This window comes from Limimaricola pyoseonensis (genome assembly GCF_900102015.1).
Classification (GTDB): Bacteria; Pseudomonadota; Alphaproteobacteria; order Rhodobacterales; family Rhodobacteraceae; genus Limimaricola; species Limimaricola pyoseonensis.
This window is the reverse complement of sequence record NZ_FNAT01000004.1, coordinates 1-112,264: the sequence shown is the minus strand read 5'-3', so window position 1 is coordinate 112,264 and position 112,264 is coordinate 1. Positions and strand designations below refer to the sequence as shown.

General features: G+C 70.6%; 103 protein-coding genes (1 of these 103 cut by a window edge). 58 read left to right on the top strand and 45 right to left on the bottom strand.

Annotated features, from left to right (window positions below):
• Positions 1-559, top strand: the 3' portion of a protein-coding gene (locus BLT43_RS10310) for an alkaline phosphatase D family protein (protein WP_090112555.1). 854 nt of this gene lie to the left of the window's left edge; 559 of the gene's 1,413 nt are visible here — the last part of the coding sequence; the start codon falls outside the window, past its left edge; the stop codon is at positions 557-559.
• Positions 560-563: 4 nt separating this feature from the next.
• Here the strand turns inward: BLT43_RS10310 and BLT43_RS10305 are convergent, their stop codons facing one another.
• Positions 564-767 carry a hypothetical protein gene (locus tag BLT43_RS10305; protein ID WP_131802641.1) on the bottom strand — a complete coding sequence of 68 codons (204 nt, stop codon included), beginning with the start codon at positions 765-767 and terminating at the stop codon, positions 564-566.
• 106 nt (positions 768-873) lie between these two features.
• Positions 874-1,905, bottom strand: a complete 1,032-nt coding sequence (locus BLT43_RS10300) for a GlxA family transcriptional regulator (RefSeq protein WP_090112550.1) — start codon at positions 1,903-1,905, stop codon at positions 874-876.
• Between the two features lie 96 nt (positions 1,906-2,001).
• On the opposite strand from BLT43_RS10300, the gene BLT43_RS10295 reads away from it, so the two are divergent.
• The 5 genes from BLT43_RS10295 (at position 2,002) to BLT43_RS10275 (ending at position 8,126) form a co-directional block, all read left to right on the top strand.
• On the top strand, positions 2,002-3,255 hold the full coding sequence (locus BLT43_RS10295; protein ID WP_090112548.1) for a sarcosine oxidase subunit beta family protein: 1,254 nt from the start codon (positions 2,002-2,004) through the stop codon (positions 3,253-3,255).
• Between the two features lie 9 nt (positions 3,256-3,264).
• The gene (locus tag BLT43_RS10290) at positions 3,265-3,564 is read left to right on the top strand and encodes a sarcosine oxidase subunit delta (RefSeq protein ID WP_090112546.1); all 300 of its coding nucleotides are present in this window, start codon (positions 3,265-3,267) and stop codon (positions 3,562-3,564) included.
• On the top strand, positions 3,561-6,554 hold the full coding sequence (locus BLT43_RS10285) for a sarcosine oxidase subunit alpha family protein (RefSeq protein ID WP_090112544.1): 2,994 nt from the start codon (positions 3,561-3,563) through the stop codon (positions 6,552-6,554). Before BLT43_RS10290 ends, BLT43_RS10285 begins: the two co-directional genes overlap by 4 nt.
• Positions 6,555-6,568: 14 nt before the next feature.
• Positions 6,569-7,114: a sarcosine oxidase subunit gamma gene (locus BLT43_RS10280; RefSeq protein ID WP_165612586.1), complete on the top strand. Its 546-nt coding sequence runs from the start codon at positions 6,569-6,571 to the stop codon at positions 7,112-7,114.
• A gap of 790 nt (positions 7,115-7,904) precedes the next feature.
• Positions 7,905-8,126, top strand: coding sequence for a YjiS-like domain-containing protein (locus tag BLT43_RS10275; RefSeq protein ID WP_090112541.1), 222 nt, complete (start codon positions 7,905-7,907; stop codon positions 8,124-8,126).
• On the opposite strand, the gene BLT43_RS10270 is transcribed toward BLT43_RS10275, so the two are convergent.
• The 5 genes from BLT43_RS10270 to BLT43_RS10250 form a co-directional block, all read right to left on the bottom strand.
• On the bottom strand, positions 8,123-11,248 hold the full coding sequence (locus BLT43_RS10270) for an efflux RND transporter permease subunit (RefSeq protein ID WP_090112539.1): 3,126 nt from the start codon (positions 11,246-11,248) through the stop codon (positions 8,123-8,125). The two genes, BLT43_RS10275 and BLT43_RS10270, sit on opposite strands and share 4 nt — an antisense overlap.
• A gap of 2 nt (positions 11,249-11,250) precedes the next feature.
• A complete protein-coding gene (locus tag BLT43_RS10265) occupies positions 11,251-12,750 on the bottom strand; it encodes an efflux RND transporter periplasmic adaptor subunit (RefSeq protein WP_165612585.1) in 1,500 nt (499 codons plus the stop codon).
• 231 nt (positions 12,751-12,981) lie between these two features.
• Positions 12,982-13,761, bottom strand: coding sequence for a TIM barrel protein (locus tag BLT43_RS10260; RefSeq protein ID WP_090112535.1), 780 nt, complete (start codon positions 13,759-13,761; stop codon positions 12,982-12,984).
• Between the two features lie 3 nt (positions 13,762-13,764).
• A complete protein-coding gene (iolG, locus tag BLT43_RS10255) occupies positions 13,765-14,766 on the bottom strand; it encodes an inositol 2-dehydrogenase (protein ID WP_090112533.1) in 1,002 nt (333 codons plus the stop codon).
• Between the two features lie 23 nt (positions 14,767-14,789).
• Positions 14,790-15,905, bottom strand: a complete 1,116-nt coding sequence (locus tag BLT43_RS10250) for a Gfo/Idh/MocA family protein (protein ID WP_090112531.1) — start codon at positions 15,903-15,905, stop codon at positions 14,790-14,792.
• Between the two features lie 80 nt (positions 15,906-15,985).
• Here BLT43_RS10250 and BLT43_RS10245 point away from each other — a divergent pair, with 80 nt between their 5' ends.
• The 8 genes from BLT43_RS10245 (at position 15,986) to iolB (ending at position 25,524) form a co-directional block, all read left to right on the top strand.
• Positions 15,986-16,816 (top strand): MurR/RpiR family transcriptional regulator, encoded by an 831-nt coding sequence (locus tag BLT43_RS10245; protein ID WP_090112529.1) that lies wholly within the window; start codon positions 15,986-15,988, stop codon positions 16,814-16,816.
• A gap of 134 nt (positions 16,817-16,950) precedes the next feature.
• Complete coding sequence (locus BLT43_RS10240; RefSeq protein WP_090112527.1) at positions 16,951-17,877, top strand: sugar ABC transporter substrate-binding protein; 927 nt, start codon at positions 16,951-16,953, stop codon at positions 17,875-17,877.
• A gap of 89 nt (positions 17,878-17,966) precedes the next feature.
• Positions 17,967-19,085 carry an ABC transporter permease gene (locus BLT43_RS10235; RefSeq protein WP_090112525.1) on the top strand — a complete coding sequence of 373 codons (1,119 nt, stop codon included), beginning with the start codon at positions 17,967-17,969 and terminating at the stop codon, positions 19,083-19,085.
• Between the two features lies 1 nt (position 19,086).
• Positions 19,087-19,908, top strand: coding sequence for an ATP-binding cassette domain-containing protein (locus BLT43_RS10230; protein WP_090112523.1), 822 nt, complete (start codon positions 19,087-19,089; stop codon positions 19,906-19,908).
• Complete coding sequence (locus tag BLT43_RS10225) at positions 19,908-21,815, top strand: bifunctional 5-dehydro-2-deoxygluconokinase/5-dehydro-2-deoxyphosphogluconate aldolase (protein ID WP_090112521.1); 1,908 nt, start codon at positions 19,908-19,910, stop codon at positions 21,813-21,815. The genes BLT43_RS10230 and BLT43_RS10225 overlap by 1 nt, the downstream gene beginning before the upstream one ends.
• Positions 21,812-23,641, top strand: coding sequence for a 3D-(3,5/4)-trihydroxycyclohexane-1,2-dione acylhydrolase (decyclizing) (iolD, locus tag BLT43_RS10220; RefSeq protein WP_090112519.1), 1,830 nt, complete (start codon positions 21,812-21,814; stop codon positions 23,639-23,641). The genes BLT43_RS10225 and iolD overlap by 4 nt, the downstream gene beginning before the upstream one ends.
• Before the next feature lie 83 nt (positions 23,642-23,724).
• Complete coding sequence (gene iolE / locus BLT43_RS10215; RefSeq protein WP_090112517.1) at positions 23,725-24,651, top strand: myo-inosose-2 dehydratase; 927 nt, start codon at positions 23,725-23,727, stop codon at positions 24,649-24,651.
• Positions 24,652-24,714: 63 nt separating this feature from the next.
• On the top strand, positions 24,715-25,524 hold the full coding sequence (iolB, locus tag BLT43_RS10210; protein WP_090112515.1) for a 5-deoxy-glucuronate isomerase: 810 nt from the start codon (positions 24,715-24,717) through the stop codon (positions 25,522-25,524).
• A gap of 46 nt (positions 25,525-25,570) precedes the next feature.
• On the opposite strand, the gene BLT43_RS10205 is transcribed toward iolB, so the two are convergent.
• Positions 25,571-26,791 carry an AGE family epimerase/isomerase gene (locus tag BLT43_RS10205; RefSeq protein ID WP_090112514.1) on the bottom strand — a complete coding sequence of 407 codons (1,221 nt, stop codon included), beginning with the start codon at positions 26,789-26,791 and terminating at the stop codon, positions 25,571-25,573.
• Positions 26,792-26,965: 174 nt separating this feature from the next.
• On the opposite strand from BLT43_RS10205, the gene BLT43_RS10200 reads away from it, so the two are divergent.
• The 6 genes from BLT43_RS10200 (at position 26,966) to BLT43_RS10175 (ending at position 34,387) form a co-directional block, all read left to right on the top strand.
• The gene (locus BLT43_RS10200; protein ID WP_242652273.1) at positions 26,966-28,066 is read left to right on the top strand and encodes a LacI family DNA-binding transcriptional regulator; all 1,101 of its coding nucleotides are present in this window, start codon (positions 26,966-26,968) and stop codon (positions 28,064-28,066) included.
• Between the two features lie 26 nt (positions 28,067-28,092).
• Positions 28,093-29,445 (top strand): ABC transporter substrate-binding protein, encoded by a 1,353-nt coding sequence (locus tag BLT43_RS10195; protein ID WP_090112513.1) that lies wholly within the window; start codon positions 28,093-28,095, stop codon positions 29,443-29,445.
• A 94-nt stretch (positions 29,446-29,539) separates the two neighbouring features.
• Positions 29,540-30,844 carry a sugar ABC transporter permease gene (locus BLT43_RS10190; protein ID WP_242652272.1) on the top strand — a complete coding sequence of 435 codons (1,305 nt, stop codon included), beginning with the start codon at positions 29,540-29,542 and terminating at the stop codon, positions 30,842-30,844.
• On the top strand, positions 30,841-32,049 hold the full coding sequence (locus BLT43_RS10185; RefSeq protein ID WP_090112512.1) for a carbohydrate ABC transporter permease: 1,209 nt from the start codon (positions 30,841-30,843) through the stop codon (positions 32,047-32,049). The genes BLT43_RS10190 and BLT43_RS10185 overlap by 4 nt, the downstream gene beginning before the upstream one ends.
• 5 nt (positions 32,050-32,054) lie before the next feature.
• Entirely contained in the window at positions 32,055-33,329 is a 1,275-nt protein-coding gene (locus BLT43_RS10180) for an MGH1-like glycoside hydrolase domain-containing protein (RefSeq protein WP_341349839.1), read from the top strand.
• The gene (locus tag BLT43_RS10175; RefSeq protein ID WP_090112510.1) at positions 33,329-34,387 is read left to right on the top strand and encodes an ABC transporter ATP-binding protein; all 1,059 of its coding nucleotides are present in this window, start codon (positions 33,329-33,331) and stop codon (positions 34,385-34,387) included. Before BLT43_RS10180 ends, BLT43_RS10175 begins: the two co-directional genes overlap by 1 nt.
• Positions 34,388-34,414: 27 nt before the next feature.
• Here the strand turns inward: BLT43_RS10175 and BLT43_RS10170 are convergent, their stop codons facing one another.
• On the bottom strand, positions 34,415-36,325 hold the full coding sequence (locus BLT43_RS10170) for a DUF5054 domain-containing protein (protein ID WP_090112509.1): 1,911 nt from the start codon (positions 36,323-36,325) through the stop codon (positions 34,415-34,417).
• Positions 36,322-37,356, bottom strand: a complete 1,035-nt coding sequence (locus tag BLT43_RS10165; RefSeq protein ID WP_242652271.1) for a LacI family DNA-binding transcriptional regulator — start codon at positions 37,354-37,356, stop codon at positions 36,322-36,324. Before BLT43_RS10165 ends, BLT43_RS10170 begins: the two co-directional genes overlap by 4 nt.
• A gap of 257 nt (positions 37,357-37,613) precedes the next feature.
• Here BLT43_RS10165 and BLT43_RS10160 point away from each other — a divergent pair, with 257 nt between their 5' ends.
• The 7 genes from BLT43_RS10160 to BLT43_RS10130 are packed head-to-tail and all read left to right on the top strand — an operon-like array spanning position 37,614 to position 45,203.
• Complete coding sequence (locus BLT43_RS10160; protein ID WP_090112507.1) at positions 37,614-38,948, top strand: extracellular solute-binding protein; 1,335 nt, start codon at positions 37,614-37,616, stop codon at positions 38,946-38,948.
• A 53-nt stretch (positions 38,949-39,001) separates the two neighbouring features.
• Positions 39,002-39,913, top strand: a complete 912-nt coding sequence (locus BLT43_RS10155) for a carbohydrate ABC transporter permease (RefSeq protein WP_090112505.1) — start codon at positions 39,002-39,004, stop codon at positions 39,911-39,913.
• Positions 39,910-40,803 carry a carbohydrate ABC transporter permease gene (locus tag BLT43_RS10150; protein ID WP_242652270.1) on the top strand — a complete coding sequence of 298 codons (894 nt, stop codon included), beginning with the start codon at positions 39,910-39,912 and terminating at the stop codon, positions 40,801-40,803. Before BLT43_RS10155 ends, BLT43_RS10150 begins: the two co-directional genes overlap by 4 nt.
• A gap of 4 nt (positions 40,804-40,807) precedes the next feature.
• On the top strand, positions 40,808-41,908 hold the full coding sequence (locus BLT43_RS10145) for an ABC transporter ATP-binding protein (RefSeq protein WP_090112501.1): 1,101 nt from the start codon (positions 40,808-40,810) through the stop codon (positions 41,906-41,908).
• Positions 41,905-43,302 (top strand): CehA/McbA family metallohydrolase, encoded by a 1,398-nt coding sequence (locus BLT43_RS10140; protein WP_090112499.1) that lies wholly within the window; start codon positions 41,905-41,907, stop codon positions 43,300-43,302. The genes BLT43_RS10145 and BLT43_RS10140 overlap by 4 nt, the downstream gene beginning before the upstream one ends.
• A gap of 3 nt (positions 43,303-43,305) precedes the next feature.
• Positions 43,306-44,148 (top strand): sugar phosphate isomerase/epimerase family protein, encoded by an 843-nt coding sequence (locus tag BLT43_RS10135; protein WP_090112497.1) that lies wholly within the window; start codon positions 43,306-43,308, stop codon positions 44,146-44,148.
• Positions 44,145-45,203, top strand: a complete 1,059-nt coding sequence (locus tag BLT43_RS10130; RefSeq protein WP_090112495.1) for a Gfo/Idh/MocA family protein — start codon at positions 44,145-44,147, stop codon at positions 45,201-45,203. The genes BLT43_RS10135 and BLT43_RS10130 overlap by 4 nt, the downstream gene beginning before the upstream one ends.
• 6 nt (positions 45,204-45,209) lie before the next feature.
• Here the strand turns inward: BLT43_RS10130 and BLT43_RS10125 are convergent, their stop codons facing one another.
• Positions 45,210-46,100 carry a LysR family transcriptional regulator gene (locus BLT43_RS10125; RefSeq protein ID WP_090112493.1) on the bottom strand — a complete coding sequence of 297 codons (891 nt, stop codon included), beginning with the start codon at positions 46,098-46,100 and terminating at the stop codon, positions 45,210-45,212.
• Between the two features lie 90 nt (positions 46,101-46,190).
• Here BLT43_RS10125 and BLT43_RS10120 point away from each other — a divergent pair, with 90 nt between their 5' ends.
• Together BLT43_RS10120 and BLT43_RS10115 are read left to right on the top strand one after the other, a co-directional pair.
• A complete protein-coding gene (locus BLT43_RS10120) occupies positions 46,191-47,369 on the top strand; it encodes an MFS transporter (protein ID WP_090112491.1) in 1,179 nt (392 codons plus the stop codon).
• A gap of 67 nt (positions 47,370-47,436) precedes the next feature.
• Positions 47,437-48,264 carry an aldo/keto reductase gene (locus BLT43_RS10115; RefSeq protein ID WP_090112489.1) on the top strand — a complete coding sequence of 276 codons (828 nt, stop codon included), beginning with the start codon at positions 47,437-47,439 and terminating at the stop codon, positions 48,262-48,264.
• A gap of 87 nt (positions 48,265-48,351) precedes the next feature.
• On the opposite strand, the gene BLT43_RS10110 is transcribed toward BLT43_RS10115, so the two are convergent.
• Genes BLT43_RS10110 through BLT43_RS10090 form a run of 5 tightly spaced genes read right to left on the bottom strand, consistent with a single transcriptional unit; the run spans position 48,352 to position 52,387 of the window.
• Positions 48,352-48,867 carry a GAF domain-containing protein gene (locus tag BLT43_RS10110; protein WP_090112487.1) on the bottom strand — a complete coding sequence of 172 codons (516 nt, stop codon included), beginning with the start codon at positions 48,865-48,867 and terminating at the stop codon, positions 48,352-48,354.
• Between the two features lie 10 nt (positions 48,868-48,877).
• Positions 48,878-49,621: an ABC transporter ATP-binding protein gene (locus BLT43_RS10105; RefSeq protein WP_090112485.1), complete on the bottom strand. Its 744-nt coding sequence runs from the start codon at positions 49,619-49,621 to the stop codon at positions 48,878-48,880.
• Entirely contained in the window at positions 49,618-50,454 is an 837-nt protein-coding gene (locus BLT43_RS10100; RefSeq protein ID WP_090112484.1) for an ABC transporter ATP-binding protein, read from the bottom strand. The genes BLT43_RS10105 and BLT43_RS10100 overlap by 4 nt, the downstream gene beginning before the upstream one ends.
• Positions 50,451-51,353 (bottom strand): ABC transporter permease, encoded by a 903-nt coding sequence (locus tag BLT43_RS10095; protein WP_090113076.1) that lies wholly within the window; start codon positions 51,351-51,353, stop codon positions 50,451-50,453. Before BLT43_RS10095 ends, BLT43_RS10100 begins: the two co-directional genes overlap by 4 nt.
• Positions 51,354-51,358: 5 nt before the next feature.
• Entirely contained in the window at positions 51,359-52,387 is a 1,029-nt protein-coding gene (locus tag BLT43_RS10090; protein WP_423222126.1) for an ABC transporter permease, read from the bottom strand.
• Between the two features lie 212 nt (positions 52,388-52,599).
• Here BLT43_RS10090 and BLT43_RS10085 point away from each other — a divergent pair, with 212 nt between their 5' ends.
• From BLT43_RS10085 to BLT43_RS10075, 3 genes are all read left to right on the top strand, one after another.
• Positions 52,600-53,217, top strand: a complete 618-nt coding sequence (locus BLT43_RS10085) for a helix-turn-helix domain-containing protein (protein ID WP_090112481.1) — start codon at positions 52,600-52,602, stop codon at positions 53,215-53,217.
• A 43-nt stretch (positions 53,218-53,260) separates the two neighbouring features.
• Positions 53,261-54,847 carry an ABC transporter substrate-binding protein gene (locus BLT43_RS10080; protein WP_090112479.1) on the top strand — a complete coding sequence of 529 codons (1,587 nt, stop codon included), beginning with the start codon at positions 53,261-53,263 and terminating at the stop codon, positions 54,845-54,847.
• 68 nt (positions 54,848-54,915) lie between these two features.
• Positions 54,916-56,016: a M24 family metallopeptidase gene (locus BLT43_RS10075; protein WP_090112477.1), complete on the top strand. Its 1,101-nt coding sequence runs from the start codon at positions 54,916-54,918 to the stop codon at positions 56,014-56,016.
• 41 nt (positions 56,017-56,057) lie between these two features.
• Here the strand turns inward: BLT43_RS10075 and BLT43_RS10070 are convergent, their stop codons facing one another.
• From BLT43_RS10070 to BLT43_RS10060, 3 genes are read right to left on the bottom strand one after another with little or no spacing between them, the layout of a single operon-like run.
• Positions 56,058-56,828 (bottom strand): LamB/YcsF family protein, encoded by a 771-nt coding sequence (locus BLT43_RS10070; RefSeq protein ID WP_090112473.1) that lies wholly within the window; start codon positions 56,826-56,828, stop codon positions 56,058-56,060.
• Positions 56,825-57,889 carry a 5-oxoprolinase subunit C family protein gene (locus BLT43_RS10065; protein ID WP_090112471.1) on the bottom strand — a complete coding sequence of 355 codons (1,065 nt, stop codon included), beginning with the start codon at positions 57,887-57,889 and terminating at the stop codon, positions 56,825-56,827. Before BLT43_RS10065 ends, BLT43_RS10070 begins: the two co-directional genes overlap by 4 nt.
• Complete coding sequence (locus BLT43_RS10060; protein ID WP_207497499.1) at positions 57,886-58,620, bottom strand: 5-oxoprolinase subunit B family protein; 735 nt, start codon at positions 58,618-58,620, stop codon at positions 57,886-57,888. Before BLT43_RS10060 ends, BLT43_RS10065 begins: the two co-directional genes overlap by 4 nt.
• Before the next feature lie 166 nt (positions 58,621-58,786).
• Between BLT43_RS10060 and BLT43_RS10055 the strand changes: the two genes are divergently transcribed.
• The 6 genes from BLT43_RS10055 to BLT43_RS10030 all read left to right on the top strand — a co-directional run bounded on the left by BLT43_RS10055 (position 58,787) and on the right by BLT43_RS10030 (position 66,316).
• A complete protein-coding gene (locus BLT43_RS10055; RefSeq protein WP_207497496.1) occupies positions 58,787-59,335 on the top strand; it encodes a winged helix DNA-binding protein in 549 nt (182 codons plus the stop codon).
• Between the two features lie 113 nt (positions 59,336-59,448).
• A complete protein-coding gene (locus tag BLT43_RS10050; protein WP_207497494.1) occupies positions 59,449-61,284 on the top strand; it encodes an ABC transporter ATP-binding protein in 1,836 nt (611 codons plus the stop codon).
• Complete coding sequence (locus BLT43_RS10045; protein ID WP_090112464.1) at positions 61,281-62,804, top strand: ABC transporter substrate-binding protein; 1,524 nt, start codon at positions 61,281-61,283, stop codon at positions 62,802-62,804. The genes BLT43_RS10050 and BLT43_RS10045 overlap by 4 nt, the downstream gene beginning before the upstream one ends.
• Positions 62,805-62,863: 59 nt before the next feature.
• A complete protein-coding gene (locus BLT43_RS10040) occupies positions 62,864-63,790 on the top strand; it encodes an ABC transporter permease (protein ID WP_242652269.1) in 927 nt (308 codons plus the stop codon).
• A gap of 4 nt (positions 63,791-63,794) precedes the next feature.
• Positions 63,795-64,619, top strand: coding sequence for an ABC transporter permease (locus BLT43_RS10035; RefSeq protein ID WP_090112461.1), 825 nt, complete (start codon positions 63,795-63,797; stop codon positions 64,617-64,619).
• Positions 64,616-66,316, top strand: a complete 1,701-nt coding sequence (locus tag BLT43_RS10030; RefSeq protein ID WP_090112459.1) for a M14 family metallopeptidase — start codon at positions 64,616-64,618, stop codon at positions 66,314-66,316. Before BLT43_RS10035 ends, BLT43_RS10030 begins: the two co-directional genes overlap by 4 nt.
• 356 nt (positions 66,317-66,672) lie before the next feature.
• Here the strand turns inward: BLT43_RS10030 and BLT43_RS10025 are convergent, their stop codons facing one another.
• The 4 genes from BLT43_RS10025 to BLT43_RS10010 all read right to left on the bottom strand — a co-directional run bounded on the left by BLT43_RS10025 (position 66,673) and on the right by BLT43_RS10010 (position 71,293).
• Positions 66,673-68,862 carry a xanthine dehydrogenase family protein molybdopterin-binding subunit gene (locus BLT43_RS10025; RefSeq protein WP_090112457.1) on the bottom strand — a complete coding sequence of 730 codons (2,190 nt, stop codon included), beginning with the start codon at positions 68,860-68,862 and terminating at the stop codon, positions 66,673-66,675.
• Positions 68,859-69,845 carry an FAD binding domain-containing protein gene (locus BLT43_RS10020; protein WP_090112455.1) on the bottom strand — a complete coding sequence of 329 codons (987 nt, stop codon included), beginning with the start codon at positions 69,843-69,845 and terminating at the stop codon, positions 68,859-68,861. The genes BLT43_RS10025 and BLT43_RS10020 overlap by 4 nt, the downstream gene beginning before the upstream one ends.
• Positions 69,842-70,348, bottom strand: a complete 507-nt coding sequence (locus BLT43_RS10015) for a 2Fe-2S iron-sulfur cluster-binding protein (RefSeq protein ID WP_090112453.1) — start codon at positions 70,346-70,348, stop codon at positions 69,842-69,844. Before BLT43_RS10015 ends, BLT43_RS10020 begins: the two co-directional genes overlap by 4 nt.
• A 63-nt stretch (positions 70,349-70,411) precedes the next feature.
• Positions 70,412-71,293: an XdhC family protein gene (locus tag BLT43_RS10010; protein WP_090112451.1), complete on the bottom strand. Its 882-nt coding sequence runs from the start codon at positions 71,291-71,293 to the stop codon at positions 70,412-70,414.
• Between the two features lie 209 nt (positions 71,294-71,502).
• On the opposite strand from BLT43_RS10010, the gene BLT43_RS10005 reads away from it, so the two are divergent.
• Entirely contained in the window at positions 71,503-71,673 is a 171-nt protein-coding gene (locus tag BLT43_RS10005; RefSeq protein WP_090112448.1) for a TetR/AcrR family transcriptional regulator C-terminal domain-containing protein, read from the top strand.
• A 181-nt stretch (positions 71,674-71,854) separates the two neighbouring features.
• On the opposite strand, the gene BLT43_RS10000 is transcribed toward BLT43_RS10005, so the two are convergent.
• The 3 genes from BLT43_RS10000 to BLT43_RS09990 all read right to left on the bottom strand — a co-directional run bounded on the left by BLT43_RS10000 (position 71,855) and on the right by BLT43_RS09990 (position 73,948).
• Positions 71,855-72,841 carry a zinc-dependent alcohol dehydrogenase family protein gene (locus BLT43_RS10000; RefSeq protein ID WP_090112446.1) on the bottom strand — a complete coding sequence of 329 codons (987 nt, stop codon included), beginning with the start codon at positions 72,839-72,841 and terminating at the stop codon, positions 71,855-71,857.
• A 119-nt stretch (positions 72,842-72,960) separates the two neighbouring features.
• Positions 72,961-73,746, bottom strand: a complete 786-nt coding sequence (locus BLT43_RS09995) for an SDR family NAD(P)-dependent oxidoreductase (protein ID WP_090112444.1) — start codon at positions 73,744-73,746, stop codon at positions 72,961-72,963.
• Positions 73,747-73,756: 10 nt separating this feature from the next.
• Positions 73,757-73,948 carry a hypothetical protein gene (locus BLT43_RS09990; protein ID WP_090112442.1) on the bottom strand — a complete coding sequence of 64 codons (192 nt, stop codon included), beginning with the start codon at positions 73,946-73,948 and terminating at the stop codon, positions 73,757-73,759.
• Between the two features lie 103 nt (positions 73,949-74,051).
• On the opposite strand from BLT43_RS09990, the gene BLT43_RS09985 reads away from it, so the two are divergent.
• Positions 74,052-74,957 (top strand): LysR family transcriptional regulator, encoded by a 906-nt coding sequence (locus BLT43_RS09985; protein WP_090112440.1) that lies wholly within the window; start codon positions 74,052-74,054, stop codon positions 74,955-74,957.
• 178 nt (positions 74,958-75,135) lie between these two features.
• Here BLT43_RS09985 and BLT43_RS09980 read toward each other — a convergent pair whose 3' ends face one another.
• Positions 75,136-76,206: an alcohol dehydrogenase family protein gene (locus BLT43_RS09980; protein WP_090112438.1), complete on the bottom strand. Its 1,071-nt coding sequence runs from the start codon at positions 76,204-76,206 to the stop codon at positions 75,136-75,138.
• 71 nt (positions 76,207-76,277) lie between these two features.
• Here BLT43_RS09980 and BLT43_RS09975 point away from each other — a divergent pair, with 71 nt between their 5' ends.
• Entirely contained in the window at positions 76,278-76,805 is a 528-nt protein-coding gene (locus tag BLT43_RS09975) for a TetR/AcrR family transcriptional regulator (RefSeq protein WP_090112436.1), read from the top strand.
• Positions 76,806-76,842: 37 nt separating this feature from the next.
• Here BLT43_RS09975 and BLT43_RS09970 read toward each other — a convergent pair whose 3' ends face one another.
• Positions 76,843-77,262, bottom strand: a complete 420-nt coding sequence (locus BLT43_RS09970; RefSeq protein WP_090113069.1) for a MerR family transcriptional regulator — start codon at positions 77,260-77,262, stop codon at positions 76,843-76,845.
• Positions 77,263-77,587: 325 nt separating this feature from the next.
• On the opposite strand from BLT43_RS09970, the gene BLT43_RS09965 reads away from it, so the two are divergent.
• Complete coding sequence (locus tag BLT43_RS09965) at positions 77,588-78,586, top strand: permease (RefSeq protein WP_207497492.1); 999 nt, start codon at positions 77,588-77,590, stop codon at positions 78,584-78,586.
• A 276-nt stretch (positions 78,587-78,862) separates the two neighbouring features.
• On the opposite strand, the gene BLT43_RS09960 is transcribed toward BLT43_RS09965, so the two are convergent.
• The 5 genes from BLT43_RS09960 to BLT43_RS09940 form a co-directional block, all read right to left on the bottom strand.
• On the bottom strand, positions 78,863-80,332 hold the full coding sequence (locus tag BLT43_RS09960) for a tetratricopeptide repeat protein (protein WP_090112430.1): 1,470 nt from the start codon (positions 80,330-80,332) through the stop codon (positions 78,863-78,865).
• A gap of 463 nt (positions 80,333-80,795) precedes the next feature.
• Positions 80,796-81,557, bottom strand: a complete 762-nt coding sequence (locus BLT43_RS09955; RefSeq protein ID WP_090112428.1) for an SDR family NAD(P)-dependent oxidoreductase — start codon at positions 81,555-81,557, stop codon at positions 80,796-80,798.
• 14 nt (positions 81,558-81,571) lie between these two features.
• Positions 81,572-82,903, bottom strand: coding sequence for a TRAP transporter large permease (locus BLT43_RS09950; protein WP_090112426.1), 1,332 nt, complete (start codon positions 82,901-82,903; stop codon positions 81,572-81,574).
• Positions 82,896-83,387, bottom strand: coding sequence for a TRAP transporter small permease (locus tag BLT43_RS09945; protein ID WP_242652268.1), 492 nt, complete (start codon positions 83,385-83,387; stop codon positions 82,896-82,898). Before BLT43_RS09945 ends, BLT43_RS09950 begins: the two co-directional genes overlap by 8 nt.
• Before the next feature lie 61 nt (positions 83,388-83,448).
• Positions 83,449-84,453 carry a DctP family TRAP transporter solute-binding subunit gene (locus BLT43_RS09940; RefSeq protein ID WP_090112424.1) on the bottom strand — a complete coding sequence of 335 codons (1,005 nt, stop codon included), beginning with the start codon at positions 84,451-84,453 and terminating at the stop codon, positions 83,449-83,451.
• 187 nt (positions 84,454-84,640) lie between these two features.
• On the opposite strand from BLT43_RS09940, the gene BLT43_RS09935 reads away from it, so the two are divergent.
• Genes BLT43_RS09935 through BLT43_RS09925 form a run of 3 tightly spaced genes read left to right on the top strand, consistent with a single transcriptional unit; the run spans position 84,641 to position 87,902 of the window.
• Entirely contained in the window at positions 84,641-85,468 is an 828-nt protein-coding gene (locus BLT43_RS09935; RefSeq protein WP_090113065.1) for an IclR family transcriptional regulator, read from the top strand.
• Positions 85,465-87,060 carry an acyl-CoA synthetase gene (locus BLT43_RS09930; RefSeq protein ID WP_090112422.1) on the top strand — a complete coding sequence of 532 codons (1,596 nt, stop codon included), beginning with the start codon at positions 85,465-85,467 and terminating at the stop codon, positions 87,058-87,060. Before BLT43_RS09935 ends, BLT43_RS09930 begins: the two co-directional genes overlap by 4 nt.
• Entirely contained in the window at positions 87,057-87,902 is an 846-nt protein-coding gene (locus tag BLT43_RS09925; protein WP_090112420.1) for a PPC domain-containing DNA-binding protein, read from the top strand. The genes BLT43_RS09930 and BLT43_RS09925 overlap by 4 nt, the downstream gene beginning before the upstream one ends.
• Positions 87,903-87,987: 85 nt before the next feature.
• Here the strand turns inward: BLT43_RS09925 and BLT43_RS09920 are convergent, their stop codons facing one another.
• From BLT43_RS09920 to BLT43_RS09890, 7 genes are all read right to left on the bottom strand, one after another.
• Positions 87,988-89,142 (bottom strand): RuBisCO large subunit C-terminal-like domain-containing protein, encoded by a 1,155-nt coding sequence (locus tag BLT43_RS09920; protein WP_090112418.1) that lies wholly within the window; start codon positions 89,140-89,142, stop codon positions 87,988-87,990.
• Positions 89,142-90,146 (bottom strand): transketolase family protein, encoded by a 1,005-nt coding sequence (locus BLT43_RS09915; RefSeq protein ID WP_090112416.1) that lies wholly within the window; start codon positions 90,144-90,146, stop codon positions 89,142-89,144. The genes BLT43_RS09920 and BLT43_RS09915 overlap by 1 nt, the downstream gene beginning before the upstream one ends.
• 12 nt (positions 90,147-90,158) lie before the next feature.
• The gene (locus tag BLT43_RS09910; RefSeq protein WP_090112414.1) at positions 90,159-91,085 is read right to left on the bottom strand and encodes a transketolase; all 927 of its coding nucleotides are present in this window, start codon (positions 91,083-91,085) and stop codon (positions 90,159-90,161) included.
• Positions 91,086-91,152: 67 nt separating this feature from the next.
• Positions 91,153-91,602: an RbsD/FucU family protein gene (locus tag BLT43_RS09905; RefSeq protein ID WP_090112412.1), complete on the bottom strand. Its 450-nt coding sequence runs from the start codon at positions 91,600-91,602 to the stop codon at positions 91,153-91,155.
• Positions 91,603-91,653: 51 nt separating this feature from the next.
• Positions 91,654-92,691 (bottom strand): substrate-binding domain-containing protein, encoded by a 1,038-nt coding sequence (locus tag BLT43_RS09900; RefSeq protein WP_090112410.1) that lies wholly within the window; start codon positions 92,689-92,691, stop codon positions 91,654-91,656.
• Positions 92,692-92,720: 29 nt separating this feature from the next.
• Positions 92,721-93,734 carry an ABC transporter permease gene (locus tag BLT43_RS09895; protein ID WP_090112407.1) on the bottom strand — a complete coding sequence of 338 codons (1,014 nt, stop codon included), beginning with the start codon at positions 93,732-93,734 and terminating at the stop codon, positions 92,721-92,723.
• Positions 93,731-95,251: a sugar ABC transporter ATP-binding protein gene (locus BLT43_RS09890; protein ID WP_090112404.1), complete on the bottom strand. Its 1,521-nt coding sequence runs from the start codon at positions 95,249-95,251 to the stop codon at positions 93,731-93,733. The genes BLT43_RS09895 and BLT43_RS09890 overlap by 4 nt, the downstream gene beginning before the upstream one ends.
• A gap of 139 nt (positions 95,252-95,390) precedes the next feature.
• Here BLT43_RS09890 and mtnK point away from each other — a divergent pair, with 139 nt between their 5' ends.
• From mtnK to BLT43_RS09825, 12 genes are all read left to right on the top strand, one after another.
• On the top strand, positions 95,391-96,650 hold the full coding sequence (gene mtnK / locus BLT43_RS09885) for an S-methyl-5-thioribose kinase (protein WP_090112402.1): 1,260 nt from the start codon (positions 95,391-95,393) through the stop codon (positions 96,648-96,650).
• A complete protein-coding gene (gene mtnA / locus BLT43_RS09880; RefSeq protein WP_090112401.1) occupies positions 96,647-97,750 on the top strand; it encodes an S-methyl-5-thioribose-1-phosphate isomerase in 1,104 nt (367 codons plus the stop codon). Before mtnK ends, mtnA begins: the two co-directional genes overlap by 4 nt.
• Before the next feature lie 4 nt (positions 97,751-97,754).
• A complete protein-coding gene (locus BLT43_RS09875) occupies positions 97,755-98,735 on the top strand; it encodes a sugar-binding transcriptional regulator (RefSeq protein WP_090112399.1) in 981 nt (326 codons plus the stop codon).
• Entirely contained in the window at positions 98,732-99,388 is a 657-nt protein-coding gene (locus tag BLT43_RS09870) for a class II aldolase/adducin family protein (RefSeq protein WP_090112397.1), read from the top strand. Before BLT43_RS09875 ends, BLT43_RS09870 begins: the two co-directional genes overlap by 4 nt.
• Before the next feature lie 784 nt (positions 99,389-100,172).
• Entirely contained in the window at positions 100,173-101,207 is a 1,035-nt protein-coding gene (locus BLT43_RS09860; protein ID WP_090112393.1) for an ABC transporter substrate-binding protein, read from the top strand.
• Positions 101,207-102,028, top strand: coding sequence for an ABC transporter ATP-binding protein (locus tag BLT43_RS09855; RefSeq protein WP_090112391.1), 822 nt, complete (start codon positions 101,207-101,209; stop codon positions 102,026-102,028). The genes BLT43_RS09860 and BLT43_RS09855 overlap by 1 nt, the downstream gene beginning before the upstream one ends.
• A 1-nt stretch (position 102,029) precedes the next feature.
• Positions 102,030-102,845 (top strand): ABC transporter permease, encoded by an 816-nt coding sequence (locus BLT43_RS09850; protein ID WP_090112389.1) that lies wholly within the window; start codon positions 102,030-102,032, stop codon positions 102,843-102,845.
• Between the two features lie 36 nt (positions 102,846-102,881).
• Positions 102,882-104,243 carry an FAD-dependent oxidoreductase gene (locus BLT43_RS09845; RefSeq protein ID WP_090112387.1) on the top strand — a complete coding sequence of 454 codons (1,362 nt, stop codon included), beginning with the start codon at positions 102,882-102,884 and terminating at the stop codon, positions 104,241-104,243.
• The gene (locus BLT43_RS09840) at positions 104,240-105,400 is read left to right on the top strand and encodes a CaiB/BaiF CoA transferase family protein (protein WP_090112386.1); all 1,161 of its coding nucleotides are present in this window, start codon (positions 104,240-104,242) and stop codon (positions 105,398-105,400) included. Before BLT43_RS09845 ends, BLT43_RS09840 begins: the two co-directional genes overlap by 4 nt.
• On the top strand, positions 105,397-106,170 hold the full coding sequence (locus BLT43_RS09835) for an enoyl-CoA hydratase-related protein (protein ID WP_090112385.1): 774 nt from the start codon (positions 105,397-105,399) through the stop codon (positions 106,168-106,170). Before BLT43_RS09840 ends, BLT43_RS09835 begins: the two co-directional genes overlap by 4 nt.
• A 13-nt stretch (positions 106,171-106,183) precedes the next feature.
• Positions 106,184-107,122 (top strand): LysR family transcriptional regulator, encoded by a 939-nt coding sequence (locus BLT43_RS09830; RefSeq protein ID WP_090112384.1) that lies wholly within the window; start codon positions 106,184-106,186, stop codon positions 107,120-107,122.
• On the top strand, positions 107,119-108,507 hold the full coding sequence (locus BLT43_RS09825; protein WP_207497490.1) for an amidohydrolase family protein: 1,389 nt from the start codon (positions 107,119-107,121) through the stop codon (positions 108,505-108,507). The genes BLT43_RS09830 and BLT43_RS09825 overlap by 4 nt, the downstream gene beginning before the upstream one ends.
• Positions 108,508-108,642: 135 nt before the next feature.
• Here BLT43_RS09825 and BLT43_RS09820 read toward each other — a convergent pair whose 3' ends face one another.
• From BLT43_RS09820 to BLT43_RS19125, 5 genes are all read right to left on the bottom strand, one after another.
• A complete protein-coding gene (locus BLT43_RS09820; RefSeq protein WP_090112383.1) occupies positions 108,643-110,097 on the bottom strand; it encodes an aldehyde dehydrogenase family protein in 1,455 nt (484 codons plus the stop codon).
• Between the two features lie 32 nt (positions 110,098-110,129).
• Positions 110,130-111,017 (bottom strand): dihydrodipicolinate synthase family protein, encoded by an 888-nt coding sequence (locus tag BLT43_RS09815; protein ID WP_090112382.1) that lies wholly within the window; start codon positions 111,015-111,017, stop codon positions 110,130-110,132.
• A 6-nt stretch (positions 111,018-111,023) separates the two neighbouring features.
• The gene (gene fdxA / locus BLT43_RS09810) at positions 111,024-111,365 is read right to left on the bottom strand and encodes a ferredoxin (protein ID WP_090112381.1); all 342 of its coding nucleotides are present in this window, start codon (positions 111,363-111,365) and stop codon (positions 111,024-111,026) included.
• A 150-nt stretch (positions 111,366-111,515) separates the two neighbouring features.
• Complete coding sequence (locus tag BLT43_RS19130; protein ID WP_165612584.1) at positions 111,516-111,677, bottom strand: hypothetical protein; 162 nt, start codon at positions 111,675-111,677, stop codon at positions 111,516-111,518.
• A gap of 138 nt (positions 111,678-111,815) precedes the next feature.
• Positions 111,816-112,151, bottom strand: a complete 336-nt coding sequence (locus BLT43_RS19125; RefSeq protein ID WP_242652267.1) for a VOC family protein — start codon at positions 112,149-112,151, stop codon at positions 111,816-111,818.
• Here BLT43_RS19125 and BLT43_RS19505 point away from each other — a divergent pair.
• Positions 112,051-112,264, top strand: a 214-nt coding sequence (locus tag BLT43_RS19505; protein ID WP_131802639.1) for a hypothetical protein, incomplete at its 3' end; no start/stop codon positions are given. The genes BLT43_RS19125 and BLT43_RS19505 overlap by 101 nt on opposite strands.

Genomic DNA, 112,264 nt, shown 5'->3' with positions numbered 1-112,264 from the left:
GGTGATGGCGCGCGGCTGGGAGCTGATGGAGGCGCACCGGCCCGAGGGCGAGCGGACGCTGATGGTGTCGAGCGTGCCGCTGCTGGGGCCGCGGCTGTCGTTGATCGAGCGGTTCATCGGCTGGGTGCCGAAGCTCGACGATTACGAGGACGACCTGCGCGACCAGTGGCAGAGCCGGGCGCATCGCGAGTCGTGGAAACGGGCGCTGCGCGAAGTGCTGCGCTGGCGCGAGGGCGGCCCGGTCACGGTGCTGTCGGGCGAGATCCACCTCGCCACGCGGGCCGAGATGGCGGCGGCGCAGGGGCCGGTGCACCAGCTGGTGGCCTCTGGCATCGCGCATCGGCCGCCGCCCAAGGGCTATGCCCGCGGGCTCGGCTGGCTCGGCACGCTGGGCGAGGCGCCGCTGCCCGAGCACCCGATCCGCATCCTGCCGCTGCCGGGAATGCGCCGGCGCTACGTGGCGGAGCGCAACTTCCTGGTGCTGGAGCGGCGCGGCGACGACTGGCAGGCCGTCTGGCATCTCGAGGAGAGCGGCCCGACGCCGCCGCTGCCGATCTGAGGCGTCAGCTTTCGCCGGCGGTGTCGCCGAAGCCCTGGTCGTCGATGCCGCCGGTGCCGATCGCCGGGTCGCCGCCGGGGCGGTAGTCGGCCTCGTCGGACTGCTCGTCGGCGACGGGCAGGGTGGGCACGCTGGCCGTCTGGGGCTGGCAGGCGGCGAGCAGCAGCGTCGCGGCGGCGGCGGCGGGGATCAGGCTGTAACGGGGCATCGTGAACTCCATGTCATTTGATGTATCACAGCCAACGCCGCGCGCGCGGCAATGGTTCGGTCGCGACGTCAAGCGCGCCGGCCCGGACCCTGTCTGAAGCCCCGTTTCAGGCGTCGATCCGGCCGGCCATGGCGCGGCGCCAGGCCTCGGGCGTCGTGCCCTCGTGGCGGCGGAACACCCGGATCAGGTGCGAGGCGTCGCAGAAGCCGGCCTCGGCGGCGATGCGGGTGACGCTGGCCCCGGGCCGGGCCAGCAGGAAGCGGGCATGGGCGAGGCGGACCCGCGTGAAGGCCTCGGCCGGGCCCAGCCCCAATGCGGCGCGCATGTGGCGTTCGAGCTTGCGGCGGCTGACGCCGAGACGGGCGGCGATCTCCTCGACGCCGGGGGCGGCGTCGAGGTTCTGCTGCATGACGCGCAAGGCCCGGCGCACCAGCGGGTCGCGGGTCTTGAGGTCGAGGGGCAGGCCGGGCTGCGGGTCGTCGGGGGCCATCGGCTCGTCGATCATCATGATGTGCAAGCTCTTGCGCGCCGCCGCGCGGCCGATATGGCGCTCGACCAGGTGGGCTGCGAGATGCGCCGAGCCGGCCCCGCCCGAGCAGGTCAGCCGGCCGCGATCCTCGACGAAGACCCGGTCGGAGACCGGCACCAGCCCGTCGAAACGTTCGAGGAAATCGTCGTGGTGGAACCAGCTGACGCAGCAGCGGTGGCCGGCCATCAGCCCGGCCTCGTGCAGGATGAAGGCGCCGGTGCAGACGCCGACCAGCGGCACCTTGAGCGCGGCGGCGCGGCGCAGGAAGGCGGTCTCGGCGGGGGTGAGCCCGCCCGAATCCATCAGCCCGCCGATCACCACGACGTAGTCGAAGCGCGCCGGATCGCCGAGCTTCTCCTCGGGGCCGACGGTGACGCCGCAGCTCGAGCGGATCGGCTCGAGCTTTTCCGCGATCACCCGCCAGCGGCACAGGATCGGACGCGAGCGGTCGCCCTCGTCGGCGGCGAGGCGCAGCACGTCGACGAAATTGGCGAAGGCCGAGAGGGTGAAGCGGCGCGCCAGCAGGAAGCCCACGCGCAGGCGGGGCTCGGCGGCGGCCGGGCGCGGCGCGGGGGCCGGGCGCGAGGCGGATGAAAAAGCGGCGGTCATGTCGCAAACATAATGCCGATGCGTCGCATGCATCCAGCCCCGCGCCGCCGGGCCGTGGCAGTAGGGGGGCGATCCCGTCCGCCGATGGAGCGTGCCATGACCCGCTATTCCGCCTTCGCCGTCGTCAAGAACGCGCTGACCGGCCACAAGGGCTGGCGCGAGCAGTGGCCCGATGCCGAGCCGAAGAAGGAATACGACGTGATCATCGTCGGCGCCGGCGGCCATGGCCTCGGTGCGGCCTACTACCTCGCCCGCGAGCACGGCATCACCAACGTGGCCGTGATCGACAAGGGCTGGCTGGGGGGTGGCAACACCGGGCGCAACACCACGATCATCCGCTCGAACTATCTCTATGACGAGAGTGCGAAGCTCTACGACCACGCGCTCGACCTGTGGGACGGGCTGTCACAGGAGCTGAACTACAACGTCATGTTCTCGCGGCGCGGCGTGATGATGCTGGCGCACAACGTCCACGACGTGCAGAGCTTCCAGCGCCACGTCCACTCCAACCGGCTGAACGGCGTCGACAACCGCTGGCTCAGCCCTGAGGAGGCGAAGGCGTTCTGCCCGCCGCTCAACATCTCGAAGGACGCGCGCTACCCGGTGATGGGCGCGGCGCTGCAGATGCGGGCGGGCACCGCGCGGCACGACGCGGTGGCCTGGGGCTACGCGCGGGCGGCGGCGGCACGCGGGGTCGACATCATCCAGAACTGCCCGGTGATCGCGATCCGGCGGGGGCCCGACGGCGCGGTGACGGGGGTCGATACCGCCAAGGGCTTCATCGGCGCGAAGAAGGTGGCGGTGTCGGCGGCCGGGCACACCAGCGTCGTGATGCAGAGCGCGGGCGTGCGGATGCCGCTCGAGAGCTTTCCGCTGCAGGCGCTGGTCTCGGAGCCGGTGAAGCCGGTCTTCCCCTGCGTGGTGATGTCGAACACGGTGCACGCCTATATCAGCCAGTCCGACAAGGGCGAGCTGGTGATCGGCTCGGGCACAGACCAGTACACCTCCTATTCGCAGCGCGGCGGCCTGCCGCTGATCGAGCACACGGTGGCGGCGATCTGCGAGGTCTTCCCGATCTTCAACCGGATGCGGATGCTCAGGAAATGGGGCGGCATCGTCGACGTGACGCCGGACCGCTCGGCGATCATCGGCAAGACGCCGGTGAAGAACCTCTTCGTCAATTGCGGCTGGGGCACGGGCGGCTTCAAGGCGACGCCCGGCGCGGCGCACACTCTGGCGCACACGGTCGCGACCGGCGAGCCGCACCCGATCAACGCCCCCTTCACGCTGGACCGCTTCCGCACGGGGCGGCTGATCGACGAGGCGGCCGCCGCCGCCGTCGCGCATTGAGGTAAGACCATGCTGCTGATCCATTGCCCCTATTGCGACCAGACCCTGCCCGAGGCGGAGTTCGCCTATGCCGGCGAGGCGCATATCGCGCGGCCGGAAGACCCGTCGCAGCTGTCCGACGAGGAATGGCGCGACTTCCTGTTCATCCGCTCCAATCTCAAGGGGCCGCATTTCGAGCGCTGGCGCCACGTGCATGGCTGCGCGCGCTTCTTCAACGCGGTGCGCGACACGGTGAGCGACCGCTTCCTTCTGACCTACAGGGCCGGCGAGCCGCGCCCCGACCTCTCGACGCCGGAGGCCGCGCAGTGAGCCAGTTCCGCATTCCCGGCAAGGGCCGGGTGAAGCACGACGAGAAAGTCACCTTCTCCTTCGACGGCAGGCGCTACGAGGGGCTGCGCGGCGACACGGTGGCCTCGGCGCTGCTGGCGCATGGCATCCACCTGATGGGGCGGTCGTTCAAGTATCACCGCCCGCGCGGGCCGGTGACGGCCGACTCGGCCGAGCCCAACGCGCTGATCGGCACCTCGCGCGGGGCGGGACGGTTCGAGCCCAACACGCGGGCCACGGTGCAGGAACTGCGCGAGGGCTTGATGTGTGAGAGCCAGAACCGGCTCGGCGCGCTGTCCTTCGACCTCGGCGCGGTGAACGACGCGCTGCACCCGCTGTTTCCGGCCGGGTTCTACTACAAGACCTTCATGTGGCCCCGCAGCTTCTGGGACCGGCTCTACGAGCCGGTGATCCGCCGCGCCGCTGGTTTGGGCCGCGCGCCTTCGGAGGTCGACCCGGACCGCTACGCCTCGCGCTACCTGCACACCGACCTGCTCGTCGTCGGCGGCGGGCCGGCCGGGATCGCGGCCGCGCTGGAGGCGGCGCGGGCGGGCGTGCGGGTGACGCTGGTGGACGAGACCCCGGAGATGGGCGGGTCGCTCCTGTCGGACCCGGAGGTGGAGATCGACGGGCAGGCGGCGTGGGACTGGCTTGCGGCCGCGCTCGACGAGCTGCGGGCGCGCGGCGTGCGGCTGATGACCCGCACCACGGCGATCGGCTACTACCACCAGAACATGATCGGGCTGTGCGAGAAGCTCACCGACCATCTCGACACGCTGCCCGAGAACGCCCCGCGCGAGCGGATGTGGCGGGTGCGGGCGACGCGCGTGGTGCTGGCGCAGGGCGCGCTGGAAAAGCCGCTCGTGTTCCACGGCAACGACCGGCCCGGCGTGATGCTGGCGGGCGCGGCGCAGAGCTATCTGCACCGCTGGGGCGTGAAGGTCGGCGAGCGGGCGGTGATCGTCACCTCGCATGACAGCGCCTGGCACGCGGCCTTCGACCTCGCCGAGGCCGGCACCAAGATCGTCGCCATCGTCGACACGCGGGCGGCACTGGCCGATGAGCTGCGGGCCGAGGCGCGGGTGCGGGGGATCGAGGTGCTGGCCGGGCACACGGTGACCGGCACGCGCGGGCGGCTGCGCGTCGCCTCGGTCACGGTGAACCCGGTCGAGAACGGCCGGGTCGGCGATCCGCGCATGCTGCATTGCGACTGCCTGCTGATGTCGGGCGGCTGGACGCCGTCGCTGCATCTCTTCTCGCACACCAAGGGCAGCCTGCAGTGGGACGAGGCGAGCCGGACCTTCCTGCCGGGGCGGATGACCGAGGACTGCCACATCGCCGGCGCCGGGCGCGGGCTCTGGGGCTATCTCGACGCGCTCTCGGACGGGGCCGAGGCCGGTGCGGCGGCGGCGCGGGCGCTCGGCCACGCGGTCGAGCCCACGGGCTTTGCCGTGGCGCATGACCGGCCGGGCACGGGCGAGAGCCACAAGGAGCTGCCCACGGACCGCAGGTCGCACCGGGTGCGCGCCTTCGTCGATTTCCAGAACGACGTCACCGCCAAGGACCTGCGGCTGGCGGTGCGCGAGGGGATGCGCTCGATCGAGCACGTCAAGCGCTACACCACCAACGGCATGGCGACCGATCAGGGCAAGATGTCGAACATCAACGGGCTGATGATCGCCTCGGACGCGGTGGGCAAGGCGCCGCCCGAGGTGGGGCTGACCACCTTCCGCCCGCCCTACACGCCGACGAGCTTCGGCGCCTTCGCGGGCTACAAGCGCGGCGCGACCTTCGAGGTGACGAGGGCCACGCCGATCGACGCCTTCGCCGAGGCCAACGGCGCGGTGTTCGAGCCGGTCTCGCTGTGGCGCCGCGCGTGGTACTTCCCGCAGGGCGGCGAGGACATGGAGGCGGCGGTGGCGCGCGAGTGCCTTGCCACGCGCGGCGGCGTCGGCATCTTCGACGCCTCGACGCTGGGCAAGATCGAGGTGGCGGGGCCCGACGCGGTCGAGTTCATGAACCGCATGTACACCAACCCCTGGACCAAGCTGGCGCCGGGGCGCTGCCGCTACGGCGTGCTTCTGGGCGAGGACGGCTACATCCGCGACGACGGCGTCATCGGGCGGCTGTCGGACGACCTGTTCCACGTCACCACCACGACCGGGGGTGCGGCGCGGGTGCTGAACATGATGGAGGATTATCTCCAGACCGAGTGGCCGGATCTCGACGTCTGGCTCACCTCGACCACCGAGCAATGGGCGACCGTGGCGCTGAACGGCCCGAAGGCGCGCGAGGTGCTGGACGGGCTGGTCGAGGGCGTCGACATCTCGGCCGAGGCGATGCCGCACATGTCGGTGGCCGAATGCCGCGTCGCCGGCTTCAGGGCGCGGCTGTTCCGGCTGAGCTTCACCGGCGAGCTGGGCTTCGAGGTCAACGTGCCGGCGCGGCACGGGCTGGCGCTGTGGGAGGCGCTGATGGAAGCCGGAAAACCGCATGGCATCACGCCCTACGGCACCGAGACCATGCACGTGCTGCGCGCCGAGAAGGGCTTCATCATCGTCGGACAGGACACCGACGGCACGGTGACGCCGGACGACGCGGGGCTCGGCTGGGCGATCGGCAAGAAGAAGCCCGACTTCGTCGGCAAGCGGTCGCTGGCGCGGCCCGACCTCGTGGCCGGGGGGCGCAAGCAGCTCGTCGGCCTGATGACCGAGGACGGGGCGGTGAAGCTGGAGGAGGGCGCGCAGATCGTGCTCGACCCCGACCAGCCGAAGCCGATGAAGATGGTCGGGCACGTGACGTCGTCCTACCGCAGCGCCACGCTCGGCCGCTCGATCGCCATGGCGCTGATCGAGGACGGGCGCGCGCGCGAGGGCGAGACGGTGCATGTGCCGATGCCCGACGGCGTGGTGCGGGCGAAGGTGACCTCGACCATGTTCTACGACCCGGACGGCGAGAGGCTGAAGCTCTGAAGGAGGGCGCGATGATGACCAGCCAGACACATGATTTCACCGCCGATGCCGGCGCGCGGGTGCGGATCGAGGCGCTGGCGCCGGTGGCGCGCTTCTCGCTCAGGGTGCGGGCGGCGGGCCGGCCGGTGCTGGGCCGGGCGCTCGGCTGCGACCTGCCGGACCGGGTGGGCGAGACGGCGCGCGCGGGCGGCCGCGTCGCGCTGTGCCTCGGGCCGGACGAGTGGCTGATCCAGGCCGGGGAGGACGAGGCCGACGCGATCGCGCGGGCCGGGGCGGACGCCTATGCGGAGGCGCCGCACGCGTTGGTCGAGATCAGCGACCGCGAGGTGAGCTTCCGGGTCAGCGGCCCGGCGGCGGCGGATCTCCTGGCGACCAACTGCCCGCGCGACCTCGACCGGCTGGCGGTGGGCGGCGCGACCCGAACGGTGTTCGACACCGCGCAGGTGGTGCTGTGGCGCGAGGCCGACGACGCCTTCCGCCTCGACGTCTGGCGCAGCTTCGCGCCTCATGTGCGGGCGCTGCTGGAGATCGGACAGGCGGAGATCGCGGCGGGGCTCTGAGAGCGGCGCGCTTAGGTGGGAATTGCGGTTGCGGTTCTGGGGCTGGCGGCGCGGTGGTCGAGTGAACATGATAGATATATCAGCGCTCTAAGTGACATACCTCTTGTGTCGCGTTAGTTGCGGGCTAGCGCGTTTATCCGTGCTGCGCTGGTCGCCATGGGCGTGGGACACCGCCGCCGGCTTTCGATCCGGTGAGCTGTGAGGCACGCTACTGCGTGCCGGATGACGATCTGAATCTCATCGATGGATCTGGTGACAGGCAGCGCGGCGGGGCTCTGCAAGACGGGCCACCGGTCTAGAGATTTTGCCTTCAGGGTTCGCCGGAGGTGGCATGATCCAGCCGGTGGGTTGTCGTTGAATGCTAAGAGAACACCTTAGATAACCGACGCATGAGTCTGATATTATTGTGCAAGATGGCTCTACGACGCGGGCTGGAGGCAATTGGCGCGAGGCCGGGGACGGTCGGCGGGTTGTTTCGGCCAAATTCTTTCGGGCGGTCCGGCTTAGGCAACGCGGTCTGCCGGTGACGCCGCGGCGGAAAGGTTCCGCGGACGACCGCGGAAATCGCACGTGATCGGGCCATGCGGGCTGTTCTGCCCGGTTCGTGGGCCGATCCGACCCCTGTGCCCGGCGCTTGGGCGGACCTGAAACCGGCCTCGGCAAGGAGCCGCGCAGAGCCTTGCTGCGGTGGAATGGCGGACCCGCATCCGCGGGGCTGGTCGGGCGGCGGGGTCGGCCCCAGCATCGGGGGCAGACGATGCCGCGTTGCGGCGAAACCCCGGAGAGCGACATGACCCGTACTCAAGACGACTCCATCCCCGCCACCCTCTATGGCCGGCTGGCCGCGCTGCGCGGCGACCTCGCGCTGTCGACCGAGCGCCGGCGGATCTACCGGCGTACCGTGGCCGAGCTGTCGCGGCTGTCGGACCGCGACCTCGCCGATCTCGGCTGCGAGCGCGAGGGGATCGTGCAGATGGCGCGCGACGCGGCGCGGCGCGCGGTGCCGCGCTAGGCCATGCGGTCGCGGGCCGGCCGCCGGCCCGCGACCCGCCGCCATGCGGCGGCGAGATCGAGCTGGATCGCCACCAGCGCCGGCACCACCAGAAGCACGATGGCGAAGCCGAAGACCAGGCCGGAGCAGAGCGTCAGCACCATCGGCTTGAGGAACTCGGCCTGCGTGCTGGTCTCGAACAGGAGCGGCGCGAGGCCGAGCACGGTGGTCAGCGTCGTCAGCAGCACCGGGCGCAGCCGTTCGGACACCGCGCCGATGATGGCGGCGCGCGGCTCGACCCGGCGCATCCGCTCGTCGATGGCGGTGATCAGCACGATCGAGTCGTTGACGATGATGCCGCTCAGCCCGATGAAGCCCACCGCCGAGAAGATCGACAGCGGCATGTCCCACCAGTAATGGCCCCAGACCACGCCTGTCACGCCGACCGGGATCACCGCCATGATCGACAGCGGCCGCACCCAGTGGCCGAGCACCAGCGCCAGCACCATGTAGATCATGAGCAGGCAGACGCCGAAGCCGATCGCCGCGTCGGAGAGGAACTGCGCCTCCTGCGCGGCCAGCCCCTGCAGTGCGTAGCCGGTGCCGAAGGCGGCGGCGATGCGCGGCAGTTCGACCGTCTCGATCCGCTCGAGGAGCGTCTCGGCCAGATCGGGATCCTCGGTCGAGATCTCGCCGGTGACGCGGACCACGGCCTGCCCGGCGGTGCTGCGGATCGTGCCGAGGGCGGGGCTGGGCTCTAGCGTGACGATCTCGGCCAGAGTCACCCAGCGCCCCTCGGGCGAGGGCAGCAGGATCTCGTCGAGATAGGCGGCGCCGAGCGCGCCCTCGGGCAGCCGCACCTCGATCCGGCCGGTCTGCGCGCCCTCCTGCCACGTCGTGGCCTCGACGCCCTGCAGCCGCGCCCGCAGCTCGGCCGCGATCGCGGCCTCGGTGAAGCCGAGCGCCTCGCCATAGCCGTTGAGCCGCAGCGACTGCGCGGTGCCCGCGAGCGTCAGGTCGTCCTCGAGGCCGGTGATCTCGGGGATCTGCGAGAGCACCGCCTGCAGCGCGGCGGCGGCGGCGTCGAGCCGGGCGGGGTCGTCGCCGTAGAGCGCGATGTCGAGCCCGTCGCCGCCCGGTCCGAACCGCCCGGCGCGGAAGCTGAAGGTCTCGAGCAGCGGCGGCCGGTCGAGCGCGGCCTCGAAGGCGGTGACGAAGGCGTCGGTGGCGTAGGGGCGGTCGTCGGCCTCGATCAGCTCGATCGTGACCGCGCCGAGCAGGTCGGCGTCCTTGTCCTCGGCGGAGGCGAGGCCGCGCCCGGCGCCGCCGCCGATCTCGGTCAGCACCGTCACCACCGGGTCGGCGCCGTGGCGTTCGGCGAAGTCGGCGCGCACCTCGTTCGAGGCGCGCAGCAGCTCGTCCAGCATCGCCTCGGTGTCGGCGCGGGTGGCGTCGTCGCGCATCGCGATGTTGGCGGTGATCATCGGCTGCTGCGGCGCGACGAAGAAGCGCCAGGCGACGTCGCGCTCGATCACCATCAGGAGCGCCTGCAGCGTCGCGCCAACGGCCACCAGCAGCACCGCATAGCGCAGCGACATCAGCCCGCGCAGGAGCGGCGCGACGAGCTGGGCGCGCATCCGGTCGAAGCCGCGATTGACCGCGCGGGCCGGCCAGGCGAGCCAGCTTCGGTCGAGCCGGGCGAAGCCGTGGCCCAGATGGTGCGGCAGCACGAGGAAGCACTCGGCCAGAGAGGCCAGCAGCACCGCCGCGACGGTGAAGGGGATGGCGGCCATGAAGTCGCCGAAGCGGCCGCCCACGGCCATCAGCGACATGAAGGCCACCACCGTGGTCGCGGTCGAGGCGAGGATCGGCCCGAGCATCCGCCGCGCCGCGCGCTCGGCGGCGCGCGCGCGGCTTTCGCCGTTCTGGCGGTGCCTTGCCTCGGCGCTTTCGGCCACGACGATGGCGTCGTCGACGATGATGCCTAGGCAGATCAGCAGCGCGAAGATCGAGATCATGTTGAGCGACTGGCCGGTGAGCCAGAGCAGGCCGAGCCCGGCGGCCAGCGCGACCGGGATGCCGCCGGCCACCCAGATCGCCGCCGAGGGGGAGAGGAAGACGAACAGCAGCGCCAGCACCAGCAGCAGGCCGAAGGCCGCGTTGTCGGCGAGGATCGCCAGCCGGTCGGCGATGCGGGAGGCGTTGTCGCGCATCGGCGCGACCTCGAGCGGCTCGGACTGGCGGGCGGCGAAGGCGCGCGCGGTGTCGAGCGCGGCCTCGCGGATCTTCAGCGCGTCGCCGCCCTCGCCGCGTTCGACCCCGATCACCACCGCCGGCACGCCTTCGAGGAAATAGGCCCGGCCGGAGCCGGCCTCGACCCTCTCGAAGGCGGCGATCTCGCCCAGCGTGACGCGGCCCGTTGCGGTGGCGAGCGACAGGCCGGCCAGAGCGTCGTCCGACAGCCGGTCCTGCCCGACCCGGACCGGCACGCCGCCCGTGGCGGTTTCGCCGGCGGCGCTGTCGCGGGCGCCCTGCGCGATGGCGTCGGCCACCTGCTGCAGGCTCAGCCCGTGCTCGGCCAGCCGCGCGGCCGAGAGCGTGACCGACAGCTCGGGCGCGGTGGTGCCGCGCAGGCTCACCCTAGTCAGCCCGGCGCGCAGCAGCTCCTGCTGCAGCGCCTCGCCCAGCTCTTCGAGCCGGTCGCGGGGCAGATCGCCCGCGAGCACGAGGTCGAAGACCCGGTCGCGCCATGCGGCGCGGCTGACGGCCGGCGTCTCGGCCGCCTCGGGCAGCGAGGCGGCCGAGGGCAGGGCGGCCTCGACATCCTCCATCGCGCGGCCGATGTCCCAGCCGGGCTCGAATTCGAGCGAGAAGCGCGCGCCGCCTTCGCGCGCCACCGCCGACAGCTCGGACAGCCCCTCGACCGCCAGCAGCGACGGGCTCGCCACCGCGACGATGCCGTCCTGCACGTCCTCGGCCGAGGCGTCGTCCCACGGGATCGAGACGTCGACCCGTTCGAACACCACGTCGGGCAGGTATTGCGCGCGGATCTGGGTCGCGGCGTAGACGCCGAAGACGGTGATCAGCACCATCAGCAGGTTCGCGGCGGTGGGGTGGCGGGTGAAGAAGGCGACGAGCCGCATGCTCACTCTCCCGCCCGGCCGGCGAGGCGCTGCAGGAGCGCGGCCGGGGCGGTGCCGGTCTCGAGCGCGCTTTCGATCCGGGCGCGCAGCGGCGCCGGCAGCTCGGCGCCGGATTCGAGCCGCGCCACGAGGCGGGCGCGGGTCTCGGCGTCGATCTCGACCATCTCGGGCGTGGCGTCGGCGGCCGGCTCGGCGTCGTGCTCGGCGGCGGGCAGGGCGATGCGGGCGCCCTCGAACAGCTCGGGCCCCGGATCGGCGACGTAGCGCAGCCCGGCCGCGCCGGGGCCGAGGATCGCCGTGTCTGCGGTGCGGCGCAGGAGGTCGACCGCGATCTTCTGCAGCACGCCCTCCGGGTCGGGCACCAGCAGCGCGCCGTCGGCGGTGAGCGCTTCGTGCGGCACCGGCACGCCCGTGATCTCGGGCTCGGAGATGCGCGCCTCGACGAAATCGCCGGGGCGCAGGCAGGCGCAGGGCTGATCGGTGATCCGCAGCACCGCGACGCTGCGCTCGCCCGCCTCGCCGGCGGCCTCGAGGGTCAGCCGGTCGAGCCGGGCGGTCGCGCCGGGGCCGCCGCCGGGCGGGTGGATCGCGGCCTCGAGCGGCAGTGCCGCGCCGGTCGCGTCGGTGACGCGGCCCAGCATGGCGCGGGTGAGGTCGAGCCGCACCTCCAGCCGGTCGAGATCGGTGATCCGGCCGATGGCGGTGGCGGCGAGATCCTGGCCTTCGACCGGCACGGTGCCGGCGTAGAGCCCGGCGATCGGCGCGACCAGCTCGTGGTCGGCGAGGTGTCGCTCGGCCCGGGCGACCGCGAGATCGGCCTGCTCGACGCTGATGCCGGCCTGCCGGAGCTGGCTTTCGGCGGCGGCGATTTCGGCGTCCTGAGTGGCCAGCGCCTGCCGTGCGCCGATGGCGGCGGCCTCGGCCTCGTCGCGGGTGGCGGCCGCGGCGCCGCCGCCGGCGGCGAGCGCGGCGATGCGTTCGAGATTGGCCTCGCGCAGCGCCGCGACCTCGTCGAGCAGGGCGCGCTCGGCCTGAAGCTCGGCGATGCGGCGGCGCGCGTCGTCGCGCCCGGCCTGCGCCGTGGCGCGGCCGGCCTGCGCCTCGCCCAGGGCGAGGCGGGCCTCGGTGTCGTCGATCCGGAGCAGGGTCTGGCCCGCGGCGACCTGCGCGCCGTCACGCAGGTCGGGCGCGACGAAGGCCACGCGGCCCGCCACCGCCGGGGCGAGCGCGACGCTGCGCGGCGCCGTGACCCGGCCATAGGCGGTGGTGACAGGCGCGACCTGCGCCGTTTCGGCCCTAGCGAGGGCGACCTCTGGGGCGGACGCGCCGCCGCCGCCGCCGCCGCCGCGGGGCCCGCCCGGCCGGCGGGCGGGCGGGCCGCCGGTTTCGGAGGCGGCGTCTGGCGCGAGCGCGGCGTGGAACCGGGTCGCCTGCCAGGCGGCGAACCCCGAGGAGGCCGCCAGCACGGCAAGGACGACGAGGCTGCGAAGAACGGTGCGCATGGCGGGGCCTCCGCGGTCGGACGGTACGGCCTGCCCGACCGGCGGCATGGGGTCTGCGGGATCGCGATCGCCCCGGCCGTCGAGAGGGTCGCTGCCTGCCGACCTAGGGCAGCGCGTCTCTCAAGACCAAGGCGAAATTGTCGCAAAGTGTAGCGCGGCCCCCGCGGGGGGACAATTCGCGACAAGGTCGCGGCCCGCCGATGCGCGGCGGCGGGCCGGACCGGGCCCGGCTCAGGCCGGGGTGGTGAAGGCCGCGCGGAAGGCCTCGAGCGCGGCCTCCTCGTCGCCCGCGGCGAAGGCCTCGAGCCCGACCGGGCCGTCATAGCCCATGGCGCGCAGCGCGCGGGCGACGCCGGCATAGTTGATCTCGCCGGTGCCGGGCTCGCAGCGGCCGGGGACGTCGGCGACCTGGATCTCGCCGATCCAGGGCAGGCAGGCGCGGCACAGTTCGATCAGGTTCCCCTCGCCGATCTGGGCGTGGTAGAGATCAAGGTTCAGCCGCAGCCGCGGCCGGTCGACGGCGGCGACCAGCGCGAGGCACTCCTCGGCCCGCGCGAAGGGCACGCCGGCGTGATCGACGGGCTGGTTCAGGTTCTCGAGCGTGAAGGTCACGTCGAGCTCCTCCGCGAGGTCGCAGATCCGGTTCAGCGTGTCGCGCGCCTTGACCCATTTCAGCGGCGTCGCGGTCTCGGCCAGCTTCGGGCGGCCGCCCTCGCCGAGCCCGGTGCCGTGGAGGTTGAGGCGCGCCACGCCGAGGCGCCGGCCGATCTGCGCCGTCTCGCGCGCCGAGGCGAGCAGCTGCTCGGCGCCCTCGTCATCGGCGAGCCGCCCCTCGAGATAGCCGTTCATGATCGAGAAGGTCGCGCCCGAGCGTTTCAGCGCGTCGAGGTCGTGATCGGGCCAGTTCCACAGCCCGACCTCGAAGCCCATCTCGTGCAGCCGCGCGCAGCGCCACTCGATCGGGCGGTCGCGCCAGAGCATCTCGGCGCAGGCGGCGAGGGTGAAGCCCATGGCTCAGGCCCCCGTCATCGCCGGGGTGACCTCGACCGGCCGGCCCTCGCGGAACGAGAGGTTCGCGGCCTCGGCCAGCGCCAGCGCGTTCACCCCGTCCTGCACGGTGGCGGGGACCGGCTTGCCCTCGACGCAGGCATCGACGAAGGCGGACCATTCGATCGCGTAGGCGCGCATGTAGCGCTCGAGGAAGAAGAAGACCGGCTTGGCGGAGACGGTGCCGGCGGCGGTCGACTTCACCACCGTGTTCTCGATCTCGTTGCGCGCCTCGAGCGTGCCCTCGGAGCCCAGAAGCTCGACCCGCTGGTCGTAGCCATAGGGTGCGCGGCGCGAGTTGCGGATCGTCGCGATGCGGCCGTCTGCGTAGGTGAGCACCACCACGGCGGTGTCGATGTCGCCGGCGGCGCCGATCTCGGGATCGACGAGGCAGGAGCCGTGCGCCGTCACCGTCTTCGGCATGCCGAACAGGAAGGCGCACATGTCGAAGTCGTGGATCATCATGTCGCGGTAGAGCCCGCCGGAGACCTTGATGTAGCTGACCGGCGGCGGCGCCGGGTCGTAGGAGGTGACGGCGAGCATCTCGCCCTTGCCGACCTCGCCGGCCTCGAGCGCGGCCTTCACGGCGGCGAAGTTCGGATCGAAGCGGCGGTTGAAGCCCATCATCATCGGCTTGTCGTGGGTCTTCGCGAGGCGGCCGATCTCGAGCGCGCGCGCGAGGTCGAGATCGATCGGCTTTTCGCAGAAGATCGCCTTGCCGGCCTTCACCCCGGCCTCGATCAGGTCGGCATGGGTGTTGGTCGAGGACGCGATCAGGATCGCGTCGATGGCCGGGTCGGCGAGGATCTCGTCGGGGCTGCGCACGGCGATGCCGTGCTCGCGGGCGAGCGCCTGCGCGGCCTCGGGCATCACGTCGGTGACGGCCGCGAGCTCGGAGCGGGGGTCGGTCTTGATCGAGGCGGCGTGGACCTTGCCGATGCGGCCGGCGCCGAAGAGAGCGACTTTCATGGGGGGAGCCTTTCGGTTGGCGTTCAGAGGGTGACGCGGCGGCCTTCGCGGGCCGAGACGTCGATGGCGTGGATCACCGCCTCGATGGCGAGGGCGTCGGTGAAGTCTGGAAAGACCGGCGCGCCGCTGGCGATGGCGCGCAGGAAGGCGGCGGCCTCGATGGTCTTGAGGTCGCCGAAGCCGAGCTGGTGGCCCGGCGCGGGGCAGAAGGCGCCGTAGGGCGGGTGTTCGGGGCCGGTCAGGATGGTGCGGAAGCCCTGCCGCCCGGCGGGGCCCTCGTTGGTGTAGAGCTGCAGCTCGTTCAGCCGCTCCTGGCCGAAGGCGATCATGCCCTTGGTGCCGTGCAGCTCCCAGTCGAGCCGGTTCTTGCGGCCCCAGGCCGAGCGCGAGCTGCACAGCGTGCCCTGCGCGCCCGAGCCGTAGCGGATGATGGCGGAGGCCGCGTCCTCGTTCTCGACGGCGGCGCGGCCGCTGCCGTCGGGCAGGGGGCGGTCGGCATGGATGATCTGGGTGTCAGCGATCAGGCTCTCGATCGGGCCCATCAGGATCTGGCTCATCGAGACGAGGTGGCAGCCGAGGTCGCCGAGCGTGCCGAGCCCGGCCTCGGCGCGGGTGGCGCGCCAGCTCCAGGGCAGGTCGGGGTCGGCCTGGTAGTCCTCGTCGACCCAGCCGCGGAAATGCACGGGCCGGCCGATCGCGCCCTCGGCCACGAGCTTTCGGGCATGGGCGATGGCCGGGTTGTGGATGTAGTTGTAGCCGACCATGGTCCGCACGCCGGCCTCTCGCGCCGCGGCCTCCATCTCGCGCGCGTCCTCGAGGCGGAGCGCGAGCGGCTTTTCGCAATGCACGTGCTTGCCGGCGGCGATGGCGGCCAGCGCCATCTCGCGGTGCAGCCCGTTCGGGGTGGTGATCGAGACGATGTCGACGGCCGGGTCGGCGACCAGCGCGCGCCAGTCGCCGGTGGCGGACGCGAAGCCGAGCTGATCGGCCATCGCCTGCGCCCGCTCGTCCGGCATGTCGCACAGGCGGGCGAGCCGGGTCTCCGGCAGGTCGCCGAAGACGGCGCGGGCGTTGCGATAGGCGAGCGCATGCGCCTTGCCCATGAATCCGGTGCCGATGAGGCCCAGTCCGATCACCATGATTCCCTCCCATACGGAATATTCATTCCATTCGTACTCATGGGGTGATAATGGTGGAGCTGTCAAGACGAGAGACCGAGATGACCGCCAGCGCAGACCAGCCCGACGCCCCGAACAATGTCACCCAGACGATCGAGCGGCTCGACGAGCTGATCGACACCCTGCCCAAGCGCCTGAATCAATGCGCGACCTTCACCCGTCGGCACCTGCACCTGATCGCGGTCTCGACCGTGTCGGACATGGCCCGCGCCGCCGAGGTGGCGCCATCGGTCTACATGCGCTTCTGCCAGGCGCTCGGATTTTCGGGCTACTCCGAGATGCAGGCGCTGTTTCGGGCGCAGTACACCGGCTTCCGCCCGGCCTATGACGAGCGGCTGGCGACGCTGCGGCCAGAGATGGCAGGCGGCACCGGTAGGCTGCTGGCCGAGTTCGCGGAAGCGGGGCACAAATCCCTGATATCGCTCGCCAATACTGTGACGTCCGGCGGGCTGGAGGCGATCGCGCAGGCGCTGGCGGAGGCGCCGCTTCTGCATCTGGTGGGGATGCGCCGCGCCTATGCGGTGGTCAGCAACATGTCCTACATGCTGGGCAAGCTCGAGGTGCCGGCGGTGCTGCACAGCGACCCGGGCCGGCTGGGCGGGGCCGCCGCCGTGGCGCCGGGCCACGCGGTCTTCGCCGTCACCTACGCCTCCTATTCGCAGGAGACGCTGGACTTCGCGCAGGCGGCGCGGGCGCGCGGCGCGCGGGTCTACGGGCTGAGCGACGCCCCCGACGGCCCGCTCACCGAGCTGGTCGATGGGCTGCTCGTCGCGCATGAGGGCGAGGTGGCGGGCTTCCGGTCGCTCAACGCCTCCATGACGCTGGCCACCACGCTGGTCGTCGCGGTGGCGGCGCTGCGAGATCAAGATTGACAGGGCGGGTGATTCGCCCCTTTATGGAATAAACGTTCCATATGGCTCCGGGGAGGATCGGGGCCGGCCGGGCCCGGAGGCCCGGTCTCGTCGCAGCGGGGTGGAGGCCCCGCATGGTCAACCAGGGAGGACATATGACCAAGATCGCGAAAACCGCCGTATTGCTGGCGGCCATGGGCGTCGCCGCGCCCGCGCTGGCGCAGGACATCATCGTGGTGGCGCATGGCCAGGCCAACGACCCGTTCTGGTCTGTGGTCAAGAACGGCGCCGACAAGGCCGCCGAGGACACCGGCGCCAATGTCGATTTCCGCTCGCCCGAGACCTTCGACATGGTGCAGATGAGCCAGCTGATCGACGCCGCCGTGAACCAGGAGCCCGACGGGCTGGTGGTCTCGATCCCCGATGCCGACGCGCTCGGGCCGTCGATCGAGCGCGCGGTGCAGGCCGGCATCCCGGTCATCTCGATGAACTCGGGCTCCGACGTCGCCAAGGAGCTCGGCGCGCTGCTGCATGTCGGCCAGGACGAGTTCACCGCCGGCAAGGTGGCGGGCGAGAAGCTCGCCGAGATGGGCGGCACCACCGGCATCTGCGTCAACCAGGAGGTCGGCAACGTCGCGCTCGACCTGCGCTGCGAGGGCTTCGCGGAGGGCTTCGGCGGCTCGGTCGAGGTGATCCCCACCCAGAACGACCCGGCCGAGGTGCAGTCCAAGGTGCAGGCGGCGCTGGAATCGAACCCCGACATCGACACGGTGATGGGGCTCGGCGCCTCGCTCGTGGGCGAGCCGGCGATCGCCGCCGTCGAGGCGGTGGGCCGCACCGGCGAGGTCAATGTCGCGACCTTCGACCTGTCGGCGAGCTTCCTCGAGGCGGTCGCCAACGGCGAGGCCGCCTTCGCGATCGACCAGCAGCAGTTCCTGCAGGGCTACCTGCCGGTCGCCTTCCTCGCGCTCAACGCGCAGTACGGCCTGGTGCCGGGCGGGGACGTGCCCTCGGGCCCGAACCTCGTGACGCAGGACAAGGCGGCCCAGGTGGTCGAGCTGTCCGCGCAGGGCATTCGCTGACCCCCAGACCAGCGTGATGCCGGACGCATCGGGCCGTGGCGCACATCGCCGCGCCACGGCCCTTCTTTATTCATCGGGAGGATGAGGCCATGGCCGAAACCATTCAGCCGGCGATCCAAGCCGCGAAGGATGAACGTCTCAAGAAGGAAGGGATCGGGTCGCGCCTGATGAAGCGGCCGGAGCTCGGCGCCATCGCCGGCGTCATCCTGGTGACGACGTTCTTCCTGATCACCGCCGACGGCGCGATGTTCACGCTGTCGGGCATCATGAACTTCATGACCCCGGCGGCCCAGCTCGGGATCCTCGCCATCGGCGCGGCGATGCTGATGATCGGCGGCGAGTTCGACCTCTCGATCGGCTCGATGGTGGCCTTCGCCGGGCTGATCTTCGGCGCCTGCACGGTGACGCTGGGCCTGCCGCTGATCCTCGCCATCCCGCTGACGCTGGCGGTCGCGGCCGGCATCGGCGCCGTCAACGGCACCATCGTGCTGAAGACCGGACTGCCCTCCTTCATCGTGACGCTGGCCTTCCTCTTCGTGCTGCGCGGCGCCTCGCTGGTGGGGCTGAAGATCGCCTCGGGCGGTTCGACCCAGCTGCGCGGCGTGCGCGACGCGGTCGAGGACGACTGGCTCGCGCCGCTGTTCTCGGGCGACGCCTTCGGCCCGATCTTCGCCTGGCTGGCGCAGATTGGCGCGATCGAGACCTTCAAGAACGGCGCGCCCAAGGTGCCCGGCATCCCGGTCGAGATCCTGTGGTTCATCTTCCTGGCGCTGGTGGCGACCTACGTGCTGCTGCGCACGCCGCAGGGCAACTGGATCTTCGCCGCCGGCGGCGACCGCAATGCCGCCTCCAATTCCGGCGTGCCGGTGCGCAAGGTGAAGATCGCGCTCTTCATGCTGACCGCGATGTGCGGCGCGCTGGTGGCGATCATCACGGTGATGGACTCGGGCTCGACCGACGCCCGGCGCGGCTTCATGAAGGAATTCGAGGCGATCATCGCCGCGGTGATCGGCGGCTGCCTGCTGACCGGCGGCTACGGCTCGGCGATCGGGGCCTTCTTCGGCGCCATCATCTTCGGCATGGTGACGATCGGCCTGACCTACACCGATTTCGACCAGGACTGGTTCCAGATCTTCCTGGGCGGGATGCTGCTGATCGCCGTGCTCTTCAACAACTACATCCGCAAGCGCGTGACGGGGGAGCGTTGAGATGACCCAGGACACGACCTTTCACCACGGCGACGTCTCGACCGATGTCCGGCCGATCATCGAGATGACCGACATCGAGAAGCACTTCGGCAACATCATCGCGCTGGCCGGCGTCAGCTTCGACGTGAGGCCCGGCGAGTGCCACTGTCTTCTGGGCGACAACGGCGCCGGCAAGTCGACCTTCATCAAGACCATGTCGGGCGTGCACAAGCCGACCCACGGCACGATCACCATCGACGGCAAGCCGATGAACTTCTCCAGCCCGCGCGACGCGATGGAGGCGGGCATCGCCACGGTGTTCCAGGATCTGGCGATGATCCCGCTGATGTCGGTCACGCGCAACTTCTTCATGGGGCGCGAGCCCACCATCGGCCGCGGCCCGACCAAGCGGATGGACGTGCAGAAGATGAACGAGACGGCGGTGGAGGAGATGCGCAAGATGGGCATCAACCTGCGCGGCCCCGACCAGGCGGTCGGCACGCTCTCGGGCGGCGAGCGCCAGACCGTCGCCATCGCCCGCGCGGTCTATTTCGGCGCCCGCGTGCTGATCCTCGACGAGCCGACCTCGGCCTTGGGCGTGCGCCAGACCTCGAACGTGCTGGCCACCATCGACCGGGTGCGCAAGCAGGGCGTGGGCGTGGTCTTCATCAGCCACAACGTGCGCCACGCGCTGGCGGTGGGCGACCGCTTCACCGTGCTCAACCGCGGCAAGACGCTCGGCACGGCGCGGCGCGGTGAGATCACGCCCGAGCAGCTGCAGGACCTGATGGCCGGCGGGCAGGAGCTGGCGCAGCTCGAGGGTTCGCTCGAGGGGACGGTGTGATGAAGGATCTCGATCTCATCACCATCGGCCGCTCCTCGGTCGATCTCTACGGCGCGCAGGTGGGCGGCCGGCTGGAGGACATGCGCTCCTTCGAGAAGTATCTCGGCGGCTCGCCCACCAATATGGCCGCCGGCACCGCGCGGCTGGGTCTGCGCTCGGCGCTGCTGACCAAGGTGGGCGACGAGCACATGGGCCGCTTCATCCGCGAGGAGCTGAAGCGCGAGGGGGTGGACACCGCCGGTGTCCTCACCGACCCCGAGCGGCTGACGGCGCTGGTGCTGCTGGGCATCCGCGACGAGGAGAGCTTTCCGCTGATCTTCTACCGCGAGAACTGCGCCGACATGGCGCTGAGCGAGGACGACGTCGAGGAGGGTTTCGTCGCCCGTGCCCGCGCCGTCGTCGCCACCGGCACGCATCTGAGCCACCCGCGCACGGAACGGGCGGTGCTCAAGGCGCTGGAGCTGGCCCGCAAGCACGGCGCGCAGACCGCGCTCGACATCGACTACCGCCCGAACCTGTGGGGCGTGGCCGGCCATGGCGACGGCGAGAGCCGCTTCGTCGAGAGCGAGACCGTCACCGCCAAGCTGCAATCGACGCTGCATCTGTTCGACCTGATCGTCGGCACCGAGGAGGAATTCCACATCGCCGGCGGCACGACCGACACCGTTCGGGCGCTGCGCGCGGTGCGCGCCGTCTCGGACGCGACGCTGGTCTGCAAGCGCGGCGCGGATGGCGCGGTGGCCTTCGAGGGCGAGATCCCCGACAGCCTCGATGACGGGCAGACGGGGCCGGGCTTTCCGATCGAGGTGTTCAACGTGCTGGGCGCGGGCGACGGCTTCATGTCGGGGCTCTTGAAGGGCTGGCTCGACGGCGAGGCGTGGCCGCGCGCGCTCGAATACGCCAATGCCTGCGGCGCCTTCGCGGTGAGCCGGCACGGCTGCACCCCGGCCTATCCGTCGCTGGCGGAGCTGGAGTTCTTCCTCGCGCGCGGCGTGCGGGACAAGGCGCTGCGCAAGGATGCGGAGCTCGAGCAGATCCACTGGTCGACCAACCGGCACGGGGCATGGCCCGAGATGCGGGTCTTCGCCTTCGACCACCGGATGCAGCTCGAGGAGCTGGCGGGCGCGACGGCCGCGAAGATCGGCCGGTTCAAGGAGCTGTGCCTCGAGGCCTGCGAGGCCGTGGCGCAGGGGCGGCCGGGCTACGGGCTGCTGTGCGACAACCGGCTGGGCAAGGCCGCGCTGCACCGCGCGGCGGGGCAGGGGCTGTGGATCGGCCGGCCGGTCGAATGGCCCGGCTCGCGGCCACTGGAACTCGAGCCCGAGCTCGGCCCCGATTTCGGCGGCCTCGCGGAATGGCCGGCCGAGCATGTGGTGAAGTGCCTGTGCTTCTATCACCCCGACGACGACGCCGAGACGCGCGCCGCGCAGGAGGCGACGGTGACGCGGCTGTTCCACGCGGCGCGGCGCAACCGGCTGGAATTCCTGCTCGAGGTGATCCCGTCGAAGGTCGCGCCGGTGGGCGACGACACAACCGCCCGGATCATCCGCCGCTTCTACGAGATCGGCGTCTACCCGGACTGGTGGAAGCTCGAGCCGATGACCTCGGACGCGGGCTGGCAGGCGGCCTGCGACGCGATCGAGGAGAACGACCCGCACACCCGCGGCATCGTCGTGCTGGGCCTCGCCTCGGGCGAGGACGCGCTGGCCGAGAGCTTCCGCGCCGCGGCGCGGTTCCCGCTGGTCAGGGGCTTTGCCGTGGGGCGCACGATCTTCGGCGCGGCGGCCGAGGCTTGGATGGCCGGCCGCATCGACGATGCCGGGGCGGTGCAGGAGATGAAGGACGGATATGCCCGGCTCTGCGCCCTGTGGGACGCGGCCCGGGCCCAGAGGGAGGATGCCGCATGACGACGATCCGGCTGACCGCGGCGCAGGCGATGGTGAAGTACCTCGCGGCGCAGCTCAACGAGGATGGCGAGCCCTTCCTTGCCGGGATCTGGGCGATCTTCGGCCATGGCAACGTCGCCGGGATCGGCGAGGCGCTGCATGCCGAGCGCGACCGCTTCCGCACCTGGCGCGGCCACAACGAGCAGACGATGTGCCACGCCGCCATCGCCTATGCCAAGCAGTCGGGGCGCAGGCGGGCGATGGCCGTGACCTCCTCGATCGGGCCGGGGGCGACGAATATGGTCACCGCCGCGGCGCTGGCGCATGTGAACAGGCTGCCGCTTTTGATGATCCCCGGCGACGTCTTCGCCAACCGCGGCCCCGACCCGGTTCTGCAGCAGGTCGAGGATTGGGGCGACGGCACCGTGTCGGTGAACGACTGCTTCCGCCCGGTGACGCGCTATTTCGACCGCATCACCCGGCCCGAGCAGCTCCTGACCGCGCTGCCGCGCGCCTTCCGGGTGATGACCGACCCGGCCGAATGCGGGCCGGTCTGCCTGTCCTTCTGCCAGGACGTGCAGGCCGAGGCGTTCGACTGGCCCGAGCGCTTCTTTGCGCCGAAGGTCTGGCGCACCCGCCGCCCGCAGCCCGACCCGGTCGAACTCGACGCGGTGACGGAGATGCTGAAGGCGGCCAAGCGGCCGGTGATCGTCGCCGGCGGCGGCGTGCATTACGCCGGCGCGACGGAGGCTTTGCGGCATTTCGCCGAGGCGCACCGCATCCCCGTGGTCGAAAGCCAGGCCGGCAAGTCGGCGCTGCCATGGGACCACGCGCTGAACTTCGGCCCCGTCGGTGTGACCGGCGCGGCCTCGGCCAACGCGGTCTGCGCCGAAGCCGATCTCGTGCTCGGCGTCGGCACGCGGTTCCAGGACTTCACCACCGGCTCTTGGACGGTGTTCCGGAACCCGGCACGGCGGCTCGTCTCGCTCAACGTCGCGGCCTATGACGCAATGAAGCACGGGGCGGAGCCCCTGTGCTGCGACGCGCTGGCCGGGCTCGAGGCACTTTCGGACGCGCTCGGCGATCATGGCTTCGCGCGGCCCGACGCCAGGCTCAAGGCCGAGTGGTTCGCCGCCGTCGATCCGCTCACCGACGCGCCGGAGGGCAATGATGCCCTGCCGACCGACCAGCAGGTGATCGGCGCGGTGCAGCGCGCCTCGGGGCCGGACACGGTGGTGATGTGCGCCGCCGGCACCATGCCGGGCGAGCTGCACAAGCTGTGGAAGGCGCCGCGCCCGGGGGCCTATCACATGGAATACGGCTATTCCTGCATGGGCTACGAGATCGCGGGCGCGATCGGCATCAAGATGGCCGAACCCGGGCGCGACGTGGTCTGCATGCTCGGCGACGGCTCCTACATGATGGCCAATTCCGAGCTGGCGACGGCGGCGATGCTGGGCCTCGACCTGACCGTGGTGATCACCGACAACCGCGGCTACGGCTGCATCAACCGGCTGCAGATCGGCACCGGCGGGGCGGAGTTCAACAACCTGCTCGACCATTCCCACCACGTGAACGCCTCGAACATCGACTTCGCCGCCCATGCGGCGGCGATGGGCGCGGCGGCGGTGCATGTCGGCTCGATCAATGAGCTGGAGGAGGCGCTGGCACGCGCCCGGCAGGCCAGCGGCCCCTTCGTGGTGGTGATCGACACCGACCCCTACCCCTCGACGCCCGATGGCGGGCATTGGTGGGACGTGGCCGTGCCGGAGGTCTCGGAGCGCTCGCAGGTGCGCGAGAAGCGCGAAGCCTACGAGGCGCAGATCCGGGCCCGGGCGCTGAACTGAGCCCGGAGCGCGAGGGCCGCGCGCGGATGCCTCCCGCCGCGCGCGGCCCGTTCTTGTCATTTTCTCAACCGAAAGACCCCCCTATGAGCGTCCGGATCGGCATTTCCCCCATCGCCTGGCAGAACGACGACCTGCCCGACCTCACCGCCGCTTTCACCATGGAGCAGGCGCTGCGCGAGGCGCGCGAGATCGGCTATACCGGTATCGAGCGCGGCCGCCGCATGCCCTCGGGCACCGAGGAGCTGCGCCGCTACCTCGACGGCCACGGGCTCGCGCTTTGCGGCGGCTGGTGCTCGGGCAACCTTCTGGTCAACGACGTCGAGACCGAGAAGGCCGCGATCGCCGGGCAGGTGGCGCAGTTCGCCGCGCTCGGCGCGCCCTGCCTCGTCTATGCCGAGTGCTCGAACACCGTGCAGGGCGACCGCGCCGTGCCGGTCAACGCCCGGCCCAAGCTCTCGCGCGACGAGGTGACGGGCTATGCGCGCAAGCTCACCGAGCTGGCCAAGTGGATGGCGGGCGAGGGGCTGCCGCTGACCTACCACCACCACATGGGCGCGATCGTCGAGGACGGGGACGACATCGACTGGCTGATGGAGGGCTCGGGCGCGGAGGTCGGGTTGCTCTACGACACCGGCCACCTCGTGTTCGGCGGCGGCGACCCGATGGCCGTGCTCGACCGCTGGGGCGACCGGATCGGCCACGTGCATTACAAGGATCTGCGCGCCGACGTGGCGCGTCGCGCGCGGGCCGAGGGCTGGTCCTTCCTCGACGCGGTGGTGGCGGGCGCCTTCACCGTGCCGGGCGATCCGGAGGGCGCGATCGACTTCGCCGCCGTCACCGACCGGCTGGCGGCGATGGGATACGAGGGCTGGATCGTGGTCGAGGCCGAGCAGGACCCGGCCAAGGTCGCGCCTTACGACGCCTCCAAGCTCGGCTACGAGACGATACGCGACCTCTGCGCGCGGGCCGGGCTCGCGGTCGACGACCGGACGCCGGTGCCGCAGGGCTGACGCATGGCGGGCCCGGCCCGGCTGGCCGGGTGCCGCAGGACAGAACGACAAGGAGGACGAGACATGACCGGCCCGCTTTTGCGCCGCCCCTTCGGCACCCGCGGCGAGGTGCACCGGATCACGCCCGAGACCGCCGGCTGGCGCTATGTCGGTTTCGCGCTGCACAGGCTGCGGGCGGGCGACCGGGTGGCCGACGTCACCGGCGACCGCGAGGTCATCCTCGTCATGGTCGAGGGCCGGGCCCGGGTCGAGGGGGCGGGCCGCGACTGGGGCGAGCTGGGCGAGCGGATGAACGTGTTCGAGAAGACGCCGCCGCATTGCCTCTACCTGCCGAACGGCAGCGAATGGGCTGCGGAGGCCGCGACCGACTGCACCATCGCGGTCTGCTCGGCGCCCGGGAAGGGCGGCCACGAGGCGCGGCGCATCGGCCCCGAAGGCATCGCGCTCACCGAGCGCGGCAAGGGCACGAACACGCGGCACATCAACAACATCGCGATGGAGAACGAGGATTACGCCGACAGCCTGCTGGTCACGGAGGTCTTCACCCCGGCCGGGCACTGGTCGTCCTTTCCCAGCCATCGCCACGACGAGGACGATTTCCCGCGCATCACCTATCTCGAGGAGACCTACTACCACCGGCTGAACCCGGCCTCGGGCTTCGGCGTGCAGCGGGTCTACACCGATGACGGCTCGCTCGACGAGACCATGGCGGTGAAGGACCACGACGTGGTGCTGGTGCCGCGCGGGCATCACCCCTGCGGCGCGCCCTACGGCTTCGAGATGTACTACCTCAACGTCATGGCGGGCCCCCGCCGCAACTGGCGTTTCGTGCCGGCGCCGGAGGTCGAGTGGATCATGGAGCGGGACGGCTGAAGCCCGGCGCCCGCCCGGGGCGCCGGGCGGGGCCTGTCAGGACCGGTCAGGGCTGGGCGAGGAGATGGGCGAGGCTGCCGGTCACCGGGTGGAGCGGGATCAGGCAGGCTTGCAGCGCGTGGTAGAGATCGGGCTTGCCGAAGAACGGGTCGGAGGAGGGCCGGCCCGCGGCGTCGATCTGCGGGTGCCAGCCGCCATGATCGCGGTCGATCAGCCGCCGCGCGGCGAAGTCCCAGAAGCGGCGGTACCAGTCCTCGTGGCGCGGGTCGCCCTCGATCTCCGACAGCGCGTGCGCCGCGCCGATGCCTTCGCAGACCGGCCACCAGTAGCGCTCCGCCACGTCGGGGCGGTCGTCCCAGCCCAGCGTGTAGTAGAGCCCGCCCTTGTCGGCGTCCCAGCCGTCGGCGACGGCGCGGTCGAACAGCGCGCGCGCGGCCTCGGGCGCCCAGTCGAGCCGGCGGCCGCCGGTCTCCCAAAGCTGCACCAGCAGCCGCGCCCATTCGAGCGAATGGCCGGGCGTGAGGCCGGCGGGGCGGAACATCGGGTCGCCCGCATAGTTGCGGTCGACGCGCCAGTCGGCGTGGAAATGCTCGGCCAGCCGCCAGCCGTTCTCGCGGGCGCGGCGGTTGACGATGAGCTCGGCGATGCGCTCGGCCATCTCGAGGTGGCGGGCGTCGCCCGTGGCCTCGAAGGCGGCCATCAGCGCCTCGGTCAGGTGCATGTTGCAGTTCTGGCCGCGATAGGCGTCGATCTCGCGCCATTCGGCGTCGAAGGCCTCGCGGATCGCGCCGGGCTCCTCCTCCCAGAACCGTTCGCGCAGGATCGCGGTGACGTCGTCGAGCGTCTCCTGCGCGCGCGGGTGGCCGGCGAGCTTGGCGCTGGCGGCGGCGAGCAGCACGAAGGCGTGGCCGTAGCCGGTGAAGCGCGGCTCGGGGGCGGCCGTGGCCGTCACGCCCCAGGCGTAGCCGCCCTCGGGCCGGCGGTGATGCTCGCGCAGGAAGCGCAGACCGTGATCGACGATCTCCATCGCGCCGGGTCGGCCCATCAGCGCGGCGACGGCGTAGCAATGCACCATGCGGGTGGTGACGTGGATCTCGCGCAGATCGTCGTCGCGGATGGCGCGGCCCTGCGCGTCGAGCGCGAAGAAGCCGCCCGCCGGGTCGAGGCTCTCGGTCTCGAACAGCCGCAGGAGGTCGTCGGCCTCGCGCGCGAGCCAGCGGCGATGGTCGGGCCGGGCGGTCCAGCGGTCCCCTGCGGTCGATGTCATGGCGGATCCTCCCTGATCTCGGCCGCCACGGGCGCGGCCCCGTTCCGGCGATAGCGCCGCTCTGCCGCAACGGCAAGGCGCGCGGCGGGATATGTCCCCCGATTCGGGCGGGGCGACATTTACTGTTGCCGAAACCGGTTTCGGAACCGACCATGAGTCGCGGGGAGGATTCGGATGGTGCAGTCGAGCGACATCGCCGGGCCGCGCGGCGCCATGGCAGGGCGGGTGACGATCACCCGGCTGTCCGAGGCGCTGGGGCTGAGCAAGGGCACGGTGAGCCGGGCGCTGAACGGCTATCCCGACATCGCCGAGGCGACGCGGCTCAGGGTGCGGCGTCAGGCCGAGGCGATGGGCTACCGGCCGCTGAGCCACGCCCAGGCGATCAAGACCGGGCGGGTGCGGGCGCTGGGGCTGGTGCTGCAGATCGGCGACCACGACTCGCAGCGGCCCTTCCTCGCGGATTTTCTCGCCGGCATCACCATGGCCGCCAGCGCCGAGGGCTGGACCCTGACCGTCGCCACCGCCGAGAGCGAGGCCGGGATCCTGCAGACCATGGCGCAGCTGATCGAGGACCGGAAGGCCGACGGCTTCATCCTGCCGCGGACCCTGTCCGAGGACCCGCGCGTGACGCTTCTGCGCGAGCGCGGCGTGCCCTTCGTGATGTTCGGGCGCACCGCCCGGCCCGAGGGCTGCGCCTGGTTCGACATACTGGGTGAGGAGGCGATGCGCGACGCGGTGCTGCATCTCGCCGGGCTCGGCCATCGCCGGATCGGTTTCGTCAACGGCGGCACGCGCTACAATTTCAGCCGGCTCCGGCTCGAGGGCTACCGCGCGGGGCTTGCCGCGGCGGGGCTCGCTGCCGACCCGGATCTGATCCGCGGCGAGGCGCTGCAGGTCGAGGACGGCGCGCGCGAGACGCGCGCGCTCTTGGCGCTCGGGGCGCCGCCCACTGCGGTGGTCTTCGCGGTCGATCAGGCCGCGCTCGGCCTCTACCGCGCCTGCGCCGAGCGCGGGCTCGCGGTCGGGCGCGACGTCTCGGTGCTGGGCTATGACGGGGTGCCCGACGGGCTGCATGCCGCGCCGCCGCTGTCCTCCTTCGCGGTGGACCGGCGGGCGGCGGGGCAGCGGCTGGCGGAGCTTCTGATCCGGCGCATCCGGGGGGAGGACCCGGAGCTTCTGCGCGAGACGGCGCGCGCCGTGCTCGTCGATCGCGGCTCGGCCGGGCCGCCCCGGCTGAGTTCCGAGGCGCTGGCCGCGCGGCTGGCCGAGGACTGACAGGAATGACCAAGGGAGGAGAACCGATGACCATCACCAGCAAGACACGGCTTCTGGCCGGGGCGGCGGGCCTCGCGCTCGTCGCGGGAGCGGCGCAGGCCGAGAACCTGCGCTTCTGGACCACCGAGGAGCAGCCCGAGCGGCTGGCCGCGCAGCAGGAGCTCGCCGCCGAGTTCGAGGCCGCCACCGGCCATTCGGTCGAGGTGATCCCGGTGACCGAGAGCGATCTGGGCACCCGCGCCACCGCCGCCTATGCCGCGGGCGACCTGCCGGACGTGATCTACCACACGCTGCAATACGCGCTGCCCTGGGCCGAGGCGGGCATCCTCGACATCGACGCCGCGACCGACGTGATCGAGCTGCTCGGCGAGGACACCTTCGCCCCCGGCGCGCTCGAGATGGCGGCGGTGGAAGGCGGCGGCTATGCCAGCGTGCCGGTCGATGGCTGGACCCAGATGATCGTCTACCGCAAGGACCTGTTCGACGAGGCCGGGCTCGAGGCGCCGACCTCCTTCGACGCGGTGCGCGCGGCGATTGAGGCGCTGCACAACCCGCCCGAGATGTACGGCTTCGTCGCCGCGACCAAGGTGGACGAGAACTTCATGAGCCAGGTGCTCGAGCACGTCTTCCTCGCCAACGGCGTCTCGCCGGTCGGGCCCGACGGGTTCCAGCCGCTCGACGAGTCGAAGACGGTCGAGGTGCTCGAGTTCTACAAGGCGATCGCCGAGGCCAGCCCGCCGGGCGAGCTTTACTGGGACCAGTCGCGCAGCCTCTACTTCGCGGGCGACGCGGCGATGATCATCTGGTCGCCCTTCATCCTCGACGAGCTGGCGGGCCTGCGCGACAGCAACCCGCCGACCATCAACGACGACCCGACCTCGACCGAGCTGGCCTCGAAGACCGGCATCGTCACCAACTTCTCGGGGCCGTCCAACCCCGACGGCGCGGCCTGGGCCGACATCCGCTACTTCGGCATCACCAACGACGCGGCGACCGACGCGGCGATGGAGTTCGTCGAGTTCTCGATGAGCGACGGCTACACCAAGACGCTGTCGATCGCGCCCGAGGGCAAGTTCCCGGTGCGGCGCGGCACCATGGAGGACCCCGGGCAGTTCTCGGCCGCCTGGGCCGAGCTGCCGGTCGGCGTCGATCGCAAGGCGCCTCTGGGCGAGCTCTACGACCAGGCGATGGTCGACGAGATCGTCGGCGGTCTCGACGTGGCGCAGCGCTGGGGCGTGGCCGACGGCCAGCTGGCGCTGGCCTCGAAGATGATCAACAGCCAGGCCGTCAACCGCATCGTCCGCCGCTTCATCGACGGCGAGGTCGAGGCGGCCGCGGCCGTGCAGGCGATGAACGACGAGTTGGCCGCGATCCAGTAGGCCCGCGGCCGGACGGCCGCCGCCCCGACCCTCCCCGGGAGGCGGCCGTCCCCATCGTCAGACCCTTCTTTTCGCCAGGCGCGAGGACCACGACATGACCGCACGCCCCCCCGAGACCGCCACCGGCCCGATCGGTCGCCACGGCGGCGCTGAACGGGCCGAGCCGGCCCCGCCGCAGGGCCGCAACCCGCTCGAGCGCCGCGAGGCGCGGCTGGCCTGGGGCCTGCTGCTGCCCACGGTGACGGCGGTGGCGCTGGTGGTGATCCTGCCGCTGCTGGCGATCTTCTGGATCAGCGTGAAGCCCGTGGGCCTCGCCGATCTGCGCCCGCCCGAGCCGGTGGTCAGCGAAGACCTGCGCGGCCGGCCCGAGGCCGTGGGCGACGAGGCGACGCTGCGCTACCGGCTGCGCAATTCGAGCCCCGACCAGCCGGTCGCGAACGTGGTGCTGACCGACCTCCTGCCCGAGGGGCTGGAGATCGGCGCGCTCGACCCGCGCTGCACTCTCGAGGAGCTGGCGCTCCGCTGCGAGCTGGGCGACTTCGCCGGCGGCCACCGCGAGACGCTGGAGATCCCGGTCACCATCGGCCAGGCCTTCGCCGATGCGGGGATGGAGCTGCCCGACAGCCCGCCCGGCCTCACGGGGCGTTCGGCCAACGTGCTGACCTCGGGCAATTTCACCTTCGAGAACTTCGCCCGGATCTTCGACGGCGGCGAGTTCTGGGGCGTGCTCTGGGTGACGCTGGTCTACACCGTCTTCGGCACGATCGGCGCGCTGGTCTTCGGGCTCTTCGCCGCGCTGCTGCTGGACCGCTCGTTCCGCGGGCAGGGGGTGCTGAGGGGGCTGTTCCTCTTTCCCTACGTGGCGCCGGTGATCGCCGTGGCCTTCACCTGGATCATCCTGTTCGACCCGTTCTCGGGCTCGGCCAACGCGCTTCTGATCCAGATGGGCGTCACCAACGAGGCGATCAACTTCTTCGGGCAGCGGCCACTGGCGCTGATCATGGTGATCCTGTTCGAGGTCTGGCGCTATTTCCCGCTGTCCTTCCTGTTCATCCTGGCGCGGATGCAGTCGATCGACACCGACATGTACGAGGCCGCCGACATGGACGGCGCGAGCCCGTTCCAGCAGTTCTGGTACCTGTCGATGCCGCAGCTTCTGGGCATCCTGTCGGTGCTGTTCCTGCTGCGCTTCATCTGGACCTTCAACAAGTTCGACGACATCTTCCTGCTGACCGGCGGCAATGCCGGCACGCGCACCCTCACCGTCAACGTCTACGAGCAGGCCTTCGCCGTCTCCAACATCGGCGCGGGCGCGGCGGTGGCCGTGGTGATCTTCGGCTGCCTGCTCGCCTTCAGCTACTTCTTCTTCCGCTTCCTCAGCCAGGAGGAGGGACTATGAGCATGATCCGTCACGGATATGTCGCGGGGCCGCTGATCGGCCTGTTCTGGGCGCTGGTCGTCGCCACCAGCGTCGCGGTCGCCTTCTCCTTCGCCACCGGCGGCGCCTACCGGCCCGGCGGGCTCTTCGCGGCGCTGCTCGGGGCGGGGCTGGGCGCGCTGGCGGTGACCTCGCCGCGCCTCGCGGGGCCGGCCGGCCTGTGCCTGGGCGCGGCGCTGTCGATCACGCCGCTATCGCCCGTCGTCACCGGTGCGGAGGTCAGCGGCTGGGCCGCGCTGCTCGCGGGCGGTGCCGCCGGCGCCGCCACCGGCTGGCCGGTCGCGGCGATGATGGCGGGCTGCCCGGCCGGCGCGCTCACCCGGCACGAGTTCGAGCACGCGGTGATCCGCTTCCTCACCGGCTTCGGCTACGTCTTCTTCACCGCGATCGTGCTCATCCCCTTCTACGTGATGGTGATGACCTCGTTGAAGAACCAGTCCGAGCTGATCCGCAACCCGCTCGACTTCTCGGTCGACCTGTCGAAGGGCTGGGACCTGTTCCGCAGCTATTCGGAGCTGTTCGGCCAGTTCGGCTTCGGCGGCTATCTGTGGACCTCGTTCCTGGTCTCGGTGCTGACCGTGATCATCACGCTGCTGTTCGCGGTGCCGGGCGCCTACGCGGTGGCGCGGCTGCGCTTCACCGGGCGGGCGGCGATCTCGCGCTCGATCCTCTTGATCTACATGGTGCCGATGATCGTTCTGGCGCTGCCGATCTACATCGCCTTCTCGATGGCGGGCTTGCGCAACTCGATCTTCGGCATCGTGCTGATCTACCCGGTCACGACGATCCCGGTCGCGCTCTACATGCTGCAGGGCTATTTCCGCGGCCTGCCGGCCGAGATCGAGGAGGCCGGGCTGATGGACGGGCTCAGCCGCCTCAAGGTGATCTGGACCATCACCCTGCCGCTCTCGATGCCGGCGATGGCGAGCGTCTCGCTCTACGTCTTCATGATCGCGTGGAACGAGTTCCTGCTGGCCTTCATGCTGCTCGACGACCCGTCGAAGTTCACGCTCACCCGGGGCATCGCCTCGCTCAACTCCTCCGAGATCCCGCGCCAGCACCTGATGGCCGGCTCCGTCATCGCGACGGTGCCGATCATGGCGCTGTTCCTCGGGCTCGAACGCTTCATGACCCGCGGACTGACCGCGGGGTCCGTCAAGGGATGACAGACATGACCGACCGCCTCTCCCCCGACCTCGACGAACAGGCCCGCGAGATCCTGCGCGGCAACGACCGGGGCGGCTACACCGTGCCGACCGACGGGCTCTACCCCTACCAGTGGAACTGGGACAGCGCCTTCGCGGCCTGGGGCTTCTCGACCTTCGACATCGACCGCGCCTGGACCGAGCTCGAGACGCTGTTCTCGGGCCAGTGGGAGGACGGCATGGTGCCGCATATCGTCTTTCACAAGGACGATCCGGGCTACTTCCCGGGACCGGAGGTCTGGGGCTCGGGCCGCACGCCGCCGACCTCGGGCATCAGCCAGCCCCCCGTCGCGGCGATCCTGGCGCGACTGATCTGGGCGCGAGACCCGGAGGCCGGGCGCGACCGGATCGCGGCGCTCTACCCCAAGCTCCTGGCCTGGCACCGCTGGTGGAAGCGCGACCGCTGCGGCTCCGGCGTCGCCGCCGTCACCCACCCCTGGGAATCGGGGCGCGACAACTGCCCCGACTGGGACATCGGCATGGCCAAGGTCGACGGCTCGAATGTCGGCGAGTACCAGCGCCGCGACACCGGCCATGTCGACGCCTCTATGCGGCCGCGCAAGGAGGATTACGACCGCTACCTCGCGATCCTGTTCTTCGGCCGCGACTGCGGCTGGGACCAGCGCGAGATCATCCGCAACGGCCCGTTCCTGATGGAGGATCCGGGCATCACCTTCATCCTGCTGCGCGCGCATGAGGATCTCGCCGCGATCGGCCGCGAGCTGGGCCACGACGTGTCCGAGCTGGAGGGCTGGGCGGCCGAGCTGCGCGCCGGGGTGCCGCAGCTGTGGAACCCTCAGGTGCAGGGCTACGACGCGCGCGACCTGCGCGGCGACGGTTTTGCCGGCCGGGTCGGCTCGGCCGCCTTCCTCGCCTATCTCGCCGACGCGGCGACGCCGGCGCTCGACAAGCGGATGGACGAGATCTGGAACCGGGTGAGCTACGGCTTCCCCTCGGCCGACCCGGCGGCCGAAGGCTTCGATCCGCGCCGCTACTGGCGCGGGCCGTCCTGGCCGGTGGTCAACTCGCTGATCGCGCTCGGCCTGCAGGAGCGCGGCCACGCCGAGGCCGCCGAGCGGCTGCGCCGCGAGACCGCCGAGGTGATCAAGAAGCACGGCTTCTTCGAGTATTTCGACCCGATCGACGGCACGCCCTGCGGCGGCGACGCCTTCACCTGGACCGCGGCGATCTGGCTCACCTGGGCCGGCGCCGGCGCGACCGACACGGAAGGAGAGACCTGATGGCTTCGATCGAACTGGCCGGCGTCGAGAAGTGGTTCGGCAATGCGCAGGTGATCAAGGGCGTCGACCTCGCCATCGAGGAGGGCGAGTTCGTGATCTTCGTCGGCCCCTCGGGCTGCGGCAAGTCCACGCTTCTGCGGATGATCGCCGGGCTCGAGGGCACCTCGCGCGGGCAGATCCTGATCGGCGGGCGCGACGCCACCGCCGAGCCGCCCTCGAAGCGCGGCCTGGCGATGGTGTTCCAGTCCTACGCGCTCTACCCGCACATGACCGTGGCCGAGAACATGGGCTTCTCGCTCAAGGCCGCGGGGGTGAAACCCGAGGAGCGGGCGCGGCAGGTGGCCGAGGCGGCGCGGGTGCTGCGGCTCGAGGAGTATCTCGAGCGGCGGCCGCGCGACCTGTCCGGCGGGCAGCGCCAGCGTGTCGCGATCGGCCGCTCGATCGTGCGCGACCCGACCGCCTTTTTGTTCGACGAGCCGCTTTCGAACCTCGACGCCGCGCTTCGGGTCGAGATGCGCTACGAGATCGCCAAACTGCACCAGTCGCTGGCCTCGACGATGATCTACGTCACCCATGACCAGGTCGAGGCGATGACGCTGGCCGACCGGATCGTGGTGCTGGAGGCCGGGCGCATCGCGCAGGTCGGCACGCCCAAGGAGCTCTACGAGCACCCTGCCAACCTGTTCGTGGCGCAGTTCATCGGCAGCCCGAAAATGAACGTCCTTCCCTGCCGGACCGGGCGCGGTGAATGGCAGGTCGAGGGCGGGCGCGGCGGCGCCTACACCGGCGGCGCCGATGCGGTGACGCTGGGCATCCGGCCCGAGCATATCGAGCTTCTGCCGGAGGGAAGCGGCGCCTGCGACGGCACGGTCGACCTGCTCGAATACCTAGGCGCCGACACCAACGTGATCGTCGATTGCGGCGGCGAGATCGGCAAGGTGACGGTACGGGTGATCGGCGGCACGGCGCTGCGGCCGGGTGAGCGGGTCGGGCTGGGCTTCGCGCCCGACAAGCTGCATTTCTTCGATGCCGGCGGGGCGGCGACCCGAGCGGCCTGAGCTGGTCGGGCTGGTCGTCCAGGCGGCTCAGCCCAGCTCGATCTCGAAGCGCGACAGCAGCGCGCCCTCCCACCACATCGGGAAGTTGGTGCCCCACTTGTTGGTGTAGAGCGTGAAGCGCAGCGCGCCCTCCCAGGCCGGCGGCTTCGCGGTGAAGCGCATCAGGTCGACCGGCGGTCCGGCCAGCGCGGCGTCGAGCGGGGTGATCCGCAGGGGCCCCGCCGCGGTCGCCGTGCGCGCCGCGAAGATCGCGGCCAGCGCGCCGCCGCCCCGTTCGGCCGAGCGCGAGGGGTCGGTCCAGGTGCCGCTCTTCAGCGCCTCCCAGTGCCCCGCGCCCTCGGGCGCGACATGCACGAAGCCCGCCTCGGGCATGCGATTGGCCGGCTTGCCCTCGATCCGGAGGCTGATCGTGGCGCGGCTGGCGGTTGGGCCGGGCGCGACGTGCCAGCGCAGCCGCGCCGGCGCGCCGGTCTCGGCATGGTCGCGGCCCTCATGGACCGCGAGGATCGAGACGCCGCTCTCGTCGGCCTCTTTGTCGGTCCCGCGCGGCATGCACTCGACCGACCGGGCGCTCCTGGCCGTGGCGAGGCCGGGCTTGTCGTGATCGAGGATCGCCCAGTCCGGGCGGGTGGTCAGGTAGCTGTCGAGATGGCGGCCGATATCGGCGGCATCGAAGCTCTGGTGGCGGAACGCCAGCAGCGGCCCGCCCGAAGCGCCCGCGATCACCCGTCCGTCGGGGGCGGTCAGGGCGAGGATGTCGCCGGTGGCCGGGTCGTGCGAGACCTGCCAGTCGCCGCCCGCCGCGGCGGGCGGGGCAGGGGCCTGCGCCGCCTCGGCCCGGGCCCGGTCTTGCGGGCCGAGTGCTGCGACGGCCGCGTCGAGATAGCCGCGCTGCTCGGCCCAGGACGCCTCGCAGAAGGCGAAGCGCGGATCGGTGGCGCGGGCGGTCTCGAAATCGGCGCGGTCCCAGGCGGTCTCGTCGCGCAGGAAGGTCTTGATGTCGACGCCCCAGGTGTGCTCGGCCACCATGCAGAGCCGGCGGCCGAATTCGAGCCTGCCGGGGTCGAGACCCTCGGCCTCGAAGCCGTCGTAGAGCCGCTGCAGCGCGCGGAAGCGTGCGAGCTTCGCCGGGTCGCTGCCCGCGCCGTGGATCCAGCTGTCGCCGATCTCGCAGGTGACGACCGGCAGGCTGTCGCGCCGCTCCCAGAGCAGCGCGCCGTACTCCTCGAGCGTCGCGGCGCGGATGCGGGCCGTGGGGAAGCGCTTCTGCAACTCGCGGTGCACGACCACGGTCTGCGCGACGGATTGCGGCCCGAGATTGTCGGCGGTGTGGGCGAAGCTCAGCGCGTCGGTCATGCCCTCGGGCAGATGCGTGCCGCCATAGGAGGCGTCGTACATCACCACCACCTCCGCGCCGTCAGGCGCGCGCCACAGGAAGATCTCCGGCAGGTCGGGCACCGGGCTCGCCTCGTTCACGCCCAGATGTAGGAAGCGCACCCCGGCGGCGGCGAGCTCGGGCACCAGCCCGATGGTGTGGCCCGGCACGTCGGTCATCTTGGCGGCGCGGGTGGTCAGGCCGAAGCGGGCGTCGAGCTCGGCCGAGTAGGACAGCCCGGCCCGGATCAGCGCCGGGCTCATCAGCTCGGTATGGGTGGTGAAGGGCAGGGCGTGCCAGCGGATCAACCCGGCGCGGATCGCCGCCTCGAGCCGGGCGACCTGGTCGGGCGTGCCGGTGGCGAGGTGGTCGTGGATCAGCCAGGCGCCGGTGGTCCAGACGAAGGCCGGCGCGTCGGGGTTCTCGCGGTGGAAATGCTCGGCCGTGGTCAGCGCCTGCGGGATGAAGCGGTCGTGGTAGAGCCGGCGCACCGCCTCGGCATGGTCGGTGAAGCCGATGTCGAGATGGGTCTTAAAGACGAGGTGGATGGTCTCGGGCGTCATGGCGCGCCTCCGCCGACCGTGTTGCGCACCACGAGGCTGGTCGGCAGCGCCTCGCGCAGCGGCGGGGCCTCGGGCTGGCCGGTGCGGCGCAGGATCAGCCGCACCAGCGCCTGCACCCGGGCGGCGAGATCGATCTTCACCGTGGTCAGCGCGTAGCTGTCCCAGCCCGACTGGGCGATGTCGTCGAAGCCGACGACGTGGACGTCGCCCGGCACCGCGAGGCCCAGCCCGTGGCGCAGCGCGTCCATGGCGCCGAAGGCGCTCTCGTCGTTGGCCGCGAAGATCGCGTCGGCGCCGCCGTCGAGACGAAAGAGGTCGAGCGTCGCCTGCCGCGCGGTGGCGTAGGTGAAGTCGCCCGCCGCCACGCGCGGCGGCGGCAGGCCCCGCGCCGACAGGAGCGCCTCCAGCGTGGCGCGGCGCGAGCGCTCGGCCTGGCTGCCGGGGCGGCCCGAGAGATAGGCGACGCGGCGCGCGCCGTGGCCGGCGAGCAGCGCCACCGCCTGCGTCATGCCGGGTACGAGGTCGATCTCGAGCCGGTCGACATCGGCCAGCGCGGTGGCCGGGGTGCCGGCGCCGAGATAGTCGACATAGATCGGCACCGCCCGGTCGAGATAGGGGCGCAGCCGGTCGGGGCCCACGGATTCGGCGAAGGCGATCACCGAGTCGAGGTTGAAGCTGCGCAGGTTGCGCAGCGTGGCATCCGCCAGCGTCAGGTCGGCGCGGGTCTTGAACAGCAGCGTGCCGAGCCCGCGCTCCTGCAGCGCGGTGGTGAGCGCGTCGATCTCCTGGCTTTCCCAGGGGCTGCAGACATCGGGGACGATGACGCCGACGAGGTGCGAGCGGCGCATCTTCAGCGCGCGGGCGGCGCGGTCGGGCGCGTAGTTCATGCGGCGCGCGATCTCGAGGATGCGGGCGCGCTTTTCGGCGTCGAGCGAGGCTTCGGGGTTGAAGGCGCGCGAGACCGCGACCCGGCTGACCCCGGCGGCCTCGGCGACCATGCCGGCGGTGGCGCGGCGGGTCGGTGTCGTCACTGCAGGGCGCCTTTCGTGAACACGATTTCAAAACACGGTGCTGCGCGGTCGCCCGGATTTGGCCGGACTCCAGCGCCATGTCGCCATAATGGCGTGGAAATCGCCGCTGCCAAGCCCCCGGATCGCGGTTCGTGCGGCAATGATTGCCCCTGCGGCATGATTTTTTCTTGACTGGTTTGAAAACGTGTTCACTCTGGGCGCCGTAGGCCGGGCCACCGCGACGGCGCCCCGGGCCGACCCATGGGGAGGATGGTTTGATGTTAAAGTGGAAAGGCGCCCTGCTGGCGCTGGTGGTCGCGACGCCGGCGGCGGCGCAGGACCTGTCGATCTCCTGCCGCTGCGTCTCGGGCGGGGCGAATGGCGAGCTGGCCGACTGGATCAAGGACAGCGTGATCCCCGGCTTCGAGGCGGCGCATGACGGCGTCACGGTGACGCTGAACGAGTTCGCCGGCGGCGACGAACAGCTGACCCAGCAGCTCGCGCTCGACTTCTCGACCGGCGCCGGGGCCGACATCGCCGGCTTCGACGGCTTCCTGATCCCGAACTTCGTCGAGGCGGGGCTGCTGAAGCCGATCGCGGAGCTGGTCGGCCCCGAGGCGATGGAATGGGAAGGCTGGAGCCACATCTCGGACGGCAGCAAGGCGCTGATGTCCTATGACGGCCAGCCCTACGGCATCGCCATGGGCACCGACGTGCGGATGATCTTCGCCCGCGCCGACCTGCTGGAAAGCTCGGGCATCGACCCCGCAAGCTTCCAGCCGACCTCCTGGGAGGAGCTTCTGGAGGCGGCGCGGCAGGTGAAGCAGGCGCATCCCGACAGCTTCCCGCTGCAGCTCAACGCCGGGGTGCCGATGGGCGAGGCGACGACCATGCAGGGCTACTGGATGGCGATCCTCGGCACCGGCGAGAGCATCACCGACGAGGAGGGCCGCTACATCGTCGAGAGCCAGGGCATCCTCGACGTGCTCAACCTCTACAAGACGATCTATGTCGACGAGGAGCTGGGCGACGCGCGGGCGCAGCAGCTGGGCGACGGCCGCAACCGCACCTTCGCCAATTTCCGCGACGCCAAGACCGCGATGCTGGTCGAGGGCGACTGGTTCTACCGCTCGGTCACCGCGCCGGGATCGGAGTTCGAGGTGGCCGAGCGCGACGCCAAGATGACCTGGGCCAAGATGCCGGCCAAGGAGCCGGGCGCCGGCTGGAACGGGCAGGACTTCGTCACGATCTCCGGCGGCACCGGCTGGGTGATGAACCCCAACACCGACGCGCCGCAGCTGGCCTGGGAGCTTCTGGCCTACATGAACTCCAAGGAGCAGCTCGACGCCTTCCAGGAGTTCCAGCCGCGCATCCGCATCCGCGACGACGTGCCGGTGCCGACCGACGCCTTCCTGACCGAGACCTCCTCGGTGCTCCTGCCGCTCACCACCGCGCGGCCGAACGACCCGAACTACAACGCCGTCTCGGCCGAGATCCAGCGCATGACCGAGGCCGTGGTCTCCGGCTCCATGACGCCCGAGGAGGCGATGGCGCGCTACAAGGACGCGGTCACCGAGATCGTCGGCGAAGACAACACCGCCAGCCTGATGTGAGCCCCGGCGGGGGCCGTCCCGGCCCCCGCCGCCCCGACAGACGAGATTTTCCGATGAAGCGGTTCTCCCTGCTCTCGCCGCGCGCCGGCGCGGCCTTCATAACGCCTGCCGGCCTGCTGGTCGGCGCCTTCGTGATCGTGCCCTTCTTCTGGGTGATCTACGTCTCCTTCACCAACCGCACCCTGCTGGGCCGGACCGCGCTGAACCCCGAATTCGTCGGGCTCGCCAACTATCTCGAGCTGTTCTCGCCGCACCGCTTCCTCGATCCGGGCCAGTTCGGCTTCAGCCTCGTGCTGACGATCCAGTTCGTGCTGTTCTCGGCGCTGCTGGGGCAGGCAGCGCTCGGCATGGCGCTGGCCTGGCTGCTGCAACAGGTGCCGAAGCCGGTGAAGGCCATGACCGAGACCGTGGTGATCGGCGCCTGGATCCTGCCCGAGGTGGTGATCGGCTTCGCCTGGTTCGCCTTTCTCGACTATGACGGCGGCACGCTGAACGGCATGCTCGACGCGGTCGGGCTGCCGCGCGGCGACTGGCTGCTCGACTACCCGTTCTGGGTGATCGTGGTGTTCAACACCTGGCGCGGCACTGCCTTCTCGATGATGCTGTTCAACTCGGCCTTCGCCTCGATCCCGCCGAGCTACTTCCAGGCCGCCGACGTGGCCGGCGCCTCGAGCTGGCAGAAGTTCCGCGACATCGGCCTGCCGCTGATCCGCGGCCATGTCGTCACCGACCTGATCCTGATCACCATGTGGACCTTCAACGTCTTCACCCCCTTCCTGCTGACCAAGGGTGGGCCGGGCAACCAGACCGAGGTGCTGTCGATCTACACCTACCGCGTCGCCTTCCGCGACTTCGACTTCGGCAAGGGGGCCGCGGTCGGCGTGGTGGTGATGCTGATCAACCTCGCCTTCGCGCTGTTCTACCTGTGGGTGGCGCGCAAGCGCACGCCGGGGGGTGCGGCATGAGCGCGTCGTCGCAGCAGGCCATGGGTGCGGGCGCGCCCGCCCGGCGCAAGGAGCACGGCATGACCGACCATCTGCGGCAGTTCCTCGGACGGGCGGGCTTCGCCTTCTTCACGGCGCTGATCGGTGCGATCTTCGCGCTGCCGCTGGTGTGGTTCCTGTTCGCGCCGTTCAACTCGCGCGCCGAGCTGGGCCTCGCCATCCCCGAGCCGTTCAGCCTGTCGAACTTCCGGCAGGTGCTGGAGAACTCCTTCGCGATCCGCGCGCTCGGCAATTCGCTGATCCAGAGCGTCGGCGGCACGCTTCTGGTGGCGCTGGCCGCGACGCTCGCCTCCTACGCGCTGTCGCGCTCGCCCCTGCCGGGCAAGCGCGCGGTCACCTACGTGCTGCTGCTCTTCTCCTCGGTGGTGTCGGGCTCGGCAGCGATGGTGCCGATCTTTTTGATGATCACCCGCGCCGGCATCATCGACACCCACCTGTCGGTGATCCTGGTCTTCGCGGGTGGCCTCCTGCCCACCGCGATGTTCATCCTGCGCGACTTCATCGACGGCATCCCGCGCAGCTACGAGGAAAGCGCGATGGTCGCGGGCGCCTCGCCGGTGCAAGCCTTCTTCGACGTGGCGCTGCCGGTGATCCGGCCCGGCGTCGTGGTGGTGGTGGTCTGGGCCTTCGTCAACATCTGGGGCTCGTTCCTCATCCCCTTCATCCTGCTGCGCTCGGCCGAGAAGATGCCCGCCTCCGTGGCGATCTACTCGTTTTACTCCGAGGCCGGCACGCCGATCGTCACGCTGCTCGCGGCCTATGCGCTGCTCTACTCGCTGCCGGTCGTGCTTCTCTATCTCTTCGTCAGCTGGAAGTTCGGCTTCCGGTTCTTCGGCGGCATCAAGGCGTAAAACCATGGCATCCGTGAAATTCGAGAACGTCACCAAGCGCTTCGGCGGCTTCACCGCGACCGAGGGCCTCGATTTCGAGGTCGGGGATGGCGAGTTCGTCTGCCTTCTGGGCCCGTCGGGCTGCGGCAAGACCACGACGCTGCGGATGATGGCCGGGCTCGAGACGCCGAGCGAGGGCAAGGTCTGGATCGGCGAGCGCGACGTGACCCGCGTGCATCCCAAGGATCGCGGCATCTCGATGGTGTTCCAGGACTACGCGCTCTACCCGCACATGGCGCTGGCCGACAACATCGCCTACCCGCTGAAGGTGCGCGGCCAGCCCCGGCCCGAGCGCCACGCCGAGGCGCAGCGCGTGGCCGACGTGCTGCAGATCGGCCACCTGCTCGACCGGATGCCGGCGCAGATCTCGGGCGGCCAGCAGCAGCGCACCTCGCTGGCGCGGGCGCTGGTCACGCCATCGGACGTCTATCTCTTCGACGAGCCGCTCTCCAACCTCGACGCCAAGCTCCGGCTCGACGCGCGCGGATTTCTCAACCACCTGCAGCGCGACATGGGGATCACCGCGGTCTACGTCACCCACGACCAGGCCGAGGCGATGGCGCTCGCGACCCGGATCGCGGTGATGGATCGCGGCCGCATCGTGCAATATGCGCCGCCGCTCGAGATCTACCGCCGCCCGGCCACCACCTTCGTCGCCAATTTCGTCGGCAACCCGCCGATGAACCTGATCGAAGCGGAGGCGCGGATCGAGGGCGGGCAGCTGCACCTGCAGGCGCCGGGGCTGCATCTGGCGCCGCTGCCGGTGCCGGCGGCATTGGCGACGCGCGCGCCGGGCCGGCTGACGCTGGGCGTGCGGCCCGAGCATCTGGCGCTGGCGGCGCCGGGCGCGGCCAACCGGATCGAGGGGCGGCTCTTCGCCAACGAGAACATGGGCCCCGAGACGCTGGTGACGGTCACGCGGACGGAAGGCGAGGCGCGGCTGACGGCGCGGATCTTCACCGACGAGGCGCCGCGCCTGTCGGGCGCGGTGGCGTTCGGCTTCGAGGCGCGGCACCTGCATCTCTTCGACGCCGAGGGGTTGCGCGTGCCGGGGGACGGCGAATGACCGCGATCCGGCTGCGGGCGACGCCCGAGGACAAGGCGCGCGACCCCTATCTCGAGGTGCCCTTCGAGGTGCCGGAAGGCACCACCCGCATCGACATCGCGCTGCGCTACCCCAAGGCGCCCGACTGCGTGATCGATCTCGGCTGCGCCGACCCGCGGCTCGGGGAATTCCCGGCACGCGAGGGCTTTCGCGGCTGGAGCGGCGGCGCGCGCGAGGCGGTCTTCGTGGCGACCGACGCCGCGACGCCGGGCTATGTCGCGGGGCCGATCCCGGCCGGGCGCTGGCGGGTGATCCTCGGGCTCTACCGGCTGCCGCCCGGCGGCACGGAGATCGAGGTCGAGATCGGCCTCGACGACGCGCCGCGCGATCCGGCGCCGAGGCCGGCCCCGGCCCGCGCCGTGCGCGAGGGGGCCGGGTGGTACCGCGGCGACCTGCACTGCCACACGCATCACTCCGACGCCAAGGGCGCGCCCGAGACGCTGCATGCGAACGCCCGCCGCGCCGGGCTCGATTTCCTTGCCGTCACCGACCACAACACGGTGACGCAATGGGACCATTTCGGGCCGGCCTCCTCGCCCGATCTGGTGTTCCTGCGCGGCATGGAGGTGACGACAGAGCATGGCCACGCCAATGTCTTCGGTCTCGACGGCTGGGTCGATTTCCGGCTGCGGGCGCCTGGCGACGCGCAGGCCCTGGCGCGCGAGGTGCATGCGCGGGGGGGCATGCTGTCGATCAACCACGACAAGCCCGACATCCCGTGGCGCCACGACTGGCCTGAGGCCGACGCGATGGAGGTCTGGCAGCAGCACTGGCTGGCCCGGAACTGGATCTCGCTCGGCCGCTGGCAGGACCGGCTCGCCGCCGGGATGCGGCTGCCGCTGCTGGGCGGCAGCGACCGCCACCAGCCCGAGGGGCTCGGCCCCGAGACGATGTTCGAGCTGGCGCGGCCCTGCACCGTGCTCTGGGCCGAGGAGCTGAGCGAGCCGGCGCTGCTGGCCGCGATGCGGGCCGGGCGGGGCTACGTCACCGAGGCGCCGGACGGCCCGCATCTGGCGCTGCGCATGGGCGGGGCGGAGATGGGCGGCACCGCGACGCCGGACGCCACCGTCGCGATCGAGACCGATGGCGCGGCGGGCGACCTCCTGAGCCTGTGGGACGCCACGGGCGAGATCGCGCGGCTGCCGATCTCCGGCGAGGGTGCGGAGCTGCGCCCCGACGTGTCGCCGCGCGGCTTCCTGCGGGCCGAGATCCACGCCGTCGCCGCGCGCGAGCGGCTGCTGGAGCGGTTCTTCGCGGATTGCCGTGGCGGGCTGCCTTGGGGGCTGAGCGAGGCCGAGATCGCGCGCCAGCCGCTGCGGCGCGCCCTGTCGAACCCGATCTGGATGAAGGACTGAGCCATGCGCCTGTCGAACGCCCCGGTGTCATGGGGGGTCTTTCACGCCGAGACCGCGCCGCTGGGCTGGGAGAGCTACCTCGCCGAGCTGGCAGGAGCCGGCTATGCCGGGACCGAGCTTGGCCCCTACGGCTTCATGCCGGAGGAGCCCGACCGGCTCGCCGCGGCGCTGGCGCGGCATCGGCTCGGCCTCGAAGGCGCGGTGCATGTGCACGACTTCCTCGGCCCGGGCGGCGCGGAGGCGCTGTGCGCGGCGCTGCGCCGCACCGGCGCGCTGCTCGCGGCCTGCGGGGCGTCGCATGTCGTGGTGATGGATGGCGGGGCGGGCTACCGGCCCGGGGGGCCCGAACCCGAGGCCTGGCAAGCCATTCTCGAGCAGCTGCGCGCGGCCGATGACAGCGCCCGCGCGCTCGGCCTGACGCTGTCGGTGCATCCGCATCTGGCCACCGCGATCGAGCGGCCGCGCGAGGTGCGGCGCCTGCTCGACGAGACCGGCCTTTCGCTCTGCCTCGACACCGGGCACCACGCCGCTTGGGGCGACGATCCGGCGGCGTTTCTGGAAGAGGCGGGCGACCGGCTGGCCTACCTGCATCTCAAGAACGTCGATCCCGGCCTCGCGGCCGATCTGCAGGCCGGGCGGATCGACCCGCGCGGGGCGATGGATCGCGGCATCTTCTGCCCGCTCGCGGAGGGCGCGGTCGACATCCCCGGCCTGTTGCAGCGCCTCGCCGGCACCGGCTTCGCCGGGCCGGTGGTGGTCGAGCAGGACTGGACCGAGACCGCGACCGAGCCGCCCGCCGCGCTGGCCCGGCGCAACCTCGACTACCTGAAAGGAACGCTCGAATGACCCTGCGCGTCGGCCTGATCGGCCTGGGCGAGGTGGCCCAGCTCATGCACCTGCCGCTTCTGGCCGACGATCCGCGCTACGAGATCGCCGCCGTCTCCGACCTCTCGGCCGAGCTGACCGAGACGATCGGGCGGCGCTACGGGGCGGGGCTGCGCAGCACCGATCCGAACCGGCTGCTCGAAGACCCGGATCTCGACGCGGTCTTCCTGCTCACCCCCGACCAGTTCCACGCGCCGCAGCTCGAGGCGGCGATCGCGGCGGGCAAGCATGTCTTCGTCGAGAAGCCCGCCTGCCTGACCGAAGGCGAGCTGCGCCCGCTGCTGGGCCGGCCGGCGCGCGGTGTGGTCTTCGTGGGCTACATGCGCCGCTATGCCCGGCCATTCCTCGCGCTGCGCGACAGGATGCCGGCCGCCGAGACGATCCGCCACGTGCGCATCCGCGACCTGATCTGCGAGGCGCCGTTCTTCACCGCCCAGACCCGGCCGGTGCTGCGCCCACGCGACCTGCCCGACCCGTCGCCGGAGGCGCGGGCGCTGCCCGAACGGCTGGTGCGCGCCGCGATCGGCGCGGAGGCCTCGCGGGAGGAGATCCGCGCCTACAGGGTGCTCACGGGCCTCGCCTCGCACAGCCTTTCGGCGATGCGCGACCTGCTCGGCCCCCCGCGCGGCATCGTCGCGGCCTGCCAGCGCGCCGGCGGCGAAAGCGTCAGCGTGATCTACGATTACGGCCATTTCGTCTGCAGCTACGAGGCGGTGATCACCGACATCCCGGTCTTCGATGCCGGGATCGAGATCCTGACCAACGACAGCCGCTACGCGCTGACCACCGACACGCCCTATATCCGCAACCTGCCGACAAGGCTCACGATCACCGGGCAGGGCCCGAACGGCGCCCGCAGCGAAACGATCGGCCCGTTCTACGAGGACCCCTTCCGGGTCGAGCTCGACGCCTTCCACGCGGCGGTGACGGAAGGCGCGCCCGTGCGAACCGGGCTCGAGGATTCCTTGCACGACCTCGAACTGATCGCCGAGACGGCCCGCGCGATGCGGGCCTGAGGCGGCCTATGCGGCGAGCGCCTCGGCCAGGAAGTCGAGGAAGACCTGCAGCCGGCGCGAGCCGCTGGCGCGCTCGGCATAGACCGCGCTGATCGCAAGCGGCGGCTCGTCGAGCTGGCCGGGGCACAGCTCCTCCACCCGGCCGGCGGCGATGTCGGCGTCGATCATGAAGTCCGAGAAGCGCGCCGCCCCGAGCCCCGCCAGCACCATGTGGCGCACCGCCTCGCCATTGTCGGCGCCGGCCGCTGCCACGGGGCGGATCGGCGCGTCACGGCCCGCGACATGCCAGTCGTTCAACCTTGCGGGCTGCACGAAGCGCACCTGCTCGAGTCGCGCGAGATCCTCCGCCGTTTCGGGCCGCCCGACCCGGTCGAGATAGGCGGGGGCCGCGACCAGCCGCCAGTCCGAGGTGCCGAGACGGCGGTGCAGCAGCTCCGAATCCGGCAGCCGGCCGAGCCGGATCGCCACGTCGGCATGCGCGCCGATCAGGTCGACGACGCTGTCGGTCATCGACAGCGTCAGCTCGATCTCGGGATAGCGGGCGCGGAAGGCGGGCAGGCGGGGGATCACGACATGCAGCATGAAGGGCACCGCCGCGTTGACCCGGAGCGGCCCCTTCGGCACGCGCGCCGCTTGGCCGATCTCGGCCAGCTCCCCGGCCTGTTCCAGAAGCCGCCGCCCGCGCGCCAGAAGCTCCTGCCCCTCGGGCGTGAGCGCCATGCGCCTCGTGGTGCGCCGGATCAGCGTCACGCCGAGCCGCGCCTCGAGCCCGGCCACGGCGCGGCTGAGCGAGGAGGGCGCGAGGTCGAGCCGGCGCGCCGCTTCGGCAAAGCCGCCATCCTCGGCCACGGCGACGAAGGCCGCGATCTCGCGCAGCTCGGGGTATTCCTGCGCCATGCGCAATGCTCCGTTCGGTTCCGTGCGGTTTTTCGAAGACTAGGGCGCGGATAGCTCCGGGTCGAGACGCAGACCCCAAGGAGTCCTCCCATGCCTCTTGCCCTCTGGGCGCTGACCATCAGCGCCTTCGCCGTCGGCACGACCGAGTTCGTGATCGTCGGCCTCATCCCCACCATCGCCGCCGATCTCGGCGTGTCGCTGCCCTCGGCCGGGCTTCTGGTCAGCCTCTACGCGCTCGGCGTCACCATCGGCGCGCCGGTCCTGACCGCGCTGGCCGGGAAGATGCCGCGCAAGCGGCTGCTTCTGGCGCTGATGGCGCTGTTCATCGCCGGCAACGCCTTCGCCTCGGTGGCGCCGAGCTACGAGGCGCTGATCGCCGCGCGCTTCGCCACCGGTCTCGCGCATGGCGTGTTCTTCGCCATCGCCTCGACCATCGCCACCGACCTCGTCCCGCGCGAGAAGGAATCGAGCGCCATCGCCACCGTGTTCATGGGGCTGACCGTGGCGCTGGTGACCGGCGTGCCGCTCGGCACCTGGATCGGCCAGAGCTTCGGCTGGCAGTCGACCTTCCTTGGCGTGGTCGCGCTCGGCCTGGTCGGCTTCGTCGCCAGCGCCGCTCTGGTGCCCGCGAAGCTGCGCCAGGCCGAGGCGCCGAGCCTGCGCCAGCAGCTCGGCGTGCTGACCTCGGGCCGGCTGCTGCTGGTCTACCTGATCACCGCCGTGGGCTATGGCGGCAACTTCATCGCCTTCACCTATCTCGCCCCGATGCTGACCGACGTGACCGGCCTCGGCGAAGGCGCGGTGAGCCTCGTGATCCTGCTCTACGGCGCCTCTGTCGCGGTGGGCAACATCCTCGGCGGCAAGCTCGCCGACCGCAGCGGCCCGGTGGCGGCGCTGAGCTGGATCTTCGGCGGGCTCGCCGTGCTCTTGGCGCTGCTGGGCACGGTGCTGACCTCGCCCGTGCTGGCCGTCGCCGTTGTGGCGTTCTGGGGCGGCTTCGCCTTCGCCAACGTGCCGCCGCTGCAGGTCTATGTCGTGCAGATCGCGCGGCAGGTGGCGCCCGAGGCCGTCGACGTGGCCTCGGGCCTCAACATCGGCGCCTTCAACCTCGGCATCGCCTTCGGTGCCTGGGCCGGCGGCCTGACGGTCGAGGCGGCGGGGCTGGGTGCGACGCCGTTGATCGGCGCGGGCGTGGTGCTCGCGGGCCTCGTCCTGACCCGGCTGAGCGGCCGCCTGTCGGGCCGGGCCGCGTTGCAGCCCGCCGAATGACGCCACGCGGCGCGGACCGCACCGGGGCGCGCCGCGTTGACCCCCGACCCCCAAGAGGAGACATCCCATGACCATCCGAAAGATCGGCCCCGCCGGCATCCCCAATCTCGGCCTCGGCACCTTCAAGATGGACGGCGACACGCCGCGCCGCATCGTCTCGGCCGCGCTGGCCGAGGGCTACCGCCACATCGACACCGCGCAGGCCTACGAGAACGAGGCCGAGGTGGGCCAGGGCATCCGTGATGCGGGCGTGCCGCGTGACCAGGTGTTCCTGACCACCAAGATCCTGCCGAAGGACTTCGCCGCAGACGACTTCCGCCGCGCCGCCGAGCAGTCGCTGCGCGATCTGGGCACCGACTATGTCGACCTGCTGCTCCTGCACTGGCCCTCGCGCGAGGTGCCGCTGTCGGAGACGCTGCCGGTGCTCGACCGGCTGATCGAGGAGGGCAAGGTGCGCAATGGCGGCGTGTCGAACTTCACCATCGCGCAGCTGACCGAGGCGCAGGAGATCCTGCAGGCGCCGGTGGCCGCGAACCAGATCGAGTTCCATCCCTTCATCGACCAGTCGAAGCTGTTGGGCTTCATGCAGCAGCGCGACATGCCCTTCGAGGCCTATTCGCCGCTGGCGCAGGGCAAGATCATGGACGAGCCTGTGCTGTCGGAAATCGCCGAGGCGCATGGCGTGAGCGAGGCCGAGGTGACGGTGGCCTGGATCCTGTCCAAGCCCGGCGCGGTGGCGATCCCGAAGACCGCGAAGGAAAAGCGCCTCGGCTCGAACCTCGCGGCGGCGGAGCTGCAGCTCTCGGCTGACGAGATCGCCCGGATCGACGGGCTGGCGCGGCCCGACGGGCGGATCGTGTCGCCCGACAGCCTCGCGCCCGACTGGGATGACTGAGGCCGGCGCGTTCCGCCGAAGCGGCCCCCCGCGCGGGGGCCGTCGCCCGCCCGGGCCAAGCCGGGCGGGCGTCATCTTATCGGGCCGTCAGCCGCGCGGCGCGGATGCCGCCAGCCGGTCTTCCACCGTCAGGGCCGCCATCGCGGGCAGGGTCAGCTCGGCCTCGGCCAGCGCCACGCGCTCTGGCGTGAAATGTGCCTCGGCATCGAGCATGTTGACCGTCGCGGCCAGCGCGCCGCCCAGCAGCACCGGCAGGTTCATGACCGAGCCGCAGCCCAGCCGACCGATCAGCTCGGCGTCGGGAAACACCTGGTCGATCTCTTCGAGGCGGTTGGCGACGAAGCTCTCGTGGCGGCCATGCACGATCTCGAACCAGGCGTTCATCTCGATCGGCTTGGTGCCGGAGGCGGGGTAGTCGACCGGGTGGCTGGTATAGGCGCGCCGCGCCAGCATCGCCTCCATGTCGACCGTCATCACGGTGAAGAGCCGCACCTCGAGCAGCGCCTGCGCCAGCGCCTGCAGCGCGGCGTAGCCTTCGCCCGGCGCGCGGGCGGCGGCGAGCGCGGCGCGGAAATCGGCCTGCGCCGCGGAAATCGTCGTCATGTCTGGTCCTTCAGTCATGCGCGGTGCCGCCGGAGGCGGCGTAGAGCGCGCGGGAATAGGGGTCAGAAAAGCTGCCGTCATGCAGCGCCGCGGCCGGGGCGATCTCGACCACGCGGCCGCGGTTCATCACGGCCATGCGGTCGCACATGAAGCCCACCACCGGCAGGTTGTGCGTCACCATCAGGTAGGTCAGCCCCTGCTCGGCGCGCAGCCGCTTCAGAAGGTTCAGGATCTCGGCCTGCACGCTGACATCGAGCGCCGAGGTCGGCTCGTCGAGCAGCATCACCTTGGGCTCGAGCATCAGCGCCCGCGCGATGGCGACGCGCTGGCGCTGCCCGCCCGAGAGCTGGTGCGGGTAGCGGAAGCGGAACCGCCGGTCGAGACCGACGGCGCCGAGCATCTCCTCGACCCGCGCGTCGCGGTTGCCGAGCCCGTGCACCTGCAGGGGCTCGCTCAGCACGGTGTCGACCGTCTTGCGCGGGTGCAGCGAGCCGTAGGGGTCCTGGAACACCATCTGGCAGCGCCGGGCGAAGCCGCGGTCGGGCCGGTGGCCGCGCGGCTGGCCCAGCACCGAGATGCCGCCGGTCCAGTCCGGTGCGAGGCCGGCGATCGCCTTCAGCACGGTCGACTTGCCCGAGCCGCTTTCGCCCACCAGCGCGAAGCTCTCGCCCTCGGCCACGTCGAAGCTCACCCCCTCGACCACCTTCGCGGTGCCGTAGGAGATGTCGAGATCCTGCAGGGAGATCGCGCTCATGTGCCGCTCCACTGGCTGCGGTCGAGGACCGGGAGGGTGGGCCGCGTCTCGTGCATGCGCGGCACGGCGGCGAGCAGCCCCTGCGTGTAGGGGTGCTGCGCGCGGTGCAGCTCTGACGCGGCGCAGCTTTCGACCACGCGGCCCGCGTTCATCACCATGATCCGGTCGCAGTAGCGCGAGACGAGGTTGAGGTCGTGGCTGATCAGGATCAGCCCCATGCCGTGATCGCGCACCAGCTCGTCGATCAGGTCGAGCACCTGCGCCTGCACGCTGACATCGAGCGCCGAGGTCGGCTCGTCGGCGATCAGCAGGCTCGGGCGCGGGATCAGCATCATCGCGATCATCACCCGCTGGCCCATGCCGCCCGAGATCTCGTGCGGGTACATCGACGCCACCCGCTCGGGGTCGTTGATGCGCACCGCCTCGAGCATCTCGAGCACCCGCTCGCGGGTGGCGCGGCGGCCGAGCCGCTCATGCGCCTGTAGCGCCTCGGCGATCTGGCGGCCCACGGTCATCACCGGGTTCAGCGAGAATTTCGGGTCCTGCATGATCATCGAGATCCGCGCGCCGCGCAGGTCGCGCATCCTGCGCTCGGGCAGGGACTGGATCTCGGTGCCCTCGAACTCCATGCGTTTCGCCGCGACCCGGCCCGGCGCGCGCACCAGCCGCAGGATGGCGCGGCCGGTCATCGACTTGCCCGAGCCGCTCTCGCCGACGATGCCGAGCCGCTCGCGGCCGAGGTCGAAGCTCAGCCCCTTGACCACCTCGACCCGGCCCGTGGGGGTGGGGAAGCTGACGCGCAGGTCCTCGACGCTCAGAAGCGGTGCGCTCATGACTTGCCTCCCTGCTTGGGGTCGAGCACGTCGCGCAGCCCGTCGCCCAGGAAGCAGAAGCCGAGGCTGACGAGGATGATCGCGAAGCCCGGCATGGTGGCGACCCACCACTGGTCGAGGATGAAGACCCGGCCCCGGCTGATCATCGCGCCCCATTCGGGCAGCGGCGGCTGCGCGCCGAGGCCGAGAAAGCCGAGGCCGGCGGCGGTGAGGATGATCCCCGCCATGTCGAGCGTCACCCGGATGATCATCGACGAGGTGCACAAGGGCAGCACGTGGCGCAGGATGATCCGGCCATGCGATGCGCCCAAGAGACGCGTCGCGCCGATGAAGTCGGACTGGCAGAAGGTCAGCGTCTCGGCCCGGGCGATGCGGGCATAGGCGGGCCATGCGGTGATGGCGATGGCGATGATCGCGTTCTCGATGCCGGGGCCGAGCGCGGCCACGAAGGCCAGCGCGAGGATCAGCTTGGGCATCGACAGGAACACGTCGGTGATCCCCATCAGCACCTTGTCGACCAGCCCGCCGAAATAGCCCGAGACCGCGCCGATGATCAGCCCCAGCGGCGCCGAGATCACCGCCACCAGCGCCACGATCATCAGCGTGATGCGCGCGCCGTGGATGACCCGGCTGAGGATGTCGCGCCCAAGTTCGTCTGTACCCATCCAGTGCTGGGCCGAGGGCGGCAGCAGCCGGGCCGAGAGGTCCTGCCCCACGGCGCTGTAGGGCGCGATCCACGGCGCGAAGGCGGCCGTCAGCACCAGCAGCAGGATGATCGCGCCGCCGACCACGGCGAGCGGGTTGCGCAGCAGAAGCCCGCCCGCGCGGTAGAAGCGCCCGGCATTGGCCTGCAGGCGCGAGGCGGGCGCGTCGTCGAGATACCAGTCGCGGCTCAGCATCCGCATCAGCGGCTCCTCGGGTCGAGGACGCGGTAGAGCACGTCCGAAATGCGGTTGATGAAGATGAACACCGCGCCGATCACCAGCGTCGCGCCGAGCACCGCGTTCATGTCGGCATTGAGCAGCGCCACGGTCAGGTAGTTGCCGATGCCGGGCCAGGAGAACACCGTCTCGATCATCACCGAGCCCTCGAGCAGGCCGGCGTAGCTCAGCCCGATCACGGTGATCAGCGGCACCCGGATCGGACCGAAGGCGTGGATCCAGACCACCCGCCACTCGGACAGGCCCTTCACCCGCGCCGTGGTCACGTATTCCTGGCTCAGCTGGTCGAGCATGAAGGAGCGGGTCATCCGCGCGATGTAGGCGAGGCTGAAGAAGCCGAGGATCGCCGCCGGCAGGGCGATGTGGCTCAGCGCGTTCATGAAGATGCCGGTGTCGCCGGCGATCAGGCTGTCGACCAGCAGAAGCCCCGTCACCGGCGGCACGATGCCGTCGTAGAAGATGTCGATCCGCCCAGGCCCCGCGACCCAGCCGAGCCCGGCATAGAACACCGCGAGCCCGACGAGGCCGAGCCAGAAGGCCGGGACCGAGTAGCCCAAGAGCGCCAGCACCCGGATCACCTGGTCGGTCCAGGAGCCCTGCCGCGCCGCGGCCCAGACCCCCATCGGCACGCCGAGCGCGACGCCGATCGCGATGCCGATCGTCGCCATCTCAAGCGTCGCGGGGAAGACGCGGGCGAGGTCCTCGACCACGGGGCGGTTGGTCGAGACCGAGCGCCCGAGATCGCCCTGCAGCACCTGCCAGACATAGTCGGCGAACTGCACCACCAGCGCCCGGTCGAGCCCCATCGCCTGGCGCGCCGCCTCGTACTGCTCCTGCGTGGCGCGGTCGCCGACCACGGCCAGCACCGGGTCGATCGGCACGACGCGGCCGATGAAGAAGGTGATCGCGAGAAGCCCGAGGAAGGTCAGCGCGGTCAGGGCGACGAAGCCCAGCACCGGCGCCGCGAACCGGCGGACGCGGCGCAGCGCCAGCGCGGGCAGGGTCGATGATCGGGGCACGGCTGGCACGGCGTCTCCTCGTCTGCGGCGGCGCGCCACGGCGCCCGCCTGCCCCCCCGCGGGGCCGGTGGCGTTTTTCCTAGACGGCCCAAAAAAACTTCTTGGTTCAAGCGAAAAGTTTTGCTTACATCAAAATAATTTTTGTGACGCCCGACGCGTCCCGCCCCGGAGAAGCCGCGCCGCCGATGCCCAGAACCGCCATCCAGACCAGCCCGGACACGCCGCTCGGCCCGTTGATCCGCAAGCGCCGCAAGCAGCTCGGCCTGACGCTGAAGCAGCTCGGCGAACGGGCCGGGCTCTCGGTCGGCTATCTCAGCCAGGTCGAGCGCGACAACGCCGCGCCCTCGCTCGGCACGCTGGCCCAGATCGCCGAGGCGGTGGATGTCGGGCTCGACTACTTCGTCGCCACGCCGCGCCCCGCCGACGCGCTGACCCGCGACGGCGAGCGGATGCGTTTCTCGCTGGCCGGCTCCGACCTCGTCTACGAGCAGATCAGCCACGAGTTTCCGGGCTCGGAGCTGTCCTCCTACATGCTGCACATCCCGCCGGGCCACGTCTCGGAGCTGGTGCATCACGAGGGCGAGGAGATCATCCTCATCCTCGAGGGCGAGATCGAGCAGGTGCTGGGCGAGGAGACCTTCCACATGCGCGCGGGCGACAGCCTGCATTACTCGGGCGCGACGCCGCATGCCTGGCGCAACCCGGGCGACCGGCCCGCCCGCATCCTGTGGACCGGCACGCTGGGCGTGCTGCACCGCGCCGGCGCGCGCCGCGCCGATGCGCCGCCCCGTCTGCTGAAGTGACGGCACCCGAACCAACAACGATGATCACCAACGGGAGAGTGACATGAAGACCCTGAAATCCGCGCTGCTGGCGACCGCGCTGGCGCTGCCGCTGGCCGGCCCGGCCCTGGCCGAGACGCCCCCGGGCCTGCTGGTCGTGGCGCAGAACATCGACGACATCGTCGCGATCGACCCGGCGCAGGCCTACGAGTTCACCTCGGGCGAGCTGGTCACCAACCTCTACGACCGGCTGGTGCAGTACGACGCGGAAGACCCGACCGTGCTGGCGCCGGGCCTTGCGACGGAATGGCAGGCCGATGCCGAGGCCAAGACCATCACCTTCACCCTGCGCGACGACGCGGTGTTCCATTCGGGCAACCCGGTGCGGGCCGAGGACGTGACCGGCTCGCTCGCCCGCGTCATCAAGCTCGACAAGACCCCGGCCTTCATTCTCGCCCAGCTCGGCTGGACGCCCGAGAACGTCGACGAGATGGTGACCGCCGAGGGCAACACCGTCACGATCCGCTACGAGGGCGAGTTCTCGCCCGCCTTCGTGCTGAACGTCCTGGCCGCGCGCCCCGCCTCGATCGTCGACATGGCGACGGTGATGGAGAACGAGGTCGACGGCGACATGGGCAACGCCTGGCTGAACGAGAACGCCGCCGGCTCCGGCCCGTTCTCGCTGCAGATGTACCGCCCGGCCGAGCTGGTGCGGCTGCAGGCCAACCCCGACTACTTCAAGGGCGCGCCGAAGATCGAGGGGCTGATCCTGCAGCACGTGGCCGAGGCCGCGACGCAGCAGCTGCTGCTCGAGCAGGGCGACGTCGACATGGCGCGCAACCTGACGCCGGACCAGATCGCCTCGCTCTCGGCCGAGGGCATCAAGGTCGAGACCTTCCCGCAGGCGGCGGTGCACTTCCTGTCGTTCAACCAGAAGACCGAGAGCCTGACGCCCCCGGCGGTCTGGGAAGCGGCGCGCTACCTCGTCGACTACACCGGCATGACCGACAGCATCGTCGACGGCCAGATGGAGATCCACCAGGCCTTCTGGCCCAAGGGCTTCCCCGGCTCCTATGACGAGACGCCCTACAGCTACGACCCGGAGAAGGCGAAGCAGATCCTCGACGAGGCCGGGATCGACACCCCGATCACCGTCTCGCTCGACGTGATCAACGCCGCCCCCTTCACCGACATGGCGCAGTCGCTGCAGGCCAGCTTCGCGGATGCGGGCATCAACTTCGAGATCCTGCCCGGCACCGGCAGCCAGGTGATCACCAAGTACCGCGAGCGCAGCCACGAGGCGATGCTGCTCTACTGGGGCCCGGACTTCATGGACCCGCATTCCAACGCCAAGGCCTTCGCCTACAACTCGGACAACTCCGACGACGCCTACGCGGCGACCACCACCTGGCGCAACGCCTGGGCGGTGCCCGAGGAGATGAACGAGATGACCCGCGCGGCGCTGACGGAAAGCGACCCGGAGAAGCGGCTCGAGATGTATCGCGAGCTGCAGAAGAAGACGCAGGAGGACAGCCCGATCGTGGTGATGTTCCAGGCCTCCTACCAGGTGGCGATGGACGAGGACGTGAGCGGCTACGTCAACGGCGCCACCTCGGACTTCGTGTTCTACCGGCTGGTCGAGAAGGACTGAGCCGGACCGCGACCGCATCGGACCGCCGGCGCCCTGCCGGCGGTCCTTTTCACGAAAGGACGCCCCGCATGACCTCTCCCCATGCCGACCGCCTGGCGCGGCTGCAGGCGCTGATGCGCCAGACCGGAACCGACCTCGTGGCGATCGGCCCGTCGAGCCACATGATGTGGCTCACCGGCCTCGACCCGCATGGCGACGAACGCCCGGTGATGCTTCTGGTCGGCCCCGACCGGGCCGGCTTCCTGATGCCGGCGCTCAACGCCGGCGCCGCCCGGCAGGTGACCGACCTGCCGCTGCATTGCTGGTCCGACGACCAGGGGCCCGACGCGGCGCTCGCCGCGCTGCTGGTGGCCTGCGACGCCGACCGGCCGGGCCTTTCGGTGGTGCTCGACGAGACCATGCGCGCCGATTTCGCGCTGCGCCTGCTCGACGCGCTCGCCGCCCCGCGCCGCCGCTTCAGCGCCGACACGCTGGGCCGCCTGCGCGCCGCCAAGGACGCGGCCGAGATCGAGGCGCTCACCGCCAGCGCCCGGCTCAATGACGCCGCCGTCACCGCCGCCTTCGACGCGCTGCGCGAGGGCATGACCGAGCGCGAGCTGCAGGAGGTGATCCACGCCCATTACGAGGCGCATGGCGCGCGGCCCGAATTCACCATCATCGGCTTCGGCGCGAACGGCGCCTACCCGCATCACCACACCGGCGACACCCGGCTCGCGCCGGGCATGGCGGTGCTGATCGACAGCGGCTGCCGCCACATGGGCTACCCGTCAGACATGACCCGCTGCGGCTGGTTCGGCGGCGCGCCCGATCCCGAGTTCCTCGAGGTGGCGACGGTGGTCGAGCGCGCGGTGCAGGCCGCGCTCGAGGTCGCCCGGCCGGGCGTGCGCGCCTCCGAGATCGACCGCGCGGCGCGCGGCGTGATCGAGGCGGCGGGCCATGGCGAGAGGTTCCTGCACCGTACCGGCCATGGGCTCGGCCTCGACGTGCACGAGCCGCCCTACATCTCCGCCAGCAGCGACGCGGTGCTCGAGGAAGGCTGCGTCTTCTCGATCGAGCCGGGGATCTATCTCGAGGGCCGCTTCGGCATCCGGCTCGAGGACATCGTGGTGCTGCGCGAGGGCGGGGCGGAGATCCTGTCGGGCCTGTCGCGCGACCTCAGGCTGGGCTGAGCGATACCGGCGGCGCCGCGGGCGCCGCCGGCCCCCGCACGTCAGCCGGCGAGCGACTCGGGCAGGGTGACGGGCGCGTGGCCCCAGCTAGCCAGCGCCTCGCGCAGCGCGCGGGCGGTGTCGAGCGCCTCGGCGCCGTCGCCATGCACGCAGATCGAGTGGAAGGGCGTCTTCAGCGTCTCGCCCTCGCGGGTGACGATGCCGCTGGCCTCGATCATCCGCTTCACATGCCCCAGCGCCTCGTCGCGGCCATGCAGCACCGATCCGGGCCGGGCGCGCGGGGTGAGGCTGCCATCGGCCTCGTAGGTGCGGTCGGCGAAGACCTCGAGCGCGACGCGCAGGCCCGCGGCCTCGCCCGCCGCCGCCAGTTCCGACAGCGCCGGGGCGAGCAGGATCAGGTCCGGGTCGGCCTCGGCCACGGCGCGGGCGATGGTGTCGGCCATGGCGCGGTCGGCGCAGGCCTGGTTGTTCATCGCGCCATGCGGCTTGACGTGGGTGAGGGGGTGGCCGAGCGCGCGCGCCATGCCGGCGACCGCCGAGACCTGGTAGAGCACCGAATGGCGCAACTCGCCCTCCGAAAGCGTCATGGCGCGGCGGCCGAAGCCCTGCAGGTCGGCATGGCCGGGATGCGCGCCGATGCTGGCGCCGGTCTCGCGGGCGCGGGCGATGGCGCGGGCGATCACCACCGGGTCGCCGCCATGGAAGCCGCAGGCGATGTTGGCCGCGCCCACCACGCCGAGCAGCGCCTCGTCATTGCCGATGACGTAGGGCCCGAAGCTTTCGCCGAGGTCGGCGTTGAGGTTGATCTTCACGGGCGGTCCTCCGGTTCCGGGTGGGCGGCGAAATGGTCGGGGCAGAGCGCGTCCACGGCCTGGCCCGCGAGGTTGGCGCGCCACAGCGCGCGCGGGTCGATCCGGCCGGCATTGGCGGGCACGATGGCCTGCGCGATCCGGTCGAGCTCGGCGCGCCGCGCGCGTGCCGCGTCCTCGGCCTGCTCGACGGTGACGGCTTCGAAGCGCAGGCTGTCGCCGGGGGCGAGTCGGGCGAGGCGCGGCAGGTCGGCGCCGATCACCGTGGCGATCTTGGGGTAGCCGCCGGTGGTCTGCGCATCGGCCAGAAGCACGATCGGCTGGCCGCTGCCCGGCACCTGCACCGCGCCCGGCGCGATGCCGTCCGAGACGATGTCGGCACCGCGCTCGGAATGGGCAAGCTTCGGCCCCTCGAGCCGCATCCCCATGCGGTCGGTCTCGGCGCCGACGGTGTAGTCCGTGCCGAAGAAGGTCGCCATGGCGTCCTCGGTGAACCACTCGGCCTGCGGGCCCGGCACGGCGCGGATCGGGCCGGTCGCGGGGCTGGGCGGGGCGGCGAAGGTGGTGTCGCCCGGGTCTGTGGCTGCGGCCTCGAGCGGGATGGCGTCGCCGTCGCCAAGCGCCCGGCCGAAGGGGCCGAGCCCGGCGCGGGCCAGCGTGGCGTGGCTGCCGAGCGCGCGGGGCAGGGCGATCGCGCCGCCGATGCCGATCAGCGCCACCGGGCAGCCCGGATCGAGCTTCAGCGCCAGCGTCTCGCCCGGATGCAGGGTGAAGGCGGTCCAGGCGCCGACCGGGCGCGGGTTGTCGCCCGAGACCTGCCCGGCGAGGCCGGGGCCGAGCGCCAGCCGCACCGCGCCCCCCTCGGCCCGCAGCGCCGGCGGCATCAGCGCCGCCTCGATCGCGGCGGCGTCCGGCGCGTTGCCGAGTAGCCGGTTCAGGAGGTAGAGCGCGTCGCGGTCGAGCGCGCCCGCGGCCGGCACGCCGGTGCCGCGGCCGCCGCGAAAGCCGGTGTCCTGCAGGAGGCTGCGGGCGCCGGCGCGGGTGAGGACGAGACGCGCGCTCATGTTGCCGCCTCCGCGTAGGTTTCCGGATCGGCGGTACCGGCCGCGTGGGCGGCGGCGAGGCGGTCGAACTCGGGCCGGTCCACCGGCGCGAAGCGCACCCGGTCGCCGGCCGACAGCAGCGCCGGCGCGTCGCGGGCCGCGTCGAAGAGCGGCACCGGGCAGCGGCCGAGGATGTGCCAGCCGCCGGGGCTCTCGAACGGGTAGATCACGGTCAGGCCGTTGGCGATGGCGACCGAGCCCTGCGGCACGCGGGTGCGCGGCGTCTCGCGGCGCGGCACAGAAAAGCCGTCGGGCAGCCCGCCCATGAAGGGCAAGCCGGGCAGGAAGCCGATGGCGTGGACGAGATGCTCGGTCGCGGCGTGGCGGGCGGTGATCTCGTCGCGGGCCATGCCGAGCCGGGTGGAGAGATCGTCGAGATCCTCGCCCTCGTAGAGGCAGGGCAGGCGCCAGAGCCGCCCGCCTGTGGCGGCAGCGGGCTCGGTGTCCTCGAGCGCGGCGCGGACCCGCGCGACGAGGCCGGCCTGGCGGCCTTCCAGCGGGTCGTAATGCAGGGTGATCGCGCAGAAGGCGCGCGACAGCTCCAGCGCGCCGGGCAGCTCGCCCGCCTCGAGCAGCGCCGAGAGCCGGGCCTGCGCGGCGCCGACGCGGGCGGCGGCCTCGGCCCCGACCTCTGTGGCCAGCTCGAAGGTGACGGCCCGGTCGGCCAGCGGGCGTGCGGCGAGAAGCTCCAAGGCGGGTCTCCGGATTGGCGGCGTCGCGGCGAGGCTAGACCGGCGCGGTCGCAATAGCAACAATTTATCGGTAAAATGCCAACATCGATCCGCATCGAATCCGCTAGATTGCATGTCGGGACAAGACGTTGCAGCTTGCATGAAGCAACAGGAAGGGAGCGTCGACATGGCTGGACGGACGGGCCGCGACCAAAAAGGACAGGGCCCGCGGGCACAGAAGATCGTCTCCTCGGAGCATCTGGCGCAGCACGAGGGCTGGGAGCTGTCGGAGTACGAATACGGCCTGATCGTCGCGCAGAACGCCTTCGGGCGCTGGATGACCCGCTGCCTCGCCGCCGTGGTCGGGCATTCCAACTTCGGCGCGCTCGACGTGCTGGTGCTGCACAACGTCAACCACCGCGGCCGCGCCAAGCGGCTGTCCGACATCTGCTTCGTGCTCAACATCGAGGACCAGCACACCGTCACCTACGCGCTGAAGAAGCTGGTGGCCGAGGGGCTGGTGGCCGGCGAGCGGCGCGGCAAGGAGCGCTACTACGCGACCACCGAGAAGGGGGCCGAGGTCTGCCAGAAATACCGCGAGTTGCGCGAGATCTGCCTGCTCGACACGCTGCACTCGATGGAATCCGACAACGAGGAGTTGCGCCGCTTGGCGACGGTTCTACGCGGAATGTCAGGACTTTACGACCAGGCGGCGCGGTCCGTCGCCTCGGTATGAGAAGATAATATCGACAATTTGTCAGTAACATGTTTGCAAACCTCTCGCGGCTTGGCTAGCGTCCGGCGAACGATCTGGGAGGGCCGCCGCTGGCGTGCCGGGAGGAAGCCGACTTGTCTGAGACCACCGCTCCGATTCTGACCGTCGAGAACCTGTCGATCGCCTTCGGCGCGACCGAGGCGGTGCGCGGGCTGAGCTTCGAGGTGCCGCGCGGCGGCACGCTCGCCATCGTCGGCGAAAGCGGCTCGGGCAAATCCGTCACCTCCATGGCCGCGATGGGCCTTCTGAAGTTCACCGGCGGCCGCGTCACCTCCGGTTCGATCCGGCTCAACGGCCCCTCGGGCGAGACCGAGATCACCGGCGCCTCGGAGGCCGATCTGCGCCGGATCCGCGGCAACCGGGTCTCGATGATCTTCCAGGAGCCGATGACCTCGCTCGACCCGGTCTTCACCATCGGCAGCCAGATCGGCGAGGCGCTGAAGCTGCATCGCGGGCTGCGCGGCAAGGCTGCGCGCGACGAGGCGGCGCGGCTTCTGGAGCTGGTGCGGCTGCCCAACGCCCGCGCCCAGCTCGACCGCTACCCGCACCAGCTTTCGGGCGGCATGCGCCAGCGGGTGATGATCGCCATGGCGGTGTCGTGCCGACCGGACCTCCTGATCGCCGACGAGCCGACCACCGCGCTCGACGTCACGATCCAGGCGCAGATCCTGCAGATCATCCGCGACATGCAGGAGGAATTCGGCACCTCGGTGATCTTCATCAGCCACGACATGGGCGTGGTCTCGGAGATGGCCGACGAGATCGTGGTGATGCGGCATGGCGAGATGGTCGAGGCCGGCCCCGCCGAGGAGGTCATCCTGCGGCCCAAGGCCGACTACACCCGCGCGCTGATGGCCGCCGTGCCGAAGATCGGCGCGATGCAGGGCGCCGAGGCGCCGCGCAAGTTCGACCTGCCGGGGCAGGCGGCGGCCGAGGCCGGCGACCACCCCGCGCCCGAGCGTGGCGAGCCGCTGGTGCGGCTCGAGAAGGTGACGACGCGCTACGACATCACCTCGGGCTTCTTCGGCCGGGTCAGCCACCGCGTCCACGCCGCAGAGGATGTCAGCTTCGAGATCCATCCCGGCGAGACGCTGGCGCTGGTGGGCGAGAGCGGGTCGGGCAAGTCGACGGTCGGCAAGACGCTGCAGCAGCTGGTCGCGCCCGTCTCCGGCCGCATCCTCTATCGCGGCACCGACATCCTGTCGCTCGACCCGACGCAGCGCCAGCGCTTCAAGCGCGAGATCCAGTACATCTTCCAGGACCCCTACGGCTCGCTCAATCCGCGCAAGACGGTGAAGCAGAGCCTGACCGAGCCGATGGCGACGCATGGCCTGCTGAAGGACGCCGACGCTCAGGTGGCCGAGCTTCTGACCTCGGTCGGGCTCAGGCCCGAACATGCCGGCCGCTACCCGCACGAGTTCTCGGGCGGGCAGCGTCAGCGCATCGCCATCGCCCGGGCGCTGGCGGTCGATCCGGGGCTGATCATCGCCGACGAGGCGGTCTCGGCGCTCGATGTCAGCGTGCAGGCGCAGGTGATCAACCTGATGATGGACATCCAGGCCCGGCGCGGGCTGGCCTACCTGTTCATCAGCCACGACATGGCGGTGGTCGAGCGGGTCAGCCACCGTGTCGCGGTGATGTATCTGGGCGAGATCGTCGAGATGGGCACCCGCCGCCAGATCTTCGAGAACCCGCAACACCCCTATACGAAGCGCCTGCTGCGGGCGGTTCCGGTGATGGACCCGACGCGTCCGCCGGAGCGCGTCACGCTGACGGGCGACATCCCGAGCCCGGTCCGGGCCGTCGGCGATCCGCGGCGCAGCCACGGCTTCGTCGAGGTCGCGCCGGGCCACCTGCTGGCCGACAACCACGAAAACTTCGAACAATACAGGGAAGGCATCGCATCATGACGACACTCCACACGCGCCTGCTGACCGCGGCGCTCGCCGCCTCGACCGCGCTTGTCGCGGCCCCCGCTCTGGCCGAGGGTACGCTCACCGTGGCGCAGCGCCAGGACCCGGCCAACTGGGACCCGACCGACACCTTCCTGGTGGCCTGGGGCTCGGTCGCCTCGAACATCTATGACGGCCTGGTGCGCCGCGACGAGAACCTCGAGCTGCAGCCCGGCCTCGCCGAGAGCTGGGAGGTCTCCGAGGACGGCATGACCATCCGCTTCAACCTGCGCCAGGGCGTGAGCTTCCACAACGGCGAGCCCTTCGACGCCGAGGCGGTGAAATACACCTTCGACCGCCTGCTGGGCGAGGTCGGCGCCGCCGGCCCGCAGCAGTCGAACTACACCACGGTCGAGAGCGTCGAGATCGTCGACGAGCACACCGTCGAGTTCAAGATGGCCCAGCCCGACCCGGTGATCCTGACCAAGCTGTCGGGCTACGGCGCGATGATCGTGCCGCCGGATTACATCGAGGAGATGGGCCAGGAGCATTTCGACATGAACCCGGTCGGCACCGGCCCGTTCAAGTTCGTGCGCTACGAGCAGGGCGCGCGGATCGAGCTGGAGGCCAACCCCGACTACTTCGAGGGCGCGCCGGAACTCGACAAGCTGGTGTTCCGCTTCATCCGCGAGGACGCGACGCGCCTGGCCGAGCTGCAGTCGGGCGGCGTCGACATCGTCTCGGACGTGGCCTTCTCGGCGGTGCCGACCATCGAGGCCTCGGACAACGCCGAGATCGTCGCGGTCTCGGGCCCGACCATCTACTCGCTCGCGCTCAAGACCAAGGACGCGGTGACCGAGGACGTGCGGGTGCGCCGCGCGCTCAACATGGCGGTCGACAAGCAGGCGCTGATCGACGCCTTCCTCGCGGGCCGCGGCACGCCGATCGCCAGCCTGCAGGGCGAGCTGTCCTTCGGCCATGACCCGGAGCTCGAGGGCTATCCCTTCGACCCCGAGCAGGCGATGGCGCTCCTGAAGGAAGCCGGCGTCGCGCCGGGCACCGAGATGACCATCGACTACCGGGCCGGCAACTCGACCTTCAACGAGGTGGCGCAGGCGCTGACCGGCTTCTTCGCCGCGGTCGGCCTGAATGTCGGCCTGAACCCGATCGAGGACGGCGTCTTCCTCAACGAGATCGTGCCGCAGGGCCGGACCAACGAGATGTTCCAGTTCAGCTGGGGCGGCTGGACCTTCGACTTCGACAACACCGCCTATCTCTCCTACCACGAGGGCGAGAAGTGGAACCCCTACGGCACCTCGGAAGAGATGAACGAACTGCTCGACGAGCAGCGCAGCTCGCCCGATCAGGCGCTGCGCGAGGAGATCCTGCAGGAGGTGGCCAACCTCGCCCATGAGGAGGCCTACCACATCCCGCTCTACAACGAGCAGACCGTCTACGCGGTGGCCGACCGGGTCGAGGGCTTCGTGCCGGCGCCCGACAAGCGGCTGCGCCTGACCGAGGTCGGCGTCGCCGAGTAAGACCACCCGGCCGGCGCGGGGGCATCCCCCCGCGCCGGCGCATACGCCCGGAGGCCGCCTTGCCCATCCTCTCCTTCGTCCTCAAGCGCGTGATCCAGGCCGGCTTCGTGCTGGTCGCGGTGACGCTGTTCGTCTCCTTCGCGATCCGTCTCACCGGCGACCCGGCGGTGATGATGCTGCGCGAATCCGCGAACGTGACCCCGGAGGATCTCGCCCGGATCCGCGAGGGGCTGGGCCTGAACCGGCCCTTCCTGGTGCAGTACTGGGACTTCATCACCGGACTCCTGACCGGCGATCTCGGCGCGAGCTTCTTCCGCGGCGCGATCGGGCCGCTGGTCTCTGACGCGCTCGGCGCCACGCTGCTTCTGGCGCTGACCTCGCTCGCGGTGTCGCTCGTCATCTCGATCCCGCTCGGCATCTACGCCGCCACGCATCGCGGCTCCTTCGGGGACCAGCTGGTGCGGGTGCTGTCGCTCGCCGGGCTGTCCTTCCCGAACTTCTGGCTCGGCATCATGCTGGTGCTGATCTTCTCGGTGACGCTGCGCTGGCTGCCGCCTTCGGGCTTCATGGGGCCTGCGTCGCTGATCATGCCGGCGGTGACGATCGGCGTGATCCTGACCTCGACCAACCTGCGCATCGTGCGCACCACAATGCTCGACGTGCTGTCCTCGCAGTTCATCATGGTGGCGCGCGCCAAGGGGCTGTCGCAGACCGCGGTGATCTACAAGCACGCGCTGCGCAACAGCTCGATCGCGCTGGTCACCTATCTCGGCCTGCAGTTCGGCTCGCTGATGGGCGGCCTCGTCGTGGTCGAGCTGGTGTTCAACTGGCCCGGCATGGGCACGCTGGCGATCGAGGCGATCGCGCAGCGCGACTACCCGATCCTGCAGACGGTGATCTCGATCCTCGCGGTGATGATCGTCGCCGTGAACCTCCTGGTCGACCTCACCTACATGCTGCTCGACCCCCGTATCCGACTGGAGTGACGCCATGACCGGCTTCAAGAGTTTCGAGTTCGTCGCCGGTCTCGTGCTGGTGGCGCTGATCGGCGGCGCGGTGCTGCTGTCGCCCGTGCTGTTTCCCGAGGGCGGCCGGGCGATGGACCTGACCGCGCGGCTCGCCGCGCCGTTCCAGGGCTGGGAGCATCCGCTGGGCACCGACCCGCTCGGGCGCGACATCCTCGCCCGCGTGGTGGTGGGCGGCAAGGTGTCGTTCTTCGTGGGCATCGTCTCGGCGCTCGGCGCGGTGGTGATCGGCACGGTGGTGGGCCTCTTCGCGGGCTACTACCGGGGCCCGTGGGACATGTTCCTGATGCGCTTCGCCGACATCCAGCTGGCGCTGCCCTTCATCCTTCTGGCGATGACGGTGATCGCGATCATCGGCCCCGGCCTCGACCGGATCATCCTGCTGATGATCGTCGCGCAATGGGTGCAGTACGCGCGGCTGATCCGCGGCTCGGTGCTGTCGCTGCGCCAGGCCGAGTTCGTGCAGGCGGCGCAGAGCTACGGGCTGCCCAACCGCAAGATCCTGTTCGGCCACATCCTGCCCAACGCCATGGGGCCTCTGGTGATCCTCGCGACGCTGAACGTCGCCAACAACATCCTGCTGGAAAGCAGCCTCACCTTCCTCGGCCTCGGGATCGACCCGCTGGTGCCGAGCTGGGGCGGCATGCTGGCCGACGGGCGCAACTACATCCAGACCGCGCCCTGGGTCACGGTCTTCCCCGGCCTCGCGATCATGCTGACCGTGCTGGGCCTGAACCTGCTGGGCGACTGGCTGCGCGACCGGCTCGACCCGCTGGGAGCCACGAAATGACGGCGCGCGACTTCGATCGCACGCTCGACGCGCTGCCCGACGACACCCGCACCGCCTGGCTGTTCGAGGGGCCGGCCGCGCGGCGCGCCGCCGAGGCCCGCGCCCGGGCCGAGGGCCGCGAGCTGCGCGTCCGCTCGGCCTACAAGACGCTCCTGCACGACGTGCTGGAGGATGGGCTGCTCGCGCACGCGGCGCGGGCGGTGATCCATTACCCGGTGGTCGAGGGCTGCCCCGAGGACCGGTTCCGGCTGGAATGCTACCCGCTGCACGCGCTGGTCTCGCATTGCGAGATCGAGTTCCGGCCGCGCGCCCATGCGGGCGATGGCCTGCCGCGCTACCTGGTCGAGACCGAAGCGAGGCGCACCGAGGTGGAAGTGCCGGTCCGCTGGCGCGATCTCGACGACGGCGCCCGCGCGCTCGGCGCCTGCGGCTGGATCGAGGACGGGCAGGGCGGCCGGGCGCTGCCGACCGAATACGAGGCGATCTTCGAAGCGGTCTGCGCGCATCTGCGCGCCATGCCGCTCGATCCGCTCTCGGCCGATGAGCCGGAGGGGCCGTTCTTCGACCGGCTCGAGGTGGCGGTCGAGCTGCCCTATGAGGACCAGGTGCTGCCGGTCGGCGCCGAGGTCGTGTCGCTGGCAGAGGCGATGCACGAGGAGATCTATTTCACCGCGCTGGAGATCTTCCAGCAGCGGCTGGGCCTCGCGGCGGGCCAGCGCTCGGTCAAGGCGGGGCAGGTGGTGCCGCTGGTGCGGCGCGGTGCGCGGCCGCGGCTGGAGATCCGCAGCACCGCCGCGCGGCCCGAGCTCGACCGCGACCAGCCCGGCCGCCCGGCGCTCGACGCCGCGACGCAGTGGCTCTACCCGGCGCAGATCGCGGCGCATCTCGCGGCGCTCGGCGGCGACGCCTACGCCGCCACCTCGCGGCAGGGCCGGCCGGTCGAGGGGCGGCATGTCGCGGGCTCCGGCCCGGCGCGGCTGGCCATCTCGGCCGGTCAGCACGCCAATGAAAGCTCGCCCATGGTCGGCGCGCTGCGCGCCGGGCGCGACCTCGCCGCCCAGGGCGAGGTGAGCTTCACGCTCAACCCGCTCGAGAACCCCGACGGATACGCGCTCTTCCGCGAGCTCTGCGCCGACAACCCGCGCCACATGCACCACGCCGCCCGCTACACCGCGAGCGGCGCCGATCTCAGCCACGGCGCGGGCCGCCACGAGAGCGCGATCCGCGACCTCGCCCATGCGCGGCTGCCGGCCGAGGTGCATGTGAACCTGCACGGCTACCCCTCGCATGAATGGACCCGGCCGCTGACCGGCTACATCCCGCGCGGCTTCGGGCAGTGGACCATCCCCAAGGGCTTCTTCCTGATCCTGCGCCATGACCCGGCGCATGAGGACCTCGCCCGCACGGTTCTGCGCGCCGGGCTCGAGGCGCTGGAGGGCTTTCCCGAACTCGCCGCGCAGAACCGCCGCATGCTCGATCTCTACCGCCGCTATGTCGGTGCCGAGAGCTTCGAGGTGCATGCCGGCTGCATCCCCTTCACGGTGAGCGCGACCTCCGAGGCGCTCTACCCGGTGACGCTGATCACCGAGGCCGCCGACGAGACGGTGGGCGGCGAGGATTTCCGCATCGCCCAGGAAGGCCAGTACCGCGTGGTGCGCGCGGTGGCCGGGATGCTGCGCCGCGCCGGGACCGCCTGAGGCCCCGGCGCGCTGTCACGACGGATCCGCCGGGCGCAGGAGGTGCCTTGCATCGAGTGCCGATCCTGCGCCCCGCGGCACTGCCGGGAGCGACATTCTGCACCATGCTCCCGATATCCTCGCCATCAGTAGCCGGTCGGACCGTTCCGAAGGCCCCTTTCGACAACCCCTGCAGAATCGCGGGCGGCGTCGAAAGATTTTCGGCGGATTCCCTTTCAGGCGCGGCGCATGACGGGGTACGGGCGATGCCGCGTGGAAGCGCGCCATGAGCGGCAAGGCCATGACCCGCCGCCCACGGCTGCTCGATATCGATAAGCCGGAGGCCTCGCGCACCGCCGAGAACCTTCGAGCCCGGCTCAGAGCCCGGCAATCACCTTGTCGAGCGTCGCTGGGAAATCGCGCACACGCACGCCTGTGGCGTTGTGGATCGCGTTGACGATCGCCCCCGCCGCGCCGCAGATGCCCAGCTCGCCGATGCCCTTGGCCTGCAGCGGGCTGGCCCAGTCGTCTCGTTCCTCCAGCAGCTCGACGGTGATCTGCGGCACGTCCGCGTTCACCGGGATGTGGTACTCGGCGAGGTTGTGGTTGGCGACATGGCCGTCGCGGTCGTCGAAGGCCAGCTCCTCGGTCAGCGCCATGCCGATGCCGAAGATCATGCCGCCGAGGCATTGCGAGCGGGCGGTCTTGGCGTTGAGGATGCGGCCCGCGGCGAAGCTGCCATGCATGCGCCGCACCCTCGTCTCGCCGGTCACGCCGTTCACCGCCACCTCGACGAAATAGGCGCCGAAGGTGGCCTGCCGCACCGCCTTGGAGGTGTCGCCGGGCAGCACGTGACCCTCCTTGGCGATCTCGTCGCCCTTGAGGATCTCGGCCAGCGTCTCGGTGCGGTTGTCGAACACCGCCTGGCCGTCCTTCAGCGTCAGCTCGGTCTCGGCGACGCCGAGTCGCTCGGCGAGCTGGGCGCGGATCGCCTGGCAGGCGACGTAGACCGAGGTGCCGCTCGAGGCCGCGCCCCAGGAGCCGCCCGAGCCGGAGGCGGGCGGCAGGTCGGTGTCACCCAGCACCACCTCGACGCGGTCGCGCGGCAGGCCCAGCATCTCGCCCGCGATCTGGCCGAGGATGGCGTAGGTGCCGGTGCCGATGTCGGTCATGTCGGTCTCGACCTTGGCGCTGCCGTCCGGCGCGAGCGTGACGCGGGCGCGCGATTCCATCAGCACGTTGACACGCGCGGCCGAGGCCATGCCGTAGCCGATCCACCATTCGCCCTCGCGGCGGCTGCGGGTGGCGGGGCGGTCGGACCAGCCGAAGGCCTCGGCGCCGCTGTCGAGCGCCTCGCGGAAGCGGCGCGAGGAGAACTCCTTGCCGGATTCCGGGTCCTTTTCGGGAATGTTGCGGCGGCGCAGCTCGACCGGGTCGATCCCGGCGGCCTCGGCCAGTTCGTCCATCGCGCATTCCAGCACGGTGATGCCGACCGCCTCGCCCGGCGCGCGCACCGATCCGGCGCAGAGCCGGTGGACGCGGGCGAGGTCGAGCGACAGGCGGCGGTTCTCGCCGGCATAGAGGAAATGCGTGGCCTGCAGCACCGGCTCGGCGAACACCTCGCCGGGCAGGTTGGAGACCAGCGCCGCCTGGCCGATCCCGGCCAGGCGCCCCTCGGCATCGGCGGCGAGACGGATGCGCTGGCGGGTCTCGGAGCGGCGCATGGTGGTCTCGAAGACCTGCGGCCGGGTCAGCGCCACCGAGACCGGGCGGCCGGTTTCCTTCGCGGCGATGGCGGCGGCCACCGCCTCTGGGGCGAGGCCGAGTTTGGAGCCGAAGCCGCCGCCGACATAGGGCGCGAGGATGCGCACCCGGTCGGGATGGATGCCGAGCGCGTCCGCCAGCTCGTTACGGTTGTATTTCAGCATCTGGTAGCTGCCGCGCAGGGTCAGGTTCTCGCCGTCCCACTGCGCGATCGAGGCGTGCGGCTCCATCGGCGCGCTGGAATGCGAGGGCGTGCGGTAGGTGACATCGACAGCGTGCACGGCCTCGGTCATGGCGCGATCGAGATCGCCCTGGTCGAGACCCTTGGAGGATTGCGGCTCGATGGCGGCGGTTTCGGGGTCGACCGGGCGAGGCGTGCCGCCCTCCAGTTCGATCTTCAGCGCATGCGCGGCGTGGCGGGCATGCTCGAAGCTTTCGGCCACCACCAATGCCACCGGCTGGCCGAGGTAATGCGCCTCGTTCGCATCCTGCACCGGGGCCTTGTTGGCAGTGCCCTGCGCCGGGTTGCGCAGCAGGCGCGGATCGTGGATCACCGCCAGCACGCCGGGCATCGCCGCCACCGCGTCGCGGTTGGCAAGCCGCACCCGGCCGCTGTTGCCGGGCGCGCGGACCAGCATGCCGTGGGCAAGGTTCTCGAGCCTGTACTCGTCGGCATAGGTGGCGGTGCCCGACACCTTGAGCGGCCCCTCGGGCCGGTCGAGCGGCGCGCCAACCAGCCCCTGCGCCATGCCGTCGAGCCGCCGGTCGGTGGCGGGGGCGTCCATCTTGAACTGCTCGGTCATGCCGCGGCTCCTTCGGTGAGTTCGGTCAGCACGGCGCTCAGCACGCGGCGCGCCAGCGGGATCTTGAAGTCGTTGGCGCCGTGGCCCTGCGCCTTGGCGAGCAGGATGTCGGCGGCCTTGTCGAACAGCGCCTCGGAGGGCGGCTGGCCCAGCAGCGCGGCCTCGACATCCTTGTCGCGCCATGGCTTGGGCGCGAGGCCGCCGAAGGCGAGGTCGGCACGCGCGACCTTGCCGTCCTCGACCGCCACGACGGCGGCGACCGAGACCAGCGCGAAGGCGTAGGAAGCGCGGTCGCGCACCTTGCGGTAGCTCTGCCGGCCCGCGACCGGGGCGGGCAGGATCACGGCGGTGATCAGGTCGCCCGGCGCGAGCACCGTCTCGCGCTCGGGTGTGTCGCCGGGCAGCAGGTAGAGATCGTCGAGCGGCAGCCGCTCGGTGTTGCCGCCGGCCCGCGCGATCTCGACCTCGGCGCCGAGCGCCATCATCGCCACCGCCATGTCGCTGGGATGGGTGGCGATGCAGTGATCCGAGGTGCCGAGCACGGCGAGGATGCGGTTGAAGCCCTCCATCGCGCCGCAGCCCGAGCCCGGCTCGCGCTTGTTGCAGGGCATGGCGCGGTCGTAGAAATACAGGCAGCGGGTGCGCTGCAGCAGGTTGCCGCCTGTGGTGGCCTTGTTGCGCAGCTGCTGGGTCGCGCCCGAAAGCAGCGCCCGGCTCAGCACCGGCCAGTCGCGCCGCACGCGCGCGTCGTTGGCGAGGTCGGTGTTGGAGACCAGCGCGCCGATGCGCAGCCCACCATCGCCGGTCTCCTCGATGCCGCGCATGTCGAGCCGGGTGATGTCGACCAGCCGCTCGGGCGCCATCACCTCGAGCTTCATCAGGTCGACGAGGTTGGTGCCGCCGGCGATGAAGGTGCCCCCCGAAGCTGCGGCGCGGGCGGCGTCGTCGGGGGCGGTGGCGCGGTGGTAGTCGAAGGGCCTCATGCCGTCTCTCCTGCCGCCTTGCGGATCGCGTCCACGATGTTGGGATAGGCCGAGCAGCGGCAGAGATTGCCGCTCATCCGCTCGGAGATCTCCTCGGTGGTCAGTTCGGGCCGCGCCTCCAGATCGGCGGTGACATGGCTGGGCCAGCCCTGGGCGATCTCCTCGAGCATCGCGGTGGCCGAGCAGATCTGGCCCGGGGTGCAGTAGCCGCACTGGTAGCCGTCCTTTTCGACGAAGGCCTGCTGCATCGGGCTCAGCGCGCCCGGCTGGCCAAGCCCCTCGATGGGGACGACCTCGTCGCCCTCATGCATGCACAGCAGCGACAGGCAGGCGTTCACCCGGCGGCCGTTGATCAGCACGGTGCAGGCGCCGCACTGGCCGTGGTCGCAGCCTTTCTTGCTGCCGGTCAGGCCGAGATGGTGGCGCAGCGCGTCGAGCAGGCTGGTGCGCGGGTCGAGGTCGAGTTGCCGCGTCTCGCCATTGATGGTCAGGGATGTCTGCATGGGGGCTCCTCGGGCACGTGGCGCCGCCCGGGAGAGGGCGGCCGGCTGCGGTTGCTGGACGAGCTATGGCCCGTCCGGTCGAAGGAAAGGCCGGGGGTCGTCGGGGATGCATCCGGCGGCCTCGACGATCTCGGCCAGCACCGAGACGGCGAGGGCGCGCGGATCGCGGGTGCCGGGGATGAGCCCGATCGGGCCGCGCAGCCGGTCGAGCGCCACCGCGCCGAAGCCCGCCGCGGCCAGCGCGGCCCGGCGGCGCGCCTGCGCCCGGCGACTGCCCTGCGCGCCGATCCAGAAGGCCGGGCTTTCGAGCGCCGCCGACAGCAGGTCGGGTTCGCGGTCGTGGTCGTGGAAGAACAGGACCACGGCGGTGAAGCGGTCGATCGCGGCGGGATCGATGCGGTCGACGCGTTCGGCGGGAAAGCCGGCGGTGCGGGCGAGGTCGACGAAGGTCGCGGCCTCGGGGCCCTCGCCTGCCACCAGCATGCGCGGATCGGGGTGCAGCGGCAGCACGGGCAGGCCGTCCAGCCGCAGCCGGGTTTGGCGCCGAGCCTCGAGATCGGCCAACGGTGCGTCCAGCGCCGGGCCGGGATCGACCGGCTGCAGCATCACGTCGATGCCGCTGCCGCAGGGCAGGCGGATGTCGATGAATTCCGACCCCTTGCCGTAGCGCAGAGTTCGGGGGCGGCCGCTACGCCGGACCGCGGCGGCCTGCAGCGCGAGATCACCCTCGATGCAGCCCGAGGACAGCTGGCCGACCGGGGCCGCGCCGTCGGGGAAGGACATCACCGCGCCGAGCGGGCGGTAGAAGCTGCCATCAATCCCGGTGAGCATCGCCAGCACGCCGCCGCGCGGGGCGAGGGCGGCGAGGGCCGGTGCCGCCTCGGCGGCGGAGAGCGGGGCGAGAACCTGCGTGACCGGCTTGGCGATGAAGGACTGGCCGGACATGGATTGACTTTCGGGCTGAGGCAACCGGGCAGGAGGCCCGCTCTCGCGCTGGCCTGCTTTCTCTGGGCCCTAGCGCGCGGAGGCGGAGTTTGTTCCACCTGTTGTCAGTATCGCTCGGCAGAGCCCAAAACCCGGCAAGCTCGAATGGATGATGATCCTCGGGTGGCTGTGTTTGATTTTGGGCGAACTGGCTCACTGAACAGACCAGCATGTTGCGCAAGGCCGAGCCCCGCTTCGCAGCAAGTCAGCTGCTGTCGATGGTGAGCCACTTCCTGTTCTGTCCGCTGTTCCTGATCGGCGCGGAGGTAGAGGCCGATCCGGATGCCGACATCACCGACTGCGTCCAAACATTCCTGGTTCATTGCGGTCCGAAGGTTTGATGTGGCCCTTTGACTGCACGGCGACGGAACGCTGGCTTCGCCGACCTCATCCTCATCGCCGACGGCATATCGATGGCGAGCGCGCAGTGAGCCGAGCCGGTCCGGAATACAACCGGGGGCCAAGCGTGCAGCAGGGCCGGGCGCCCTGCGCGGGCGACCGGCCCTTGGCTCTATCGGGTGATCAGATCTTCACCACCACCTTGCCCATGGCCTGGCCACTCTTCAGCCGGGCATAGGCGTCGCCAACCTCGGACAGACCGAAGCGCCGTTCGTCCAGCAGCGGCTTCACGGCCCCCGCATCCACGAGCTTCGCGAGATCGGCGAGGATCTCGCCATGCGCCTCGCGCCCGACATCGTGCAGCATCGGCAGCAGCATGAAGACGATATGCAGCGACAGGCCCTTGAAATGCGCGGGCGAGAGGTCGAGCTCCAGCAGGGCGACGGTCGTGACGACCTGCGCGTTCAGCGCCGCCGCCGCGAAGGAATTGGTCATGTTCTCGCTACCGACCGTGTCGAAGACGACGTCGAACCCGGCACCCCCGGTATGGGCGGCGACATAGGCTTCGACCGTTTCGGCCTGGTAGTCGATGGGCGTCGCCCCGAACTTTTCGATCGCCGTCAGCTTCGCTTCGCCGGTGCCGGTCGACCACACGTCGGCGCCGAGATGCCGCGCCAGCTGCACGGCGACATGGCCGACGCCGCCGGCCCCGCCATGCACGAGCACCTTTTGGCCACGGCCCACCCCGGCGCGGTGCAGACCTTCCCACGCGGTGATGCCGACGAGCGGCAGCGCCGCGGCCTCGCGCATGCTCAGCGATTTCGGCTTGTGTGCGATCAGACGCGCATCGGCCGGCATGTATTCGGCCAGCGCGCCCTGAAGATCCGCGAGGCCGCCCGCGCAGCCATAGACCTCGTCGCCGACGGCGAAGCCCTCGACGCCGTCGCCCAGCTCCTCGACGATGCCCGCGAAATCCATGCCGAGGATGGCGGGCAGATCGGGCGACAGGGGCAGGTCCCTGCCCATGTCCCTGATCATCGTGTCGACGGTGTTGACGCTCGTCGCCTTGACGCGGACGAGGACATGGCCGGGCTTGACCGCCGGGCGCTCGATCTCCGCAGGCGTGAAGGCGGCGTCGGGGCCGTAGTCGTTCAGGATCATCGTCTTCATCGGAAGCTCCGGATGATGGTTGCGTTGACTCCGAAATACGCTTTCGTTGTTTGAAGTATAATCAGGGCGATCCTGATTTCAGTTTTCGGCTGCAAAGTATAATGGGGAAGTCGAGCGCGTCAGTTCTTGTCCGCGAGATCCCGGATCGCGGTCATCACCTCGGCCACCCGAGCCGCGTCTCGCGCGCTTGGATGGGGCTCGGCGAAGTCTCCGCTGTCATTGTCGAAATAGCGACCCGACGCATCCGCGAACGCCTCTGACAGCGCGGCGCGGCGCAGAATGTCGGCCCCGATCGACAGGTCGTTGCCCGCGACACCGAAGCCTTCCTTGACCATCTTCGAGGCCAGCAGCGACCCCGGATTGACGGCGATGAATGCGGGCCCCTCCGGGTTGTCCTTTGCCATCTCCCGTGTCCAGATCGTGATCGCCAGCTTGCTCTGCGCGTAGGCCGCCATGTGGTCGAGGCCGCGCTCACCGCGCAGCGCCGCGACGTCCACAGGGGCCTGCGCCGCCGAGGACAGGTTCACCACGCGGCCCGTCGCGGGGATGATCGGCAGCAGCCGCTTCGTCAGCAGGTAGGGCGCGATGGTGTTGACCACGAAGCGGGTGTCGAGCCCGTCGGGCGTGCGCGTCTGCGCGGTCTTGAAGACGCCAGCGTTGTTGATCAGCACGTCGAGGCTGTCGTGGCGCGCGAGTATCTCCTCGGCGAAGGCCTCGACCTCCTCCAGCCGGGACAGGTCGGCACGGAAGGTTTCGGGCGCACCGCCGACCTCTCGTGCCGCGGCCTCCAGCTTCTCGGCGCTGCGCCCGTGCAGCAGCACGGTATGGCCTTCGGTGGCGAGCGTCTTCGCGGTCATCAGGCCGATGCCATCGGTCGCGCCGGTAATCAGGATGGTCTTGGGCATGGGGATCTCCTCAGCTGTGGAAGTCCGGCAGGATCTCGTCGGCGAGCCGCTGCATGGTGTCTTCGATATCCGCTCCGTTGAACCGGAGGTTCAGCGCAACGTGGTTGATGCCGAGATCGCGGATCTCGGTCAGGTAGCGCCGCAGGTGCTCCGTGTCCGACCGGAAGCCGCACCTCCTGAAGTCGAACCCGGCGGTCGGCATCGAATTGCCCGGCCGTGTTCCTGTCGCGAGACCCAGACATATTCCTTGCAAACCCGGCAGAAACCGGCGGCAATAAGCATTCAGTTTTCCGGAATCGTATAAAATGGATACCGACAATCTGCGCCTCTTCGTGATGGCGGCCGAGCGGCTCAACATTTCCGCCGCGGGGCGCGAGCTGGGCCTTGCGCCCGCCGTCGCGAGCGCGCGCCTTGCCAAGCTGGAACAGGAGCTGGGCGTTGAACTTCTGCGGCGCACCACCCGCAAGGTCTCGCTGTCGCTGGAGGGCTCGGATTTCCTGCCCTATGCCCGCGAGATCCTCGCCCAAACGGATGCGGCCCGCGCGGCCCTCGGGGGAAGCGGCGCCGGCCCGAAGGGCACGCTGCGCTTCGCCGCGCCGAGCAGCTTCGCGCAGCTGCACATCATGCCGCTGCTGCCCGAGTTCCACGAACTCTACCCCGATCTCACGCTCGACCTGCGCCTGTCCGACACGCGCTTCGACGCGATCGAGGGCAGCTTCGACCTCGCCCTGCGCAGCGGTCCGTTGAGCGACAGCAGCCTCAAGGGGCGCAAGCTTGCCGACGACACCCGGGTTCTCTGCGCCTCGCCGGGCTATCTCGAAGCCCATGGTACTCCGGCCGCGCCAGCCGACTTGGCGGGCCACCGGCTCATCGCCTGGAGCACTCTCGAACCGCGGGACCTGGTGAGCGCCGTCGGAGAAACCGCCCTGCTGGACCCGGGCCACATGATTTGCCGCACCATCGTGGATGACGGCGATGCGCAGCGCGAGGCGACCCTCGCGGGGGCCGGGCTGTCGATGAACTCGCTCTGGAACGTCGCACATGAACTGGCCGCGGGCCGGCTGGTCCGGGTTCTCCCCGGGTGGAAGATGAACGACCGCTCGGTGCTTTGGCTGGTCTATCCGCGCAGCAACGTGCTGACGCCGAAGACGCGGATCTTCATGGATTTCCTGATCGAGCGGCTGGCCGGTCGCGCGGGCTGGAGCGAGTAAGCTGCCGTTTGTCGCGGATGCAAGGAGGGCCCGACGGATGAATGCCACCGCCCTGCGAAGGAAGGGCTCCGTCTTCGGGCGTTCATCGGGCAATGTCCGGCCCTGACCGAAGCAATCTGGGGGCGGTGTCATGCTGTGACCCCGCCCCGCAGGAGCAAGCTGGGCTCACGAAGAGGCGTCAGCCCGTGATCTGGATCCCGATCTTGCCCATGTGCGACTTCTCGAGAAACGCCTCCTGCGCCGCGCGCAGGTCGCGCAGCTTGTAGGTCTCGGCCAGCACGGGCCGGATCTCGCCCCGCTCGATATGGCCCACCAGATCGGTGAAGACGCTCGGGTCCTGCCGAGGGCTGCCGATCAGCGTCAGATCCTTGAGGTAGAGCGTGCGCAGGTCCAGCTCGACGATCGGTCCGGCTATGGCGCCCGAGGTCACGTAGCGGCCGCGCACCGACAGCGCCTCGAGCAGCGCGGGCCAGCGCGGTCCGCCGACGAGGTCGAGCACGACGTCGAAGGCGCTCTCGGGCAGCGCCTCGTCGCGGCCGAGGATGGCGTCGGCGCCGAGCGCGCGCAGCTCGTCCGCCTTGGCCGGGCTGGTCACCGCCGTCACATGCGCGCCGCGCCGCCTGGCGAGCTGCACCGCCGCCGAGCCGACGCCGCCCGAGGCCCCGGTGATCAGCACCCGCTCGGCGCCGAGCCCGGCCCGCTGGATTATCCCCTCGGCGGTCGAGAAGGCGCAGGGGAAGGAGGCGAGCTCCACGTCCGAGAGCGGGCTGTCGATGCGGATCGCATGTTCGCTCTCGATCGTGGTGAACTCGGCGAAGCCGCCGTCACGCTCCGAGCCGAAGGTGACGAGCGCGGCCTCGTCACCGCCCGCGGGCCGGTGCATCGGCCGCACCAGTACCCGCTCGCCGATGCGGGCCGCATCCACCCCGTCGCCCACCGCGACGATCTCGCCGCAGCAATCGGCGCCCTGGATGCGCGGGAAGCTCAGCGCGCCGGACCACGCGCCATCGGCGTCGGAGACGCCGTCATAGCCCGTGGCGGCGGCCGATCCGGTGTCGCCGCGCACCGCCTCCGAATACCAGCCGGTGCGGGTGTTCACGTCGGTGTTGTTCACCGCCGAGGCACCGACGCGGATCAGCACTTCGCCCGCGGCGGGATGCGGCACGGGCACACCCTCGTGCCATTCCAACCTGTCGAGGCCGCCATGGCCGGTCAGTACCATCGCCTTCATCGTGTCGGGGAGGGTCATGGGGTCGCTCCGCTCTGTAGAATGATTGCTCTACTTGCCCAGGTAGAGGGATCGCTCTACATGCGTCAAGCATGACCGATACGATGCACAAGATCGCCGCCGGGCTGGAGCGGGCCTTCGCAGCCCGCGGCTTCGCCGAACCCAGCGTCGAGGATCTCCGCGACGCGGCCGGCGTCAGCCTGCGCACGCTCTATAAATACGTGCCATCACGCGCGGACATGGTGCTGGCGGCGCTGGAGCATCGCCACGGGCGTTACCTCTCCCACCTCTTCGATGACCTGCCGGATGCACCGGAATCCGCGCTCGACGCGCTGTTCGACCGAGTGGCGATATGGATGGCCACCGAGACCTCGCATGGCTGCCTGTTCCACGGCGCGGTGGCGGCCGAGCCCGGCAGCGTGCCGCTGCGCGAGCTGCTGTCGCGGCACAAGGCCGAGGTGGCGCGCCGGGCCGTCGAGGCCACCGGCCTTGCCGAGCGCGAGACCGAACTTCTGGTGATCTTGGAAGGTCTCACGCAGGCGTGGACGCTGCATCGCGACGCCGCCGTGACGAGCGCGAAGCGGCTGGGGCACGGCCTGCGCCAGCTCGAAGAAATCTGAAAGTGACCGTCTCAACTTCAAGGATACCGCGTGGGGATCAGCTGGAATGATCGGTCAGGCATTCCTCGTGATCGCGCAGCACCTCGAGCACGCGGCAATCCGCGACACGGCCCGCGCCGCATTCCGCCAGCATCCGTTCAAGCTCGACCCGCAGCGCCTCGAGCCGCGCGATCCTGTGCTCCATGTCGGACAGGTGTCGCCGGGCGATGGCGTCGACATCCGCGCATGGACGGTCGGGACGGTCGGACAGGTCCAGAAGCTCGCGGATCGCAGAGAGGCCGAAGCCGAGATCGCGGGCATGCCGGATGAAGGCCAAACGGTCGAGATCGGCATGCCCGTAGCGACGCTGGCCGCCTTCGGTGCGTCCGGGGTCCGGCAACAGTCCGACCTGCTCGTAGTAGCGGATGGTCTGCACCTTGGTGCCGGTCCGCTTGGCGAGCGCGCCGATGGTCAGCATGAACATCCTCCCTTGCTGCATCAAGTGTGGGTTTCGGCCGCTGCCTGCGCAAGGTACGCCGTGCTGCAAGAGCCATAAGTCCTCGCAACTCGCCCAGAAAGCTCTTGAACCTACAGCGACTGGAGGGTCTATGCGTCGGGTCGGAAAGGAAACCGACACCATGACGGATCACACCCACCCCTTCGATGCCACGGCGCGCGAGTTTGTCCTGCCGGGGGCCGCGCCAGGTGAGACCACGCCTTCGACCTGTTGCGGCGGCCGCGGCGAGACGAATGCTCCGTCCTGCTGCGCGCCGGTCGCGGCCGATGCCCCGGCCTGGCGTCGCGTGGACTGGCTCCTTTGGGGCTCGGGCGGGATCATCGCACTGGCCTATCTGGCGGGCTTCGTCCTGCCCCATGACGCGCCCCTCGGCCTCGGCGTCTTCACCCACGGCGTGCAGGAGATGATGAATCTCATGTGGTGGGGCATTCTCGTCGGCATGTTGGCCGTGGGCCTCATCGACCGGGTGCCGCGCGAGTTCGTCATCGGCATCATCGGCCGGGATCAGGGCGCGAAAAGCCTCGTGCGGGCCGTCGCGGCGGGCGTCCTTCTCGACCTTTGCAACCACGGTGTCCTGATGGTCGGCGCGAAGCTCTACGAGCGCGGCGCAAGTCTCGGCCAGGTCTTCGCCTTCCTCATAGCTTCGCCTTGGAACTCGTTGTCGCTCACGATCATCATCGGCGTGCTGATGGGCTGGGGCTGGATGGCCGTCTTCCTCGTGGCTTCGCTCGCGATCGCGCTTCTTGCCGGCCTCGTCGTCGAGGCGCTGGAACGCGCGGGCCGGGTGAAGCCGAACCCCAACCGCGTCGATCTGCCGGCCGATTTCCACGTCTGGCGCGAGGCGAAGGCCGGCCTGCGCGCCACGCGCTACGACATGGCCTTCGCCCGCGATGTCGCGCGCCGGTCGTTGACGGCAAGCCGCATGGTGCTGCGCTGGCTCTTCTTCGGGGTCGTTCTGGCTGCCCTGATCCAGGCGACCGTGCCGACCGAGATCTTCGCGACCTGGTTCGGCGCCACGCTGCTGGGCCTGTTCACGACGCTCATCGCCGCGACCATCATCGAGGTCTGCTCGGAAGGCTCGGTGCCGCTGGCGGCCGACCTGATGACGCGGGCACAGGCGCCGGGCAACGCCTTCACCTTCCTGATGGCGGGGGCGGCCACGGACTACACCGAGATCCTCGTCCTGCGCGAAGTCACGGGACGGCTGAAGGCGGCGCTTCTGCTGCCGCTTCTGACCGTGCCGCAGGTCGTCGCGATCGGCTGGGCGTTGAACGCGGCAGGGTGACGGCGCTTGGCAAATCTGCTGCTGGCTCGCACCTGCCGTTCGCCGTGCGAATTTTTGGGGTATGCTGAGAGCCCCGTGCTGACCCGGTTACTCTGGGCGGTGAGCCGCCTTTCGCCGCAGTCCGCGCTAAGGTCCGCTCAGCGGACAGAACGGTCGTTTGCCGCAATTGACGATCCCAAGGTGCCAACTCGATTCTATCGGATCGAAGATACGATCCGTGCGCGATCAATCAGGCTCCGTTCGTATTGCGCCGGGCGCCAGGCGCAATCATCTCGGTCATTCCAGTTTTGCCAAGCTGCGGGCGCGGTTGGGCGAGAGGGCGAGGGTTGCGCGGTAGGCTTCAAGCGCTTCGTCGGGGCGCCCCAATGCGCTCAGCATGTCGCCGAGAAGTTCTCGTGCCGGCAGGACATGGCCGGGGGTCACGGGACTCTTGCCGGCCTCGTCCTCCAGATCTGCCGCCGCCCGCTGCTTGGTCAGCGCCGCCTCGTCATTGCCTTCGGCCAGTTCGACCCAGGCCTCGACCGTGAGGATCTGACCCTCGGTGAGGCGCGCCCAGTAATCCTGCCCACCCTCTCGCATGGCGTCCCGCAGACTGCCCAGTTTCTCGACGGCGAGGCGCGCCGTCTCCACGTCGTCGGTGCGCGCGGCTCCCAAACCCTTGGCGAACCAGCGCATCGCGACGGTCTGGGGGAAGTTTTCCCACGGGATCGCGCTGTGCATGTCGGGCGAGAGCGCCGCGGCCTCGGCCCAATTCTCCTGCTCCAGCAGCAGGCGGACCGGCGATGCTGCCAGGGCATAGGCGCCGCCGAAGCTGGCCTGGTGGTTGTCGATGGCGAGCATCTCTTCCACCAGCCGCGCCGCCTCCTCGGCCTGTCCCATCTGCAGGTGGCCATAGACCATGTAGTCGACCGCGTGGGCGTAATGCGACTGGATCACGTCCCCGGAGGTGTCGAGCGCGGCTTCCGCTGACCGGCGATTGAGGTCGATCGACTTCGCCCAGTCCCCCGTCCGCGTGTAGATATGGGCCGGCATGTGCAGCGCGTGAGCAGCCTCCGGGGCCGCCTTGTCGTAGATCTCGGCGTAGGGAAGCCCCCGCTCCTTGAGCGGCGGGTTGTCGTAGGCATGGATCGCATAATGGATCACGCCGGGATGCTCGGGCGCATCTTCGTGCAGGGCGTCAAGCGCGTCGCCCACGCGCGCGTTCACCTCGAACCGCTCCACCCCGCCGGGCGCCGTTGCGAGGCGGGCGAGCGCGGCGAGGGCGGCGGCGTCGATATTGTCGGGATTCCGCTCGTGGGCGGTCTGCTGCGCGTCGGCCCAGGCCGCGAGGCGGGCGGGGTAGCCATCGTGGTCGGGCGCGTAGAAGGCAGCTGCCGCATCGACCAGCGCCTGTTCGAGATCACTGCCCGGCGTCATGGTGGCAAGCCGCCCGGCCGCATCCTTGCCGCGTGCCGTTTCGGCTTCGGTCGGTGTCCCGGGCCAGAGAGGATGGAAGTTGGCCATGGCGATCCCCCACTGCGCCATCGCGCAGTCGGGATCGGCCTTGGCAGCGGACCCGAAGGCCGCCTCGGCCTCGATATACATCATGTTGTGCAGCAAGGTCAGGCCCCTGTCGACCGCAGCATCGGCCTCGGTGGCACAGCTGGTCGGAAGATCGACCCCCTGCGCGGCAGGCGAGGTGGGCATGGTGAGTGCGCTGGAAAGAGCGACAACGGCGGTTCCGGTCAAGCTTGAGAAGCGTGGCATTTCAGACCCTCCAGGAAATCGAACTCGTCTGTTCTCCGTGCTGATCGAGAGGGATTCATCGAGCACCGCGGTCGGCGTGAATCCGCGAAAGGATGGACACAGGCTCAAAAGCCGCGGAGACTGTGATGAGTCCAGTCGGAAAGTCCGAACCGAGCGCACCGATGACGGTGACAATTCGGCCTACATTGAGGATGCGACAACCCTGAGATCGGGCGATGTTGATGCAAGGTAACACAAGAGGCGGCAAGTGTCCTGCACAACCTTGGGGATCGCTACCGCAGGTCATAAGCTTCCAACACGGTCGCTCTTAGCGGTCGTTCACCCTTAATACCGCGAATGGCCGCTTCCTCGCCTTCGTGGCTGGCAGCCGGGTTCTCGCTGCACTTGCTGCGAATGTCGCGGAAGAGGCTGTCGGCCGGCCTGTGCTACGTTTGTCGAACGGGGGGCGGTGAAAGCCCTTCGATCAGCCGCGCAGCGCGGGCAGGCCGATACCTGTCGCCTCGAACCCGCCATCGGCGGCAAGGACCTGGCCGGTCACGTAGCTGGCCCGCTCCGAGCACAGGAACACGATCGCCTCGGCGATCTCCCTTTCACTGCCATAGCGGTTCAGCGGTAGCGCGTCGTGATAGGCGGCGCGGATCTCGCGGGAATGGACCGCCAGCGCCAGCTTTGTGTCGACCGGGCCGGGGGCCACGCAGTTGGCGCGGATGCCATGCTCGCCCAGCTCCGCCGCCTGCTGCTTGGTAAGGTGGATGACGGCCGCCTTCGAGGTGCCATAGGCCACGCGCAGCGTGCTTGCGCGCAGCCCCGAGATCGAGGCGATGTTGACGATGGCGCCGCGGCTGGCGCGCAGATCGGGCAGCATCTCCTGACTGACCAAGAAGACGCCGTCGAGGTTGGTCTCCATGACCCGGCGCCAGCGGGCGAAGTCGTGCTCCGCGATCGGCCCGAAATCCGCGACGCCCGCGTTGTTGACCAGCGCGTCGACACGACCCAGCCCGGCGCGCACTTTCTCGCCCATCGCCGCGACCTCGTCAGGGCGCGACACGTCGCAGACGACCGGCAGCACCGCATCGCCCAGTTCGGCGGCGGCGACCTCGAGCGCTTCGGCGTCGCGGTCGATCATCGCGACCCGGCGACCCTCTGCGAGGAACAGCCGCGTGGTGGCGAGGCCGATGCCGCGCGCGGCGCCGGTGACGAGGGCGGTGGACGGGGCTTCGGACATGGGAAAGCGCTCTCTTACTTCAGAAGGGTGCCAAGGGTCAGCGACAGGTCGGGCAGGGCCGAGATCACCGCGAGGCCGAGCAGGCTGGCCCCGAGGAAGGGCAGGGCGCCGCGGGCGATGCGCTCGATCGGCAGGCGCGTGACGTTGGCGGCGACGTAGAGGTTGATGCCGACGGGGGGCGTGATCAGCCCGATCGCGAGGTTGATCATCACCACGACGCCGAACCAGACCGGGTCCCAGCCCAGCTCGCGCATCACCGGCAGGAAGATCGGGAGCGACACGAACATCACCGTCACCGGGTCCATGAACATCCCCGCGACCAGCAGGATCAGCATGATCACCCCGAGGATCACCCATTCGTTGCCGCTCAGCCCCAGCAGCGCGCCGGAATAGCTGCCGACCAGATCCTCGACCGTGACGACCCAGCCGAACAGGCTGGCATAGGCCACCACCAGCATCACCACCGCCGAGGAGGCGGCGGCGTCGCCGAGCGCATCGTATAGCCCCTTCAGCGTGAGGCTGCGATAGACCAGCCCGCCGACGGCGAGGGCGTAGACCGTGGCGACCAGCGCCGCCTCGGTCGGGGTGAAGATGCCCGAATAGATGCCGCCCAGGATCACCACCGGGGTCATCAGCCCCCAGAAGCTGTCGCGGAAGGCGGACCAGAGGCGGCGCCCGTAGGGCAGGTCGGGCCGCGGCGCCGGGGCGAGCGCGGCGAGCGACGGGCTCGTGCGCGGCGCGCCCGCGCGGGTGGCGAAGGGCAGGGCCACCAGCATGGCGAGACCCATCAGCAGGCCGGGCACGATCGCGGCGACGAACAGCTGCGAGATCGAGGTCTCGGCGATGACGCCGTAGATCACGAGGCCGATCGATGGCGGGATGACGATCGACAGCGCCGCCCCGGTGCTGACGAGGCCCGCGGCATAAGCGCGCGGGTAGCCGTCCTCCTCCATGCCCTTGATGATCATCGGGCCGATCGCGGCGACCGAGGCCGGGCCGGAGCCGCTGACCGCGCCCCAGAACAGGCAGACCACCGTGCCGACCACCCCCATGCCGCCCGGCGTCGGGCCGATCAGCACGCGGAAGAAGCGGATCATCCGCTCGGCGATGCCGAGCGATCCCATCAGCGTGCCGGCGAGGATGAAGAAGGGGATGGCCAGCAGCGAGTACTTGGTGATGCCGGTGGCGATCAGGTCGCCGGCCAGTTCGAGGCCGAAGCCGATGCGCCACATGGCAAAGAGCGCCGAGAGGCCGAGCGCGAAGGCCACCGGCACCCGCAGCAGCATCAGCGCGAAGAACAGCACCACCATCTGGCTGCCGGCGGAGAGGCCGAGGATCTCAGACATCCGGCACCGCCTGAGGCACCGGGGCGCCGCGGCCGGTCTCGAGCGCGTGCTGCAGCATCCGCAGCAGCACCAGCGCGAAGCCGAAGGGCACCGCCGCCTGGTAGTACCAGGCGGGCAGGCCGAGCCCGTAGGAGCGCATGCCGTTGTCGATCTGGTTCACCAGCACCTGCCACGAGAACCAGGCCGAGAGCGCGAGCAGCGCCAGCGACAGCCCCAGCGCCAGCACGAAGACCGCGCGGGCCAGCGGGCGCGGCAGCGCATCGGCCACCAGCGTCACGGCCAGGTGCTCGCCGCGCCGCGCCGCGATGGCGGCACCGAAGACGGTGAGCAGCAGGAAGCCGTTGGTCAGCAGCTCCTCGGTCGCGGCGAGCGAGTAGTTGGTGCCGTAGCGGACAACGACATTGGCGAAGCCGAGCCCGGTCATCGCGAGGAAGATCACGGCGCAGACGATCTTCTCCGCGTCGCGCAGGATGAAGGCCAGCATGCGGCTCTCCGGGAAATGGGGGCGGGGGGCCTTGCGCCCCCCGTCATGTCGGTGGACCGGCTCAGTTCGACTGGGCGATCGCCTCCTGGAAGGCGCCGACGATGTCGGTGCCGACCTTCTCGGCCCACTGGTCGAAGGCGGGCTGGGTCGCCTCGCGGAAGGCGGCGAGCTCGGCCTCGCTCGGCTCGTAGACCTCCATGCCCTTCTCGCGCAGGAAGGCGATGCCCTCCTCGGTGCTCTGGCGGGTGATCTCGCGCTGATAGGCCATCGCCTCCTCGGCGGCGGCGCGGATCTGCTCCTGCGTCTCGGCCTCGTAGCCGTCCCACTTGGCCTTGGAGATGCCGAGGAAGATCGGGTCGTAGGAGTAGTGCCAGGCGGTCAGGTGGTCCTGCACCTCGTAGACCTGCTGCGGGATGATCACCGCGCCGATCGGGTTCTCCTGCCCGTCGACCACGCCCTGCTGCAGCGCGGTCAGCGTCTCGCCCCACTGCATCTGCTGCGGGTTGGCGCCGAGCGCGTTCATCACGTCGATATACATCGGGCCTGCGACCCGCATGTTGAGGCCCTTCATGTCCTCGGGCGACTTGATCGGCCGGACCGAGTTGGTCACCTCGCGGAAGCCGTTCTCGCCCCAGGCCAGCACCTCGATGCCCTTCTCGCGCAGGATCTCCTCGAGCATGTCGGCGGCCGGGCCCTGGGTGGTCGCGTCGACCTGCGCGTAGTCGGCGTAGAGATAGGGCAGCGAGAACACCGCCATCTCGGGCACCAGCGGCGTCACGTTGATCGCCGAGGTCACCACGAGGTCGAGCGCACCGCGGCCGACCATCTCGGCCTGGCGCATCTGGTCGCCGCCCGAGAGCTGGGCGTTGGGGAAGACGCGCGCGTCGATCTCGCCGCCGGTCTTCTCGGAGAGCAGCTCGGCGAAGCGCTCGGCCCCCTTGTGCCAAGTCGTGCTGTCGCCGGTGTTGTGCGACAGGCGCAGGGTTTCCGCCGAGGCCGCGCCAACGGCGAGCGCGCCCGCCATGATCGCGGCAAGACCCGTGATTCCCGGTTGTGAGAAACCCATGAATTAACCTCCCAGATTGAACGGCGCGGCGCGCCAAAGCCGGCACCCTCCCGGCACCACATTCCACATTGTGAAGCAAATTCCGCCGGCCCCTACAAGAAGAACTTGAGTTTTCGGCCCGTCGAATGGGAATATCAGGAAAGAAGGGGAGCGAAATGCGAAACAAGCCGTCACTGTGGTCCACATCATGAACCAGGCTCCCGCCAGCGGCACGCAGAGCGTCGACCGGGCGATGCTGCTGCTCGGCCTGATCGGCCGGCAGGACGCGGCCGGGGCGACGCTGGCCGGGCTGGTCGCCGCGAGCGGGCTCAACAAGCCGACCGTGCGGCGGCTGCTGCTGGCGCTGATCCGCGCCGGGCTAGTGGAGCAGGAGCCCGGCAGCCGCGCCTACCACCTGGGGCAGGAGGCCTATCTGCTGGGCACGCTGGCGGCGCCGCGGCACGGGCTGCTGGAGCTTGCGGGCGACCAGCTGGCGGCGCTGGCGCGCGACAGCGGCGACACCGCCTTCCTGTCGCTGCGGCGCGGCGACACCGCGGTCTGTCTGCACCGCGAGGAGGGCAGCTACCCGATCCGCACCCATGCGCTGATGCCGGGCGGCCAGCATCCGCTGGGCGTGGGCGCGGGGTCGCTGGCGATGCTGGCGGCGCTGCCGGAGGCGGAGCGCGCCGCGACGCTCGAGCACAACCGCGACTGGCTCGCGCGCGACTACCCGGCGCTGCCGCCTGAGCGACTGGCGCGGCTGGCCGAGGCGGCGCGCGAGCAGGGCCATGCGCTCAACCCCGGGCTGGTGGTTCCCGACAGCTGGGGCATCGGCGTGGCGCTGCGCCGGCCCGATGGCGGCGTCGCCGGGGCGATCTCGATCGCGGCGGTGGCGCAGCGCATGCAGCCGCCGCGCAGCGCCGAGCTGGCGGCGGCGCTCGTCGCGGCCGCCGCGCGCATCGAGGCACGGCTGGCGCAGGCCTATGCGGCCCGCGCGCCGGAGAAGATCGACCACAAGAGGGAGGGCGCGACATGAGCGCAGCGGCACCGGGCGGCATCGCCCCGGTCTCGACGCGGGTGATGAACCTGTCGCATCTGCTGACCGGCACCGCCCGGCGGCATGGCGGGGCCACGGGTTTCGTCTGGGGGGAGCAAAGCTGGAGCTGGGCCGAGATGGAGGCGCGCGCGGCGGGTTTCGCCGCGGCGCTGGCGGCCGAGTTCGGCGTGTCCAGGGGCGACCGGGTGCTGGTGCAGTCGGAGAACTGCAACCAGATGTTCGAGGCGATGTTCGCCTGCTGGCGGCTTGGCGCGGTCTGGGTGCCGGCCAACTTCCGGCAATCGCCCGAGGAGGTCGCCTGGCTGGCGAAGGCCTCCGGCGCCAGCGGGCTGATCTGCGGCGCGGGCTTTGCCGATCACGCGGCGGCCTGCGCCGGCACGGTCGGCTTCACCGTGGCGATCGGCGCGGCCGAGTTTGCAGAGGATTACGAGGCGCTGGTCGCGCGCCACATGGGCGCCGCCCCGGCGCCGGTAGCGGTGGAGCGCGACGACCCGGCCTGGTTCTTCTTCACATCCGGCACCACGGGCCGGCCCAAGGCGGCGGTGCTGACCCATGGCCAGCTGGCCTTCGTGGTCACCAACCACCTGTGCGACCTGATGCCCGGCACCACCGAGGACGATGCCTCGCTGGTCGTGGCGCCGCTGTCGCATGGCGCGGGGATCCACCAGCTGGCGCAGGTGGCGCGCGGCGCGAAGACGATCCTGCCCGCCGGCACGAAGTTCGACCCGGCCGAGATCTGGCGGCTGGTCGAACGCTGGCGCGTCACCAACGCCTTCACCGTGCCGACCATCGTCAAGATGCTGGTCGAGCACGAGGCGGTGCATGCGCATGACCTATCATCGCTGCGCTACGTGATCTATGCCGGCGCGCCGATGTACCGCGCCGACCAGATCCGCGCGATCGAGGCGTTGGGGCCGGTGCTGGTGCAGTATTTCGGGCTGGGCGAGGTGACGGGCAACATCACCGTGCTGCCGCCCGCCCATCACCACGCCGAGGACGCGGCCATGAGGATCGGCACCTGCGGGTTTGCGCGCACCGGCATGCAGGTGCAGGTGCAGGACGCGCAGGGGCGCGAATGCGCGCCCTTCGAGACCGGCGAGATCGCGGTGATCGGCCCGGCGGTCTTCGCCGGCTATTTCGACAACCCCGAGGCCAACGCCAAGGCGTTCCGCGACGGCTGGTTCCTGACCGGCGATCTCGGCCACATGGACGAGGCGGGCTTTCTCTACCTGACCGGCCGCGCCTCCGACATGTACATCTCGGGCGGCTCCAACATCCATCCGCGCGAGATCGAGGAGAAGATGCTCGAGCATCCCGAGATCTCGGAGGTGGCGGTGTTGGGCGTGCCCGATCCGGTCTGGGGCGAGATCGGCCTCGCCGTGGTCGTGCCGGCGCCCGGCTGCCGGCCCGAGGCGCAGGCGCTGCTGGGTTGGCTCGACGGGCGCATCGCCCGCTACAAGACCCCGCGCCGTGTCGTGATCTGGGACGCGCTGCCGCGTTCGGGCTACGGCAAGATCACCAAGAAGCTCGTGCGCGAGGCGCTGGTGGCCCGGGGCGAGATCGAGGCGTGACGCGCGACCTCGTCCATCCCGGCCCGACGGCGCCCCGGAGGGTCGCGGAACTGGCCTGCCACGCGCATCCGCTGCTGCTGCGGTTGCGCGCGGGAATGCCGCTGGACGCCGCGGTCGCCGAAGCCTTCGCGGCGGAGGGGTTCGCGGCGGGCTACCTGCGGCTTTGCGACGTCGCGATGGCGCGTCTCGACTTCGTCTGCCCGGCGCCCGCGCCGGGGCACGGGCCGGTCGCGTGGTACAGCGCCACCGCCCGGCTGGCCCCGGCTCGTGTCGAGGCGGCCGGTCTGCATCTGGGCACGCGCGACGGCGCGCCGTTTCTGCATGGGCACGGGCTTTGGCGCGGCGCCGACGGGGTGCCGCGCGCCGGGCACCTGCTCGGCCCGGATTGCCGCCTGGCCGAGGATGTCTGGGCCGAGGGCTGGGGCCTGTCGGGCGCGGCTCTGGAGGCGGCGCCCGACGACGAGACCGGCTTCACGCTCTTCGCCCCGCGGCCCGCCCCGAAGCGCCCGGGCGGCGTGCCGGCGGTGCTTTGCACGCTGCGCCCCAATGTCGAGCCGCTCTCGGCGCTGGCGGCGGTTGCGGCGCGGCACGGGCTCGGTTCGGCGCGCATCGAGGGGCTGGGCAGCCTCGTGGGCGCGGCCTTCGCGGCCGAGGCCGGGATCGGCGACGTCGCCGCCGAGCTGCTGGTGCTGCGCGGCGCGGTCTCGGCGGGCGCGGCGCGGCTGGAGGCCGTGGCGGTGGGCTTCGACGGAGGGCCGGTCCGGGGCGCGTTGCAGGCCGGGGTCAACCGGGTCTGCGTGACCTGCGAGATGCTGCTTCTGGCCGAGCCGGGCGGGGCGTGACCGGCAAGAGTGATGGGCGGATGATTCCCGCGGTCGCCCCCGTCCCGCGCCGCGCGGAACCGGGGCGACCGCATCGGCGCGCGGATCAGCCCGACACCGTCTCCGGCCGGGCATCGAGCGCGTCGCGCATCTCGCGGATCGCCTCGCCGATCCGCTCGCCATAGCGCAGCAGACTGCCGCCGAGCAGGTAGACGCAGTCGTCGCCGTAATGCCGGCGCATCTCGCCCAGCCGATCGAGGCTCATGCCGCCGCCGGGGCTGGGCAGGATCGCGCGGCCGGGGCCGTCCGCAGCACGGCAGGCGGCGACGATCTCCTCGCATTCGGCCACCGAGAAGCCGAACCGCCCGCCATGGTTGGGAAAGACCGTGATGTCGGCCCCGGCCAGCCGCATCAGCGTACCGAAGAGCAGCCCGTGGGCATAGCCGGTGTCGGGCGAGAGCACATAGGGCCCCAGATGGCTCGGATGGGCCATGATCGGCAGGCCGATCTCGGGATCGCGCGACAGCGCGTGCAGCGCCGAGAAGCCGTAGAGGCCGGGGATCAGCAGAAGCCCGTGCGCGCCGGCGGCCTTGGCGTGCAGCGCCAGATCCCGCAGCTGGTCGCCGTGACCTGCGATGTTGGCGAAGTAGAGCGCCCGCCCGGTCTCGCCCGCCGCGGCGCGCTCGGCATTGGCGCGGGCGACCGCCTCGGCGCAGCGGCTGACCCGCTCGCGGAAGGGGGCCGCGTCCTGGTTGGCGAGGCCGTGATCCTCCTTGACGATGTCGGCGCCGGCGCGCGCGGTCAGGTAGCACAGCCGCGCCAGCGTCTCGACCGACGAGCCCTGCGGCTTGATCACCGGGCAGACATGGCCGCCCTGCGCCCGGCCGGTCAGGCGGCGCAGGCCTTCGGCGCCGAAGCCCGCGCCGGGGAACCGCTCGCGCAGCGCCGGGTCGGGGGTGATCGCCATCGCCCGGACGCCCCTGAGGATCGAGGCGTTGCCGAGCACGACGTTCAGGAGCTGCGCGAATTCGCGCCCGACCGCGTCGACATGGTAGCTGATCCGCGCCCGCCAGCAGCCTGCGGTCTCGGCCTCCGGCGCGACCGTCTCGACCCGGCCGAGGATGACATCCTCGACATAGCCCGCCGGCACGACGTCGCGCGGGATCTCGACCGTGTCCTCGAGCGCGATCGCGGCGGCGCGGGCGCCGGCCTCGTCGGCGCTCGGGGCGATGATGCGGTAGTCGACCGTGAAGCGCTCCATCACAGCGCCTCGGCCTTGACCAGCGAGTGCACCTCGTCGACCCGAGCGGCGTCGAGATCGTCCTCGGTCAGGCCGTAGCTCTCGCCGGTCAGGTCCTCGATGCCGCGCACCAGCGCCAGCGCGTCGAGCCCGTAATAGCGCATGAGATAGGCGCGCGAGCCGCCATGGGCGTAGGTGTCCCTGAGCCCCAGCCGAACCAGCCGCTTGCCGACGCCGGCATCGGCCATGGTCTCGGCCACGAGCGAGCCGATGCCGCCCTCGGTCACGTGGTTCTCGAGCGTCACCACGCCGTGGCGCACCGAGCCGATGTGGTCGAGCAGCGCCTTGTGGTCGAAGGGCTTGATGGTGTGCAGATGCAGGTGGCGGATCGACAGGCCCGCGCCCTGCAGCGCCGAGCGGGCGCGCATCGCCTCCTCGGTGGTGATGCCTGAGGTGACGACGAGCACGTCCGAGCCTTCCGACAGGACCCGCATCTCGCCCACCTTGATCGGCGTGTCGAACAGCCGCGGCACCGAGCCGCGCAGCACGCGGCACCAGACAGGGCCGTCGATGCTGTCGGCGGCCTCGCAGATGCTTTCCACCTCGGTGGCGTCGCCGGTCTCGAGGATCGACATGTTGGGGATCGAGCGCATCACCGAGATGTCTTCGATCGACTGGTGGGTCATGCCGCCCGGGGTGGTGACGCCGGGCAGGAAGCCCATCAGCCGCACCTTGCGGCGCGGATAGGCGATCGAGGCCATCAGCTGGTCGTAGGGGCGGCGATACATGAAGACGCCGAAGGTGTGGATGAACGGGCGGAACCCCGCGAGGCCGAGGCCGCCGGCGAAGCTCATCATGTTCTGCTCGGCCATGCCCAGCGACAGGAACTGGTCCGGGTGGCGGTCGCGGAAGCCGTCGATCTCGCAGGACGAGGTCAGGTCGGCCGAGAGGCACAGGATATCGGGGTTGCCGGCGGCGAAGTTCTCGAACGCCGTGGCGTAGGGGCGGGACACCATTTCGACCATGTCGCGGGCTCCTCAGTGCGCGTAATCGATGGGATCGACGCCGAGATCGGCGGCGATGGAGGTATTGAAGCGGGCGCGCTCGGCCTCGGACTTGAAGCGCACGTAATGCAGCCGCGGGAAGCGCTCCTCGAGGATCGGCATCGTCCTGAAGGGCGAGGTCCGGGCGAGGATGATCAGCGGCCGGCCCTCATGCGGCTCGCGCGCGGCTTGCCGGATCGCCCCGAGGTCGTGGCCGTCGACCTCGACGCAGGCCGCGCCGAAGGTCTCGAACTTGGCGCGGATGTCGCCCACGGTCATCACGCTGTCCATCGCGCCGTCGCATTGCTGGTCGTTGACGTCCATGATCGCGTGCAGGCTGTCGATGCCGTGATGCGCGGCGGCCTGCACCGCTTCCCAGGTCTGGCCCTCCTGCACCTCGCCGTCGGACATGAAGACCCAGGTGCGGCCGGTCTCGCCGCGCCTCTGCCGCCCCCAGGCGAGGCCGGCACCGGTCGACAGGCCGATGCCGAGCGTGCCGTTGTGCACCTCCATGCCCGGCGAATGCTCGGCGCCGATCATCTCGACCGAGGAGCCGTCCTGGTTGAACATCTCGAGCCCCTCGGGCGCCATGCGGTCGACCTCGATCAGCGTGGCATAGGCCACCAGCGCGTAATGGGCAGGGGCGATGAACAGCCGGTCGAGATCGGGCGCCGCCGGGCCGTTGTAGCCGGCGCCGGTGTGGTAGCCGGGATTGGCGGCGGAGGGCACGCCGCCGAAGGGCTTGGGCACGCGCGGCAGGGTCGGCGCGCCGAGGCGCAGCTCCTCGTTGTAGAGCCAGGCCAGCTGCTCGGCGGCCGAGCAGGCCTGGCTGAGATAGCCGCCATTGTTGCGGATCGCGTGTTCGAACACCCGGCGGCGGATGCCGAGAGCCACCTGCTCGGTCGTCTTTTCGTTGCGCATTGCACATCTCCATTGGGTGCGCGCGGGCGGCCCGCGCGCAATGCGTGGCGGTGGGACGCGAAGCCGGTCAGGGGCCGGCGACCACGCCCTTTCTCAGGATGAAACAGCCGAAGGGGCGGGTCTCGGATGTCGTGACCACGGCGAAGCCGCGCTCGGCCCGGGCGTAGTAGGCCTGGCGCTCGATGCTTCCCATCGGGCGGCCGCCGGGCAGGTGCGGCGCCAGCGCGCGGGCCGCGTCCAGATGCACCGGTGGCAGGTCGTCGGGCGCGCCGTCGACCTGCATGCGCAGCGCGGCGTGGTCGAAATAAGCGTCGAGCGGCATCAGCGCACAGATCATCGCGACCGCGGCGGCGGCGTCGAGCCCCGCGAGCGGTAGCGGCGTGTCGAGCACGCAGCCCGCGGCGCTGCGCGCGGCCGGGTAGTTCGCGTCGACCACCGCGATCTCGTCGCCATGGCCCATCCGGGCGAGGCAGTGCAGCAGCTCGGGCGTCATGCGCGGGTCGATGCCGGTCAGCATGGGGGCAATCCTCGTCGGGGACCGGCCCCAGGGGGCCGGTCCGGTTGAAGTTCAGCGCGGCGGCAGCGGCATCCAGTCGGTCATCGAGACATCGGCATGCCGGAACTGCGGCATCTTGGCGCCCAGCTCCTCGATGTTCTTGATGTCCTCCTCGTTGAGCAGGCTCTGGGTGATCAGCGTCGGCGGCACCACCACCGAAGCCTCGACCTCCTCGCCGGCCAGCATCATCGCCAGCGTTCGCACCGAGACCTCGCCGACCACGGCGGGGTTGGTGGCGACGGTGGCGACCCAGGCGCTGTCGGGCTCGCGCATCGCGGCGATGTCGGCGGTGGAGATGTCGGCCGAGTAGATGTCGATGTCCTGCGACAGCCCGGCCTCGTCCACGGCGATCTTCACGCCCTTGGCAAACTCGTCATAGGGGGCGAACATCACCTCGATGGTCGGGTTGGCCTGCAGCACCGAGCGCGCCTGGTTGGCGACCGAGTTGGCGATCGGGTTGTCGAGCGTGCCGAACTGCGCGGCCTCGGTGATGCCGGGATTGGCCTCCTTCACCTCCTTCCAGGCGACGTCGCGGCGGTCGAGCGGCGCGATGCCGGGGACGTAGACGTAGCCGGCGGTGAAGGCGTCGCCGTGATCGGCCATCGCCTGGTCGAGCGCCAGCTTGCCCAGCAGGTAGTCCGACTGCTCGATCTGCGGGATCGCGTCGTTCTCGACATCGACGTCGAAGGCCACGACCTCGATGCCGGCCTCGACCGCGCGCTGCGCGGCCTCCTTCATCGACTCGGTCAGGCCGTGCTGGATGATGATGCCGTCGACGCCGAGCGCGATGGCCTGGTCGACCATGTCGGCCTGCAGCGCCGCGTCCTGGCGGCTGTCGAGCACCCGCAGGTCGAGGCCGAGCGCCTCGGACTGCGCCTCGACGCCGGCGAGGTAGGACTGGAAGAAGTCGCCGGTGGACAGGTAGCGCACCAGGGCGATCTTCACCTCGCCCGGCGCGTCGAAGGGCGCGGGCATCTCGGCGGCGGCGGGCAGCGCCGGCAGCACCGCCAGCGCGGCGCCGCTCAACCGCAACAGGGTTCGTCTCATCATGCGTGGTTCCTCCCTTTCACGCGAAACGGTTAGCCCGCCCCCGCGCCGCGGCGCGAGGACAGGTAGAAGGTGAAGACGAGCGCGATCACAAGCACGGCGCCCTTGACGAAATCCTGAGTGTAGTAGGGCGCGTTCATCATGGTCAGGCCCTGCAGCAGGATGCCGACGAAGAGCGCGCCGATGGCGGTGCCGAAGGCGTTGGGCCGCGCCGCGCCGAGCACCGCGAAGCCGATCAGCGCCGCGGCGACGCTGTCGAGCAGCAGGTTGGTTCCCGATGCGATGTCGCCGCGCCCGAGCCGCGCCGCCAGAAGGATGCCGCCGATCGAGGCCATCACGCCCGAGATCATGTAGGCGGCGATCTTGTTGCGGCTGACCGGCGCGCCGACCAGGGCCGCGGCCTTCTGGTTCGAGCCGATCGCGTACATCAGCCGGCCGTGGCGGGTGAAGTCGAGGAAGACCCAGATCGCCACGGCGATCACGAGGAAGACCACCACCGGCACCGGCAGCAGGTTCTCGAGCACCAGGTCGAGCCGCTCGCGGCCGAACCACAGGAAGGCCGGCGAGAAGCTGCCTTCGGCGGTGCTGCCGTCGGGCAGCGCCATGCCGGTGGCGATGGAGTTGCCCTGGGTCGGGATGCGCTGCAGGCCGATCAGCAGGAACATCATGCCCAGCGTCGCCAGCAGGTCCGGCACCTTGAACTTCACTATCAGGAGCCCGTTGACCAGCCCGACCCCGGCGCCCATCAGCAGGCACATGAGGATCGCCATGCCGGCAGACAGCTCCAGCACCACCATCGCGTAGGCCGAAAGCATCAGCGCCGAGGTGGCGACCGAGCCGATCGAGAGATCGAAGCCGTCCACCACCAGCGTGCAGGTGACGCCGAGCGCGAGGATGCCGGTGATCGCCACCGATTGCAGGATGAAGACGGCCGAGCGCGGCGAGGCGAAGCCGTTGGCGAAGACGCTGAAATACAGCACCAGCCCGGCCAGCAGGATCAGGAAGCCGAAGCGGATGGCGAAGTTGAGGATGCGGTCGCTGCTCATGCCGTGGTCTCCGTCGCGAGCATCGGCGCCGGCCCGGATACCTGGGCGACCAGGCGGCCGAGATCGATGTTCTCGTTGACATGCTCGCCGGCCAGCGCGCCCTCGTTGAGCACGATGATGCGGTCGGCGATCTCGATCGCCTCGTCGATCTCGGCGACGAGGACGATGGTGGCGCGGCCGGCGGCGGTGTCGCGGATGTGGCGGCCGATGTCGCGCCGGGCGCCGATGTCGACGCCCTGGAACGGCTCGTCGAGCAGCAGCACCCGGCAGGGCTCGATCAGCCAGCGGCCGATCATCACCTTCTGCTGGTTGCCGCCCGACAGCGTCAGGATGCCGTCGCGCGGCGAGCGGCAGACCACGCCGATGCGGTCGACCATCTCGCCGACCGTGTCGCGCTGCCGGGCGCGGCTGAGCAGCGACAGCCGGCTGAACGCGCCGAGGAAGGGCAGGGTCATGTTGTCGGCGATGTCGAAATCCGGGATCACCGCGTTGGCGCCGCGATCCTTGGGCGACAGGAACACGCCCGCCGCGACGGCGGCGCGCGCGTCACGCGGCGCGTAGGGCGCGCCGTCGAGCCGCATCGTGCCGCCGGCGGGGCGGCGCAGCCCGTAGATGATCTCGGCCAGGCGGGTCTTACCGCTGCCCAGAAGCCCGGTCACGGCCACGACCTCGCACTCGCGCAGGGTCAGGTCGATCGGCGGGCGGCCGGGTTGCAGCTGCAGCCCCGCGCATTCGAGCACCGGCGCGTTGCCGCGGCGCGGGGTGATGTCGACCTCGGTCATCTTGTGGCCGAGCATCGCCGCCACCGCCGCCTCGTAGTCGAGCGGCGCCTGCGCGAAGACGCCCGAGATCGCGCCGTCGCGCATGCAGACGATCTTGTCGGCCAGCCGCCGGATGTCGGACATGCGGTGCGAGATGTAGAGGATCGCCACGCCCTGCGCCCGCAACCGGTCGATCAGCGAAAACAGCCGCTCGGCCTCGGCGGCCGAGAGCGACGAGGTCGGCTCGTCGAGCACCAGCACCTTGGGCGCGCGGGCCATGGCGCGCGCGATCGCGATCATCTGCCGGTCGGCGATGTCGAGATCGGCGACGCGGCGGCGCACGTCGACCGTGAGACCCATGCCGCGGGCGACCTCGGCGGCGCGGGCGCGCAGTTTCGCGTCTCGCACGAACAGCCCGGCGCCGGGCTCGGTCAGCCGGTCGAGCATCAGGTTGGTGGCCACGTCGAGATCGGGGATCACGCCATCGTCGATCGACTGGTGCACGGTCACGACGCCGCGCGCGATCGCCTCGGCCGCGTCATGCGGCGCGTAGGGCGCGCCGGCCAGCGTCATGTGGCCGCCATCCATCCGGTGGTGGCCGCACAGCACCTTGACCAGCGTCGACTTGCCGGCGCCGTTGGCGCCCATCAGCACCGTGACCTCGCCCGAGCGCAGCTCGAGATCGATCCCCAGCAGAACGTGATTCTGCCCGAAGGATTTTCGCAGGTCCCTTATTTCGCAGACAGTCTCGCCCATTCTCCCCCCGTCGCCGCGGCCTTCGCCTCCCCCGCCGCCGGCTCAGGTTCGACGCTTCCGATTCAAAAGTCAAACGTATTGACTATTGGCGATGCGGGTGAATAGCTGGACGCCGTCGGAGGAGGACGAGGAGAGCGACATGGCATCACAGGCCAGCTACGAGGCGCTGGAACCGGCGACGCTGGGCGCGCGGCTGCGCGACGTGCCGGGGCTCGCCGAGCGGGTGGGCGGCGCGCCCGAGACGTGGCAGGTGCGCGAGGTCGGGGACGGCAACCTCAACCTCGTCTTCATCATCGAGGGCCCGGCCGGGCAGGTGGTGGTGAAGCAGGCGCTGCCCTATGTGCGGCTGGTGGGCGACAGCTGGCCGCTGCCGCTCTACCGCGCCTTCTACGAGTTCCACGCGCTCGACCGGCAGGCCCGGCGCGACCCCGGCGCGGTGCCCGAGATCTTCCATTTCGACGAGGCGCAGGCGCTGATCGTGATGGAGTACCTGTCGCCGCACCGGATCCTGCGCCACAAGCTGATCGCCGGAGAGCGGGTCGAGGGGCTGGCGGCGCGGATCGGCGCCTTCTGCGCGCGCACCGCCTTCCGCGGCTCCGAGCTGAGCATGGCCAGCGCCGAGAAGAAGGCCGACGTGGCGCTGTTTGCCGGCAATGTCGAGATCCCGGCGATCACCGAGGATCTGGTCTTCACCGACCCCTATTACGCCGCCGAGAAGAACCACCACACGCCCGGCCTCGATGCGGTGGTGGCGCGGCTGCGGGAGCATGTGGCGCTCAAGGCCCGCGTGCAGCGGATGCTGATGCGCTTTGCCTCGAACACCGAGACGCTGCTGCATGGCGACCTGCATTCCGGCTCGATCATGGCCACCGCCGACGCGGTGCGGGTGATCGACCCCGAATTCGCGCAATACGGGCCGATGGGCTTCGACATCGGCATGCTGACCGCCAACTACCTGATGTCCTATTTCAGCCAGCCGGGGCATCGCGGCGCCGATCTCGACAGCTACCAGGAGTGGCTGCTGGAGGTGATCGAAGGGACCTTCGCCGCCTTCGAGACGGAGTTCGCCCGGCTGTGGGACACCGAGCGGACCGGCATGCTCTACCCGCGCTGCCTGTTCGAGGCGCAGGGCCACGGCTCGGCCCCCGCCCGCGCGGCGCTGCTGCGCGAGGTCTGGCAGGACGCGCTCACGGTCTGCGGCATCGAGATGCATCGCCGGGTGCTGTCGCTGGCGCACAACGCCGATTTCGAGAGCATCGCCGACCCGGCGTTGCGCGCGCCGCTCGAGGCGCGCAACCTGATGATGGGGCGCGAGCTGATCCTCGGGGCCGAGACCATTCCCGACGCCGTGGCGCTCTGCGCCATGGCGCGCCGTTACAATGGAGCCTGCGTGACATGAAGGTCGATGGACAAGCTTACCGATCGCTGTGGTGGGATGCCGGGAAGGGGGCGCTGCAGATCATCGACCAGCGCTGGCTGCCGCACGACTTCCGGGTGCAGCAGCTCGACAGCCTCGAGGACTACGCCACCGCCATCGTCGAGATGCGGGTCAGGGGCGCGCCGCTGATCGGCGCCACCGCCGCCTATGGCGTGGCGCTGGCCATGGCGCAGGACCCCTCGGATGCGAGCCTCGACCGCTGCTGGAGCTACCTGCACGAAACCCGGCCCACGGCGATCAACCTGCGTTGGGCGCTCGACCGCTGCCGCGGGGCGCTGCGCGGTCTCGCGCCCGAGGCGCGGGCAGGGGCGGCGCTGGAACTGGCGCATGCCGTGGCCGACGAGGATGTCGAGATCAACCGCGCGATCGGCCGCCACGGGCTGCAGCTGATCCGCGACATCGCCGCGCGCAAGCCCGAGGGCGAGCCGGTGCGGCTGCTCACGCATTGCAACGCGGGCTGGCTCGCCACCGTCGATTACGGCACCGCCACCAGCCCGATCTACCAGGCGCATGACGCAGGCCTGGCGCTGCATGTCTGGGTCGACGAGACGCGGCCGCGCAACCAGGGCGCGCTCACCGCATGGGAGCTGGGCAGCCACGGCGTGCCGCACAGCTACGTCACCGACAATGCCGGCGGCCACCTGATGCAGCACGGCCAGGTCGACCTCGTCATCGTCGGCACCGACCGCACCACCCGCAACGGCGATGTCTGCAACAAGATCGGCACCTATCTCAAGGCGCTGGCGGCGCGGGACAACGGCGTGCCCTTCTACGTCGCGCTGCCCTCGCCGACGATCGACTGGACCGTGGCCGACGGGGTGAGCGAGATCCCGATCGAGGAGCGGGGCGGGTTCGAGGTCAGCCATGTGCAGGGCGTGGACGAGGCGGGGCGCATCGGCACGCTGCGGGTGGCGCCCGAGGGCAGCGCGGTCGGCAACCCGGCCTTCGACGTGACGCCGAGCCGGCTGGTGACCGGCCTGATCACCGAGCGCGGGGTCTGCGCTGCCACGCCGGAGGGGCTGGCCGGCCTGTTTCCCGACATGGTCGCGGCGGCGGAGTGAGCCGATGACGACGCCTTCGGCCCCGCGCCGCCGCCTCGACGGCGAGGACCGCCAGATCGACGCGATCATCGAGGCGGCCTGGTGCTACTACCATGACGGGCTGAACCAGAGCGACATCGCCGCGCGGATGGGGGTCAGCCGCGCCAGCGTGGTGAACTACCTCGCCGAGGCGCGCCGGCGCAACTATGTCCGGATCTCGCTCGACACCGAGATCTTCCGCGCCAGCGCGCTGGCCGAGCGGATCCGCGAGCGGTTCGGCCTGGCCGGGGCGCTGGTGGTGCCCTCCGATGCGGCCGAGGTCGCGCGCAGCTCCGATCGGGTGATCCGCGCGGCCTCGGACTGGCTGCCGCAGCTGCTCGAGCCGGGCGACCGGCTCGGCGTGGCCTGGGGCGAGACGATCTACCGGCTGGCCGGGGCGGCGCCGCACCAGCCGATCCGCGAGCTGACGGTGGTGCAGCTTCTCGGCTCGCGCCCCGCGGCGCTCGGCTTCGCGGCCGAGACCTGCTCGGCGACGCTGGCCGCGCGCTTCGATGCGCGCTGCGTCAACCTGCACGTGCCGCTGCTTCTGTCGGACGAGGATCTCTGCACCCGGCTCAAGCGCGAGCCGGTGGTGGCCGAGCAGCTGCGCGCCGTGGCGGACTGCAACAAGGTGGTGTTCGCGGCCGGCACCTGCGGCCCCGACAGCCACATGGCGCGCACCGGCCTGCTCGACCGCGACAGGCTGGCCGAGTTCCGCGCCGCCGGCGCGGCCGGCGTGATCTGCGGCCGGCTGATCGACGCGGCGGGCCGGCCGATGCGCTCCGAGATCGAGGACCGGATGATCGGCGTGACGCTCGAGCAGATGCGGGACAAGCCGCTGCGGCTGCTGGTCGCCGCCGATGCCGACCGGCTCGAGGCGAGCCGGGCCGCCATTCTCGGTGGCTACGCCACGCATCTGGCGACGAGCTCGGACATGGCAGAACACTTGCTTGGAGGTGCCCGATGACCGGGTTCGAGGACGGGCCGGAACTGCGCCAGTCGATCATCGACGCCTGCCGCTGGATGAACGCGCGCGGCATCAACCAGGGCACCTCCGGCAACATCTCGGTGCGCCTGACGGACGGGATGCTGATCACGCCCTCGGGCATCCCCTACGACGCCCTGATGCCCGAGATGCTCGTGACGATGCCGCTGTCCGGCGGGGCGGATAGCGGCGGCCCGGTCCGGCCCTCGAGCGAGTGGCGCTTCCACCAGGCGCTGCTGCGGTCGCGGCGGGACATGCGCGTGGTGGTCCATGCCCATCCCGCCCATGCCACCGCCGTCGCCATGCAGGGACGGCCGATCCCCGCCTGCCACTACATGGTCGCGGCCTTCGGCGGATCGGACCTGCCGATCGCGCCCTATGCGCTGTTCGGCAGCGAGGCGCTGGCCGAGCACATGCGCCGCACTCTCGAGACCCGCCATGGCTGCCTGATGGAAAGCCATGGCGCGACGGTGCTGGGCGAAAGCATCGAACGCGCGCTGTGGCGGATGGAGGAGCTCGAGAACATCGCCCGGATCTACCTGCTCAGCCGGCAGGACGGACAGCCGAAACTGCTGAGCGAGGCCCAGATGCAGGAGGTCATCGCCGCGTTTGCCGGTTACGGACCTGGCCGCTGAGCCGGCTTGGGCAGCGTGCATTCCGGCTTAGCACGTGAGGCGGCTGTGACGTATAGATCAACGATCGGTCACTGCGTCCGCACATGATCGCGGCGACCGAGACACCCTCGGCCTCCCAGCCGGCCGACAGGATCGGGGCAACTCCAATCAAAGCCGACAACGCTGACCTCAGGCTGTTCCGGGATGTCGGCTTCGGCGTACCGATCTTGCTGCAGGTGCAAGCCGCTTTCTACGACATAACGTAGATTACACGTATCTAAAGTATGTAACGGCATGCGCCACTTCTAACTGCAATTCCATTTCGAAAATCACGCACTATCAGTGACCTGCTTTCCTGACAGTCCTCGTTCAAAGGTTAGCTCTGTTCAGGGTTTGGTCGTTTTCAGCCCGTTGGCGATACTCGCGGGGCGTCAGCCAAGGCGCCATACGTACGGACGATATTGTAGTACCTAGCGGATCGAGTTCGTGCTGACGCCGTAGCGTTCGCGCTGCCCGCTCACCGCCTTGTCCTCCTGCGGGCGACAGATCGATCTCCGGGGACGGGACAGCCCCATCAGAGGCTGCTCACACGACCCGAACGGGGCCTGTAGCAGCGTAATCCCGCCGCCGCCGAACCGGGGTGTCCCGGCATCCTCGGTCATCTGACTATCCAAAGGACATGTTGCCGAAATTAGAGCGGCACAGCGCAAATTTTCTTCTTTATTGGAACGCCTGCGGTTCGCATCATCGCTCGTGACGGACAGGGTCGGGAGGGATCCGGAGGTCCGGAACAGGGAGAGATGACATGCCGAATACCAATCTTGGCCGGCGCCAGCTGCTGCAGATGACGGGCACCGCCGCCCTCTTCGCGGGCTTGCCCGCATTCGTCGGGGTCGGGCCCGCCGCCGCGGGCGGTCTCAAGACGGTCGAGATGCAGCTCGGCTGGCTGGCCTCGAACGGCCTGCTGGGCGAGGTGGTCGCCCAGAACAAGGGCTATTACGAGGCGGAGGGCGTCGAGCTGAAGATCACGCCCGGCGGCCCGAACGTCGACGGCGTGGGCTCGGTCGCGGCCGGGCGCGCCGCGGTGGGCCAGATCTCGTCGAGCCCCTCGGTCATGCTGGCCCGCTCCGCCGGCATCCCGGTCAAGGCCTTCGCCGCCGGCTACCAGAAGCATCCCTTCACCTACTTCTCGCTGGCCGGGGACCCGATCCGCGCGCCGCAGGACATGGTCGGCAAGACCATCGCCACCCAGCCCACCGCGCACATCCTTCTCAAGGCGTTGCTCGTGGCCAACGACATTCCCGAGGACCAGGTCGAGATCGTCAACATGGGCTCGGACATGAACCAGCTGCTGACCGGCCAGGCCGCCGCCGTCACCGGCTGGCTGACCAACACCGCCGCGCTCGACGTGCTGGGCGAGGACCGGGTCGACCTGATGCTGTGGGACACCGGCATCCAGCTCTACGCCACGGTCTACTACGCCACCGACGAGACCATCGAGACCGAGGCCGAGACGCTGGCCGGCTTCACCCGCGCCACGGCGCGCGGCTGGGCCGACGTGCGCGCCGACCCCGAGGCGGCGGTCGAGATGCTGGTCGCGGCCTATCCGAACCTCGACCGCGAGGCCGAGCTGCGGGCGGTGCGGCAGGTGCTCGACTTCGTCTTCACCGACGCCACCGCCGAAAGCGGCTGGGGCACGATGGACCGCACCAAGTGGGAGCGGCAGATCGCCAGCTACGCCGATCTCGGCCAGTTCGACGGCAACACCCCCACGGTCGACGACGTCATGACGCTGAAGATCCTCGAGATGACCGCCGACGCGCGCAGGGAGGTCTCGTGATGGCCCTCGCCGAACGCCACGACGCGACCGGCAACCCCGTCCCGCCCGCGGCGGCACGGGGCAAGGACGGGGCGATCCGGGTCGAGAACCTCGACGTCACCTTCGGCCAGGCGCCGGGGCTGGTCACCGCGCTCAAGGACGTCTCGGTCGAGATCCCGCAGGGCGCCTTCGTCACCATTCTCGGCCCCTCGGGCTGCGGCAAGTCCACGCTGATGCGCGCGGTCGCCGACCTCGTGCCGGCGGCGCGCGGCGCGATCGACGTGCAGGGCAAGCCGCCGGCCGAGGCGCGGCGCGACCGCAGCTTCTCCTACGTGTTCCAGGACGCGACGCTGCTGCCCTGGCGCACCGCGCTCGAGAACGTCGCCCTGCCGCTCGAGGTGGGTGGCGGCGGCGAGGTGCATGCCGACCCGCGGGCGCTGCTGGAGCTGGTGGGCCTCAAGGGCCGCGAGAACGCGCTGCCGGGCGAGCTGTCGGGCGGCATGCGCCAGCGCGTCGCCATCGCCCGCGCGCTGGTGACCAAGCCGAAGATCCTGCTGATGGACGAGCCCTTCGGCGCGCTCGACGAGATCACCCGCGACAAGCTCAACGAGGAGATGCTGCGGATCTGGCGCGAGACCGGCACCACGATCCTCTTCGTCACCCACTCGATTCCCGAGGCGGCGTTCCTCGGAGAATACGTGCTCATGCTCGCCGCCCATCCGGGCCGGGTGAAGGAATTCATGAAGATCGACCTGCCGCCCGAACGGCGGCTCGCGGATCGCGACACGCTGGAGTTCGTCCAGATCACCGCGCATCTGCGCAAGCTCCTGGAGGAATGCTGACATGGCCGAGGCGACGCAAATCCCGATGCCGGTGGCCCCGCCGCGGATGAGCCGGCTGATCGACATGGCGATCGCGCGCGGCCCGGCGCTGGCCGCGGTGGCGGGGCTGCTGGGGCTGTGGCAGCTCGTGGTCTGGGGCTTCGAGGTGCCCGAATACATGGCGCCGAGCCCGCTGGCCGTGCTGCGCGCCTTCGGCGACAACGCCGGCGTGCTGTGGCTGAACTTCTGGCCCACCTTCCTCGAGGCCGCGCTCGGCTTCGTCGCGGGCAACCTCGTGGCGATCGCGCTGGCGGTCTGGTTCGTGCACAGCTCCACCGCCGAGCGCGCCTTCTTCCCGATCGCGGTCTTCGTCAACACCATCCCGATCATCGCCGTGGCGCCGATCCTGGTGCTGATCTTCGGCAACGGCTTCGCCCCCAAGATCATCATCGCGGGCCTGATCTGCTTCTTCCCGACGCTGGTGAACATGGTGCGCGGTCTCAAGGCGGTCTCGCCCGCGACGCTCGACCTGATGCGGGTGCTCTCGGCCTCGAAGTCCGAGATCTTCTGGAAGGTGCGCCTGCAAAGCTCGCTGCCCTTCCTCTTCGCCGCGCTCAAGATCGCCTCCACCACCTGCGTGATCGGCGCCATCGTGGCCGAGTGGATCGGCTCGAATTACGGGCTCGGCGCGCTGATCATCGAGGCCACCTTCAACTTCCGCTCGCCGCTGCTCTACGCGACCGTCTTCACCGCCGCCCTGCTCGCCGTGGTGATGTTCGCCCTCGTCAGCTTCGCGGAATCCAAGCTTGTCCGCTGGAAGAGCGGCGACGTGCACTGACCGCCACCGGCGCAAAAGAAAACTAGGAGAATCAACATGTTGAACAAAACCATCAGGGAGAGTCTGCGCGACACCCCGATCGTCGACCGTTCCGACGTGGTGGTGGTCGGCGGCGGCCCCGCCGGGATCTCGGCCGCGGTCTCGGCGGCGCGCAACGGCGCCAGCGTGACCCTGCTCGAGCGCTACCCCTACCTGGGCGGGCTGGCCGCCGGCGGCATGGTGCTGCTGCTCGACGACATGCACAACGACACCGAGATCACGGTGAAGGGCATCTGCATGGAGATGATCGAGCGGATGCGTTCGATCGGCTTGTGCCACACGCCCCCCGAGGAGGACCGGATGCCCGGCCGCCGCGAAACCCAGGAGAACTGGAAGAAGTACTCGCGCTGGGGGATGTTCGACTTCCACACCCAGTCGATGCCGCACCCGGTCTGCTTCGCCGCCGCCTTCGATCCCGACGGCTACAAGAAGGTCTCCTACGACCTGATGCAGGACGCCAAGGTCAAGCTCAGGCTGCACAGCTGGTTCTCCTCGACCATCGTCGAGGACGGCCGGGTCAAGGGCGTGATCTGCGAGACCAAGGAAGGCCGTCAGGCGATCATGGGCGACGTGGTGATCGACGCCACCGGCGATCTCGACGTCGCCGCCTCGGCCGGCGCGCGCTTCCAGGAGGCGAGCTTCATCCTGACCACCGTGTCGCGCTGGGGCAATGTCGACACCGACCGCGCCGAGGCCTGGCAGTACTCCAACCCCGAGGAGTTCCAGCGCCTCGACCACGAGGCCAAGCGGATCATCGGCGGCTGCTGGAACTACTGGTGGCTGAAGACGCCGCTGCCCGGCGTGGTCTGGCTCAACTGCCCGCACATGCCGCAATACAGCGGCCTCTCGGTCGAGGGCCTGACCGGCGCCGAGTTCGAGGGACGCCGGCGGATGGAGGAGCTGATGACCTTCGCCCGCGAGAACCTGCCCGGCTTCGAAAAGGCGCATGTGGTCGATTTCGCGCCGCAGACCGGGGTGCGCACCACCCGCCTGCTCGAGGGCGAATACGTGGTCACCAAGGACGACGTGATGAAGCGCCGGCACTTCGCCGACACGGTCTGCCGCGGCCGCGACTACTACACGCCCTACGGCGCGCTGCTGCCGAAGGACGTCGACAACCTGCTGGTCGCGGGCCGGCACTACTCCTGCACCCCGCAGGCGCAGAAGAAGAGCCGCGAGATCCCGCCCTGCATGGCCCAGGGCGAGGCGGTGGGCGTCGCCGCGACCGTCGCGCTCAATGCCGGCGTCACCGTGCGCGAGGCCGACGTCGCCGCGATCCAGCGCCAGATGCGCGCGCAGGGCGCCGACCCGGGCGACGTGCCCTCCGACAACGCCCTCAAGCTGGAGGCTGCCGAATGACCAACCCCCTGCCCCTCGACGGCATCCGGGTGATCGATTTCACCCAGGTGATGCTCGGACCCTCCTGCACCCAGGTGCTGGCCGATTACGGCGCCGAGGTGATCAAGGTGGAAAAGGAGAAGATCGGCGATCTGTCGCGCTGGTCTCTGGGCGCCGACCCGGACGGGCTCAACAACCCGATCTTCTGTTCGCTGAACCGCAACAAGAAGAGCCTCGCGCTGAACCTCAAATCCGAGGAGGCCCGCGCCCAGGTGCTCGAGCTGATCGACGACGCCGATGTCGTGGTCAACAACTTCCGCCCCGGCGTGATGGAACGGATGGGCATGGGCTACGCGGACCTCAAGGCCCGCAACCCCGGCATCATCTACGCCGTGGGCACCGGCTTCGGGCTCGAAGGCCCCAACAGGCACAAGGGCGGGCAGGACATCCTCGCCCAGGCGATGAGCGGCGTGATGGAGCGCCGCTCGGACCCCGAACTGCCGCGCGCGATCTTCTCGACCGCGCTGTGCGACTACACCGCCGGGATGCACCTCGTCCAAGGCGTGCTGCTGGCGCTGCTGCAGCGCCAGAAGACCGGCGAGGGGCAGCAGGTGGCGGTCAGCCTCTACTCCTCGATGCTGGCGATGCAGATGCAGGAGGCCGCCGCCCACATGATGCGCGGCCGCGACCTGAACTGGGGCGCCTTCCCGCTCACCGGCGTGTTCGAGACCACGACCGAGCCCTTCGTCATGGTCGGCGCCTTCAAGGAGAACCCGTTGCGCGACATCTGCAATGCGCTGGGGATCGAGGATATCTCGAAGGAGGAGCGCTTCTGCGACTTCGACGCGCAGGCCGCGCATCGCGCCGAGCTGCAGGCGATCTTCAAGCGCGAATTCGCCAAGAACAGCCGCGAGCATTGGCTCGCGCGGCTCGAGGAGGTCGACATCCTCTGCGCGCCGGTGCGCACGCTGGCCGAGGCGCTCGAGGACGAGCAGACCATCGTCAACAACATGGTGATCGAGGCGGGCGAGACCCCGGCCGGCCCGATCCGACTCGTCGGCAGCCCGATCGACATGTCGGCGGCGCCGCTCAGCGTCCGGCAGGGCCCGCCGCGGCTTGGCGAGCACAACGGCGAGATCTTGGCATCGCTCGCCCCGAAGAAGGCGCAGGTGGCATGACCGTCCATTACGAGGTGCGCGACCGCATCGCCCGGGTCACCATCGACCGGCCCGAGGTGATGAACGCGGTCGACCAGAAGACCGAGGCCGCGCTGGAGCGGGTCTGGTGCGACATCGAGGAGCGCGACGACATTTCCGTCGCGGTCCTCACCGGGGCCGGCGACAAGGCCTTCTCGGTCGGCGCCGACATGAAGGACTCCTCGCTCTCGGGGTTGGAGTATTGGGCGGCGCCGCGCCCCAACGGCTTCGGCGGCATTTCCTTCCGCCGCTCGCTCGACGTGCCGCTGATCGCGCGGGTCAACGGCTACGCGCTCGGCGGCGGCTTCGAGATGGTGCTGGGCGCCGACATCGTGATCGCCTCCGAGACCGCGAAGTTCGGCCTGCCGGAGGCGCGCGTCGGGCGGATGCCGCTCGATGGCGGCATGGTGATGCTGCAGCGCAAGATCCCGCACAACCTCGCCATGGGGGTGATGCTGGGCGGGCGGCGCATCGACGCGGCCACAATGGCGCGCTTCGGCCTCGTCAACGAGGTGGCGGCGGCGGACGAGCTCGACGTCGTGACCGGGCGCTGGATCAAGGACATCGCCGCCTCGGCGCCGCTGTCGCTGCGCGCGATCAAGCAGGTCGTCAACCGCACCGGCCACCTGAGCCCGTCCGAGGCGCAGGCGATGAAGCTGCCCGCGGTTGTGAAGGCGCTCAAAAGCGCCGATGCTGACGAGGGCGTTCGCGCCTTCCTCGAAAAGCGCGCGCCGGTCTGGCAGGGCGCCTGACCGGAGAGACGACATGCACGCAGCCTTCCTGCGCTATTTCACGGTGGTCGCGCGCGCGGGCTCGATCCGCGCCGCCTCCGAGCAGCTGCATGTCGCCTCCTCGGCCATCTCGCGCCAGATCCAGAAGGTCGAGGACGAGCTCGGCACGCCGCTCTTCGAGCGGCTGCCGGGCGGGCTGCGGCTGACGCAGGCCGGCAAGACGGTGCTGTCGCATGCCGAGCGCACGCTCAACGATTTCGAGCTTCTGAAGGGCGAGCTGGGCGAGATGCGCGGCGAGAAGACCGGCACCGTCTCGATCGCCTCGCTCGACAGCCTTCTGGTAAGCTTCCTGCCCGAGCAGATCAGCCGCTTCCACAAGGCCCACCCGAAGGTCGACTTCCGGGTCCGCAGCGGCGCGCATGGCAGCATCGCCACGATGGTGGCCGAGGGCGAGGCCGATCTCGGCATCACCTTCAGCCTCGCCCGGCCCGAGGACACCGCCTTCGTCTCGCCGGTGCCGATGCCGCTGATGGCGATGGTGGCCAGCCACCACCCGCTGGCCGACCGTAGCTCGGTCACGCTGGCGGACTGCGCCGCCTACAACCTGCTTTTGCAGCTCGACACCGCGCCGATCCGCTCGCTGATCGAGATGGAGCTGTCGGTGCTGAACCGCACCGGCCGCGTGCTCGCGGCCTCGAACAACCTGATGATGCTCAAGCCGATGATCCTCGCCGGCGACGGCGTCGCCTTCTACACGCCGCTCGGCATGGTGCACGAGCTCGACGAAGGCTCGATCGTCGCCGTGCCGCTCGAGGGCACCCGGCTCGGCGGGCTGGAGATGGGCTTCCTCGTGCCGCGCCGGCGCAAGCTGACGCAGGCCGCCGAGGCGCTGCTCGAACAGCTTTCCGACAGCTTCGAGACGCTGCGCGGCGCGCCCTGGATGCGCAAGCTGTCGGGGCTGGAGCAGGCGTGACCGCGCTCGCGGCCGACCTGTGGTGGCCGCACCCCGGCCATGGCGCGCCCGAGGGCCCCTGCCGGATCGATTTCGACCCCGGCCCGCGCGCCCGTCCGGGCCAGGGCGGCACCGGCAGGATCGCCCTGTCCGCCCCGGTCAACGGCCACGACCACGGCTACGGGTTGCGCACGCTGGATTTCGGCGCGCCCGACGACGCGCTCGAGCCGTGGATCGCCGGGCTGCGGCTCAGGCCGCGCACCGACCCCCATCTCGAGGCGCTGGTCGCCTTCGCCCGCCTTGCCCGCGCCGGCTGCGCCGGGACCGTGCATTGCCACAACTCGCTCAACGCCGCGGCGCTGGTCGATGAGGCCGGCGCCGTGGTGCGCGCGGCGCGCGAGGTCGGCCTGCGGCTGGCGCTGAGCTGCCCGCTGCTCGACGCCGCGCCGCTGGTCTATGGCGGCGCCGCCGCCTACCGCGCCAGCCTGCCGGCCGGGGACGCGGACTGGCTCGACAGACTGCTGCCGTCCTACGCCCCGGTGCCCGAGCAGATCGCCGCGGTCGAGGAAGTCATGCGCCGCCACCAGGGGCCGGGGGTCGACGTGCAGTTCGGCCCGATCGGCCCGCAATGGTGCTCAGACGCGATGCTCGCCGCCGTGGCCGCAGCCTCCGAACGCACGGGGCGGCGCATCCACATGCATCTCCTGGAGAGCCCCCGCCAGCCCGACTGGCTCGACCGCCGCTTCCCGCAGGGCGTGGTCGCGCATCTCGACGCGATCGGCTTTCTCTCGCCGCGCCTGACCGTGGCGCATGGCGTGCAGCTCACCGCCGCCGAGGCGGATCTGCTGGCCGAGCGCGGCGTGCGGCTCGCCTCCAACCCCTCGGCCAACCTGCGGCTGCGCTCGGGCATCCTGCCTGGCGCTGTCCGGGCGCGCATGGCCACCGGGATCGGGCTCGACGGCACCGGCTTCGACGACGCGCAGGACATCTGGGCCGAGATGCGGCTGTTCCATTTGCTGCAATCCGGGCGCGGCCTCGACCCCGCGCTCACCGCCGCCGAGACCTTCGAGGCCGCCTGCGGCGTCAACGCCGATATCGGCGCAATGCCGCGCGGCCGCGACGTGGTGACGCTCGACTGGGCCGCGCTCACCGCCGATGCGCTCTGGCCCGATGAGGACCCCGCCGGCCGCATCCTCGCCCGCGCCGGCGCGGCGCATGTGCGCGACCTCGTGGTCGAGGGGCGCGCGGTGCTGCGCGACGGCGTGCTGACGGGGCTGGATTTCGACGCCGCGCGGGCCGAGCTGCTGGCGCAGGCCCGCGCCGACCTGCCGCGGCTCGAGGCGCTGCGCCCGGTGGCGCGCCGCCTCGCCGCGCTGACGCGGGCGCATTACCGCACCACGACGTAGCCGCCGCCGCCCTGCCCCGAACCCGGCCCGGCAGCGGGTGAGGCGCCGCCGGGCCGGGCAAAAAGGCGCGCGCCGCATCGAAGCGGACGCGCGCCGAAGGGGGCCGCCGGTGGGAGGGCGGCCCGGGGGGACGCCTCAGGCCTTGATGTAGGCCGTCTTGACCGTGGTGTAGAACTCGCGCGCGTACTGCCCCTGCTCGCGCGGGCCGTAGCTCGAACCTTTCCGCCCGCCGAAGGGGGTGTGGTAGTCGACGCCGGCCGTCGGCAGGTTGACCATCACCATGCCGGCCTCGGCATGGCGGCGGAAATGCGAGGCGCGCCCGAGGCTCGTGGTGCAGATCCCGGCCGAGAGACCGAAGCCGGTGTCGTTGGCCACGCGCAGCGCCTCATCGTAATCGGCGACCTTGATCACCGTGGCGACGGGCCCGAAGATCTCCTCGCGATTGATGCGCATCTCGTTGGTGGTGTTCGTGAACAGCGCCGGCGTCATGAAATGACCGGGCGTCGCGCCTTCGATCAACTCGCCGCCGCAGACCAGCGTCGCGCCCTCCTCCCGGCCGATCTTCACGTAGCGCCGGTTCTGCTCGAGCTGGCCCTCGTCAACCACCGGGCCGATCTGGGTCGCCGGGTCGAGCGGATCGCCGACCTTCAGCGCTTCGAGCTTTTCGGTCAGCGCAGTGACGAAGCGGTCATGGATGCCCTCGGTCACGATCAGCCGCGACGAGGCCGTGCAGCGCTGGCCGGTCGAGAAGAAGGCGCCGTTCAGCGCGCAGTCGACCGCCGTGTCGAGATCGGCGTCGTCGAGCACCACGAGGGGGTTCTTGCCGCCCATCTCGAGCTGCACCTTCTTCATCCGGGCCACGCATGTCTCCGCGACCATGCGGCCGGTCTCGACCGAGCCGGTGAAGCTCACCGCGTCGATCTCCGGGTTCTCGAGGATCTCGGCGCCCACCTCCGAGCCGCGACCCATGACGAGGTTGAACACGCCCTTGGGCACGCCCGCCTCGGCGAGGATCTCGGCGATCGCCCAAGCGCAGCCCGGCGTCAGGTCGGCGGGCTTGAGCACCACGCAGTTGCCGTAAGCCAGCGCCGGGGCGATCTTCCAGGCGGGAATGGCGATCGGGAAGTTCCACGGCGTGATCAACCCGATCACCCCCAGCGCCTCGCGCTGCACCGTGACCTCAACGCCGGGGCGCACGCTGTCCACCAGGTCGCCGGTCTGGCGCAGCGTCTCGCCGGCGAAGAAGCCGAAGACCTGGCTCGCGCGCATCACCTCGCCCCTGGCCTCGGCCAGCGTCTTGCCCTCCTCGCGCGCCAGCAGCCGGCCAAGCTCGTCCGCGCGCGCGGCGATCCGGTCGGAGACGGCCTTCAGCAGGTCGTGGCGCTGCTGCGGGCCCGAGCGGCTCCACTCGGGAAAGGCGGCGCGGGCGGCGGCGATGGCGCGGCGGGCGTCGTCGCGCGAGGCGCGGGCATAGCGGCCCACCACCTCGTCGGTGTTGGCCGGGTTGCGGTTCTCGTTCACCGAGGCGCCCTCGACCCATTCGCCGTCGATGAGGTTGCGGTGCGGATCGGTGATGTTGCGCATGTCCATGATCAGTCCTGTTCGTATCGGTATGAGTGGTTTCAGGCGGGCTCGGCGGCGAGCACCGCGGCGGGCGGCAGCGCCGCCTCCTGCTCGGGGGTGAGCGGGGCCAGCGGCGGCAGAACCGTCGCGTAGCCCGGCGCGTCGTGCAGCCGCGCCACCAGCGCCTTGACGCTGGGGATGAGCGGCGTGCGCGAGATCGCCGCCCGGCGGCGGCCCAGCTCCTCGGCAAGGCCCGCGTCGCCCGGATCGGCCCGGAGCCGGCCGGCCAGCGGCGCCGTGAGGTTCACCGTGGCCGAGATGCATCCCGCGAAGCCGCGCACGGGCGCTTGCGCCAGCGCGGATTCGTCGCTCGGGAAGACGTCGAAGCCGGGGATCGCGGCCAGCGCGGCGGCGTAGTCGAGATCGCCCGAGCTGTCCTTGGCGCCGGCGATGCGGTCCGGGAAGGCGGCCTTCAGCCGCGCCGCAATAGCCGGCGCCAAGCGCAGCCCCGTCATCTGCGGAAAGTTGTAGAGGTAGATCGGCACCGGCCGGTCGGCCGTGCGGGCGACCAGTGCGGCGAAGAAGGCGAAGAGCCCGTCATCGCTCACCCCCTTGTAGTAGTAGGGCGGCAGCACCAGCGCGCCGGCATAGCCGCATTCGGCGGCATGGCGGGTCAGAGCCACCGTGGTCTCGAGATCCGGGCAGCCGGTGCCGACCATCATCCGCGCCGGGTCGAACCCGGCGGCGGCCGCGGTCATCAGCGTCATGCGCGCGTCGGCGCCGATCGAGTTCGCCTCGCCGGTGGTGCCGAGCACATTCAGCCCGTCGCAGCCGTTCTCGAGCAGCCAGCGCGCATGGCGCAAGAACAGGGCGGTGTCGGGTCGGTCCCCGGCGTCGAAGGGCGTGGCAATGGCGGCAAGCACGCCGCGGATCGGTGTGGGGGACATGGGGCCTCAGGCAGGTTGCTGTTCGGGTTTCGCGACGGCGGCGACCTCCGGGTGGTCGACCGGCACGGAGACGGACCTGTCCCAGCCGCCCGGGTCGCCGAGCCCCGAGACCTCGGGGCCGAAGAAGTCGCGGTTGATCGTCTCGAAGCGGCGCGCCGCCTCGGGCAGTTCCTGATCGTAGTGGATCGCGTCGACCGGGCAGATCGACAGGCAGAGCCCGCAATTGATGCATTCGCCCGGGTGGATGTAGAACATCCGCCCGCCCTCGTAGATGCAGTCCGCCGGGCAGGCGAGCGTGCAGGCCCCGTCCTTCACGTCGATGCAGGGCTCGGTGATCACATAGGCCATTGGCTCCCCCGGATCCTTCCGTCCGAGCCACTATCGGGCCAGCGCCCGATCCAATAAAGTAGAGAAAATCGGCTCCTCCGTTGCCTTTTCGGCAACAGAGGAGGGCGGCGAGATGGGTGTGGCTGCGCTGCCTTGGTCGCGGCGCTCAGTTCACCGGATGTCGCGAATACCCGGCGCCGCATCGCGCTCGGTGCTTGGGGTGAAGCCCAGAACCGGCACGTCGAGCAGGTCGAGGTTCGGCCACGGGGTGCCGGCCGCCTGCGCAGGCGTGACGGACGCGATCGGGCCGCCAGCGACCGGCTTCGCGGGCAACGGTCCTGCAAGGCCGCCGCCGAAAGGGCCCGGGGCCATCGGGCCCCGGCCGATGTCTTTCGCGAGAAGCCGACCGGGTAGATCCGGTCGGTCGATCAGGCGGGCGCGGCGAGAACCGCGCTCAGCAAGTCTTCGAGCTTACGCGAGTTCGACGACCGAGCCGTCCGCGCGCTCGAATGCGAACGAAAGGCCCTCGGGGCCGGCCGTCACCCGTGCCAGGTGATCGACGCCCAGGCGGGCGAGGATCTCCTGCAGCTTCTCCGGCTCGGGATGCTGCAGTCCGATCTCCTTCAGCGTCAGGCCGAGATCGGCCATGTTTTCGCTCGGATGGGCGCCGGGCGACCACTCGATGAAGGCGGGGATCAGGCCGCCCATGGGCAGGCTGCCATCGCGCGGCACCGTCAGGCGCCAGCTGCGGCCGCCGCGGCTAAACGGGACGATCTCGCCCAGATCGATCGGGCTCGCCGCGACCACGGCATCGAGATCCTCGGTCGAGCATTTCCGCAACGTGCTTCGCCACGCGGTCGAGACCCAGCCGCACGTGCTGGCGCTGCGCGTGGACGAGAGCCTCTACTTCCCCAACGCCC

Excerpts from the sequence above, each read along its gene's own strand:
- BLT43_RS10305 (WP_131802641.1), bottom strand. The coding sequence starts at position 767 with ATGCCCCGTTACAGCCTGATCCCCGCCGCCGCCGCCGCGACGCTGCTG.
- BLT43_RS10300 (WP_090112550.1), bottom strand. The coding sequence starts at position 1,905 with ATGACCGCCGCTTTTTCATCCGCCTCGCGCCCGGCCCCCGCGCCGCGC.
- BLT43_RS10295 (WP_090112548.1), top strand. The coding sequence starts at position 2,002 with ATGACCCGCTATTCCGCCTTCGCCGTCGTCAAGAACGCGCTGACCGGC.
- BLT43_RS10290 (WP_090112546.1), top strand. The coding sequence starts at position 3,265 with ATGCTGCTGATCCATTGCCCCTATTGCGACCAGACCCTGCCCGAGGCG.
- BLT43_RS10280 (WP_165612586.1), top strand. The coding sequence starts at position 6,569 with ATGACCAGCCAGACACATGATTTCACCGCCGATGCCGGCGCGCGGGTG.
- BLT43_RS10275 (WP_090112541.1), top strand. The coding sequence starts at position 7,905 with ATGACCCGTACTCAAGACGACTCCATCCCCGCCACCCTCTATGGCCGG.
- BLT43_RS10270 (WP_090112539.1), bottom strand. The coding sequence starts at position 11,248 with ATGCGGCTCGTCGCCTTCTTCACCCGCCACCCCACCGCCGCGAACCTG.
- BLT43_RS10265 (WP_165612585.1), bottom strand. The coding sequence starts at position 12,750 with ATGCGCACCGTTCTTCGCAGCCTCGTCGTCCTTGCCGTGCTGGCGGCC.
- BLT43_RS10260 (WP_090112535.1), bottom strand. The coding sequence starts at position 13,761 with ATGGGCTTCACCCTCGCCGCCTGCGCCGAGATGCTCTGGCGCGACCGC.
- iolG (WP_090112533.1), bottom strand. The coding sequence starts at position 14,766 with ATGAAAGTCGCTCTCTTCGGCGCCGGCCGCATCGGCAAGGTCCACGCC.
- BLT43_RS10250 (WP_090112531.1), bottom strand. The coding sequence starts at position 15,905 with ATGGTGATCGGACTGGGCCTCATCGGCACCGGATTCATGGGCAAGGCG.
- BLT43_RS10245 (WP_090112529.1), top strand. The coding sequence starts at position 15,986 with ATGACCGCCAGCGCAGACCAGCCCGACGCCCCGAACAATGTCACCCAG.
- BLT43_RS10240 (WP_090112527.1), top strand. The coding sequence starts at position 16,951 with ATGACCAAGATCGCGAAAACCGCCGTATTGCTGGCGGCCATGGGCGTC.
- BLT43_RS10235 (WP_090112525.1), top strand. The coding sequence starts at position 17,967 with ATGGCCGAAACCATTCAGCCGGCGATCCAAGCCGCGAAGGATGAACGT.
- BLT43_RS10230 (WP_090112523.1), top strand. The coding sequence starts at position 19,087 with ATGACCCAGGACACGACCTTTCACCACGGCGACGTCTCGACCGATGTC.
- BLT43_RS10225 (WP_090112521.1), top strand. The coding sequence starts at position 19,908 with ATGAAGGATCTCGATCTCATCACCATCGGCCGCTCCTCGGTCGATCTC.
- iolD (WP_090112519.1), top strand. The coding sequence starts at position 21,812 with ATGACGACGATCCGGCTGACCGCGGCGCAGGCGATGGTGAAGTACCTC.
- iolE (WP_090112517.1), top strand. The coding sequence starts at position 23,725 with ATGAGCGTCCGGATCGGCATTTCCCCCATCGCCTGGCAGAACGACGAC.
- iolB (WP_090112515.1), top strand. The coding sequence starts at position 24,715 with ATGACCGGCCCGCTTTTGCGCCGCCCCTTCGGCACCCGCGGCGAGGTG.
- BLT43_RS10205 (WP_090112514.1), bottom strand. The coding sequence starts at position 26,791 with ATGACATCGACCGCAGGGGACCGCTGGACCGCCCGGCCCGACCATCGC.
- BLT43_RS10200 (WP_242652273.1), top strand. The coding sequence starts at position 26,966 with ATGGTGCAGTCGAGCGACATCGCCGGGCCGCGCGGCGCCATGGCAGGG.
- BLT43_RS10195 (WP_090112513.1), top strand. The coding sequence starts at position 28,093 with ATGACCATCACCAGCAAGACACGGCTTCTGGCCGGGGCGGCGGGCCTC.
- BLT43_RS10190 (WP_242652272.1), top strand. The coding sequence starts at position 29,540 with ATGACCGCACGCCCCCCCGAGACCGCCACCGGCCCGATCGGTCGCCAC.
- BLT43_RS10185 (WP_090112512.1), top strand. The coding sequence starts at position 30,841 with ATGAGCATGATCCGTCACGGATATGTCGCGGGGCCGCTGATCGGCCTG.
- BLT43_RS10180 (WP_341349839.1), top strand. The coding sequence starts at position 32,055 with ATGACCGACCGCCTCTCCCCCGACCTCGACGAACAGGCCCGCGAGATC.
- BLT43_RS10175 (WP_090112510.1), top strand. The coding sequence starts at position 33,329 with ATGGCTTCGATCGAACTGGCCGGCGTCGAGAAGTGGTTCGGCAATGCG.
- BLT43_RS10170 (WP_090112509.1), bottom strand. The coding sequence starts at position 36,325 with ATGACGCCCGAGACCATCCACCTCGTCTTTAAGACCCATCTCGACATC.
- BLT43_RS10160 (WP_090112507.1), top strand. The coding sequence starts at position 37,614 with ATGTTAAAGTGGAAAGGCGCCCTGCTGGCGCTGGTGGTCGCGACGCCG.
- BLT43_RS10155 (WP_090112505.1), top strand. The coding sequence starts at position 39,002 with ATGAAGCGGTTCTCCCTGCTCTCGCCGCGCGCCGGCGCGGCCTTCATA.
- BLT43_RS10150 (WP_242652270.1), top strand. The coding sequence starts at position 39,910 with ATGAGCGCGTCGTCGCAGCAGGCCATGGGTGCGGGCGCGCCCGCCCGG.
- BLT43_RS10145 (WP_090112501.1), top strand. The coding sequence starts at position 40,808 with ATGGCATCCGTGAAATTCGAGAACGTCACCAAGCGCTTCGGCGGCTTC.
- BLT43_RS10140 (WP_090112499.1), top strand. The coding sequence starts at position 41,905 with ATGACCGCGATCCGGCTGCGGGCGACGCCCGAGGACAAGGCGCGCGAC.
- BLT43_RS10135 (WP_090112497.1), top strand. The coding sequence starts at position 43,306 with ATGCGCCTGTCGAACGCCCCGGTGTCATGGGGGGTCTTTCACGCCGAG.
- BLT43_RS10130 (WP_090112495.1), top strand. The coding sequence starts at position 44,145 with ATGACCCTGCGCGTCGGCCTGATCGGCCTGGGCGAGGTGGCCCAGCTC.
- BLT43_RS10125 (WP_090112493.1), bottom strand. The coding sequence starts at position 46,100 with ATGGCGCAGGAATACCCCGAGCTGCGCGAGATCGCGGCCTTCGTCGCC.
- BLT43_RS10120 (WP_090112491.1), top strand. The coding sequence starts at position 46,191 with ATGCCTCTTGCCCTCTGGGCGCTGACCATCAGCGCCTTCGCCGTCGGC.
- BLT43_RS10115 (WP_090112489.1), top strand. The coding sequence starts at position 47,437 with ATGACCATCCGAAAGATCGGCCCCGCCGGCATCCCCAATCTCGGCCTC.
- BLT43_RS10110 (WP_090112487.1), bottom strand. The coding sequence starts at position 48,867 with ATGACGACGATTTCCGCGGCGCAGGCCGATTTCCGCGCCGCGCTCGCC.
- BLT43_RS10105 (WP_090112485.1), bottom strand. The coding sequence starts at position 49,621 with ATGAGCGCGATCTCCCTGCAGGATCTCGACATCTCCTACGGCACCGCG.
- BLT43_RS10100 (WP_090112484.1), bottom strand. The coding sequence starts at position 50,454 with ATGAGCGCACCGCTTCTGAGCGTCGAGGACCTGCGCGTCAGCTTCCCC.
- BLT43_RS10095 (WP_090113076.1), bottom strand. The coding sequence starts at position 51,353 with ATGCTGAGCCGCGACTGGTATCTCGACGACGCGCCCGCCTCGCGCCTG.
- BLT43_RS10085 (WP_090112481.1), top strand. The coding sequence starts at position 52,600 with ATGCCCAGAACCGCCATCCAGACCAGCCCGGACACGCCGCTCGGCCCG.
- BLT43_RS10080 (WP_090112479.1), top strand. The coding sequence starts at position 53,261 with ATGAAGACCCTGAAATCCGCGCTGCTGGCGACCGCGCTGGCGCTGCCG.
- BLT43_RS10075 (WP_090112477.1), top strand. The coding sequence starts at position 54,916 with ATGACCTCTCCCCATGCCGACCGCCTGGCGCGGCTGCAGGCGCTGATG.
- BLT43_RS10065 (WP_090112471.1), bottom strand. The coding sequence starts at position 57,889 with ATGAGCGCGCGTCTCGTCCTCACCCGCGCCGGCGCCCGCAGCCTCCTG.
- BLT43_RS10055 (WP_207497496.1), top strand. The coding sequence starts at position 58,787 with ATGGCTGGACGGACGGGCCGCGACCAAAAAGGACAGGGCCCGCGGGCA.
- BLT43_RS10045 (WP_090112464.1), top strand. The coding sequence starts at position 61,281 with ATGACGACACTCCACACGCGCCTGCTGACCGCGGCGCTCGCCGCCTCG.
- BLT43_RS10035 (WP_090112461.1), top strand. The coding sequence starts at position 63,795 with ATGACCGGCTTCAAGAGTTTCGAGTTCGTCGCCGGTCTCGTGCTGGTG.
- BLT43_RS10030 (WP_090112459.1), top strand. The coding sequence starts at position 64,616 with ATGACGGCGCGCGACTTCGATCGCACGCTCGACGCGCTGCCCGACGAC.
- BLT43_RS10025 (WP_090112457.1), bottom strand. The coding sequence starts at position 68,862 with ATGACCGAGCAGTTCAAGATGGACGCCCCCGCCACCGACCGGCGGCTC.
- BLT43_RS10020 (WP_090112455.1), bottom strand. The coding sequence starts at position 69,845 with ATGAGGCCCTTCGACTACCACCGCGCCACCGCCCCCGACGACGCCGCC.
- BLT43_RS10015 (WP_090112453.1), bottom strand. The coding sequence starts at position 70,348 with ATGCAGACATCCCTGACCATCAATGGCGAGACGCGGCAACTCGACCTC.
- BLT43_RS10010 (WP_090112451.1), bottom strand. The coding sequence starts at position 71,293 with ATGTCCGGCCAGTCCTTCATCGCCAAGCCGGTCACGCAGGTTCTCGCC.
- BLT43_RS10005 (WP_090112448.1), top strand. The coding sequence starts at position 71,503 with ATGTTGCGCAAGGCCGAGCCCCGCTTCGCAGCAAGTCAGCTGCTGTCG.
- BLT43_RS10000 (WP_090112446.1), bottom strand. The coding sequence starts at position 72,841 with ATGAAGACGATGATCCTGAACGACTACGGCCCCGACGCCGCCTTCACG.
- BLT43_RS09995 (WP_090112444.1), bottom strand. The coding sequence starts at position 73,746 with ATGCCCAAGACCATCCTGATTACCGGCGCGACCGATGGCATCGGCCTG.
- BLT43_RS09990 (WP_090112442.1), bottom strand. The coding sequence starts at position 73,948 with ATGCCGACCGCCGGGTTCGACTTCAGGAGGTGCGGCTTCCGGTCGGAC.
- BLT43_RS09985 (WP_090112440.1), top strand. The coding sequence starts at position 74,052 with ATGGATACCGACAATCTGCGCCTCTTCGTGATGGCGGCCGAGCGGCTC.
- BLT43_RS09980 (WP_090112438.1), bottom strand. The coding sequence starts at position 76,206 with ATGACCCTCCCCGACACGATGAAGGCGATGGTACTGACCGGCCATGGC.
- BLT43_RS09975 (WP_090112436.1), top strand. The coding sequence starts at position 76,278 with ATGACCGATACGATGCACAAGATCGCCGCCGGGCTGGAGCGGGCCTTC.
- BLT43_RS09970 (WP_090113069.1), bottom strand. The coding sequence starts at position 77,262 with ATGCTGACCATCGGCGCGCTCGCCAAGCGGACCGGCACCAAGGTGCAG.
- BLT43_RS09960 (WP_090112430.1), bottom strand. The coding sequence starts at position 80,332 with ATGCCACGCTTCTCAAGCTTGACCGGAACCGCCGTTGTCGCTCTTTCC.
- BLT43_RS09955 (WP_090112428.1), bottom strand. The coding sequence starts at position 81,557 with ATGTCCGAAGCCCCGTCCACCGCCCTCGTCACCGGCGCCGCGCGCGGC.
- BLT43_RS09950 (WP_090112426.1), bottom strand. The coding sequence starts at position 82,903 with ATGTCTGAGATCCTCGGCCTCTCCGCCGGCAGCCAGATGGTGGTGCTG.
- BLT43_RS09945 (WP_242652268.1), bottom strand. The coding sequence starts at position 83,387 with ATGCTGGCCTTCATCCTGCGCGACGCGGAGAAGATCGTCTGCGCCGTG.
- BLT43_RS09940 (WP_090112424.1), bottom strand. The coding sequence starts at position 84,453 with ATGGGTTTCTCACAACCGGGAATCACGGGTCTTGCCGCGATCATGGCG.
- BLT43_RS09935 (WP_090113065.1), top strand. The coding sequence starts at position 84,641 with ATGAACCAGGCTCCCGCCAGCGGCACGCAGAGCGTCGACCGGGCGATG.
- BLT43_RS09930 (WP_090112422.1), top strand. The coding sequence starts at position 85,465 with ATGAGCGCAGCGGCACCGGGCGGCATCGCCCCGGTCTCGACGCGGGTG.
- BLT43_RS09920 (WP_090112418.1), bottom strand. The coding sequence starts at position 89,142 with ATGGAGCGCTTCACGGTCGACTACCGCATCATCGCCCCGAGCGCCGAC.
- BLT43_RS09915 (WP_090112416.1), bottom strand. The coding sequence starts at position 90,146 with ATGGTCGAAATGGTGTCCCGCCCCTACGCCACGGCGTTCGAGAACTTC.
- BLT43_RS09910 (WP_090112414.1), bottom strand. The coding sequence starts at position 91,085 with ATGCGCAACGAAAAGACGACCGAGCAGGTGGCTCTCGGCATCCGCCGC.
- BLT43_RS09905 (WP_090112412.1), bottom strand. The coding sequence starts at position 91,602 with ATGCTGACCGGCATCGACCCGCGCATGACGCCCGAGCTGCTGCACTGC.
- BLT43_RS09900 (WP_090112410.1), bottom strand. The coding sequence starts at position 92,691 with ATGATGAGACGAACCCTGTTGCGGTTGAGCGGCGCCGCGCTGGCGGTG.
- BLT43_RS09895 (WP_090112407.1), bottom strand. The coding sequence starts at position 93,734 with ATGAGCAGCGACCGCATCCTCAACTTCGCCATCCGCTTCGGCTTCCTG.
- BLT43_RS09890 (WP_090112404.1), bottom strand. The coding sequence starts at position 95,251 with ATGGGCGAGACTGTCTGCGAAATAAGGGACCTGCGAAAATCCTTCGGG.
- mtnK (WP_090112402.1), top strand. The coding sequence starts at position 95,391 with ATGGCATCACAGGCCAGCTACGAGGCGCTGGAACCGGCGACGCTGGGC.
- mtnA (WP_090112401.1), top strand. The coding sequence starts at position 96,647 with ATGAAGGTCGATGGACAAGCTTACCGATCGCTGTGGTGGGATGCCGGG.
- BLT43_RS09875 (WP_090112399.1), top strand. The coding sequence starts at position 97,755 with ATGACGACGCCTTCGGCCCCGCGCCGCCGCCTCGACGGCGAGGACCGC.
- BLT43_RS09870 (WP_090112397.1), top strand. The coding sequence starts at position 98,732 with ATGACCGGGTTCGAGGACGGGCCGGAACTGCGCCAGTCGATCATCGAC.
- BLT43_RS09860 (WP_090112393.1), top strand. The coding sequence starts at position 100,173 with ATGCCGAATACCAATCTTGGCCGGCGCCAGCTGCTGCAGATGACGGGC.
- BLT43_RS09855 (WP_090112391.1), top strand. The coding sequence starts at position 101,207 with ATGGCCCTCGCCGAACGCCACGACGCGACCGGCAACCCCGTCCCGCCC.
- BLT43_RS09850 (WP_090112389.1), top strand. The coding sequence starts at position 102,030 with ATGGCCGAGGCGACGCAAATCCCGATGCCGGTGGCCCCGCCGCGGATG.
- BLT43_RS09845 (WP_090112387.1), top strand. The coding sequence starts at position 102,882 with ATGTTGAACAAAACCATCAGGGAGAGTCTGCGCGACACCCCGATCGTC.
- BLT43_RS09840 (WP_090112386.1), top strand. The coding sequence starts at position 104,240 with ATGACCAACCCCCTGCCCCTCGACGGCATCCGGGTGATCGATTTCACC.
- BLT43_RS09835 (WP_090112385.1), top strand. The coding sequence starts at position 105,397 with ATGACCGTCCATTACGAGGTGCGCGACCGCATCGCCCGGGTCACCATC.
- BLT43_RS09830 (WP_090112384.1), top strand. The coding sequence starts at position 106,184 with ATGCACGCAGCCTTCCTGCGCTATTTCACGGTGGTCGCGCGCGCGGGC.
- BLT43_RS09820 (WP_090112383.1), bottom strand. The coding sequence starts at position 110,097 with ATGGACATGCGCAACATCACCGATCCGCACCGCAACCTCATCGACGGC.
- BLT43_RS09815 (WP_090112382.1), bottom strand. The coding sequence starts at position 111,017 with ATGTCCCCCACACCGATCCGCGGCGTGCTTGCCGCCATTGCCACGCCC.
- fdxA (WP_090112381.1), bottom strand. The coding sequence starts at position 111,365 with ATGGCCTATGTGATCACCGAGCCCTGCATCGACGTGAAGGACGGGGCC.